Genomic DNA, 115343 nt, shown 5'->3' on the forward strand with positions numbered 1-115343 from the left:
ATGACCCAATCACCAATTTTAAAGAAATCTCTTAATATAGGCCAACCAGGCATGAACCAACCATTTCCCATACTATTTATTTTGCTAACGGCTGATTGGTAATTGACATATGTTGCTACTCGTATACAATATATGTTGTTGATCTTAGATGCCCAATATCCGCCCCCAATAGGCAACTTATTAAAAAGTGTGATGACCAAATTGTTAAAATAGCTAGATTCATTTGACTCGAATGTATAAGTACCTATCGTTGCATCACCATATTTGCCACCAGTCTTATTTACACTTGTAGTAGATATGTAAAGTTCGAATTCATCCCATGGCTCACTAGCACTCCAGGCATGTTCATTCGTTAGTCTGAAGCCGTCAATGGCAGAAGATGGTGTTTTCAATCCTCCTGGAGAAGTAATAGAAAAACGTACTTTATCCTTTCCATATAATCCAGCCACATCATTTATATAAAAATTAGCAGTTGCATCATTTATCGAAGTGCTTATACTATTATTGGGGGTACAACTATATAGTGTAGGCCGCGAAGAGGCATATTCTATAGTATGAGTTACTTTCTTGCTTGTATCTTTGAGATTACGAATATCAAAAGTGAGTGATCCGGCAGAATTATAATTTCCTCCTTGGATTCCTACGCGGTAAATTTTCGTAGTATTGTCTGTAGTACTCACTAAACTATAGGTAAAATCTCCATTATTACTGTGGATTTCACTTCCTCCAAGCGAATACACTTGTATCTTATAAGTAGAAGTTGTTCCACTCTTTACCCGTTTGGCTTTCATCGTAGTTCCACTGTAAGTATTCGTTGTGGGCAGCGGTTCACCTATAAGAGTCACCGTCGGTGCTTGGAATTCTCTCGCAATATTCACTGTCATTCCTATGCCTCCTGTTGCATTAGTGAACACGATTTGTGTATCATCAAAACTTGTTGCGTCTTCCTTTAGTTTGAAAGTGAAACTTACTGTTTTATTTTCCGGTGTGTTACGCGTAGACACCGGTGTGATGTTCTCCAGCCATGACGGACACCTGCTTATGGTAGGTTTACTGTAATTATCCATCGTAAGGGTGAATTGGTTGTCCTTGATGATAGGCATAGTAAGCGTGGCTGTGGTAGCTGTTATAGATGAAAGACTGATGCCTGCGCTTGGATTTGTTATTTGTAAGCTACTGATTCGATTGGGGAGTAATTTCACTTTGATATTTTCGGCTTTTGTCTCGTTCGAACGATTTTTCAAGGCTACGATGATTTCTTTTTCAGTAAGATTGACATCATCCGTGCTTGCCCACCGGAAAGTATATTCTTGTGTAGTATTTACACTTGAAGTAGGATTAACGGTAATGCCCGAATTGGCTGGAAGTTCCACTTTGCTGCCGCCAATAGAAGTGATATTTATCGTGCCTGTGGATGTATTAGCGCCGATAACCTGTACCAGATAGAGTGTATTGTCCGCCGCATCCCATTTATTTACTCCGTCAGGATTCATTGTTCCGCCTGTGGCTTCTACGACAGGAGTACCAAAGGTCGTATCTATTAGTATCACTTCTTCACTGCCTCCCGCTTTATCCGTTAGGCGCAGGATGCCGCGAGGATAACTGTCGCCGGCGTAACTTTCATTGAAAGAGATTTTGTATTTTACTTGTTGCGTGGCTTCTGCCCGTGTTGTGGTGACAGGGATTTCTTCCAGTTTCAACCAGCCGTCAGCAGGGCTGTTGCCGTTATAAGTCAGTTGTACATTTACTCCGGCATTGGAACCTGTGGAGATAGCAAAACTACTTCCTGCTTTGAGCGCCAGTGTCACAATATTGGTGCTGATGTCGTAAGTGGTTTCACCCACAGGCAACAAATCAGCTACCGCAATTGTCTCCAATCCGTTGTCGGGCTCGTAATCATCTATATAGTCTCCTGTTTCCCAATCCACCAGACGGATATTGGCTGTCAGTTCAAAAGGGTCAGCTTCTGTGATCTGTACTGTATAGCGGTGGTTGTGGTTTATCTCGATTAGGCTTCCGTCACCATCGGTCACACGTTCGAAAGGGATGCGATAAGATACCTCTTTCTTTTCATCCGTCAGGTTCATGGCATACAGTCCTTTCAAAATCAAAAATCCTGCATCTATGGCTTTACATGGGTAGCAATAGAAAGCTTTGGTGGTAGTTCCTGCATTGGCGTTCAGTCCGTCGAAAAGGCGGTAAGGGTATGTAATCAGTTGACCGTTTGTGGCGGGAACATCTCCTGTCGGACGAATGGGGAACAGTGTTACACCTTGTCTTCCGTTTCCCATGCTGATATCTGTGATAGTAAAATGAGACTTCGTAGCATCGTTTACTATGTCGAAGCGTGCCACGGCGCGAGTGAGTGAAACATTCAGTCGCACGTAAGTTCCCATACTGTATTCGCGCAAGTCGGTGGGCTGACTGTTGGCACCGGACATGGGCAGCGGGGCAAGCAGGATATCAGCATTAAAGCCGGTGGAATTTAATAGCGGGGTATTCAGTTTAACGAAATCACTTTCAGTAGGTGTTCCGGGGCTCGTTACCATGTCTCCGGGTACGCTGGACTGTGGTTGTGAACTTTGCTGTAACGGGGTATAATTCGTGTATGTATTTCCTGCGGCATCATCCATTTCGGTTTGATTGGCTACGCAATAAAACTTGGTGAATAAACCTTTGCGAGGGTAGAACACCACATTTATTTTCCCGGCGGTCTCGTCCGCTTTCAGTTCGAGAGGGGAAGTACCCGCGGGCAGGGTTCCGGCATCCGAACGGTAGGAGAAACGTTCCTGAAAGGTGTAAGGCCCTTCCTCCTTGTCACTGCCGAAAGCATAAATATCGAAACTTTCAATGCGGTTTTCGTCCTCCTCAGCTATACCGTCGCGGGTGATAGTCCGGCTTTCGGGTGTACCGTTCACAAGGATCAGCTTGTTTTGTAGAGAGATTACCACCGAACGGCGGTTAGGGTCATTGGCCTGCGGGTTCTCCGGTGTTTCGGGAGTGCCGCCTATTGTTTCCACTTCGGAGGTGCAACTAGCCATCAGGCAGGACAGTATCACCAATGAAAAGTGCAGAAAGAATTTAGCGAATGTTTTCATGCTTGTTACTTTTATGCGGTTATTACTTATTTCCATTCCTCGTTCTTTTTATTCTCTATTATGTTTTCTGTTTTTCGTTCTTTATTTTTCATTCTTCATTTTCTTCAGGTTCTTCCTCGCCTTTTCCGGTTCTACTCCCAGTGCCTTGCGAAACCATTCTTCCGCTTTCTTCCGGTCACCTTCCAGATAGGCCAGCACACCGAAATCATTCCATGCACGCGGGTCATCGGCCACCTTGCTCAGATATTGCCGTGCGCTAACCGGATCACCTGCCATGATTACCGCCGAAGCCGCATTAATATTGGCCAGCACGTCGTCCGGAAAGTGGTAGGCGGCTATCTCATAAATTTCACGATATTGCTCCGTGCCGGGGCGATAAAATGCGGCTACCCGGTACATCTCCTGCAATGATAGCAGGCGGGGATGGGTATATATCAGACTTGCCGCCTCTTCGATATTGAAAGCGCGGGCCTCATAGCCCACCGTGATACGGATACGTCTCAACTGCGGGAAATAGCTTTTCAGAAGTTCCCGATATACGGTTCCTCCATGCATATCCATCAATTGCTTTTCGCGTCCTTCAAAAATGCCGGTTCGGGCAATGAGGGACAATACTTCGTCACCGTGATTCATGGGGCGACGTTGCAGAAGTTCCACCAATCCGTCCCAGTCTTCGGGTACGGAAGAAACTTTATAAAGATCGTGCCCCGGTGCATACGTGGCACGCATATACTCCTTGAAACAGTGTGCGCGGTTGGAAGCCAGTATTTCATTGTCCTTGTAGATCCCGTCGGGCGAGGCGTAACCGCAGATGGAGATACTCGAAATATTTGCCAGATTTCCTTCGGTGAGCGGACGCATCAGGCTGTCCAGTTTCTCCAGTTCGGGACGGTTGTTGTGGAATTCGCGGCGGACGTCATAAACTCCGGTAGGGTAGTCTATATATAAGGTGGCGCTTTCCGAACGGTGTTTCTGAGTTTCCATATCGGGGATGAGGTAAGTCACCATGGCTGTACACTCGGCACAGGGCATACAGTCCGGTCTGCTTGGAGTTTCCTGTCGGTTGGTGGCATTTTCATGTCTTTCTGTAACTGCCTGCGGGATTGCCGTCTGCTCCGGCAGATTTACAGCCTGTCCTTGTGAAACGGCCATTTGCCCCTGCGAAATTGATACCTGTCCCTGCGGAACATGGAAAGGGCTTGTCAGGGTAAGATCGGTTATCACCGGCTCTACTCCGAGCATCTTCATCCGGCAGCAATCCCGCCGTTCGCGCATCAACACCAATGAAGCGTGTTCCATCCATGGGCTATAGGCAACGGATACCTTATAAATAATACTGTCTTTCCGGTTTCGGGCATAAAGCGTACGGTAAGGAGGCAAATAGCCGGGAGACGGTTGAAGCGCCTGCCGCCTGTGGTCGGCACGGGCACGGCGACGTCCGCTCACAACCACAGCGGGCAGCTCTTGCAGACGCCCTGCGCCACGAAGCACGGGAGTGAACAGATAAGCCTCCGCATTCCCCGCTTTTGCATCACTCAGATTGAGCAGCAGTTCTATGTGAAGACTGTCTCCCTGCGTAAAGACGTGCGAACCGAGTGTTAAAGTTCCGCCCGCCCATGCTTCCGCAGTCAGCAGTACCCCAACCAGACATCCTATTATTTTCTTCATCCTTTTCATCCAGCCTCTTTAATTTTTAATTATTAATTTTTAATTGCCTTTTTATCCCAGTCCTCCGCCTTCCGCCCAGTCCGACGAATTGAGCTGTGTCACTACAATCTTCTGCCCGATGGTTACCAGCAGGTCAAACTCCTGTTCCGTGTTTTCATCCAGACTGACGGGCAGTTTGCGAAAGAACAGTTGCAAGTCAATCTCCTTCATAATCCGCTCATTACCCCGGTAGATGCTCAGCAACGGATGTGATCCTGATGTCAGGCGATACGTTACTAATTCTCCCGTCAGTTCATCGTTATAGTTCATTGCTGCCTTGGCTTGATGCCATATTACCGGGCTGCCTATGGAGGGAAATGTAAAAGCTCCGTCACCACTGGCCAGCGGTATGTCGTAACCTGCCGGAAAGCCGTATTCGCAAGGTACGCCCCGCAGGCGGAATGTATAGCCTCCTGTTCCTTCCGCCGGAAAGTATCCGTCTTCCCAATGTACGGTAATCCGGAGGACGGCGTGGCAGTGGGTCAGGTAGATGGTCCGGTTCACTGAATTTCCCGTAGCGGGAATTTCAAACGTGCTATATCCATAGTATAGTCTTTCGGTGTTCGGTCGATATTCGCTTGTGGATGTTCCTGTAGCTGTTCCCGTGGCCGAAGTCATTGCCAGTTCACGGATTTGCGTCACGCCGGGTTGGGGTGTGGGTACTACATCGCTTTCATATCCCCAGTTTCCCCATGCCACGAGGGTATATCGTCCGGGAGCTAACTCTCCCTGCCAATACTCCAGGCTGTCGCCTTTCAGTAGCCGGATGTCCTTCAACACTCCGTCCGCATCGAAAAGGAACTGGTGGATGTTGTCCACATACATGGAGAGTTGTCCGGCGTCGGGCCTGCCGGCATAGCGGTAATTCAGCCGTACATTGTAGGGACACACTCCCGGTTCGTCAAAATCGAACGTGCAGGAGGTGCAGAACCATAGTATGCAACAGAGGATTACCATAACTTTCATCGGATGAAATAAATGAGTGACACACCGGCCCGTGTAGGCCCGAAATAATTCCTTTTATAATGTCCCATGCGCTCGCCGCAGCCCGCGCACCGGTATTTATCATATTCCATGCGGGCATATCCGCCGCCAATTACGGCTTCTATCGAGAAGCGGTCGCCCAGCACCCAGTGATAACCGTAAGTGATACCTCCGCCATACAGGTTGCCCCGGTAAATAATGTCTTCCATACCCGAAAAGAAAGGGATCTGGCCTACGTTGTAGTAAGCGTAATGTCCGTGCACTCCCAGGAAGTGTCCCTCGAACTTGCGGCAAGGCCAGTAGCGTAATTCCGGTTGTATCAGGCAGAGATTCAGCTTCATATCATTGCCGAACTTCCAGGCGTTATAAGCCCCGTTCAGTGCCATTGTGAAATGACGGCTGATGCTGGTTTCCACTCCTGCATTGGGTGTGGTAGTTCCCCACAATAGCAGGTCGGTGCGCAATGCCACGCGTTGGGCAAAGGCAGCGGTACTCATCAGACTGAGCAGCAGGAACAGCAAATAAAGTCGTTTCATGGCAATTCGGATTTATTGCACAGTTTAGATATGGGGTATGGAGTTCTCCATAAGGCATTCGCTCACGGGAAGTTCGGCTATGGAAATTTCCATCAGATAAAGGCGTGTCATCTGATTGACAATGCCCAGTTTGCGGGCTGTCGTCCCATAGCAGGAATAGAATTTTTCGTCACTGGGGCGGTTGAAGTAAACGCCTTCTCCCAATGCTTCAAGAATGGAAAGGAGGTTGATTTGATGATATGCACAGGCAAGGTGGTAGGATTCGGGGCGGTTATCAGACAGATTATCCGGTCGATTTTCTATCAGTGCTATCAGGCGTCCTTTTGATAGCTTTTGCAGCAGGTACGTAACTTCGGAAGGTGAAGGATTAAGGGAAGTACTCAACTGGTAATCCTTATACTGTATGTCGTGCAGTACTGCCAGAGCGAGTTTTGTTCTGAGTGTTAACATAGCGCTTGCTTTTTATGTAGATTATTGTCTGTTTTGTTTGGAATGTTCCGATTCCCGGTAGGAAACGGAACGGGCGCTATTGCAACCATAAATTAGGTGGATAATAATCGTCCCTCCTAACTAAAAAGGAAGACAATTACCAATTTTATCTTCCTGTATTCCTCAATTTTATAATGAGATGCTCCGTATTAAAGTATGGGTAAGGGGAACTTTGTATTCAAACAAAAAAAGTGAAAGCTTTTTAATCAATACAAAGAGCTTTTCCACTGATATACCATATTATTACAGGAATATAATATTTATTGACATGACTTTTTGAGACAAAATCTAACTTTCAGGATAAGAGAGATGTTTTTGTCGTGTCTGGTGTTGTAATTTAACTGATTTTTTACAGAAAACTGGGAAACTTCGATAAGTATTTCCTGCTTTTCTTGTTTATTTCAATTGGAAATCGTTCCTTTACCGCCGGAATCGTTCCGTTTCCTACCGGGAATCGGAACAGAAATATGAAGCTCATTCTGAGAGCTTTTACTCTCTTTATCATTCCTATTTCCCTTTCCCTTTTCTTTCTTCTTCCATTCCTTTTCTGCCATTGGATTAACCAACGCTGCCATCTGCAAGTTTACCACTGCCAGTTGTTCATCAGAGAACGATCTCAAATAAGTATGCGTAATTTCCTCTGAAGCATGGCTCAACCCTGCACTAATCTTAGATACGGGTATATCCTCATTATATGCCAATGTCGCCCACGTATGGCGTGCTACGTATGAAGTCAGTCTCACTCCCAATCCTAATCGTTCAGATAATCGATACAAATGTTTATTGTAAAGTCGCAAGGCACTCTCATACTGTTTCCTCTCCTCAGGTATACTTCCCGATTGGCGTATAATCCTTAATAAATAGGGTGAACCCGAATCATCACATAAATACCTCTCGATAATTTCCCACATCCACGGTTCAAGCGTAATCGTTAACATCCTCCCCGTCTTGCTACGGCGATAGCAAAGCACATTATCCTGAATATCCATCTTCCGTAGATAAGCCAAATCAATAAAAGGAATCCCTCGTAGATAATAAGAAAGAATAAACAGATCCCGTGCCACCCCCAAACTTGGCACATCCTCCAAATCAGCATCCACCACCATACGAAGCTGTTCAAGACTTAACGCCCTTTTCCTCGTCTCCTCGTATCCCGTAAATACCTCACTAAAGAGCCGCTTAGCGTCTTTCAGCTCTTTCTCCTTTTCTGCTTCTCGACAAATAGCCCGCAACGCTCGGAAATAGCACGCTGAAGTATTACGTGAACATCCCGAAGCCCACAAATAGTGTTCAAAGCCCAAGAAAAATCCTGCCGTCAATTCTTTAAAAGTAACTAACTCCATATTAGCAAACTCTTCCAAGCTATGCAGCATACTCCTGCAAGTATGCTCCGCCGAGAACTTAAACAACTCGCCCAAACTATCCGCATGAGTTATAATACCCTCCTTTAATGTCTTCATTTTCATCACACTGTTCTTTTAATTAGTATCTCCTCTCAACTCTACCTTCTATCATTTGTTTTGTATGGAAAAGGAGGAAAACATCAAAAGTAAGAACAGGAAAGATGGCTATTTGTCATGAAACATGTATAAATGTCTGTACCTAATGTATATAAACAAAAAAAGTAGCCATCTACATCAGATAACGACTTAATTTCTTATATTTCGCCTGGGATTCTCCTTGTAGAGTTACCACGCTGATATTTAAAACTTTATATTTTTTGCTTCAAGCATATCCCATGAATTATCCCACTAATTTGTTACGCGCTTTTGCGGTAGTTTGCTCATGGAAAATACTGTGTGTAAAGATTAATGATCCTTTTTGAATTTACAAAAAGAAAAGCGATTTTATACAGTTTTCCCCAGTACACTACCTTAAGGGTTGTATAGCGTTATTTTTTTAATAAGACCTTCACTGCTTTGCAGTGTTTCACATCATTTTGTGCGTTGGTCGCAATTTTCGGGAACAAAAATGGGAGATAATCATAATTTTTCAATTGACTTTATCTCTTTTATTTCTTTTCTAGCATATGTACCATATACTTTTACTGAAGTTTCTTTAATTTTTGCAATAATTTAACGGTGACCTTAGCATTAAATTATTGTCATTTTCAGACTCTAAGTGAACAATAGATCATCTGCAATAAATTCATCTATATCAAAATCTCTTGTAGTTTCCATGTCAAGTTGTTGTCGTATCCTTTTTATATAATTGCGATATAATTTATCGTTCTTGTAGAGCTTTTGATAATTGTAATTTTCAAATTTCGTCAATTCGTAATAAGTAAATAATTCTGTTTTCTTTGAGATTGAATTGCGAAAAAGTCTATCCATATACTCGTTACAACCATCATATAACACTTTCTCTGAAAGCATATTATAACTCATAACCAACTCATATAGATCGAACTCCTTTATATTTCCGAAATTATCCACTGCATGCAAGTTATTTCCTTTGGCATTTAACTGCATTTGTGTAATTCTAAAAGAGTTGTGGTTAAAATTGAGTGGCATATAGTCAGACTTGTCTTCAAAATTAGAAGTATGAGCCCCCATAATATTTCTCAATTCAAAAATCCTATGGTTTCTGAATTTACTTACAATATCTTTTTTGTTGGGAATTTTGCATATTTCATAAATCTCTATTATTGCATTTAATTGCAGATAAATAGCATTTAAGATACCATATAACTTTATGTACATTTCGCCAAAGTTTTTGCCAATTCTTTTGTTGAATTTTTCCAATCCAAAAGTAGAAAAATGGGTTATGGCACTTTCTGTATCCTCAATTAAATCAATACAGCTGCGAAATCTTAGTATATCACATTCATGCTGGAATTTCAGCTTCTTCTTTATTTTTATATTGATTTCTTCATTTGTGCCATGTATATTGCTACATCCCCAATTCATAGACGATAAGAGTAGCATTGCACATTTCTCCTTAGTTGTTGATTTGTGAAATATTTTTTTCATTTCTTTTTCTAGTCTTTTCAGTTAGTGTTAGCCATTAAAATGGTAAATTCTCGAAATCACCTGATTCATCTTCATTTTCTTCAAATTGTTCAGAAGGAAAATCCTTTTCAAGTTTCTTCTTGATTGCGAGAACAGCAGTTTTTCCATTCTCTAAAATATCTTTGATTATCCTTTCAATATATAAAGATTGATTTTGATTTGTGCCTATCCATCCACCCTCTATGATGGTTTTAAACCCTGTATTATCTAAATATCTTCCTACATTATCGTAGCTAATCGCTTTCCCTCCTCGTTCACCTTCAATACATGTCTCATTCTCTAGCACTTTAATGTAATCAAGAGGTATGTACATTCCGGTGCTTAAGCCAACATTATCTGGATCAAACTCAAGTCGCGGACATAGCTTGACAAAAAATGGATTCTCATTAAACCGATAATCATTTATAAATCCGTTGCCACTCGTTGATCTCAGGGATTGGATTATTGAATCCATTCGAGATATCTCTTCAGCAAATTGCAAATTAGGAAGCCTAAATACAAATTTGTCCCCTTCCTTTTCCATGGCTTTGTATTGAACCATGATAAAGCATTTAAAATCTTCATTGAAATAAATCAAATCAGTTCCTAGAAGTTCTTCTAACGGTAATCTATTTGCCAGTAAGACTGTGAGACGCGTCTTGCTATTTTCAAATACTGAGGATGAATATTTTGTTGATTTAATCAAATCAAAGCCGGGAATGTTCGATAAATCATTTATTATCATAGAATCTTCCCGAAGTCTAACTTGAGCAATACCATCAAGAAACGATATGGGCTTTTCAGCTTCATCATAATCCCATCCTTGCGCATTATCTTTGTCTATCCCGGCAATGTTCATTGCTGTTAGTACAGCTTCCTTTTGTTCCGCTAATGATTTTTTTGCATTCTTGGAAAGCCTTGAAATCCTTAATTGCCTACTTTTGGAATATTTGTCTAAGAGAGGAATCGTATCTGGGGCTTTCCTTAAGAAGACACTAAGAAATTCCTCAAAGCATCTAGGGGAAAATAATCCTCCAGAGTTTATCTTATTAATCAAATGTGCTCTCACTCTGGAACCTGTGGTATTAGCTATCTCAATAGCAGAAACAGGCTTTTTAAGCTCGAATATATCTTCTATATTAAGTCTTCGTAAGTCCGTTCCTGCACGAACTCCTCGCTTTCCATGCCCAATATGGGTTATCGCCCCTGATTTATTAGTAATAAAACATACTAATGGCACATGCCTCGGATGAGCAAATTCCGGGACAGGTTCAGCAAATTTATAGTGCATATTTCCTTGAAAGGAGAAATACCTGCGATCATTTAAAATTAAAAAGTAACCAGCAACTCTTGACATCATATTTCTGATTTAGTATTCCACTTTTCAAGGATTCGGAGAATTATATACAAATTATCTACACACGCATATATCATCTGATAGCCTTGAGTAACATAAGGCAAACTTCTGTCAATTTGTATTAAGCGAAATGAGTTTTCTATATCGCTACTTGGCAAATGAGCATCGCCATGTCTTAATTCATAGACCCCAACAATAGGACTTAGAATCTTTCTTGCGTTTTCCGAAGAGATCTTTAATGCCAATAGATTTTCAATTGTCTTCAAAGAACCCCATTTTGTATTTTTAGGGGGAACTGCTATTTTTTGAACAGATTCTATATCAATGTCATCTACTATTATTCTTGCAATATCTTTTGCTAGAGAAAATAATCCATTCTCATTAATAGCCCTGAATCTATTTATCGATTTAATTATTTCACTAATAGAGTGGTGTCCTCTAAAAAAACGAATATCTAATTGTTTTTTAGCTTCTTCATTTATTTCTGTTATCACTCTTTCTATAAAAGCCTCTGGTGCAAGGGTTGGTGCTGGCTCTGCTTTAACCTGAGATGCATGTAATTCTTTAGATATTCCACCTTCTGGAGCAATGTTGAATCCTGCCCAGATTTGCTGTTGCCATTCGGGCAAATTCCCAACATCCTTCGCATAAACAGTAATTAATCCTAATTCATTGACTCCAAAATGAATTCCTCCATTTGGAACACATGCAACACGTCCAGTGTCTCTTGTATACCAATTTAAGGAGCTGCCTCTTATTGATAATAAATTCGAAACGAGTTCAGGTTTAAACCAAAGCCACTTTCCTCCTTTATTTAGACTATTTCCACTTTCTTTATTCCCTTCTGCGTCAGTGATGTAATATATATCAATGGGGTGTTCATCTCCTAAGATGATAGAACTTGTCTTTGCGGGATTTATCCATTCATATTTCCATAATTCAGACATTATTCTATATAATTTCTTCCCTTGAAAACTTTTCTCAAAAAAATCCGATTTGACATTTTCATCTGTTGGGAATGAAGTCATATCAGGAATATCCTCATTTTCATCAATGTCAATTCTTCCAACATGAGAAACTGCCATTTTTTGGCCATAAGGAAATCCTCCTTCATGTATTTCTAATGTTCTACACTCCCAAAGATTCCGTCCTTCTTTTACTTCTTTAGATGATTCTGTCCATGAGAGAACGGAGGTGTTTTCACAAATTTTATCCCTGCTATAATAAGAGGTCATATATAACCCACATTTTCTAGCACATAGGTAATCTTTTAAAAAATGATTCTTGATTTGCAACAACACTGGGCTTCCTTCTTGATTTCTTTCAAGTTTAGCAACCTCTGCATACCCTTCACTTGGGCAGATCCAAATGTCTCCTTCCCTTTTAAGGCCTAAACTTATAACTAAATCCTGATGTAGATGCCATTCATTACAATCCAGATTATTGTCAAAACTTTGATTTAGAACTAAATTTATTCCTTCAAAGTCATTATTGCAATAAACATCAGCTGGCATATACTTATCCCCATGAAAGGAGCAATTGTGAGTATGGCTAATTCCAATATCAGTCCAATCTAATTTTTCTGAAAAAGATTGTTGATCTATTGGCACCATTATAGAGCTATGCCCAATGAACTCTTCTGAATAATCAATAAAACCGAATCGAACTGAATTTCGAATTTCTTTTTCAGCTCTAAGTGGAACCCAAACAGAATTATCTAATTTGCGTTTTCTTAAATCGTGCATTTCAAACCAAGATTGATCCATAAGCTATCTTCTTTGTATTTATCCGAAAAGTTTATTAGTCCAAACATAGGCATCCTCAACGGGAACTGCTATCCATAATAATTTCTTTGGGCGTGTACAAGCAACATATACAATTCTCATCTGTTCTTGTCCTTCTGGCGTTAAGGTATTGTATTCTTGAGGTAAAAGAGTTGCATAATTAAATACATCTTTTTTCGTAAGAAAAACCAGCAGCCCTTCTACTGTCATACCCTTGACAGAATGAATTGTTCTCAAATATTTTGGAGTATCGGTAGTAGCAATATTTTCTTCATGAAAGATATTTGATATATTACTATTTCCTCTATTTCTATTTATACAGAGATTTAGTCCATTATTTCTCGCTTGAGTAATCCAATGGTTTAATGTACAATTTGTATCAGGCAATTGACGTATAAATTGGAATATTGTATTTCGATAATACCTAAAGCCTAAATCTTTAATTTTATTTCTAATGAATTCAACAGAAATATAGGTTTCTCTTTCTTGCATTTTATGATAGCCTCGTTCAATTAAAGCGAATCCTTTTCTGTATGCACCTTTATTTATGAGATATTTTCCTTGAACCAAATCTCTGACATAATAATAACCGTGAACCCACGGTTTTTCATTTTGCTCAGTTCTATATTCAGTCATTAATCCAAAATGTGTTTCGCCAAATTTTCGTCCCCGATATACGATTGTATAATGATCTTCGCGAATACCTAGTCTCTGGCATTCATTTATAAAATCATTTTTAATTTGATTTATAGACTCAGATTGGCTTGAATGGCCAATTATTGAAGGTATGGCTGGATAATCAGCATCTTCTTCGGATACAGATACCATATTGTTATTGAAGAACCGATTATTTACATGGCAAATATTACTTGAGCTTCGCCTGTTTTCTGTAAGTTCCAAAGATGTCCAAGTGGGGTTATTATATTTTGCCATGAATAGTGCTGGTTCTGCGGTATTCCATTCGAATATGGCCTGATCGGGATCTCCCACCAAAAGTATTGAATTGATGTTGACTCTGTCTAATATATCAATGATTGCCATTTGAATGGCAGTCGTATCTTGAGCTTCATCGATAATAAGTATCGGAAATCTTTGTGCTAGGTTTCTCGCTATTGCGGGATATTTTATTAGAATTTTATATGCTATATAGTTTGCATCTGCCTGATTAGCTTTACCCGATCTAAAATGAGTTTCTTTCATTTTAATAAGATCTGATATTGCTTTTTTTAGATTCCCATCTTTTTTATATGGGTTATCCCAATCTGTTTTCCCAAAATTGAATACTTGATAAGGCTCTAGTCGAAGAAGAGTATCATTTAATCCGAAAGAAACTTTGTCAAAAAAATAATTAGGGTCGATTATTTTAGTTCTATCATAATTTCTTATTGTTGCATCATAACTGAACCACGGATAATATTCTGTACCAACAATCTCCGGCCTTTTATTACACCTCATAAATAAATGACCATATGGAAGAAAAATATAGTTATTGATAAAACTATCTATAGTTCCGATAAAATGAGGATAGGCGAAACTTGAAACTCCGAATTTTTGTATTCCGCCCCTTATTTCATCGCATGCCGTATGGGTGAAAGAGATTGCTGCAACACCTTGATGTTTATTTAATTCATTATTGCTTAATAATCTTGCAAGTCGTGCCGTTACCGAAAATGTTTTACCACTTCCAGGGCAGGCTTTAACTACGATCCTCCTATCGGGACAATCTACTATTGTTCTTTGAGCTATGGATAAACGTTCAAACATATTTTTATTCTGCTGGTGCAACTTCTTGTATTGGAACCACAAATTCCAAGGCCGTTTTTATATATTGAGGCACATCAAAATCTTCTTCCCTCATCAACCTGTCATTCAGTTGTAGGGCAAATTCAGCTTTATCTTTATTTTGCTTCAACTTTTCCATCAACGTATCCACTGTAAAATTCCCAATTAAATCTTGAGTTTGAGGGTGCATGTTTCTATATACTTCACGCATTATAGTTTTGTTTGCCTCAGATGTTTCAAATAGGTCGTGTTCAAAAGTATTCGTTGCTAATGTAACTTCTAAATGATTCCTCCTTAGTCCTTGAGCTATAGTAGCTCTATCTGATATTGCTTGGTCTACCGTCGGATCACTGTCAGTAATGATAGCACATTTCGAAAAGAGTCGCTTCTTTTCATCATCATGATTATACAGTTTTGCAAAATGTTCAAATGCAACGCCGCCAATATTTACAATTTCAATTCCGTTTTTTTCTAAATCAATTTTACGAGGATTTATAAATTTGCGTGATAATGTGGGTAATAAAATTGCTTCGGCAATACCTTCAACTAATATCGCTCCACTAGCAAAGAACATTTGAGACTTGGTGGTATCCAAAAATTTTCTCAAATACTTCCTATTACTATTTGCATAATCTACTTCGGTTAGAATGTTAAAACAGAACGCCTTGACAGAATGACCTTGTCTCTGTAAAACTTTCACATTGTTGATGTCAGATTTTGCTGTAATTGTAGGTGAATGCGATGTGATGAATATTTGCAATCCTCTATTTATAAGAGTACTTAAATACTCAAAAAACGTATTTTGATATTGAGGATGAAGGTGAGCTTCTGGTTCTTCCAGAAGTAGGGCATTGTAAATTTCTAATTCAGGATCTTCACATCTATTCATGAGATCACCAAGCACAACAGAGGAAAAAATTAGATTGTTTTCACCTAATCCATTTTGAAATATTTCAAAATATTTTTGGAGACGAGGTTCTACTGGTTCTGTATATATTGGTCTTCTGATTTCTATTCCTCTTACAACGTCAGAAAATTTCCTACCAACATAATTCATCTCTATCTGTGGAAACTTCTCTAGAATACCTGTTCCCTCAAGATGGTCGTTTACTTTACTTTTCCCTTCACACAATATATGTCTCCAGTCATGTTCATCACTTTCGAAGACGCTGTAAAGCCTTTCTGCTAAACTCTTCTTTATTTCTTCACTTAATTTTATGGTATCTTCACCTCTTCTATATTTTGTCAATTTATTAAATAACTGTGCTGTTTTGTTATCGTACGAATATGGCTTCAATCCACTTATTGCATCACGAAGAGGCCCTAAATAAGTATAAAATATCTCTTGTAATGCTTCATAAGGAATTTGCTGTCCTTCATTGTCACCACCCCATACGCTTCTTTTGAAAAATCTTTTTCTCCCATTCTGTTCTAATGCGTATTTAAGGTGAAATTGGATAGTTTGCAGTTCGGGGTGTTCTTGATCTTGTGAAATGAAGTCATTAAAGCAATGTTTCTCAATTTCTGACTCTATCTCAAAAATAAGGTCAAATTGTATTTCTGTATTGTATTCGTTAGGATCAGACGGGTTGAGATGCAGATCGGATTCTTGGATATAGATGTTTGTATCAGGCTTTCCATAACCAAGACATATCCTCAAGGCATCGATGATAGTTGTTTTGCCGGAATTATTTTCTCCAATTATGATGTTAACACCTTTATTTAGGAATAAAGATATTCGATCAAATACTCTGAAATTTTTTATGTCAAATTGCTTTATATACATGCTGTTTAATATCAAATTTGAAAATGAGATCTTATTAGAAAATATCTGTCAGGATAATCTTCAAAAATTTTTCATAAGGAATCTGCCCATATCAACCAGTAACTTCTTATCAGGATGAAATTTCTCGGCTCTTCTATTCTTGATTTAACCTGTTTCAAATAAGGCTTATACATGCTAAATGAAATTACTAAATATAAAAAGTAAATTTACTAAATATTTTTAGATTACCAAAATAAACTGACTTTTTATCAGATTCTTTTCTACTGGCTCTCCCACTTTAAGAGTATATAACTGGCTACTACAACCATTGTAATTTTACTGATAGCATGAAACTGCCGTTTGATTAATGTCATACAAGGCCTATTTTCGGGTGACGAGACATTGCCTACCGTTAAATATACAAGCTATTTACAAGGCTTAAAAACACCCTATCAGGTAACGGACAATATCATTTCTTAGTTTTCAGATTAAATCATCATCTTATTCCTTTCTTCTTTATCTTTTTGAGTTTCTTTGCTTGTAATTTTTCCGCCTGTGTTGCATCATAATTATTAGTATCTCTTAATGAGAAAATTGATAATAAAGAATCTGCGGTTTTGCTATTTACCTGATTAAAAAATTGTTCACTGTTTTGTTTGCTATCAATATTGCATGAAATATTATTTTTTATTTCACTGGACTGGAATATTTCATTTTTCTTTTCGTCAATAAATTGTTGCTCATGGATAGTAAGCTGTTCATATATAGAACCGTTCTTCATCGTACTGTGATAGTCAAATGATTCTGTTGGTTGGCGATTGTAATTAAACAGTTTATCAAAGCCTTGTTCTACTTGTTGGAATAGGTTTACTCGCTCAAAGCTACCTTTGATTACTCCGTTCGTGGTATTTTTGTGGTTAGTTAGCGGTGAAAGTTTCTTTTTATTGGCTTGGTCTTTCCGGCTCACTATCAAATGACAGTGCATATTCAGTTTGTTATCTGAATGACTACGGTCAAAATGAATCTTCCCGTAAAACTTTATATCCGAAGAAGATAGCTTTTTATTAAAGTTTTTGGCATATTCGGGAATAAACACTTCACGAATATAGCGTTTCATTGCTTCGGCTTGTTCCTGTTCTGTATTACCCATCGCTTGAAGTTCCTTTTCCGATGGGCTGACATGGATAGCATAAAATTTAGCATCCGTTTTCAGAAGTTGCCCTATATTGGTATCTATGTCTTTTATAACCTTTGATTTATAGATATTATCCTCTGCAAGATTGAAAAAGCCTTCGGTATAGATACCCTTTTCCATCCGTTCTAAGTCTTCGTGCTCCATGTAATTAGCTAGCTGTCGGCAGCTTCCAGAATTATTATATGTTCCGTTAGATGGTGGAGCAAAGTCTATGTGCATTATCCTATGTGTTTATAAGATTACTGATTTCGGTTTTCAGATTCTCTTTCCTTTTACTATCCATCACACCGCAAGCAGATAGTTCTGAGTAAAGTTGTATCAGGTGAAGTAACTTTTTATAATCACGTTGGTGTATGTGATAGAGTGTATTAATCTGTTTGGATTGATTATTTATCACATCGGCATGATTGCCAAACTGTTCACTTAACTTTTTAAGTACGGCTGTTTGTCTCTCCTGACTGGCTTCCAATTGTGAGAGAATAAGTGTTTCCAAAGTTTTGCCGATAGAGTCGAAACGCAAAGCAATAGAATTTGTTGCCCGTATCATGGGATTCAGCTGTTCTTCCTCATAATGACGGATGAAACGGATAATATCATCCTGCCTCTTATTTACTTTCGCCAGTTCCGATTTTACGGATTCAGGTGCTTCGGATGGGTTGATATGTGCCTTATCGATATACCTGAACGCCAACTTTACAACTTCGCTCTTTTTCAGTGAATAGCGTTTGCATATCTTCTCGACCAAAGCTGCCGTTTCCTTGTCTATGGAAATGGTAGTGAATATCGTTTTTCGACTGCTATTTGGCATGGTAATTACTTTTTTATAGAAATATGAATAGATAAATATCTGATAATAAGCATTACAAAGAAAATGCTTATTACAGGTGTCATTACAGCGTGTTCTTGGAACACACTAAAGCCGAAGGCTTTGCCCCGCAGGGCAAGAGGGAAGAGCAGGACTTGTCCAGTTCCCTCTTGCTCGATTTAGTGAAACGGGCTGAACCGATAGGTGAAGCGGTTTCTGCTAAATCGGGGTGTTAACACAAAGTGATAGCTTAAACACAAGCTTCTCTTCTCTGCTGCATTTTGCTGTCAGGGTTTGTTTTCTAATTGATTGGCTTTTTCAAACTGTTTATAAGTTTGATAATCGGCTCGCTCACGAACAAAAGCTCTAATATCGCTAGCCCGATAGTAAGTTTTATGCCCAATAGTAAAGTAGGGGAGCTTACCTTTTAGTCGATAGCGTTGTAAAGTTTTGAAAGACACTTTTAATAGAAACGCTAAATCCTGATTATCAAGTAATCTTTTATTTTCATCTAATACCTGACTTGTATTGATAAGGGATTTTAAGTCTTGCCCTATTTCGTTGAGCTTCTTGGATAGTTTTTCCATCCATTTATCGAAGTTTTCGTTGTCTATATACTTTTCATCAAAGGGCTTTCTCCATTACTAAGAGTTTTGTACTTGTAATACATTACTTTAATAGTTTCACTCATACGAATTTCGGTTTAACTTGAGACTAAAACCGTAGTGTTCTAAACGAAAAGAGGTTGTGCCAGCATTTTGACAACCTCCTGAAAAACTATACATTATCCTCAATAAATTGCGGATCGTGAATAATGCCATTTTTATAAATAATATCCTTTAACCATTCTAAACAAGGAACTTTAGTATTTACATCTTTGATCGTTTGAGCAAAATTATAAGCGGTTAATGGTTTGCCATCATCTGATTTTACTGTTATTCCGTGTGCCTCTTCAAAATTATGAATATGTACATACCGTTTCGATAAATTATTGCTTGCTTGTACATTTTCCCATATCTTGGTATTAATTGTCCACGCAGCTTTTTTTTCTTTATCATCAGAATCGTGTATAATATAATGTTCTATATGAAAAGCTGTGAGAATTTCCTGAAAAAAAGGTATGTTCATTTTTGAACCAGTATTAAGAACGAATATTTCCTCGTCAGGAAAAAAACGAGTCAATAGATCTCGGTATACTATCGTTTCAGTATCTCCTTCAACTAATAAAACTTTGTCTGCATAAAATGCTTCGCAGATGTGAGGATTAAATCTGTTTACCATTTGCACCCATTTCTTTGCTTCTTCATTTCTTCCAAATAGCGTTTCCCCAACTTGATATGTTTGTGTTTCTTCATCTGTGTTTTTGATCACCCTAATAAGCGACGAATGTGGTTGTGAAATGTCTATCATTAGTGGAGAATGAGTAGCACAAAGAATTTGATATGGGCTATTTTTTGATAACTCATATAGACTTTTTCGTAATTTAAATGCAATTTTAGGGTGTAAAAAAAGTTCTGGTTCTTCAAATAAGATAATGTATTGTTTCTTATTTCCTTCGTTTTCTCTTTTTAAAAATGTGAGAAAATTGAATAGAGCTTGTCGTATGACCCCATGTCCATTTTGAAGAAAGGTTTCTTTTCTTTCTGTTCCAGCTCTTTCTACTGAAATAGAATGGTTTTTCTTGAACGCATCTTCGAGTTTTATATTTTCTTCTTTTGAAGGTTGAATTTTTAGAGTAAGTTCCGCAAAAACTTCTTGAAAATGTCTATTGAGTTCTAAATTTAATTTTTCGACTGCTTCAGAACCAGTAATACGCTCCTGCAATTTTCTTACTCCATCTATTAAATTTTTAAACTCTTCTGGATATTCTGACCTTACTTTTTTGATAAAATCATCTTGAATGAGTTTATTAACTTTTTCTTCCAACGATGCTTGATCTTCCATTGCGTTGATAGCAATTGGAGTTGGGGTATATTTAGTCAATTTTGTGTGTAGTCCACCAAATCCATTTTCAATCCAACTTGCATCATGTGGAGAATATGTTTCTTTTGCAAATGTACTATCAGGTTTACTCCATGTTTTTCTAATCTTTACAAAGCCATTTTCGTCAACCCATTTCTCAATCCAATTAGGTTCTTTCTTCTCTTTGAGGTCAGGATCATCAGAATCTTCTTCATCCAATTCAAATATACCTTCAATAACTATTGGGGTTGAATAATCATAGTTATTAAAATCATCAGTCTTTGCTATTTGTTTCGGGTCAATAAAGAATTCATATGCTCTTAGAAAAGATGATTTTCCAATATTGTTTTGTCCAATTAAGAATATAATATTAGAATTCGTGAAGTCTATAACATTACTTCCTTTCAAACCTCTAAAGTTTGATATGATTAGTTTTATTAGTTTCATGTTTTATTTATACAATTTTGTTAAGTTCTTCTTCAACTTCCTCAATTGTTGGCAATTTACTTCTCAGATTATCAGGAAGTAGCTCCTTTACGTTAAACTCGCTAACCCCAATTGGAGAGGATATATTTTGCAATGCATATTCTACTTCAATCCTATCCTTATCTCGACAGAGTAGCATTCCTATGGTCGGATTATCATATTCTCCTCTTAGTGTGTTGTTGATAAGGTTTTGATAGAAGTTTAGCTGTCCCAAGTGTTCAGGTTTAAAGTTCCCATTTTTAAGCTCTATAACTACGTAAGCTCTCAAAGGAATATGATAGAATAAGAGGTCGCAGAAATACTCCTTGTTATTCAAGTTCAAACAATATTGCTCCCCTACAAATGCAAACCCTTTACCTAATTCGAGAAGAAACTGGGTGATGTGAGTTACAAGTTGTTTTTCTATATCCCGTTCTCGTGCTTTTTGAGATACAGACACAAAATCAAACCAATATGGGTCTTTTACTACTTCCTGTGCCATATCCGCTGTTAGGGCTGGTAAGGTCTGCGAGAAGTTTGTTTGTCCTTGTCCGTAATGTTCGTAGAGTTGTTGCTTGAACTGATTTTCTAAAATGCTTCTGCTCCAACTGTTAGATAGAGTTTGATGTGCATAAAACAATGCTTCTTCTATATTTTGAGCTTTGCTAATTATCACCTTTTGATGTCCCCAAGGAATATCAAAGATAATCTTATAATTATCAGCTATTTGTAATTGTCCCTCAACTTGGGGGACAATTGAGTTATTGGGTGAAATATGCATCTGTCCTGCATAAAACTCATAGAAATTCTTACTGTAGTATAGGTTCTGACGGGAAAAACCCTGCATATCAGGAAACTCATTGCGCAAGTCTACTGAAAGCTTGTTTATTACCTTATCACCCCAATTTTGTTCTTTCAGTTTTAGAGAGATCATTTGTCCTAACCGCCAATAAAAGTGTATCAACTCTGTATTAGCTGTTTTTATCATTCGTATTTTAGTAGAACGAATTTGCTGCTTGATGGCTTTTAGCCACTCTATATATTCACTATCTATTGCACTAATAGGATTATCTTTCATGTACCTTTGTTTTTTGCAAAGGTAAACAATTTAATATAATGATAGTATGTTTTTGAAATACATTCTTTTAGCTTAGTACTGGTGAAAGTTCATAGAATACTCCTAAAGTATTTCTTTGAATCGAATAGTGTTATGCTAATACTTGGTTCCGAAAATCTGTACCTGCTAATATTGGACAAATTGTATCTATTTCCATTTGTCTTTTAACTCTTGGTTTAACTTGAGACTAAAACCGTAGTATTCTAAAACGAAAAAAAGCAGCTATCTGAATTAGATAACTGCTTGATTTTTCTAGTGATCCGCTTGGGGCTCGAACCCAAGACCCCAACATTAAAAGTGTTGTGCTCTACCTGCTGAGCTAGCGAATCAAACCTTTATTGCTGTTAAGCGGGTGCAAAGATAGGTACTTTTATTTAATTTGCAAGGAATATGAGGAAAAAAGTTTGCATTATTTTTCTTCTATACCCTCTATTGGTTGATCTTCAGTGGTTTCTGTCTTATAAATATTTTCTTGATTAATGATGTATCGCTGATAATAGGAGAGCATCAGAGTGGTAAGCGGCAAAGCTATAATCATACCCAGCATTCCCATTAACGATCCCCAAATGGATAGGGAGAGCAAAATAATAGCCGGATTCAGACCGGTAATCTTTCCCATGATACGGGGAACGAGATAGCCATCTTGTATGATTTGTACTATTATAAATACAGCAGCAGCCGAAGCTATGATGATCCAGAAATTATCACCGGTATCCGCAGCTTTCAGAATGGCAAGCATGATGGTGGGGACAAAGCCGATGATTTGTAGGTAAGGTACCATATTCAGTGCACCAATGAATAATCCCAAACCAATGGCCAGCGGGAAATCAATAATCAGAAAACCGATACTGAATAGAATGCCTACGCACAAAGCTACTAATGCCTGTCCGCGGAAATATCTGTTCATGCCGTCTTTTACATCATTCAATATGCCGGTTACTGTTTTCCGGTATTTCTTTGGCATCAGGTGTGCCCAGCCTTCGGAAATACTTTCGTAATCAAGCAGAATAAACACTATATATAATAGGATAAGGAAGACGGTGAAGAACCCGAATAAGAGGTTGATAGACTCCGATATAAGCGACCATAGTTTAGGAACGGTTACTTTAAGGGCATCCAATATATTCTCCTGGCTGAACATTTGCTCTAAGATGTGAAGGTCGATGTTCTGCCGGATAAATTCGGAGAGGGTAGTGGGGACATTGCTTGCTGTATGAGTGGTGCTGAAGTATTCTATCAATAAATCCTTTACCCGCAGGAATTCCTGAATCATGGGCGGCACAAGCAGATAGAACGCAACGCTTCCTATAACGCTAAGGGTAAGCAAGGCACAAAAGATAGATATTATTCTGTTTTTTAGCCGTAGCTTATGCTGGAAGAAGCTTACCAACGGATATATCAGATAAGCAATAAGCCAGGCAAGGAAGAACGGAAGCAATACGCCGCTCAATCGCTTCAGGAGCATTAATACCCCAATGATGATAGCACCGAGAATGACAGCACGGATAAAACTGTCGAATGTAATTTTCTTACGCTCCATAAGGCTTTTGCTTTTTATTTATAGTTTATCCACCGGTGGCAGTCCGGTCCCCCTTTATTGCCCGCAGATAACATTCCCGGCAGAGGGGTTCGTATTCAGCTGTTTCTCCCAGAAGGACTTGTTTGTCGTTCTTGACAGTGCGGTGTGAGAAGGAGGCTAATTGTCCGCACTTCACACAAATAGCGTGGACCTTGGATACTTCATCGGCAATGGCGCAAAGTCCCGGCATAGGACCGAAGGGAAGACCGCGGAAGTCCATATCCAGACCTGCTACAATAACACGTATGCCATTATTGGCAAGCTCATTACACACATCAATCAGACCATTATCAAAGAATTGCGCTTCGTCGATACCTACTACATCGATTTCTGAAGTGAACAGCAGGATACTTGCCGATGAATCAATCGGCGTAGAAGCAATGGAATGGCTGTCGTGAGATACGACCTCTTCTTCCGAATAGCGTGTATCGATGGCAGGCTTGAATATTTCTACGCGTTGTTTGGCGAATTTAGCGCGTTTCAGACGGCGGATCAGTTCTTCTGTCTTACCGGAGAACATTGAGCCGCATATAACTTCGATTCTTCCTCTACGATTGGTTTCCTGTATATGGTCTTCCGAGAATAATACCATTGTTCTAAAATGTTTATTTTAGCCGCAAAAATAACACTTTTAATGGCTTTCCGATATTTTTTCATTATTTATTTCTACATTTGCGGCATTAACATTTGTGATGCGAAAGGAAATGCAGACATTATTGGACGACATAGAACTGGATATTCAGGAACTGAAATATTTAATGCAAGTTCTTGCAACAGACGCCAACCCTACATTGAAGGTAGTAGCTAAACGGAATATACAGCAGATGCGTGCACGACTGGATGTTTTGCAGAAACTGCTGGACGAACCTCCCGTAGAGGAAGTTGCCATTCCTGAAGCTCCTGTCGTTCCAGTGGTTATTCCCGAACCGGCCGCTGCTCCTGAACCGGTTAAACCGACTCCTGTAGAACCGGTCGTTATTGAAATCACCAAGCCGGTAGAGGTCGTATCTCCCAAGCCTGAGTCCACGCCCAAACCCGAGTCTGAACCGTCCGCAATAATATCTTCTGCATCGCCTATTTTAGCAGAACGGATAAAACCGGCCACTGATCTGCGGCATGCTATCAGTCTGAATGACTCATTCCGTTTTGCCCGTGAGATTTTTGGCGGTGATACTGCCCGCATGAATGAAGTGATACGACAGTTGGGCGCTGCTCCTTCATTGGAAAAGGCATTGGAACTCTTTTCTTCTACCGTTAATCCTGATGAAGAGAATGAAACGGTGGTTGATTTTATAGAACTTCTTAAGAAATACTTCAGCTAAAGCAATTACGGATATGGGAAAACTTTATGTAGTGCCTACTCCGGTAGGAAATTTGGAAGATATGACATTCCGGGCTATTCGTATTCTGAAAGAGGCGGATTTGATTCTTGCCGAAGATACGCGCACTTCCGGAATCTTACTGAAGCATTTTGAAATAAAGAACGCAATGCAATCCCATCATAAGTTTAATGAACATAAAATGGTGGAAAGTGTTGTTAATAGAATAAAGGCAGGTGAAACTGTTGCATTAATATCGGACGCAGGCACACCGGGAATCTCTGATCCGGGCTTTCTGGTAGTGCGTGAGTGTGTTCGCAACGGTATTGAAGTACAATGTTTGCCGGGGGCTACAGCTCTTGTGCCGGCTTTGGTTGCTTCGGGCTTGCCAAATGAAAAATTCTGTTTCGAAGGTTTTCTTCCGCAGAAGAAAGGACGTATGACACGTCTGAAGATATTGGCAGAGGAACGCCGTACCATGGTGTTTTATGAGTCTCCCCACCGTCTGGTGAAAGCGCTGACTCAGTTTGCAGAGTATTTCGGTGCGGAACGTCAGGCATCTGTATCCCGGGAGATCTCGAAGATACACGAAGAAACGGTGCGTGGCACTCTGACTGAATTGATTGAGCATTTCACAGCCAATGACCCGCGTGGAGAAATAGTAATAGTAGTAGCAGGAATAGACGATTAAATAACTTCATTAACCAACGTAAAACAAAAGCGTATGAAAAAGTTAGCAGTTTTAATTGTATGTGCGGCCGTTATGGCATCGTGCGACGGCTTGTCAGGTGGAAGTAAAGACCAACTGAAAGCTGAAAATGATTCTCTTTTGATGGAACTTACTCAGCGTAATGCTGAACTGGATGAAATGATGGGTACTTTCAATGATATCTCTGAAGGCTTCCGCCAAATCAATGCCGCCGAAAGCCGCGTAGACTTGCAGCGTGGTGCGGTTTCAGAAGGTTCTTTATCAGCTAAACAGCAGATTGCCACTGATATTGAATTTATCCAGAAACAAATGCAGGAAAACAAAGAGCAGATCGCTAAACTGGAAGCTATGCTGAAAAGTAGCAAGAATAACTCTACCCAGTTGAAGAAAGCTGTAGAATCTCTGACCCAGGAATTGGTAGCTAAAACCCAGCGTATCGAGGAATTGCAGGCTGAACTTGCCTCCAAGAATATTCGTATTCAGGAATTGGATGCAGCTGTGACTGGCCTGTCAACTGACAAAGAAGTGCTTACTGCCGAAAATGAAGCAAAAGCTAAAACCGTAGCTGAGCAGGATAAGGCATTGAACACTGCTTGGTTTGTTTTCGGAACAAAGAAAGAACTGAAGGATCAGAATATTCTGACAAATACCGGTCTCTTCCAGAAAAAGCAAGTGCTTAAGGATAGTGATATCAATAAGGATTACTTTACTCAGGTTGATATTCGTACAACGAAAGAAATTAAGTTGTACTCCAAGAGTGCAGATGTCTTGACCACTCATCCGGCAGGTTCTTATGCTTTGGAGAAAGATGATAAAGATCAGCTCGTTCTGAAGATTACGAATCCGAAAGATTTCTGGAGCGTATCCAGATACCTGGTTATCCAAGTAAAATAACTTAATTGAATTATAAGAATGGCAGGGAAGGGTTATCCCTGCCATTTTCTTTTTATATGCAGTACAAGAATATTTTTTTCGACCTGGACGATACTCTCTGGGCCTTTTCTTTTAATGCCCGTGATACATTTGAGGAAATGTATCGCAAATATGAATATGATCGCTATTTTCGGTCTTTTGAACATTTCTATGAACTCTATGAGAAGCGTAATATCGAATTGTGGGCAGAATATGCAGATGGAAAAGTGACAAAGGAAGAATTGAATCGTCAACGTTTTCTCTATCCGCTGGAGGCAGTAGGAGAGGGGGATGCGGCTTTAGCGAAAGCTTTTTCTGATGACTTCTTTGCGGTTATTCCTACAAAAAGCAGATTGATGCCCCATGCGCAGGAAGTGCTGGAATATCTGGCACCTAAATATAATCTTTATATCCTCTCCAATGGATTTCAGGAACTGCAATGTCACAAAATGCGTTCTGCCGGGATTGACCATTACTTCAAGAAAGTAGTTTTATCAGATGATATTGGTGTCTTAAAGCCATGGCCCGAAATTTTCCATTTTGCCATGTCGGCTACCCAGTCTGAACTGCGTGAATCGTTGATGGTGGGTGACAGCTGGGAAAATGATATAACGGGTGCTCAGGGAGTAGGTATGCATCAAGTGTTCTATAATGTAACGGGACGTACCGAGTTTCCATTTAAGCCTACTTATCAGATTACAGATTTGAAAGAGTTGCTCCATTTGTTGTGACATTGAGGGATTAGTTGTAATTTTGTCAGCGTAAACACATAATTTGCAGCTATGGATACTATTTTACCTTTCGCTTTGCTTTGTTTCACTTCTTTCTTTACGTTGACAAATCCTCTCGGGACTATGCCCGTCTTTCTAACCATGACCCATGGAATGACGGATAAGGAGCGACAGTCTGTAGTGTCTCGTGCTACATTAGTGGCTTTCATCACGATTATGGTCTTTACCTTTGCAGGTCAGTTCCTGTTCAAGTTCTTTGGGATCTCTACAAACGGTTTTCGTATAGCAGGTGGTGTCATCATCTTTAAAATCGGTTTTGATATGTTGCAGGCACGTTATACACAAATGAAATTGAAAGATGAAGAGATTAAAACTTATGCCGATGACATCTCCGTCACCCCTTTAGGGATTCCGATGCTTTGCGGTCCCGGTGCCATAGCAAACGCCATTGTGTTGATGCAGGATGCCCATACTATCCAAATGAAAGGTGTACTGATTGGTATGATCGCCTTTATCTACTTGATTACATTTTTCATCTTGCGTGCCTCTACGCGACTGGTAAAAGTTTTAGGGGAAACGGGAAATAATGTGATGATGCGCCTGATGGGACTTATTCTGATGGTAATTGCTGTGGAGTGTTTTGTGAGTGGGGCAAAGCCGATATTGGTGGATATTTTGAAAGAAGGAAGTTTAACTATATAATAATATAATAGAAAGGATGAATTCTTGGTTGATCAAGTGAATTCATCCTTTCTATTTGTACGGATATTTAATGTTTTGGGTTGTACAATACTTTTAGACTATGCTTACCTTGTCTTATAATATATAGTCCACTTTGTGACAATGGAACGGTTATTTGTGTCCCTTTTACGCTCGTTATCTTAACTCCCTGACTGGAGAATATATCAATAAATTCGTTGGAATTTTCACTTGTGATCTCCAAACCGGTATTTGTAGGAATGACCTTTAACACTTCAGAAGATTCAGTTTGCCCAATACCTGTTTCTACATCTTTAATTGTGAAAACCAGTCTTAATTCACTGTTAGTAAACTGTTTCCAGGTGTCATCTTTACGGTAACTTCCTATAGCATAGTATTCTCCAGCTGGTAATTCGGGGTTTCCTGTGATAGTGATAGTGCTGGAAGTATTACTTGGTATTACAGTATAATCGCTGATACGCGTGTAAGGGAGCAATGCTCCGTTCTTACGTATATATATAGCAAAATCATCTTCATATTTTAAACCTTTATTTTCGATTTGTATTTTGAAAGATATATCTTTTCCTTCTACAGCTTCACCAATAAGTTCTGCAGGAGCAAGTTGATACAAATCGGAATTGTTTTCTATGCTGCTTAATCGGATACTGTTAGCAGTAATCTCTACACTATAACAGATGCTTTTACCTTCAAGACCACGTAGCATGCTTGGTACTTTTTCACCTTCTTTTTGTGAGGCAAAATGAAGTTGATAGTTGCCGTTAGGTACAGTAGATGGAATTGTGCCGCTGAATGTAATACTATTCCAACCACTTCCTACGTCAATGTTGGAAATTGAAGTGGGTGTTGTAAGAAATGTGATGAACTCATCTCCTTGATATAGAGCTAATCCGATAATCCCACTCATAGGAGTAGAAGTGTTCCATATTTTGGTAAACTTTGCACTGATACTTTCATTTCTTTCATATTGCTTTTTTGTAATATCTATGCTTCCCTCTAATGTAAAGCCACTAATGACTTCTCCTGTTGTCTTCGGTTGTACAAGGAGCATAATATATTGCATATCATTATAGGCGCCACTTCCACTTCCTGTGCCGCCTGATCCTGGATTCAGAGAGCTTAAGGAATAATATCCATTTGCATATCCGCTCCATCCCCAGTTAAAATGATACATGTCATTCTCATCACAACCATCCAATACAAATGCATGACCTCCTGCGGTGCTTTGTCCACTGTATAGAACAGGGCGCCCGGCAATCAATTCTTTTTGAATCATATTTTTCCAGCGTCCTTCAGTATTATAATCACGTCCTTCAAAATATATATTAGGATTATACCCGAAGAATTTCGTCAGGGCATTATATTGTTTGAATATACCTGCCCCACTACCACCGGCTGCACTTAGGTTATAATCCATATCCATAGCTACGCCGCAGTGGAGCATCAATTCGGCTACAGCTTTCTTTTGTTCTTCAGTTGCCGCATTTGTGTATTGAGGCAGCATCAGATCCCATTTATAGTTGACCTCTTCAAAGTTTACGGAAAGTGATTTTTTTAAAGTTGCAGTAGTGTAACTGTAACTACCAATTCCCTTTTGAGGATATTCATAATATTTCATAACCATGGCCAATGCCGTAGCAGCACAGCCGGTAACGGTGAGTTCTCCTTTTTCTTCCGGACAATCCAGATTATAAGGATTACCTTGATCCCATTCAATTTTGCCTAAAAGTGGAGCTATTACTGGTGGGACAACCCTTGTCTTCAGATCTTGACTTTCAGACTGGTTCTCGCCAGAAATACTCTTCTGATTTATCTGTTGCATTTCTGTTGCGTAAAACTCCAGCCAATATTTAACATTAGGAGGTAATTGCTTTATGTCTATACTGCCTCTGTCAGAGTATGCTAAGATTTCACGTGCACAGTCGTTGCCTGAAACGATGATAAATCCATTGTCTTTTTCTATGTTAATGATATAATAAGCTGGATAGATTTCAGGACCACGAGTGATTGTTATCTCACTGTTCATTAGTTGAAGTTGGGGTGCATCGTCAGATTTTATTAGACCATGAGAGGCTACGAAAGCTTGCGCGATTTCTAATGCTTGCTTCGGCGTACGCGGTGTGGCATAAAGCCAGCAAGAGTACAAAAGCATAATGATGAGTGAGAGTTTTGTTTTCATAAAATGAGGTTTTAATAAGATTATATGAGCAAGAAAGGCTATCCCATAAAAGATGAATGGAATAGCCTTTTTCTATTATGTACCTTTTAATTAACGTACCATTTTGCAATCATAGTATTGGAACCAGACATATTTAGAGTAATTACCTGCATCATCCATTATGGCACCTGCAACTCCACTGTCGAAGGTGATGGTTTCAAAGTCATCACTCCACATTCCAGAAACGTTAGCCCAGCTAAGTCCTGCTGAACTCAATGAAGCGAAGCGCACACTTGCTGTGAAACCTAATCCGAAGTCCATATTGTCAGCGATAGTTTCATTACATATAATTTGCAGACCATTTGAAGAATATGACATCCTCCATGTAACATAATCTTTTCCATTAAATTTCGTACAATTATATCCATCTCCCTTTTCGTTCATCTCTACTACTACAGGGAATGAAGCGGCTACTCCTTTACTATCCACGGCTTGGAAAGTCCAGTCTCCGATCAACTTATCGTACGGGTCGACTACTTCCTGAATGTTTACCTTGCAGGCACCTGTTCCGATAGTAGCTCCTTGAGCGTTTGTTATTTCTAATGTAAATGAACGGTCAAAGTTATCTTCTTTAGTCGAAACATTTAGGTAGATTTCAGCATTTACTGTTTCCACATCTGCTGGTACTCTTATTTTTTCAGAAGTAAGAAGAACGGTCTTATCATTTTCCACAGAAATGCCACTGGCATTTTTAACTGTTACAGTCACTTCTATAAGTCCACTATGCTCTCCTGCTACTGTAATAGGAACTTGAATACTGCTGACATTCTCTTTCACATCTATTTCACTTTGAGAGAATCCCACAGTAGCATTGCCCGAATTCATATTTTCGTCATCATCGCTACAAGCCGCAAATGTTAGTGGCAAGAGCATCATTGCTAATAATTTAATATATTTCATAAATACCTTTCTTTAATGATTAATAACCTGGATTCTGCTGCCCAGCTAATTGTGGATTCGTTTCCATTTCTGCTGATGGGATAGGCCATACCAAACGGTAGTCTCCTGCCGGATATGAAAGATTTCTTCCATTAGGAACGATAATGTTATTGATAGCTGGATTTTCCGGGTGATCAGGATTACGTTGGAAGCCAATGCCCCAACGGCGTAAATCGCTCATACGGAAACCTTCTCCGATCAACTCCTTCAAACGCTCGTTACGTATTTCTTGAATCAATGCCTGACCACTATAATTAATCTCTTCATAGCCAGTAATACGCTTACTGCGTAATTCATTGAGATATTTATTAGCCAATGTCGGGTTAGTAGTAGCAGCAGCTTCTGCAGCAATCAAGTACATTTCTCCCATACGGAATACCTTAGGCATATTTATATAATTGGGAGTCGCAGAAGTTTTTAAACTTTCATTACCCGGAAATTTTTTGAATACATAAGCTTGCACATTGTTACCATCTACTGCCAACTTCCATACAGTAAAGAAAGCATCGAAACGAACATCACCTTCATCTTCATACATACTCAGCATATCGAAAGTAGGAATGTAATCAGCTCCATCCAGTTTAGTACTTAAATAAGCACCACCGGTAGAAGAACCTAATTCTGTAGTACTCATGAATGGGCGGAAGATAGCTTCAGTACCTTCATCTTTTGTCCACATAGCTTCATAAACTTTAATTTCTGCCAATTTATAGATCTGAGATTTGATGATTGTTTCAGCTTTTGACAGCGCTGTTGTATTGTCACCTTTCAACAAAGCAATACGTGCTTGCAGTGCCAATACTGCATAAGAAGAAAAGTAGGCAGCATTTGGAGCTATAAATTCATTGTCGGTTTTCTCGTACTCAAGTAATGCGTTATAGGCATCGGTTAAGTCGTCATTAATTAATTTATATGTTTCATCCTGAGTGCTACGTCCCGGGTATTTACTGCTATCGCCGGTTGGATTATAAACCGTCACCAAAGGCAAACCTTTACCTATTGTTTGTGCAATACTTGCTGAGTAAGTTTCGCAATAATGATCAATCAACCAGTAATAGCAATAAGCTCTTACAAATTTAGCTTCACCATCATAACGAGTCAATTCTGTACGTTCTTCTGCAGTATATTCATTATTTGCCAGCATCTCATCCATCTTATTAATGATAAAGTTAGCTGAGTTGATAATTGAATATAAATTTCCCCATATAGTGGCGATATCTCTTGTTGCCGAGTTTATATTTCCGTTAGAGAACTCACCGATACGGTTTCCGTTATTACTAACTCCATGGAACATATCCATCTGGATTTCCGGATAGTTAACATATCCGCCGGTGGTGAGACTTCTCATACTTGAGTAGAGGCCGTTGCGGAAACGGCGACAGTCATTCAGATTCTGGATGGCAGTATCATTATCAAGACTTCCATAAGGTTTCTTGTCCATATCGCAGGAAGTCACCAATGCGCCCACCATTAATAGTGCTAAAAATATTTTTTTCATAATCATCTTTTTCTTAATTAAAATGTTAATTCAACACCAAATACGAATTGTCTTGTATTAGGATATCCGAACTTAATCAAGTTGATATCAGGTTCAGGGTCATAACCGGTGAAGTTAGTAAGTGTCCATAAGTTACGGCCAGTGAAGAAAATGTTGAAGCGTTCGATTACACCGCTGTGTTTCAATATAGACTTCGGCAGTTCATACTGAACGGTTACATTCTTTAAACGAAGGAACGAAGCGTTCTCTACCAGGTGATCATCCATCTGAATAGCTTCTGTTGATGCCGGAATATCTGTAATTTGTCCTGGCTTGGTCCAGATATTCAACATGTTGGTAGATTGGTTTATAGAAAGTCCCTGTGCTGCGTTTTCAATGAAGAATCTATCGTTACTAATCAGGTACTTTTTGCCGGCCCAAGTAAAGTCAGCACTGACAGAAATTCCTTTCCAGCTAAATTCTGTACCAAAACCTCCATTCAACGGAGCATATCTGTCTTTGCCAATTAGAACCGCATCTCTTTCCTTATTATATACTTTGGTCAAATTGCCGTCTTTATCATACCATATTTGTTTACCATCACGTGGGTCAACACCAGCTCTGCGCACAAAGTATAATTCACCAACTGAATGACCTACTTTGTATTGCAAACCATAGTCGGGTAAACTATATTCATCACGTCCGTTGAATAACTCGGTGATTTCATTCTTATTATAGTTGAAGTTAGCTCTGAATCCCCAGTAGAAATTACTATTCTGAATGATATCTACTTTGAAATCCAAATCAACTCCTTTATTAACCATAGCACCAATATTTCCGGCACCAGAGCTAAAACCAGTAGTATAAGAATAAGGTATATCCATTAATAAGTCAGTTGTCTTTTTACGATAGAAATCTACATTAGCAGTTAAGCGATCGAATATGCGGAAAGACAAACCAGCATTGACACCTGCAACTTTTTCCCAAGTAAGGTCTGTGTTACTAGCTTGCGAGATTCCCAAACTACCTTCACTATTGTAAGGACTACCGGAGCCAATTAAACCATAGTAAGCATAATCACTAATACCGGAGTTACCAGTAGTACCATAACTAACCTTCACTGAAAGTTCATTCAGCCAATCTATGTTGTCCATGAAACTTTCTTTCTTCATATCCCACATAGCGCCAACTGACCAGAAATTAGCCCAACGACCATCTTTAGGGAACTTAGAACTTCCGTCACGACGGAATGTCAGATCCAGATAATATTTGGAAGCGTAATTATAGCTGCCAGTAAAGAACATAGAATTGAATACAGTTTCTACTTGTGTATGTGTCAAGTCATCTTTAGGTGAAACAGGAGTCGGAGCTTGTGTTAATTTCATCTGACGGGCATCTGTATGGCCTTCAGTAAATACTCCAAAACTTCTGGATTTAGCGATGATAGATTCCTGTCCGGCCAGAACGCTTACATTGTGGTCGTCGATATTGAATTTATATTCAGCCGTATTCGTATATGTAAATGCATAATATCTGCTAAAGCTTTCCTGGCGGTAACCGTCTCGTGCGGGAACGCTAGTTCCCATTGGTGTTTTGAAAGCTTCATACGGAAGTCCGATGTTTGATAGAGTCATATCATATGCATCGATAGATTGCTGTGCTCTTACTGTTAATCCTTTAATCGGAGTAAGTTCCTGATAAAGATTGATGTTGGCAGTGACAATTCTTCTTTGTACATCACGGTTGTCATTAACAAAATTAGGCGTAGTCAATCCACTATAAAGAAGATGGGTAGCTCTATCTCCCCACTGGATGTTGCCGTTATCGTCGAATGTATAAAAACGAGGTGAATCATAAGGCAATGCAAATCTGGCAAAAACAGATGGACTACTTGAATAAATACTTGAAGATTCTGTTTCATTATTCGTTTCATACTGGCTGTAGCCTAAATTCGATTGTAGACCTACTTTTAACCATTCTTTTACACGTGTATCAAAATTAAAACGCAGTGCTTCGCGACGAAGGCCCGACTGTGCAATGATACCCTCTTGCTCATGATGATTCAAAGATAAATAGTAAGACATGTTAGAACCGCCACCATTGATAGCTGCATCTAATGTATAAGTTGGTGCATGGCTATCAAATACTTCATCACGCCAGTTAGTATCTATACCATATTTTTCTACTCTATCCTTAATGGTTTGTGGAACAGGACTACCTACTAATTCTCGGAATTGGATGTACTGAGAAGAGTTCATCATCTCAACGTTGTCCTGAACCATACTTGAAAAACCATATTGAGCACGTAAAGTAACATTGGCCTTTTGATCAAACTTACCCTTTTTACTGGTAATTACAATAACACCGTTTGCTGCACGTGAACCGTAAATAGCTGTTGAAGAAGCATCTTTCAATACTGTGATGTTCTCTATATCACCAGGATTCAATGAATTGAAAACAGATGATGAAATCGGAGCACCGTCCAAAATGAATAGCGGAGTATTACCTGCATTAATGGAGTTTACACCACGTAAACGGATTGTAGCAGATTTAGATGGGTCACCCGAACTGGACAATACTGAAAGACCAGAAACCTGACCAGCTAAGGCATCGGTAAAGTTGACTGTGGGATTCTTCTCCAATTTCTTTCCACCAACCGAAGCAACAGATCCTACCACAGAACCTAGTTTCTTACCAGTTCCGTATCCTACAATAACAACCTCGTCAAGTAATTCTGTATCAGGCTTCAATGTGATCTTTACATGAGAAGCAATTGCCACTTCTTGTGCTTGCATTCCAATGTACGAAATCTGCAAAGTCTTCGCAGAACTTGGTACGTTCGGTAAAGTAAAATCACCATCTACACCGGTAATAGTACCAATTTGAGTACCTTTTACCAATACAGAGGCTCCAATAACTGGCTGCCCATCTTCTTCAGAAATCACAACACCCGTGATGGTCTGAGTTTGGGCAGTTACTAGGCCTATTCCAACAAAAAGACAGGCCAATAACAGCATTAATTTTCTTTTCATAAATTCTCTCTTAAAGTTTAACTTTACATTAATTGTTTCTTTACTCTAACAAAATGCAAATATATTAATAAAACTGAAACGAACAATTATTTTGTTGAAAAAACCTTGTAAATCTATCAATTTGTTAACTGAATGATTGTTTTTATGCTTAACAGCAGCTTTTTTGCACTAAAAAAACCTAAATGACTATTTAAATGCTATCACTATGAAGCCCCTTCTTGACTGTTATTCCTTAATACATCCCTTCTCTTTTAAACAAAAAGTGTTAATAATGCATGTTGGAGGAATAAAATTGAAAGCCATTTTACGTAGATTTACCTTTTTTATAAAGGAAATACAAAATAGAAAAACTCTTTTGGGGCATAGTTTTGCAGATATTAAGCCTTATTTAGTTCTTCTATAGCACATTATCCCGTCTTATTTGTTCATAGTATTAACTAAAACAACTAATGATGAACAAGATTATTTACAGTTTGGTGTACAACAGGAAAAAGAGCCTTAACAAGAAAGGTATGGCTCTGGTACAGGTAGAGGCCTATCTGAACAGGAAAAAGAAGTATTTTTCGACAAAAGTCTACTTAAGACCCGACCAATGGGATGCAAAGAAACTACTAGTTAAAAACCATCCTAATGCAGACGCTTTAAATCGATTAATTTATGAATTTGTCGCAACGATAGAAAAGCGTGAACTTGAACTCTGGCAACAGGGTAAAGCTATTAATTTGGATGTTCTAAAAGATGTACTTTCTGAAAAGCAAGAACAGGAAGATAAATCATCGTTTATTCCCTTTTTTAAGCAAGAGGTAATGACTTCCGGCTTAAAAGAGAGTACTAAACGCAATCATTTGTCTACGCTTGCTCTCTTACAAGAGTTTAAGAAGAATGTAACATTTTCTGATCTAACTTTTGAATTTGTATCCTCTTTCGAATACTTCCTGCAATCAAAAGGATATCACACCAATACGATAGCCAAACACATGAAACACTTGAAACGCCATATTAATGTAGCCATTAATAAAGAATATATGGATATACAAAAATATGCCTTCAGAAAATATAAAATTAAAACTGTAGAAAACGGCCATACACATTTGTCTCCGGAAGAATTGGAAAAGTTAGAAACCTTGCAATTGACAGGACGCTATACAAAATACCAGAAAACTTTAGACGCATTTTTGTTCTGCTGCTATGCTGGTATGCGTTATTCTGATTTTGTAAATATGAAGCCTGATAACATTGTAGAGATGCATCAGGAGACATGGCTGATATATAAATCTATTAAAACCGGTACTGAAGTTCGATTACCACTATATTTACTTTTTAGTGGAAAAGGAATTCTGATTTTGAATAAATATCAGGCAAACCTACAAGACTTTTTCCATTTAAGGGATAACTCAAATGTGAATAAAGAACTAATAATAATTGCCCGGTTAGCAGGATTGACTAAAAAGGTGTCATTTCATACTGCTCGACATACCAATGCTACATTATTAATTTATAATGGTGTCAATATTACAACTGTGCAGAAGCTTTTGGGACATAAGAGCGTGAAGACCACACAAATATACACGAATGTAATGGATGCGACAATAATAAGTGATTTGGAGAAAAATCACTCTTTGGTTCATCGTAAGAAAGGGAAATAAAGCCCAATAGAGTAAGGTGTAACTACTTATCATGAAGCCTTGAACTTAATAAATAAATAGATTACACCTTATTTTTGGGAAATTATATACTAAAATAGCCTTAATATTTTGTTCTATTTTTCTTGTTTTTCACTTCTTAATTTTATTATTTTTCCATTTATAGAATTGAAAATTACGGACCGCCCAGAATCTTTAGATAAAAAGAATGCTTTAAATAGAAGGGCTCCAATATCCTGTTTACAAGAAGTTAAGAGTTTGTCTGCAGGAAGTTAACTTCTTGTCGACAAACTCTTAACTTCTTGTAAACAGGATATTAGTTTGTTATAACATTTTAATAATCAATATTGGTTTTACTTTGCTGAAATAAATATTTCCTATTTTATAAATATTTCTATTACTTAATTATATCTATTCATTCACTATCATTCAAGAATACAAAAGTAGTTAACAAATCTCCCCCTTATTTTTTATAAAGATGAGATTTTAAATCTACTTTTGCAGATATGTGGAAAATCTATAAAACATATATATAAACGTTCTCTATTCTACACATTATTTATGAGCTAAAACTAATAGTACATATTTTATATTTCATTTTTACCGCCATAAAACATATAATTAATTGATAATGTATATATTATCGTTTAAAAACAGTATTTATATAGTATATAAATATTAGCTGATCTAAATAATATGCAATTGATTATAAGCAGATTAACCATTTATGCTTTTTATATACAAAGTTCTTGATTGATTTTGTATACACTGATTTTCAGCAATATACATAATGCATAGTTCTGCGAAAACATTGCAAATATCGTACATTGGTATGAAAACAGAAGAAGTTGGTATCAAGTCCCACTTGAAAATTACAATGAAGACTGATAGTGAAATACTTCAAGAAGTAGTTGTTACTGGTATGCAGCGTATGGATAAACGTTTATTTACTGGAGCAGCAACAAAATTGTCTGCAGATAATGTAAAAATGGACGGTATGGCAGAAATAAGCCGTGCTTTGGAAGGACGAGCTGCTGGTGTATCTGTACAGAATGTGTCCGGAACTTTCGGTACAGCACCTAAAATTCGCGTGCGTGGTGCTACTTCTATCTATGGTAGTTCGAAGCCATTATGGGTGGTAGATGGTGTCATCATGGAAGACGTAACGGAAGTAGGTGCTGACGATTTGTCTTCAGGAGATGCTGTTACATTGATCAGTTCCGCTATAGCTGGATTAAATGCAGATGATATTGAAAGTTTCCAAATCTTGAAAGATGGTTCTGCTACTTCTATTTATGGAGCACGCGCTATGGCGGGTGTGATTGTTGTAACAACTAAGAAAGGAAAAGCAGGCAGTAACAAAATCAGTTATACAGGAGAATTCACAATGCGTATGAAGCCTAGCTATAGAAACTTCAATATCATGGATTCTCAGGAACAAATGGACGTGTACAAAACAATGGCTAGTAATGGCTATCTAAACTTTTCTGACGTGTATCGTGCTTCTGATAGTGGTGTATACGGTAAGATGTATCACCTTATCAATGATTACTCTAACGGTAAATTTGGTTTGGCTAATACACCAGAGGCAATAAATGGTTACCTACAGCAGGCTGAATACAGAAATACTGATTGGTTTGATATCCTATTTAATAATAGCATCTCGCAGAATCATGCTATCAGCATGTCCAGTGGTACTGAGAAAGCTTCGTATTACACCTCTCTTAGTGCGATGAGCGATCCGGGATGGACCAAGCAAAGCTCTGTTCAGCGCTATACTGCCAATATCAATGCTTTATATAATATTTCGCAACAAGTTTCTTTGAACTTAATTGGAAGCACTTCTTATCGTAAACAAAAGGCTCCCGGAACATTAAGTTCCAGCATAGACGTAGTAAGTGGTGAGGTTAGACGTGACTTTGATATCAATCCGTATTCTTATGCATTGAACACTTCACGCGCTCTTGATCCAAATGAATACTATGTTCGTAACTATGCTCCATTCAACATTCTTCATGAATTGGATAATAATAACATGGACTTGAATGTAGTAGATTTAAAATTTCAAGGTGAATTGAAATGGAAGCCATTCAAAAAAGTGGAATTGTCAGCTCTGGGTGCTTATAAACATTCTTCTACAACGCAATCTCACAGTATTACCGATTATTCAAATCAGGCATGGGCTTATCGCGCCATGGATGATGCTACCATGAGAGATGCTAACCCATGGTTGTATACAGACCCAGATGTTGCCAATTCATTACCGCTGTCTGTATTGCCAGTTGGTGGTTTCTATCGTGAAACCAAGTATGGAATGAACAGTTATGACTTCCGTGGTACTATCAGCTATAATGATGTTTTTGCAGAAGATCATGTAATCAACCTCTTTGGTGGTATGCAGTTGACTGCAACTGATAGAAGCAAGACTTGGTTCAACGGTGTAGGTATGCAATATGATATGGGTATGTTGCCTTCTTATGAATATTTGTTCTTCAAACAAGGAAAAGAAGAAAACTCTCAGTACTATACAGTTGAAGAGACCCGTTCTCGTGAAGTAGCCTTCTTTGCAACTGGTACTTACTCATACAAAGGTCGATATACTGTAAACGGTACAGTGCGTTATGAAGGTTCTAATAAATTAGGTAAGAGCCGTTCTTCACGCTGGTTACCTACATGGAACGTTTCGGGTGCATGGAACATGCATGAGGAAGCTTTCTTTGAAGATCTTACCCCTACCTTATCCAACTTGACACTAAGAGCGTCCTACTCTTTGACAGCTGACCGTGGTCCGGCTAATGTTACCAATTCACGTGTGGTAATCCAGTCATATAATCCTTATCGACCATTTGCCAGTGTATCTGAGTCAGGTCTGGAAATATACGATTTGGAAAACAGTGAGCTCACCTACGAAAAGAAACACGAAATAAACCTTGGTGCAGATATCGGTTTTATTAATAATCGCATTAACTTGGTGTTTGACTGGTATAGACGCAATAACTATGATCTGATCGGTATTATCAACACAATGGGTGTAGGAGGGCAGATTGCCAAATATGCAAATGTCGCAAGTATGCGTTCGCATGGTGTCGAATTCACCCTTTCTACCCGCAACATTGCGACTAAGGATTTCAAGTGGAATACCGATTTTATAATCTCTCATGCAAAGAACACAGTTACGGAGTTATACTCAAACTCACGTGTGATTGACATGATTTCAGGATCAGGATTTGCACAGCAAGGTTATCCGGTACGTTCACTGTTCTCTATGGACTTCAAGGGATTGAATGAAGATGGTGTACCGACTTTCATCAATGAGAAAGGTGTATTGACTACAAGTGATATCAACTTCCAAGAACGTAATAATAAAGACCATCTAGTTTATGAAGGTCCTACAGATCCTACTATTACAGGAAGTTTTGGTAATGTGTTTAGTTATAAAGGCTTCAAGTTGAATGCCTTTATTACTTACTCTTTTGGCAATGTAGTGCGCTTAGATCCTATTTTCAGCAATAAATATTCTGATTTGGACGCTATGCCTAAAGAATTTAAAAATCGCTGGACTGTTACAGGCGATGAAAACAGAACCAATGTCCCTGTCATTGCAGATAGACGCATGAATCAGCAAGATCAATATTTGAGTCGTGCGTATAATGCATACAACTATTCTACTGCCCGTATAGCTAAGGGAGACTTCATTAGAATGAAAGAAATATCATTGTCTTATGATTTCCCGAAATCATGGATCAGTCATTTGAAGTTGAGTGACCTGTCTTTAAAATTGCAGGCAACCAATCTTTTCCTGATTTATTCTGATGACAAACTGAACGGACAAGATCCGGAATTCTTCAATACAGGTGGTGTTGCAGCTCCGGTACCCAAGCAGTTTACATTAACATTAAGAATGGGAATTTAAATATTAAAATCTTAGAAACATGAAAAAGATAAATATACTATATTCAGCTATAACGGCTGCCTTTATGCTCTCATCATGTAGTGACTTTCTGGACACTATGCCGGATAACAGAGCAGAAATAGATACCGAAGCTAAAATCACTTCTTTGCTGGTTTCAGCCTATCCTACTGCTTACCCGATCATGATGGCTGAAATGGCATCAGATAATGCTATGGATAACGGTTCTTTATATTCTGTCGAAAGCCAGTCACAAGAAGATGCATATTTGTGGCAAGACATTGTTACCGATACGGATGGAGATGCTCCTCAAGGAATCTGGGATGCATGCTACATGGCAATCGCTTCGGCTAATCATGCCTTACAGGCTATTGAACAAATGGGGAATCCAAGCAGTTTGTCTGCCCAAAGAGGCGAAGCTTTGATCTGCCGTGCTTATGGCCACTTTGTGTTGGCTACTACTTTTTGCGAAGCATACAATTATGAAACAGCAGGCAATAAATTGGGTATTCCTTATTCAATTACACCTGAAGCAGAAGTTGCTCCTCATTATGTAAGAGGTACATTGGCAGAAACTTATTCTAAAATAGCAGCAGATATCGAAGAGGGACTTCCACTAGTCAATGACAATCTGTATTCAGTACCCAAATATCACTTCAACAGAAAGGCTGCACATGCATTCGCAGCCCGCTTCTATCTGTATTATTTACAAGCAGATAAATCAAACTACGAAAAGGTTATAGAATATGCAAGTGTGGTATTGGGAACTGTACCTTCTAAAGTGCTACGTACTTATGATGCCGACTTTGGCACATTATCTAATCCTACGAATGTAGGAGACGCATTTATCGCGGCAAAGTCTCCCGCCAACTTGCTAATTACTCCAATAAATAGTTCATGGCCTTACATTTATGGGCCTTATAGTATGTCACAACGTTATGGGCAAGCCAAGGAAATTTGTGATAATGAAAATCTTCGTGCTGATGGCATTTGGGGCACTGCTGCAAACCTAGTGGCTGCGAATACAATTTGGAACCCGCAGGAGAAAATGCCTTTCCCTAAATTAGCTATGTATTTCGAATATACAGACAAGGTAAATGGAATCGGTTATCGTCATGCGGTCATAGTACCCTTTACAACCAATGAGACTTTGCTTTGTCGTGCCGAAGCATACATCATGAAAGCACAACCTGAGTATGGGAAGGCAGTGTCGGATATCAATGATTGGCTGACTTCAGTTTGTTATGTAGGTAAAGCCCCTGTCGTTACAGAGGATGATATCAATACTTTTTATAAAAATATAGAATACACACCGATTCCTATAGAAAGCGCTGCACAGCGTACTGTAAAAAAAGAGCTGAATCCGATTATTCAATTTGTTGATGAGAAACAAGAGAACCTGATCCATTGTATTCTTCATCTCCGTAGAATAGAAACGATTCATGAAGGTCTGCGTTGGTATGACATCAAACGTTACGGTATTGAGATTTCACATAATAGAGAAGGATTGAGTCCTGATATACTGACCAAAAATGACCTCAGAAGGGCATTCCAATTACCTCAGGACGTAATTAATGCAGGTTTGGATGCTAATCCCAGAAACTAATAAAAAATAAGAGTATGAAAAAGATAAAAGTATTTATATTATTAGCACTAGCACTGGCTGCAGTGTCTTGCAGTGAAGAAGACTTGGACTCCAAAAGTATTTTTGATACTTCTTCTCCGGAACGTAATGCTTTTGAAACATGGATTTTGAATAACTATACCGAACCATACAATATTGACCTGAAGTACAGGTTTGAAGACATAGAATCAGACATGAAGTATAATGTGACACCGGCTGCTTATGATAAATCGGTGGCATTAGCCAAATTGGTGAAATATTTGTGGATTGAAGCCTATGAAGAGCTGGTAGGTCAGGAATTCGTAGCGACTTATTGTCCTAAAGTATTGCATTTTGTCGGTTCACCGGAATATGAGAAGTCGGGTGGATCCATGGTTTTGGGAACAGCAGAAGGTGGTCTGAAGATCACACTCTTCAATGTTAATGGTCTGAATCCGGAAAATCCAGATGCAGAAACGTTAAATGAATGGTATTTCAAAACTATGCACCATGAATTTGCACATATCTTGCACCAAACCAAAAATTATTCAACAGATTTCAATACAATATCCGCAGGTAAGTATACCGGACCGGGATGGATGAACATTACAGACCAAGAGGCTAGACAAATGGGCTTTGTTTCCAATTATGCCAGTACGGAAACTCAGGAAGATTTTGTGGAGACAATAGCTATTTATGTGACTTACACCAATGCACAATGGCAAAGTATCTTGAATGAAGCCGGTGAGGCAGGTGCTGCTATCATCCTTCAGAAATTTGAAATGGTAAAAGAATATCTGGCGGAATCTTGGGGAATTGATATAGATATGCTGCATAACATTGTCCAAGAGCGTGAAGAAAACATTGGTGATCTGGATTTAGGAACCCTTTAATATTGAAATAGAATATGAAAAAATATATTTATCTCTTTTTCTTGACTTTTTCTTTTCTTTTTGTGGCATGTTCACCGGAAGCGGAAGATATTTTTGGTGAAAACGCAGCAACCAGAATAGAAGAGAGGTTGGCAGCGGACAAGGCTGTATTGGTTGGAGCTCAGAACGGCTGGTTGATGGAATATTATCCGGCCAGTGGACAAATCTATGGAGGTTATAATGTATTGGCTCTTTTCGGTGAAGATGGCAAGGTGACGGTATCTGCAGATATTACAGGTGATGCTACTGCTAAAGCTACAAGTACTTACAGAATGAAAGAGCAAGCAGGCCCTACATTGAGTTTTGATACTTATAATGAAATTTTCCACATATTCTCTGACCCTAAAAACGACCTGGGGATAGGTACGGCTGGAAAAGGAATGGAAGGTGATTATGAATTCACTATTATGGAGGCAACTGCCGAAAAAGTGGTGCTGAAGGGGAAAAAAACAGGAAATAAAATTATCATGACTCCATTCAATGAAAGCTGGGAGGACTACCTGAACAGCATTATTGAAATGGATGGAAAGATATCAAGACTCGCCCAGTTCACCTATACTGATGGAGGTTTTACTGCCTCAGTGAAACAATCTTATCGAACTTTCACTGTTACATATCAGGAAAATGGGGAAGATAAGAATGTAGCAGTTCCATATATAATGACTCCTACAGGATTGAGATTTATGACGGCACTGGAATTGAATGGAAAAAAAATAGAGACCTTGGAATTTCAAGATGTAGGAGATGATGGACAACTTGTATCAGGAGATGTGATTTTAACACCTAAATTCCCCTTGGCTTATTTCTTTACCAATGGCGAATGGTTCTTCTCATATAAAAATCTGGGTAAATTAGGGCAAACATATTGGTCATCTGTTAAGAAGCAAGTTCTGGATCCTTATGGTATAGATTTGAACATGGCATTCCTCACTCCCTATTCAAACTCAGAAATGGTGTTTTATTGGATGTGTGAAGGATTTGATGATGGCATGTTATTATTCAATGTAACTACATTAGGTGATAATCAAGTTAAGATAGTCTTTGCTTTGAGTGGTAATCAAGTCGGAATAGATTTCTATCAACAATTGGGTTGGAATCTTATGATTTATCCGTTCTCTAAAGGCACAACAGGAGTTACATTCAATTTATCAGCAGATGATGAAAAGAATCCTTCTGTCATTACAATGACTGATACATCTAATTCTTCAAATGTTATAAAAGTCTTTAAAGAGGTGATTTCTGATCCATTTAATAATTGAAATAGTCATCTTTGAGCCTTTGGCCCATTGAATTTTAAATAAAGTGTTATTGAGAGGGTATATCGTGAGATATGCCCTCTCAACTTATATAACAATTAATGATATATTACTCCAGTTCTTAATACTTCTTTTTGAAGTCATAATATAAAGGGTATAAAAATAAAAATTGAGCATGTACAAGTTGATTATAAATGAAGATAAATATTCTATTACTCATTTTTTTGTGATATGAATACTTATTTTTATAATAACAGGAATGATTCATATCTTTAAATGATATGTATTGTAAAAATAACAACATAAGCAAAACTTACTTATCACATATAATCCATAAATAGAATTTTTATAGAAAAATGTTATTTATTTGGACATTTATGTTTTGTGAGAAACTCGTAGTAGTCGTTTAATACTACTTTTTCAACCATTATCTATGCTTTAATTTTCTGATAATCAAATATTAACTCAGGAAATACGGTATTATATAGGTAGATATTAATCTATGCCATATTATTTATACACCATATTATCAGGTATTTATCCTGTGGTTATAATCCTTCATATAGTCCCATTAAGAATCTATCATCCTTATAATCAATAATATAAAACAGGATAAGTTCTGCGAAAACATTGCAAATATCTTACATTGGCATGCAAACGCAGGAGGTGGCTATAAAGTCGACTGTGAAAGTTTTTATGAAGTCAGACGCTGAAATGCTTGATGAAGTAATGGTAGTTGCCTATGGTACAGCAAAGAAATCTGCATTTACAGGTTCAGCATCTGTGATAAAGTCTGAAACTCTGGAGAAACGCCAGGTTTCAAATATATCAAATGCTCTTTCCGGAACAGTATCAGGCGTACAGACACAAAGTACAAATGGACAGCCGGGAGAAAAAGCCACAGTACGTATTCGTGGTATTGGTTCCATGTATGCCAGCAATAATCCGTTGTATGTAGTAGATGGTATTCCGTACGAGGGCGACATTTCTGCTGTCAACTCACAAGATATTGAGTCAATGACAGTACTGAAAGATGCAGCGGCAGCAGCTTTGTATGGTGCCCGTGGTGCTAATGGCGTTATCTTGGTTACAACTAAAAAAGGAAAAACCGGAGAGACACTGGTATCATTGGATGCACGTTGGGGAGCTAACTCGCGCTTAGTGAAGAACTATGATGTACTGCAAAACGCAGCTACTTACATGGAAACTGCATACTCTGCCATATATAATGGCTATGTCTATAATAGTAAATATACGGCTGAGAGAGCCTATCAACAGGCTAATGCTGATTTGATTCCAGGTTTAGGATATCAGATTTACAATGTACCCAATGGTCAGAACCTGATAGGTCGGGATGGCAAACTGAATCCATATGCAACGCTGGGCTATAGTGACGGTGATTACTATTATACACCAGATAACTGGTCGGATGAAATGTTTGAAAGCAATATGCGTCAGGAATACAATCTGAGCGTATCTGGTGGTACCGATAAATTGAGTTATTATTTTTCTGCTGCTTATCTTGCTGATGACGGTATTATTGAGAACTCTGGTTTCGAACGTATTTCTAGTCGTATAAACGTGGATTATCAAGCTAAGAAATGGCTGAAGTTCGGTGTAAATTTAAGCTATGCAAATGTAAAAAGCCGCTATCCTGGAGATCAGGACACAGATGCGGCCACTTCATCGGGTAATGCCTTTTTTGTAGGTAACTTCATTGCCCCCATTTATCCAATGTATGTTCGTAATGCTGAAGGCCAGATTATGCATGACGCTAATACCGGTTATCGGATATATGATTATGGAGATGGTGAAAGTACAAACTTCACTCGTAACTTTATGAGTATGTCTAACCCGATGAGTAGCTTTCTCTATGACACGGAAGAATATTTAATGGATATCCTGAATGGGAAATGGTATGCCAAAGTAGACATTCTGGATGGTCTGTCTTTGACTGCTTCTTTAGGTTTGCATGTGGATAATACGCGTTTGCATATTGTAGGCAACAAGTATTATGGCCAGTCTGCATCCCAAAACGGCTCTGTGCAACAGTACTCATCACGTACGTATTCTCTGGACCAGCAATACTTGCTGACTTATAAAAAAGCATTTGATCTGCATCACATTGATGTTTTGGCCGGATATGAGAGTATGGATTATAATACTGAATCTCATTATATTCTGGGTTACAACATGTATAGTGATAAGAACTGGACTGCCTCAAATGTAATCGACCGTAAAAATGGTTCCGGAAGCTACAATGAATATGCTACTATCGGTATCATCACACGCGCCAGCTATGATTTCGATGAAAAGTACTATGCAAGTGTTTCTTATCGTCGTGATGCTTCTTCGCGTTTCCATCCGGATAATCGCTGGGGTAACTTTTGGAGTGTGAGTGCTGCATGGGATATGGCTAAGGAGAACTTTATTTCTCATATTGACTGGATTAATATGCTGAAATTGAAAGCTTCTTTCGGACAACAAGGTAACGATAATCTTCTTTATAAAGGATACACAAACTATTATCCTTACCAAGATCAATTTACTGTAAGCGGCTCGGAGGGAGTATTCTCTGACGGTGTACTTTTCTATAAAGGAAATAAAGATATCACTTGGGAAACATCCAATTCATTCAATGTTGGTGTGGACTTTGCTCTTCTGAAAGGACGCGTTGATGGTACCATCGAATATTTCAATCGCCAGACGAAAGATATGTTGTATTACAAGCCGGTAGCTATGTCCAATGGTTATACACAGTTCCCGATGAATATCGGTTCAGTGCGTAACTCAGGTATTGAAATTGAATTGAACTACACTCCAATCCAGACTAACAATTTCAAATGGATCATCAATTGGAACGGAACTATGATGAAAAATAAGATTCTTGAATTACACCCTGACTTGAAAGGGGAAATGATTAATGGATCTTATATCTATCGTGAAGGTGAATCTTTATACCAGTTCTATTTGACGAAATATGCAGGTGTAGACCATGAAAGTGGTGAAGCGCAGTATTGGGCTAAAGATACTGACGGAGCAGAGTATAAAACCAGTGACTGGTCGGCTGCTTATAACACAAACCGCCAGGCCAGCGGTGATCTTCTCCCCACTATTTATGGAGGTATCGGTACTGCATTGGATTTTTACGGTTTCGATTTTTCTATCCAGTGTGCTTATCAGTTAGGTGGCAAGATATATGATAGTGGTTATCAGGTGTTGATGCATGGCGGTGGCTCACATGACCTTGGTTATAACTGGCACAAAGATATACTGAATGCCTGGACATCCGAAAATGCAAATTCTAATATACCGCGTATAGATGCAATCGATAAATATACCAATTCTAGTTCAGATCGTTGGTTAACAAGTTCTGACTATTTCGCTATCAATAACATTACATTAGGTTATACACTACCTAAAAGATGGTTGAGAAATTTGGGTATCGGTAGCCTGCGTGTTTATGGTGCAGCTGATAATGTGGCTCTTTTCTCTGCCCGCAGAGGACTTGATCCACGTATGAGCTATACGACTGCCTCAACAGACCGCTACACTCCTATACGTACCATTTCTGGTGGCCTGAAAGTAACATTCTGATAAATGGTTGAATTTTATAAAAAAGAAAGAATATGAAAAGAATATATAAAATAACGCAAGTTGCTCTATTCGGTGCATTAGTAGTCGGATGTACTGACTTGGATACTGCCCCACTAAGTTCGACTATTACAGCCGACCAAAAAGAGGATGTGGTCGCTGCTGACCCTTCTAAAATTGAAGCTAGCGTAACTGCTATTACAGCTAACTTTACACAATATGCTAAAATTTATACCGAAGATGACAACGTACATAGTGATATAGGTTATCCTACTATTATGTTAGCTACCGATTCAAGGACTACGGATTTTGTAGCTGATATAACAGGCTACAATTGGTATTCTGAATCAGCCGATTATAGCGATTGTTTAAGTACGAGTACGGCTACTATCGAATTTTGGGGTACGCTTTACAACCAAATTTATACAGCCAACGCTGTTATTGGTACTGTAGATAATGAAACGTCAGACCCTACTCTGCAATTTTATCTGGCACAGGCATTGTCCATCCGTGCGTTCGATTATTTCACGTTGGTGCAGTTGTATCAGTTCAATTACAAGGGACATGAAGATGCTCCAGGAGTGCCCATTATCACTCCCGAGAATGCAGAAGAGGTAGCAGCAAATGGCTGTGCCCGCTCTACAGTAAAGGAAACCTATGAATTCATTTTGGGTGATTTGAATAAGGCTATTGAGCTATTGGCTAACACAAAGAAAACCCGTTCCGACAAGCGTTATGTCAGTCTTGATGTTGCTTATGGTATACGTGCCCGTGTTCACCTGACTATGCACAATTATGCAGATGCATTGAAAGATGCAGAAGCTGCACTTGCCAGCACATCTTCTATTCCATATAGTAGCACAGCGGTGAGCAAGCCAACCTTCATTGATATTGAAGATGCTTCATGGATGTGGGGCATCTTAATTACGGATAAAGACCGTGTAAGTACTACTGGTATTTGTAATTTCCCATCTCACATGGGGTCACTGAATTACGGCTACGCCTCTGTGGGGGGATGGCGCAGAATCAGTCCAAAACTCTACAACCAGATTCCTGAAAGTGATGTACGTAAAGGATGGTTCTTGGATGACACAGGTGTATCTGTTAATCTACCGGCAGCAGCGCAGGCTTATATTACTAAAAAAGGTGCTCCGGTTTATACGCAAGTGAAATATGGGCCAATGAACAACGAATGGGGATCAAATAACAATGCAACTGATGTGATTTTGATGCGTGTAGAGGAAATGTATTTAATTAAAGCAGAAGCACAAGCCATGAACAATGATGTAAGCGGCGGTGTGAATACACTCAATTCATTTGTAAATACCTATCGTGATCCATCTTATAAATGTACAGCTACAACGAGCGAAGCTGTGCAAGAGGCTGTTTGGCATCAACGTCGTATCGAATTCTGGGGTGAAGGTTTAGCCTATTTTGATATTATGCGTCTGAATAAAGGTGTTAATCGCTTGGGATGCGGATTTCCCAAAACTGCGGTATTTAACATTGCGGCAGGTGATCCGGTCCAGATTTACAGTATCCCCAATAAAGAGGTACAATACAATCCATTGCTGGAAAACAATCCGTTGGTATCTGCTCCAACTCCAATACCTGATGAAGAATAAGTTAACTATAAAAAGGATAGAATATGAAATATATCAATAAAATATTTAGCCTGTTTGCTATCGCATTGATGGCTGTGGCTTGTGATCCGGATGCGGAAAGTTATACTCCGGGAGGATTAGAGGAGGGCAACCAAGGTATTTGTTTTGCAGGTAATTATACCCAAACAGTAGAAGTTGAACCTGGAGTTACTTCTTTTATCCTCACACTAAAACGTTCTGTAACTGATGTAGCTGGTTCTGTGGATATAAAGGTCTTGAATAACGAAGAGAATATATTTACATGCCCTTCTACAGTATTATTTGCTGCCGGAGAGGCAACTACGACATTGACTGTGGAGACTCCATCAGCGACAGCAGGGATTCTTTATAATCTAAAGCTGGCTGTGAGTGGCGATAATGTAAGTAAATACATTAGCGGATACAATGAGATTTCTGTAAATTTCAGTATCATTAAATGGGAACCAATCGGCACTGGTTATTATTTAGACGGTACTATATCTACTTTCTTTGGCGTTGATCCTTCCATGCCGATGGCTGTAAAATTGGAACGGGCAGAAACGGCTACCAGCGTTCGTTTCCGCTTTGACAGTCCGTTTGCACGTGTAGCGACAGCAATGGATGAGTATGGTGGCTACGATGGTTATCCTTTTAATGAGGAAAGTGATGTGGTGCCGGGTAAATATCTCTTTACTATTGATGTAACCAGCCAGGGAGCGGCATTGTCACCAGTTGACTTAGGTATGGCCTGGTCATATGGAATGTTCTCTATCGGCTCTGTATATGGAAATCTGTCAACAAATATTGCAACATATCCATTGGGGATTTATAATGAAAAAGCCAACTGCATTACTTTCCCTGCCAACTCCTTGTATATTAAGATGGCAGATTATAAAGAAGGCGCTGCCTCACCTTGTGCTAATCCTTCATATCTGTACTTAAGTGGGGATGCTTATTTGGAGTCTTTAGAGGCTACTAAATAACGAATTAGTAAATAGTAGACTATAAAGTTCCATTCTTCCATTTGTTCAATGGTAAATGGAAGAACGGAACTTTTATAATTTTCTTGGAACTCAAGAGCTACGATATTTTATATTAATTATTGTATACTCATATTTGACCGAGTGTTTTCTCGATAAAGTGTTTTTAAAGACTGCTCATTAGGAAATGTGCGGTCTTTTTCTTTCATTCTCTCTTCTTTAGCCATTGCAGGTCAATTATATATTTCATATAGATCAATAATGACTCAAAAGGAATATTTTATTTCGATCCAATCTCTTATTATTTATCGAAATAATACAATTTGCATTATACTTAACTATGCATACTACTTTTATGAAAAAAACGGACTTCACAAAGACTTCAGATTGTGTATATGAACTATAAATTAAGCCTCATTAATAATTTAATTATTTCATACATTTATAAATAGAACAAAACCCATAGTACTAATTTTGGAACTTTATTCTGTTTTCACTTTCGAATTAATGATCTTATAATTAAATGATTACGTATTAAATAAAGGGCAATCAGGGTAGATACAAACACATACTACCGTTTTTTATATATCTCATAATCAATATGTTGATAAATAATCGTTGTACATAACATGGTTCTGATCTAAATTTATTTCGCTGATTATTAGAGTCTTATACACTACTTAGTTCTGCGAAAACGTTACAAATCTCTTACATTGGAATGCAAATTCAAGAAGTTGCTATTGCACCACGCGTGAAGGTTACAATGAAAGCAGATACAGAGATGTTGGATGAAGTATTGGTTGTAGCCTTCGGTACAGCTAAGAAATCAGCATTTACAGGTTCAGCTTCGGTAGTTAACACTGAAGAACTATCCAAACGCATCACAACGAATGTAACTGATGCTTTGATTGGTTCCGTAGCTGGATTACAAATGCGTGGTGGTTCAGGTGCCCCAGGTGATACGAGTGGCAAAATCAATATTCGCGGAATTGCTTCTATGTATGCTGCAACAGATCCGTTGGTGATTGTCGACGGTGCTCCTTATCCTGCTAGTCTCTCTAACATTCCACAAGGTGACATTGAGTCTGTTTCTGTATTGAAGGATGCTGCTTCGGCTGCCCTTTACGGCGCACGTGGTGCTGCAGGCGTTATAATTGTTACTACTAAAAAGGGTAAGACACAAAATGCAGTTATCAATGTAGATATGAAGTGGGGCGTAAACTCTCGTTCGGTTCAAGATTACGATGTAATTACAGATCCGGGAAAGTATTACGAAGCCTACTACTCTCAAATTTACAATAATTATTTCTATGGCCAGGGTATGAGTGCGACAAATGCCAATCAGTCTGCTAATAACAAGATGTTAAGCGAACTGGGATATAATGTATATACAGTTCCCGATGGTGAACAATTGATTGGCGCAGATGGTAAGTTGAATCCGAAGGCCACACTGGGGCGCAAACATACATATAATGGAACAGACTACTACATGCAACCTGATAACTGGAGCGATTTGGCTTACAAGAACGCATTACGTCAAGAATACAATGTAAGTATCAACGGTGGTTCTGACCGTTCTTCTTTCTATGCTAGTTTGGGATATCTAAACGAAGATGGTGTTATCGATAATTCTGGTTACGACCGCGTAACCGCTCGTGTTAAGGCTGATTATCAGGCTAAGAAATGGCTGAAAATTGGTGCCAATGTGGGCTATATACATTCTAATCGCAATTCTAATCCCAATATGGATACTTCTTTAGGAGCCAGCAATTTGATGTACTATACTTCTATGATGGCCCCTATCTATCCAGCGTATGTTCGTGTGTTGGACGAATCAGGTAAACCGGTTATCAAGACAGATGAATACGGTCATAAAGCCTACGACTATGGTGTTGCACTCACTAACTATGGAGTAGGCCGTCCGTTCGGGCAAACAGGTAACCCACTGGGATCGAATGCCTATAATAAGGTAACTTATATTGGTGACCAGTTGAATGGAACTTTTACTGCTGATGTCAATATCTCCAATTTCTTAAAAGCAAATGCAACTAGCACAGTGACTTGGGGACAAACAAATAAATCTGATTATGAAAATCCCTATTATGGTTCTAAACAAGGTGTAAATGGAGAAATCTTCAAAAGCGCCACTACTGCATTGAGAACTAACCATGTACAGTCATTGACCTATTTTCAGGATTTCAATAAGCACAGTGTAAGTGTCATGGTTGGTCATGAGTATTATAAGACAAAAACGACATATCTGGATGCTACAGCAAATGGTGGTTTTTCACCAGCTATACCTGAAATCAATGCGTTTGCTACCAAGAAGGATTCTCACTCTTACACTACTGAGTATAATGTAGAAGGTTATTTCGGCAGTGCTCAGTATAATTATGCTGAAAAGTATTATGCTTCTGCTTCTTTCCGTCGTGATGCCTCTTCTTATTTCGCAAAAGAAAACCGATGGGGCAATTTCTGGTCAGTGGGTGCAGCTTGGATTATATCTAAGGAAAACTTCATGATCAATTATGCATCATGGCTCGATATGTTAAAACTAAAATTTTCTGTAGGGCAGCAAGGCAATGATAATATTGGTAGCTATGCTTATACTGATTTGTACTCTTTATCGAAAGCTGATGAGACTACAATGTCGCCTGTATTTTATCGTATGGGTAATCCTGATATAACTTGGGAAACAACTACTAATATCAACGTTGGTATTGAGTTCAGTCTCTGGAAAGGTCGTTTGGCGGGTAATTTAGATGTTTATACCAAGAAAACAAGTGATTTGTTGTTCTGGCTGTCTGTTCCAGAATCTGCTGGTTCACGTGGTTACTACGGCAATGTGGGTGATATTCGTAATATGGGCGTTGAATTAGCTTTGACTGGTGCAATAATCCGCACCAAAGACATTGATTGGAGTGTGTCAGCTAATATATCTCATAATAAAACGAAGATTCTTAAACTGCCTGAGTCAAAGATTGCAGAAACTGGTGGTTTCATCGAATCAAATACTCCAAGAACCTATCAGAACTGGTTTGAAGAAGGTGGTTCTCTCTACAATGCTTTCCTGCCTAAATATGCAGGGGTTAATGAGAAAGGTGAGGCTATTTACTGGATTGATGATGCCCTGAAAGGTGCAACTAACCGCCCAGGTAAAGAGCTTTCACGTACTACAACCAGTATCAACGAAGCTTCGAAGTATGCATTAGGTTCTACACTTCCTAAAGCTTTTGGCGGCTTTAGTACTACCTTACGTATCTGTGATTTCGATGCTTCCGCTTCTTTCGATTATCAGATTGGAGGTAAAGTAATGGATCTCCAATACAAGCGGTTGATGACTCCTAGCACCACTGCATCAGATGCCGGTTACAATATTCACAAAGATTATGCTAAATCATGGACTCCGAATAATACTACCAGTAATATTCCTCGTTGGCAGTATGGCGACCAATATACTACTGGTATGTCCGATCGCTTTCTAACCAGTGCCAGTTATCTGAATTTTCAATCATTTACCGTAGGCTATACATTGCCTGAGAATTTGATTAAGAATGTTGCAAAAATCCGTGTTTATGTAGCAGGTGAAAATCTTTGTTTTTGGTCAGCCCGTAAAGGGTTAGATCCTCGTTATTCTTATGATGGAAATGAATCCGTCAGTGTTTACTCTCCTGTACGTAATATCTCAGGTGGAGTGCAATTCACATTCTAACTTTAAAAGAGAAATAAGATGAGAAAAATATTACTATCATTGATGATGGTTGCCCTCTTGTTAATTACGGCAACTAGTTGTATCGAAGAGTTCGAACCCCAGAGCTCCACAGTGACTGGTGACCAGGCAGCCAATGCACCAGGGGCGTACAATAACTTTGTAAATGCAATCACGTCTTCCTTAGTAGGTACATTTGCTTATGGCAATGATTCTGGTACCCAATACGATTATGGCTATCCTGCTTTTTATTTGTTTCGTGACTTAATGGGACAAGATATGGTTACTGTCTATTCAAATTGGTATAGTAATTGGTATGAGTGCGGTGTAGGTCTGGGACCTCAGTATGCTGCATGCCAGCTTCCATGGACTTATTATTATAGTTGGATCAAAAATTGTAATACAGTTCTTTCACTGGCTGGCTCAACACCCGATGCTGATAAAGTGACCGGTGCAGGCATCGCCCATGCTATGCGTGCAATGTTCTATATGGATTTAGCACGTATGTATGCCCCCAAGACGTATGGTATTGATAAAGAAGCAGAAACTGTACCTATTGTAACCGAAGCGACTACTCTTAGTGAGTTGGCCTACAATCCTCGCGCTACGAATGAGAAAATGTGGGAGTTTATTATTTCTGACCTTGATAAAGCAGAAGAATACTTAGCTAACTATAAACGCGAGAATGTTTATACTCCTGACCAGTCTGTAGTTTATGGATTGAAAGCTCGTGCCTATCTGGTAATGGAAAACTGGGCAAATGCAGAAAAATATGCAAAATTGGCTCAGAATGGTTATACAATGATGACTGAAAGCCAATATACTGATCGTGAAACTGGATTCAATACTCCTAATTCATCTTGGATGATGGGACTCACTTATAAGAAAGATGATCCGAACATTTTGGAAAATGATGGGGACTCGTCTTGGGGATCTACCATGTGCCTCGAGATTAATCCAACCACTTCTGGTTGTGGCTATGCTGCAAACTATGGCCAACAGATTGTGATGGACCGCCATTTGTATGAAACGATGCCGCAAACTGATTTTCGTAGGAAATGTTTCGTTGACTTTGCTCTGGATGAAGTGAGTAAGGCAGAAACACTGGAAGGATTAAAGGCTTATACAGACCATCCAGATTGGATATATAATGCCGGACAAGTGAATTATAAAGCAGTGGGTGGACTTCCATTGAAGTTCCGTACAATCGGAGGTGAAGAGGGGCGTAATAACCAGTATATAGGTTTTGTTGTAGCTGTCCCCATGATGCGTGTTGAGGAGATGTATTTGATTGAAGCTGAGGCCGCAGGTATGCAGAATGAATCTAATGGCATTGCCTTATTGACCACATTTGCCAAATCACGTGATGTATCTTATGAATATGGCAAGCACAGTGAAGCGTATGGAAATTCAACCACTTCTACCTTCCAAAACGAAATTTGGTGGCAGCGCCGTGTTGAGTTTTGGGGAGAAGGACTGGCTACTTTTGATATTAAACGTCTCAATAAAGGTATTATCCGTAGCTATGAAAAGACCAATCATTTAGAATCCAGGCGCTGGAATACCAGCACTCCTCCTGATTGGATGAACTGGTGTATCATTCAGACTGAAACTAACAATAATTATTCTTGTACAAACAATCCTACACCCATTCAGCCTTCTTCAGACTCTGAAGAGTATAAATGGTAATGGGATTAACATATTAAAGATGAAGAATATGAAAATATATATATATAATTTATTCATGGCGCTTCTCGCTGTTACTATTGTGACTTCATGTACAGACGAAGAAGGTACAGAACCGGGAAATGATTCTACCCCAATAGTAACTGTTTATCAGTATAAAGCAAGTCGGCCTAATAACCCCGACAACGATATTATACTCAGATTTGCTGCAAACAGCAAGACAACTGAAGCGTACTATCTGGTTGAGCAGACAGTAGACAAAGATGCCCATATAGCCTCTATGGGTAAAAATGCCTATATTGACTATGTTGTTTCAAATGGCATTAAAGTCAATGACATTTCCGGCGCATCAAACGTTGATGTTGTATTGACTGATTTATATGGCGAATATACCATTACTGCTGTAGCTGTAGGTAAAGATAGTAAAACATCTACAGATATCACTTTTTCAGGTCTTGCTTGGACTGATGTGGTTACTGGCACATACTATTTCTTTAACGCTGAAAAGCTTGGTATATCAGCTTCTAATCCTACTGTTTTACAAGTTTGTACTACTGATGCTAATCTATATCGTTTCAAGGATGTGTTTGGCACTGGTTATCACTTAAAGATTAACCTAATAGACTATAAAGGTAGTGATACAGGAGGAGAATATCAGTTCTTCAGGGTTCCTGCGACTGACACACCATATATTTTTGGTAACTATGGCACTGTAAATGTCCGTGACATAGGCTATTTTCAGAATAACGATGCTTTTGTGACCGAAGGTGGCTATGAAAGTGGTATGTATTCAAATTACAATTGCTTCATTTACGTGCAGTATTATGTATCAGCAGGCAATCTTGGTTATGATTATGATGAATTTATTGCAGATTAATCAGAACATATGATAACAATAGAATCCCAGCTATTAATTTAGCTGAGTGTTTTTAATAAAGTGTTTTAGAGGACCGTTCACTGAGAAGTGAGCGGTCTTTCTATGTTTGCCTGGCATAAACGAACTGTTTTAGAGTGTAAATTCCAAATAAGTCTTAATAGTGGGAATTGCTAGTCAATGACAAAGGTGCCCTGCACAGAGAAGAATTTGAAGGAAGTTTTCGACAAATTCTCAGCTCTACATACAAAGACTGAATATTAGGTTGCGAGAGAATAAGCTTGCATAACAAATAAAGTCCTATAGCTATCCGAATCTGCATGTAGTATATCCAGAGAGCGTTGAGATGAAAGCAGTTACTCTTAACAGGGAAGATCTCATAGGCATGTATTCGTTATAGGTGTGGTTGAAACAAGACTTGTCGTAAGAAGTATTGGCGTATATCAGTTCATCCTACAACTCAGGAAGCTTTGTCTTATGAATACGGACTACCTTACTTTTGCGATGCACTACCATTCTGTGCTTAAGAATTGTTGAACAGCATGTACGATGATGTGAGAGCTCAAAACAAGAATTAAGCTCGTTTCTCTTATTCAATATGTCCTCAATTAGTAATAGAAACTACTTAAAAAAGACTTGACCATAATAATCAATTATAAGTTTGCAATATGATATATAACTTTGTTCTATTTCTCTTTTTCTATTTAGTCTTCTCGGAATCACACTATGTAATTATAAAATAGGATAAATATTTATTTCAACTATTTACTATTTTTTATTCATGTGATCGCTATCATGTGTTATAGATCAACTTCTGGAATGTTTTTAATTATTCCATACATTTATATTTATGCTTGAACCAATAGTACTAGTTTAAGAACCTGTTTTTATAGATGATTACATAATAATATTCTTATTATTAAGTGTTTAGTATAGAAATATAGGATAATTCCGGTAGATATAAATATATATTGTCGTTTTTTACATCTCTTATTATCAGCTATTTATAAATTATTATCACCTTGTATAAAGTTCCTTGATTATGATTACAACGCTGATATTCAGCAATATAATAATGGATTAGTTCTGCGAAGACGTTGCAAATCTCGTATATTGGTATGCAAACACAAGAAGTTGCGATTAAATCTCACGTAAAAGTAACAATGAAATCTGATAGTGAGATACTTGAAGAAGTAATGGTGGTTGCTTATGGTACTGCAAAGAAGTCAGCATTTACAGGTTCGGCAAGTGTTGTCTCATCTGATCAGATTGGTAAGATTCAGACTTCCAATGTAGCTAATGCATTGACTGGTAAAGTTTCTGGTGTACAGCTAAACACTACTTCTGGACAACCGGGAGCTACAACACCAACGATTCGTGTACGTGGTATTAGTTCAATCAATGCAGGAAAAGACCCCTTGATTGTATTGGATGGTATACCGTATGATGGTGACCTCAATAATATAAGCTCTCAGGATATTGAGTCAATGACTGTATTGAAAGATGCCGCTTCAAGTGCTCTGTATGGTGCACGTGGTGCTAATGGTGTGATTATCATTACTACTAAAAAAGGTAATGCCGGACAAGCCAAAATTACAGTCGATGCAAAATGGGGATCTAACTCTCGTGCTACTCAGGATTATAATTATGTTACTAGCCCTGCTAAATATTATGAAATGTATTATGGCGCTCTGAAGAACTACTTTACGAATACCCAAGGAATGGATTCAAATGCGGCTCATATTATGGCTAATCAAAATCTGACTGCAAATAATGCCTACGGTTTGGGATATAATGTTTATAACGTACCTACAGGGCAGTATATGATTGGCGAAAATGGTAAATTGAATCCGAATGCAACATTAGGTAACCTTGTTAGTTATCAAGGACAAAACTATCTGTTGTTGCCAGATGATTGGACAGATGCTGCTTATAAGAATGGTTTGCGTCAGGAATACACAGTGACAGCAACAGCTGGTAGCGATAAGTCTTCTTTCTATGCTTCTTTCAACTATTTGGATAATGAAGGTATCGCCAATAATTCTGACTATGAACGTCTGACTGGTCGTATGAAAGCTGATTATCAAATTAAAGATTGGTTGAAAGTGGGAGCAAACATGGCTTATACGCATTATGAATCTAATCAGTTGGGTGATGATGGTAGTTCCAATTCCTCTGGTAATGTATTTGCTTTAACTCAGATGGCTCCGATTTATCCGCTATACCTGCGTGATGGAAATGGCGTAATAATGAAAGATGCTAATGGAATCACACGTTATGACTATGGTGATGGCTCTAACGCTGGTAATAGCCGTCCTTACTTGGGACAAAGTAATGCCTTATCCAGCAGCATTTTGGATAAGATGAATGCTGAGGGTAATGCAATTAGCGCTGTAGGCTTTTTCGAGGTACGTTTCTTGAAAGATTTCAAATTTAGTTCTACCAACAGTGTATATGTAGATGAAATGCGTCAGACTAATGTTACGAATCCCTACTATGGTCAATACGCTTCCTCTAATGGTATTGCATATAAATACCATACTCGTCAGCTATCATATAACTATCAGCAATTATTAAACTATAAAAAGAGCTTTGGTTCCCATAATATAGAAGCGATGTTGGGACATGAGTCTTATCGTTATAAATACTATTATTTATATGCTTCAAAATCTAACATGTTCGATCCGAATAACCCGGAATTGATTGGTGCTATCTTGGATGGTTCTGCTAACTCTTATACAAAAGACTATAACACAGAAGGTTATTTTGGCCGTATACAATATGATTTTAATGAAAAATACTTTGTATCTGGTTCTTATCGTCGTGATGCTTCTTCTCGTTTCCATCCGGACAATCGTTGGGGTAACTTCTGGTCATTAGGAGGTGCTTGGTTAATTTCTAAAGAGGATTTCTTTAATGTAGAATGGATTGATGAGTTAAAATTAAAAGCATCTTATGGTTCGCAAGGTAATGATAATATCGGTGACTACCGTTATATAACTACTTATGAGATTGTAAATGCAAACGGTAACCCGGCGGCTGTTCCTTATGCTATGGGTAACAAGGATATTACCTGGGAAACAAATGGTAACTTCAATGTTGGTATTGACTTTGCAGTTCTCAAAAATCGCTTAAGTGGTACTGTAGAATATTTCAATCGCAAGACTTCTGATATGTTGTTTTCATTCCCTCTTCCTCCTACAATGGGCTTTACTTCTTATTATTCCAATGTGGGTGATATGCGTAATACGGGTGTTGAATTAGAATTAGAGGGTACGCCAATCAAGACCAATGATATGAAATGGACGATTAGCTTAAACTTTACTCATTACAAGAATAAGATTACGTATTTGTCAGAAAAGTCTAAAACGTTGAAAGTAGATGGAGTATCCGGTTATTCCAGCGGTAGCTTCTTCTACGGTGAAGGTGAACCTTTATATACTTATTATCTGTATAAATATGCCGGTGTTAATGAAAAAGGAGAATCTCTGTTCTATAAAGATATAAAAGATAAAGATGGTAATGTAACCGGAGTTGAAACAACAACGAAGCCCAGTGAAGCAACACAGCATCTTTGCGGAACTGCATTGCCGGATATGTACGGCGGTTTTGGAACAAGTTTTGAATATAAAGGTATTGATTTCTCTATTGATTTTGCATATCAACTTGGTGGACAAGTTTATGATAGTGACTATGCTGCCTCAATGGGAATTAACAAGGGACATGCTTTCCATGTTGATTTGTTGAATGCCTGGACTCCGGAAAATACAAGTTCTAACATTCCTCGTTTCCAATATAATGACTCATATATGAATCAGAGTTCAGATCGTTTCTTGACTGATGCTTCTTATTTGAGCTTGCAGAATATTAATCTGGGTTATACTTTGCCATCACGAATCTGCCGTACTATGGGTATGGAAAAACTGCGCATCTATATGTCTTGTGATAATGTTTGGGTATGGTCTAAACGCCAAGGACTTGATCCACGCCAGAGTATTACAGGTAGTGTAACATCTGCTTATTATGCTCCAATGCGTACTATTTCGGGAGGTATCACACTTACATTCTAAACCAATTAGCAATTATTGAATATGAAAAATATATCTAAATTAATATTAGGGGTCTGTCTTTCTTCATCCGTTCTGATGACCGGATGTATTGAAGAAACGCTTCCTACCCAGGTGGCAACTGAAGACCAGTTAGGCTCGTCATCAAAAGCTACAGAAGCATTATTGTGGGCAATGCCTGCCTATTTTAATACATTCAGAGTATTACCCCAACGCCAGGACTATGACTGGGGATATGGTTCTATTATGCATATCCGTGATGTGATGACTGAAGATATGCCTATAGTATATAGTGGTAGTGGTTATGACTGGTATACCGGTTGGGAAATGAATAAAGCTCAAGGTGACAGTTACATGTATGCACAATTTCATTGGTGGTATTACTACAAGTTTGTACAGACGGCTAATAATATGATTGGTGCAGTAAATACAGAAACTGCTAATACCTTGCAATTAGGTTATTTAGGTGCTGGTCATGCATTCCGTGCATTGGCTTATCTGGATATGGCACAAATGTATGAATTTATGCCGGTTGAAGGTTTTTCTTCAGTGAACTCCAGCGGAAATGATGTATTGAACCTGACTGTGCCTATTGTGAAAGAAGGTATGACTGAAGCAGAAGCAAGAAATAACCCTCGCGTTACACGCCAAGTAATGGCTGAGTTTATTCTAGGGGATTTAAATAAAGCAGAAGAATATATTGTCAACTTAAAAATCACGACTAAGACACTGCCTCATCTGGATGTGGTATATGGTTTAAAGGCTCGTTACTATATGTGGCTGGGCGATTATGCCAATGCTAAGACTTATGCACGTAAAGCTATTGATGCAACGAGTGTTACTCCAATGACAGAAAATCAATGTCTAAGTACAACTAAAGGATTCAATGATCTTTCTTGTTGGATGTGGGGCTCACAACTAAAGGCTGAAGATGATCAGGTAAAGAGTGGTATTGCAACCTGGACTTCTTGGATGTCTAATGAAGCATCATATGGATATACTGGTGGAGAACCATTTTTAATGATTAATCGTACTATGTATGAAAGGATGAGCGATACGGATTTCCGCAAGAAAATCTGGAAAGCTCCTGCCGGTACTGCTCTGGAAGGAAAAACTCCATTTATAAATCAGGAAACAGGTGAAAAATTACCAGATTATGCATCTGTGAAGTTCCGTCCAAATGAAGGAAATACAAGTGTTAGTAATGTTGGTAATGCTGTTGCTTTCCCTATAATGCGTGTTGAAGAGATGTACTTTATCGAGGCTGAAGCTGCTGCCCATCTAAATGCTGTTGAAGGTAAACAGTTACTGGAAACATTCATGAAAAACTATCGTGATCCGAAATATGTATGTTCAAATAGTGATGTGGTTGAAGAAGTTGTATTTCAAAAACGTGTAGAACTATGGGGTGAAGGTTTGACATTCTATGATGTGAAGCGTCTGAATATGAGTGTTACTCGTGGTTACCCGGATACAAACTTCTATGACACTGCTCGTTTGAATACTAAGGGACGTCCGGCATGGATGAATATGAGTATCGTAAGACAAGAAAGCGATAATAACGAAGCACTGGTTGGTTTTGGTAATCCAGATCCTACAGACTTTTATAAACCTTGGATTAGCGAGTAAAACAGCTTTGAGTTTTAAATAAACTTGATTATAAATAAATTTACTAAAAATAGTTAGTATGAAAAAACTAAATACATATCTGCTGGTGCTGATGGGTGTATTTGCACTTACTTGGAGTGCATGTACCGACTCATACGATTATGACCCGGCAGAAGAAATTGCTGGTGCACAGGTCTATTTCTCGACCGCTATGCCGTCACAGGTTAATTTGGCTAAAAACGCAACTTCGTTCGATGTTACAGTAAGCCGTATAAATACTACTGAGGCTCTAACGGTAAATCTAACCGCAACAGATAAATCAGGCCTTTTTACAATTCCTACTACTGCAAATTTTGCAGCTGGCGCTGAAACTATAAAACTGTCAATCGGTTACGATCCTGATAAACTTGAATACGACGATTTTAAAGCAATCACTATTGCAATTGCAGATGCTAACCTTACAACACCTTATGGAACTTCCACTTATTCATTTAAAGCGGGTATTCCAGCACCGTGGACTTCGTTAGGTAATGCAATTTTCTCTGATGCTTTCTTATTTGAGAAAACTTATCAGGTAGAGCTACAACAAAACGATCTTGATCCTACGATGTATCGTTTGGTTGATCCGTATTCACAAGGCTTAGAAGCTGAGGGACTTTCAACTCATGGTGATCAATCACCTTATCTGACATTCCAGATTCTAAAGGCGGGCGATATGATCAATAAAGTCAAAATAACAACTGATGGTTTAGTACATTTTGATGCTTATTGTACAGGTTTCTATAATACTTCAAACGATTACAATAAGAATGTGGATGCGCATCATCCGTCAGATTTCACTAACTTTCAAGCTGAATCATTCTGGATGTATAGTACCGTTAAGGCTTATACGAAAGAGGGGAAACCTGCTATTGTTCAACTTGCTCCATACTACTATATGGATGGTCTTGGTGGTTGGGATCATTCTCAGGAGGACGGAGTTGTCAGAATTGCGTTCCCAGGAATTGTTCTTACTGATTATACTGCAGAGGTTGCTTATCTGGGACGTTATACAGATGTGTCCAATAAGAATTATGCCATTGCTAAAGTTACGCTTGGAGAAGATGTTGAATCTGCAAAGATAGCTTTGGTATCCGGTGAAGATATTGAAGCAGCTGCTAAAGGTATCATTGATGGTAGCATTAAGTCTGAGGAACTTACAGAGAGCGGTACTGTTACTCTTCCTTGTGATGAAGGTGGTGTTTACTCTTTTGTTGTTGTTACTTATGGTGGTGGTGAAGCTCAGGAAAATGCTTCTGCTACTTTCAATTTCTCTACAGGTGGAAGTCCGTTTGATGATTTGCTTCAAGGTACTTCAATTGATGATTATGTAGGCAATTGGCTTGTTCCGGCTGCGACATCTTCTGCATCTGGCAATTTAGCAGCTTCAGTTAAAAAAGCAGATAATCAAACCTTGGTTGTTAAAGGACTTTTGGGTGAGGAAGGCTATGACGATACTTTCTATTTGGATTATGATAAAGAAACTGGTTGGATTATTTTAGCTCCTCAGGATGTTGAACCGTATGATGGTTATGATGCAGTACTTGCATTGATCAATTCTTCTGCTGGAAAATTGACCACAAAAGAATATTTTATTGGTGGTTTGACGAAAGACGGAAAATTGACATTCTTGAATGCTGAGTCTAATACAGTTGAATGGGATTCATTTGGCTACTGTGCAATTACAGATAAAGGTGCAAGTTTATACTCACCATATTGTAAGTTGATATGGAGTCCTGTGAAGAAGCAATCAGCAGAAGTGAACACTAAATTGATGAAAGGATTTTCAATGCAGCCTTTACAGATGAATAAAAAATCGTTCTCCGCTGCAAAGAATATAAAGGTCGCTCAAACAATGGATGGCGTAATGGTTAAATGATAATGTTGAATAAACTTTTCTGGAGTATTGAGGCTCCTATGGAATAGTTCTATAAATGGGGGAATAAAAAGTGTTTCTATTAGAAGGCTTATTGTTCCCCCTCTTTTATTTATAGCGATTTAAAATATAAATTATTTTTAGAATATTGATACTAATATTTATGCCTATGAGAAAATTATTACTTTTATCTTGGCTACTCTTATGTAGTTTGATGGTCCGGGCGGCCCAGCGTTCTCCTGAAGAAGGACTCTCTATTGCACGCTCTTTCTTTATGCAATTCAACAATGCAACGACACGTAATGCTGCTGAAGTCCAGTTGGTTGCAGTTTCTAATGATTTGCTAAAATCTGCGTCTACCCGTAGTGTGGAAGGAACTGCTTTTTACATATACAATAATGGCCACTCAGCTTATGTCATTGTTTCTGGTGATGACCGTATGAAGCCTATCCTCGCCTATTCTGATAAGACTTGCTTCATGACAGAAAATTTGCCTACTAACCTTCTTGGTTGGCTAGAATATTATAACGCTGCTTATGAAAATATAGACAATGAAAAAAAAGCATCTATAGAACCTAAACTACTTACAAGAAAAAGTTTTCCTGCATCTGTATCTCCTTTATTAGGAGAAATAAACTGGAATCAGGATGCTCCATATAACGATGCTTGTCCAATTATTCAAGGACAACGTAGTGTTACTGGATGTGTGGCTACAGCAATGGCAATGATTTTAAAATATTACGAATATCCTGCAAAAGGGAAAGGTAACTATTCTTATACTTCCAATGGTGTCCGATATTCTTTTGATTATGAAAATACAACTTTCGACTGGAATGATATGTTGCCACAGTACATCAGTGGTAAATACTCTACAGAGCAAGCTAATGCTGTTGCACTATTAATGTACGCATGTGGTGTTTCTGTTGAAATGGAGTACTCTCCTTCCAGTTCCGGTGCTTATTCTTTTAAAGTAGGACAGGCTTTGATTGATTATTTCGGATATGATGAGAATCTTGGATATATATATCGTGAGTATTTTACTTCTGAGGAGTGGATGAACCTGATTAAGAAGGAAATTAGTGAAGGGCGACCGGTACTTTATAATGGGGCATCCAAAGATGTTGGACACGAATTTGTTTTTGATGGCTATGATACCCAAGATATGGTTCATGTCAATTGGGGTTGGGGTGGAGTTAATAATGGTTATTTCGAAGTAGCTTCTCTTGATCCGTCATCTCCGGGAATCGGCGGAGGAACGAATATAGGCGGTGGATTTATCTATCAACAGGGAATGATTACTGGATTTCAACCTCCTGTAGCAACATCAAGTTATACATCTCATTTCTACCTTTCGAAGTTGGAAGTTAGTAAAAATGAAGTTACCAAGGGGGAGAACTTTGATCTTACAATTACTGAGATGTATAACATGAGCACAACATTCAAGAATGGACAGTTGGGATTAATTGCTGAGAAAGATGGTAAACAGTCCGCTTTATGGAATATATCTTTGGGGAATGTTAAACCTAATTTTGGAACCAAAGGCCAAACCTTTTCAAACATAACTGTCCCCAGTACTTTAACTGACGGTACTTATGCATTGTATCTAGCAACCAAAGATTCACGTGAGACAGCTTGGAGTCGTGTACGTGGTAGTTATGGTTCTGAAACGCAATTTACACTCACTATATCTGGTAACAAATGTATTTTAGCTTTATTTGCTGGAAATTTGAACTTGAAAGAAGATTTAGATGGGAGTGTAGAGTCACTACATAATCTATATAGCGGTCGTAGAGGAGACTTCAAGATGTTGCTTTCCAATAAGAGTACAACGAGTGATTTTTATGGTTTAGCAGGTGTTCTGTTTATTACTGCCGATGAAGAGGCACAACTAATAAGCTTAGCCGGATATACCCAGTTAGAATTAAAACCAAGTGCCGAAAATAAAGAAATTAACATTTCTGGGAATTTAATATCTAACCTAACAGAAGCATCTAAAGGCATCCCAGCCGGGGATTATTTAATTTGTCCGGGAGTACAATGGGGAGAATATGTATATGGTATTGGAAAAGAATTGACTCCTGTCACTGTCAACAAAACCTCTGGAACATCTACCTTAATAGTGGAAAATGCACATTTAGAAGCAGATAAACTTCAAGTAGGAGAAAAACTTAAGTTATTGGCAGATTTGTCATTAAGTGGTACGGGTAATGTATATGATAAGACTTTGATGGCAGCAATCTTTGCTGTTGGCCAAGGTTCAACGTCTAACTTACACTATACAAATGTATTTGTAGAGAAAGGACAGACTGTTAATCTTGAAATGGAAATTGATCCGCAAATAGAGGAAGGAAACTATTATATCAATTTGTATAAACCTGAACTGCTGGGAGGATATGGAGGCGATCCACTGTGCAGACTTTATTTCTCTGTAGGACCTATAACCGGCATCGAAGATGAAATAACCTATAAAGATGGGATAATCATTTATCAACAACCGGTAGAAGATGTTCTTTATATTCGTACAAGCAATACTGCTCAAATGCTTTCTGTTTATAATCTATCTGGACAGGAGGTTATTAGGCAGAAAGAATCTGGAGATAAGAGAGAATACTCCGTTCCTGTTAGTGGATTGTCAGCCGGTTATTATATTGTAACTTTGCAGTCTGTCAATGGTAATACCTATAGAAGCAAGTTTATTAAGAAATAGGATATGCAATAAAAGAAATATGAAACTATTAAAAAGGCAAGATTTTTAATTTTAAGATTGTATTATTAGTAAATAATCTACACGTAAAATGCGAAGAATACTTTTATAAGATATTCTTCGCATTTTTGCATCAGAGTATTATGATTATAAGTAAATTATCTTACATAAAACAAGATTATAGCAACTTGAGGTTAATCCTAAATAATTCAGAAGTATAATAAACTTGTACCTATATTGCTGTTAATTAGATTTTTACTTTTCATAATAGTGTAATATTTGGTAGATCATATCAAGAATAAATGTAATGCAATAATATATATATATCTAATTATCAGTGTAATATATAGATACATCCTTCCTGACACACAGTTCTAGTTAAATGGTTATACAGCTGATATACAATGTTTTATTTTGGTTGTAGTCCTGCGAAGACTTTGCAGGTTTCGTATATTGGTATGCAGACACAAGAAGTGGCAATTAAACACAATCTAAAGATCGTGCTTAAGGCAGATGCTGCTATGCTTGATGAAGTAGTAGTAGTGGCTTATGGTGCTGCAAAAAAGAGCTCATTGACCGGTTCTGTTGAAATAGTAAAAGCTGATCAGTTATCCAAAGTACCGGTAAATAGTGTAGACCAGGCATTGCAAGGTAAAGCAGCAGGTGTGCAAGTAACTGCTGCAACTGGACGTCCAGGTGCCAGTGCTAATATTAAGATTCGTGGTACAAGTTCTATCTCAGCCGGTAGTGATCCACTATTCGTAATCGATGGTGTACCTGTTTCTTCTGCAGATTTTGCAGCACTAAACTCGAATGATATTGAATATATGTCTGTATTGAAGGACGCATCTGCAACCGCGATATACGGTTCCAGGGGTTCTAATGGTGTTATTCTTATCACAACCAAGAAAGGTCAAAGTGGTAAAACTACAATTGACTTAAAAGCTATCTTTGGAATTTCTACCAGAACCTTATCTGATAGTGATTTTACAATGATGAACGCACAGGAAAAACTGACTTATGAGCGTCAATTAGGCATTGGTCGCGGTTCATCAGGTGGAGCTAATGGTGGAGCAATGACTGATGCTGAAATTGCTGCTGCTCAGAACACAAACTGGGCTGATGAAATTTTCCGTACTGGTACTACACAATCTTATGAATTGAATGTGGCAGGAGGTACTGATGCAACTCGTTTCTATTTGTCAGGTCAATATTTTGATCAGGATGCTATAGTACCCGGTTCTTATCTTAGAAGAAGTACACTACGTGCCAATCTTGAGCATAAGATTAAAGATGTGGTGAAAATTGGTTTTAATTCTTCTGCTGGTATTTCCAAGGAAGGTTTATTGAGAACAGACCGTAATGCTTTAAATCCGTTCAACTACATATTTAATGCTAATCCTTATGATGCTCCTTATAACGAAGATGGTAGCTACAATACTGATATGAAGGTTGCTGGTAATCAAATTAATATCTTCGAGAATGTTGCTAATAATCCTTCAAGTTTAAGTAAACTTAAAATTATTGCAGCTTTCAATTTTGAATGGAAAATTTGGGATCAACTCAAGTATACAACGGTAGCGGGTATAGACTTTACCCAATATCAAAACTACCAATTTAATAAGCCCGAATCTCAGTTATCACAAATTTTAGGTTCGCCTTATGGATATCGCAACGATCGTATCCAGCAACGTTCTACTTGGGTATGGACAAACATGTTGAGTTATGACAAAACCTTTAATGAAGTTCATGCAATAAAAGCCGCTGCTGCAATGGAGGCTCAATCCAGCCATTACCGTACATTAACTGCCTCTGTTAGTGGCTTTGCTACTGGCAAATTGGATGCAATTTCCGTTGGAGCTACAGATAAAGATGTAGCAGGAAATACCACTGACTGGAGAATGCTTTCGTATCTGGCAACAGCTGGTTATACTTATGACAGTAAATACATTATTGATGCAGCTATTCGTTGGGACGGTTCTTCACGCTTTGGAGCAGATAACCAATATGGTATGTTCTGGGCTGTAGGTTTAGGTTGGAACATGGAACGTGAATCATTCTTGCAAGATGTAAGCTGGCTTACTCGTTTGAAAGTACGTGGCAGTGTAGGTACCAGTGGTAATAATAATATTGGTGATTATGCGGCACAAGGAGTATATGGTTATGGTAGCTATAATGGTGCATCAACTGCTTATCCTGCGCGCTTACCGAATCCTAATCTGTCTTGGGAAAAGAGTATGCAAGCATCTGTGGGTTTGGATGCATCTTTGTTCGACTCACGCTTAAACGTTACATTTGATGTTTATCAACGTAAAACAACCGATTTATTACTTTCAACTCGTTTGTCTATGACTTCAGGTTTTTCAAGTCGTATTGATAATGTTGGTGAATTAATGAATAAGGGATATGAATTTTCTATCAATGGTGACCTCATTAGAACAAATGATTGGAAACTAACTTTAAACGGAATGATTTCTCAAAATAAGAATGAAATCAAGAAGCTATACAAAGGAAATGATATTTCTATTGGTTGGAATAACTTGATTAAAGAAGGTTATCCTATCAATATCTACAAAATGGTACGTTGGGCTGGAGTAAATCCTGCTAATGGTGATGCGTTGTATTATACTGCAGATGGTAAAATTACCAATACATACAATTCAAATGACGCTGTCGTTTTGGATGGTAAGACTCCTGATCCGAAATATTTTGGTTCATTCGGTGCAAATCTTTCATATAAAGGATGGGAATTAGCCGCTGATTTTTATTTCTCTGGTGGAAACTATATTTATAATCATATCCGTTTCTTTACGGAAAGTGATGGAGCACAGTATGGTAATAATCAAGATAAAAGCATGCTGTATGATCAATGGAAAAATCCGGGAGATATAACCAATGTACCTAAACAAAGTATAAACAATAGCTCTTATCAATCTACCAGATATTTGGAAGATGCATCTTATTTGCGTTTGAGAAATTTGACCTTGGCATACACTTTCCCAAAACAATGGCTTAAGGTAGCCCATGTAGAGAAGTTACGACTTTTTGCACAAGGTTTGAATCTGTTTACTGTAACAGGATTTAAAGGACTTGACCCTGAGGTAGGTGATTCACCAGCAGGTACAGGTACAGGTGCCACAGGTGGTGTGCTTGACTTTAGCTACCCGGCTTCCAGAACAATCATGTTCGGTATTGAAATAGGTTTCTAATTATTTATGAATTTCAAAAAAAGACACTCGTATGAAATTAATTAAAAAAACAATAATACCAGCAGTTGCTCTTTTTAGTTTGTCATTGACCGGATGTTCTGGTTTCTTGGATACCACTCCTCATGATTCTCTAAATAGCGACAATGCACTAGAGTCTATACAAGACTTTGATAATACGACCAATAGTGTATATGAATCAATTCGGTCGGCATCTTATACTACAGAATTTATGTTGATGGTGCCGGATGTTATGTCTGATAATCTAACGTTGAATCGTGATGGACGCTTGATTTACAATGAGTTTGCCGATTTTAAATTTTATGCCGACACATATGGAGTGACAGGAATGTGGTCTGCTGCTTATAATGGTATTTTAGGTGCTAATGAAGTTATTACCCGTCTGGATGGCATGGAAACAGCTGAAGCAGACAAAAAATTAGCTGCCAACCTACTGGCCGAATGTCTTGCTTTACGTGGCATGATACATTTTGACTTGGTACGTTTATATGGTAGAAACTATCAGCAAGCTTCTGATAGCGATTTAGGAGTTACCTATAAAAAAGATACGGAAACCACTTTTCCGGCACGTAATACTGTGAAAGAAGTATATACATGGCTGGTGGAAGATTTGGAAAGAGCAAAAGGGTTGATGACTGATGATTATAATACTAAAATCAATTATCGATTGAATAAGAAATCTGTTTGTGCTATCCTGGCGCGCGTGTATCTGACGATGGGTGAGAATCAATTGGCTGTAACAAATGCAACAGCGGCTATTGCAGGTGATGGTTCTGATATGGCAGATACTCAAGGTTTCAGTAAAGTATATACTACCAGTATGGCAGTTCCTGAAGTCTTATTCCGCATAGCACTTAAATCAGATGATGGAATTTTGCCTGGTAACAGCTGGGGACAGGGTGCTACAACCAGTTATGTAGGTAATTATTCTGTTTCTTGCGGATTAAGAGAACTGTATTCAACAACTGACTGTCGTAATTCTGTTATCAAAATGGTTACCAGCGAAAGTGGTGATTGTAATATGGTATGGAAGTGGGCTAATGGTGGTGCTTCTGCCGGTCTGGTTGATATTCCTCTTATACGTACTGCAGAAATGTACTTGGCCCGTGCAGAAGCTAATTACAATTTGAAGCAATATGCTCCTGCTTTGGCAGACTTGAATATTGTACGCTCAAAACGTTATTCAGATTATGAAGAAGGTAATGAAAGTGGTGAGAGCCTGGAAAAAGCAATCCAATTACAAAGACGTTTAGAATTGGCATTTGAGGGGCACCGCTTCTTTGACCTGAAACGTAGACATGAAGATGTAGAACGTGACGGTTTAGGTTTCCTAGCAGATGGTACTGGTGCTCCCGCTGGTGCTCAGGAAGTATCAGCTGATAGTCCTTACTATCTCTTACCTATTCCACAAAGTGAAATAGATGCTAATGAGAATATGGTTCAAAACAAGTATTAATTTCTAAAAACGGAAACAAATGAAAAAATTGACATATTTAATATTGGCTGCCGGATTGTTGTTTGCTTTTGCCGCATGCGATGATAACGAACCGCAATCGTTCAGAGCGGCAGACTCTAATGCAAGCTTTCCGACTACGACAGCTTCTGTAGACGAGAATGCTACCGAACCGCTCGAAATTCCCCTTGCTTTAGCAGGGATTAAAGGCAGTGGAAAGGTAATAGTAACCCTTACGGCTTCTTCTGAAGGAGAAAGTAATCCAGCTATTGAAGGGACTGACTTTGTTATTGAAAACAAAGAAATAGTTTTCGAAGATGGTTGTGGAATACAAAATGTAATTGTACGACCGATAGATAATGATATTTTTACCGGAAAGAAAACTTTCAGAATTATAATCTCAGCAACATCTCCTAAATTATTGGAATCTGCACAGAATAGTGTTCTTGTTACGATTGTCGATGATGAACATCCATGGGCAGCTATAATCGGAACCCATAATATGACCGGTATTTCTGCTTTCGATGAAGTTACTCCGGTTAGTGTTCCGGCTTTAATTACTGCTTCTGATGAAGATACTAACGTATTGAATGTGGACTTTGGTTATGGAACTCTTGCAAAGATGAGTGTGGAAGAAGTTGATGGTGAAATTGTAGTTACAATGAAAGATAACCAATACATAGGTCCGATGCCTAAACCTACAGGTGCATGGAATCGGTACTTCAGAGCTACCCACGTAGAAGGCGAAGACTTGTATACCATGGGGGCTTTAGTCGGAATCTTTGATAATGGAGTGATCACATTTGAATATGGATTTGGATTCCAGGCAATTCATCCGACCACAGGTGCATCTGGTGGCTTCTTTACCTTACTAATGGATGGCGTTATATCTACGAAAGTAAATTAAATCCTTCCCTATAGTCATTTAAAATAAGGTCACCTATTGTTAGGGTGACCTTATTTTGTTTAAAATCAATGATATGATAAAGAAAAGATTACTCTTGATTTGTTTCTGGTGCAACATCTTCTGCTGGATGTATGCTGCTCCTTTTAGCTTTCTTGAAACAACAGTTACTCAACCTGATGGAAGTCAATTAACGCTATACGCTTCAGGGGATGAGTTTTACCATTGGGTGCATGACAAAGATGGTTATACTGTATTGCAAGGAGAAGATGGTTACTGCTATTATGCCGAAAAAAATGATATGGGAGAATTGATTCCTTCACCGTTTTTAGTAGGAAAAACATCGATAACTGATACGAAGCTCAAACCTTGGTTGAAAATTTCCAAAGAAAAATATGATGTTCGTCGTGAACGTTTGCAACCTTTATCACGGACAAGGGGAATGTTTCAACCTCAATACGCTTCTCATAAAAAACCTCTGAATAATATTGTAATATTTATATCTTTTCAGGATGCTACTACTTTCTCAAAAAAGAGAAGTGTATACGACAGTCGTTTTAACAGTACTACCTCTTCTACAGGTTCTCTTAAAGATTATTACTTAGAAGTTTCTTATGATAATTTGACTATCCAGTCTCATTTCTTTCCACATGCTGATTTAGAAGCTAATAATGTAGGATATGTAGATTTTCATAACAGAGGTTTCTACCGGGCTTATAATGCAACGACTAATCCGGATGGATATAAAACTAGTGAAGAGTCTACAATGAGAGAACATAATCTTGTTCAGAATGCAGTTGATGCAATGAGAAGTATTATTGAACAAGAGTTTACTCCAGATGAAATAGATAATGATAATGACGGATATGTTGATAATATCTGTTTTGTTATTCAGGGAAATAGTGACGGATGGAGTGATCTATTATGGGCACATCGTTGGTCACTTTATACAAAAGAATGCTATATACATGGCAAGCGTGTAATGGATTATGTTTTTCAACCGGAAAACCAAGTAACCGTTAATACCCTCTGCCATGAAATGTTTCATGCCTTAGGGGCTCCGGACTTATATCATTATAGTGAAGAAAGTAAAAGTCTAGACCCTGTTGGTGCTTGGGATTTAATGAATAGTGGCTGGTGCCATATGGGAGCCTACATGAAGTGGATGTATGCAGGTAAAAGTTGGATTACTGAAATTCCGGAAATTACGACTACCGGTAGATATTCATTAGTTCCCCTTTCTCAAGGTCCGGATAACTCTTGTTACAAAATAAATTCATCCAATGCGAATGAATACTATGTTTTGGAATATAGAAAGAAAGAAGGAAAATACGAAAAGAACATTCCAAGATCCGGTTTATTAATTTATAGAATCAATACAACTGTATCTAATGGTAACCGGAATGGTCCTCCTGATGAGGTCTATATCTATCGCCCTTATGGTTCCTTAGTTGAAAATGGTTTTCTAGATGAAGCTGCTTATCAAACAAACGCTGGAGCAGTTATGACGGATAAAACTTATCCGAAACCTTTCTTATCTGATGATAGTGATGGAGGATTACGTATCACAAACTTAGTTGTTGAGAATGATAAACTTAGTTTTGATATTAATATCACTACTACAGGTGTTGAATCAGAACAAGAAACAAGTTCTTTCAAAATATATCTGGAAAGCAAAACGTTAATAATTCATTCCAATGAGTTAATTAAGGATATCGTTATTACAGACCTCTCTGGAAGAGGTGTTATGAAATGGGATAATATAACTCAACCAATATCATTGCAACAGCTTTCTTCTGGAGTCTATATTGTTTCTGTTACTTTAGCTAATGATACGACGTATCAACAAAAAATCATTTTAAAATAATAATAGTATGGCGTCTATTTCTAATAAGATAATTGTATTGTGCTGCTGCTTTGTAAGCACTACTTTTGTTTGGGGGCAAAATGGTAAACATTTTGTTTTTCCCGAATATCAAGAAGGGCAGATTGTTTATAAAAACAAGAAAGTTAACAAAGTAGAGTTGAATTATAACAAGGCAACTGAAGAAATGGTCTATACTGGTTCTGACGGTAAGAAAATGGCTCTTCATCCTATTGACCAAATTGATACTATCTATTTTGAAAAGAGGAGTTTTATTCCTTCAGGAAATAGTTTTGAAGAAGTTTTATTGTCAGGAAAGTATCCTTTGTATGCATCCTATCACTGTCGTTTGAGTATTGGTGCTCAAAATATTGGTTATGGTAGTTCTTCTACAACGGCTATTGATAATATTTCCTCTCTTAATACGGGTGGAGAAATGTATCAGTTGAAATTACCAGAAAATTATAAAGTGGAACCATATACTATATACACCATAGAAATAAATGGAAAACGTGAGCGTTTTAGGAGAATAAAAGAAGTTATAAAAATATTCCCTGAACGAAAGAAAGAAATCATGAATTTTCAGAAAAAGAATAAGTTGAAGAATGATAACGAGGGGATTATCCAGTTAATTCAATATATTTCTTCTCTGTGATTTAGTTGGTTCTGATAGAAATAGTGGACTTTACAATAAATAAATTATACATAAAGCGGGAGGCATATTCTAAATGATATGCTTCCCGTTTTTGTTTTGGATTACAGCTATATAGATAATTATTTTCCAACAATATGCTATATAAAAGACTTTTAGTTGTAATTTAATAATGCAAATCACAATTAAATATCTATTTATATGTCTAATAATTAGTAAGTTAGATTTATTATTAGGATATATGTGGTAGATCATTATGATAATTATATTAATATATATGTCTTATAATCAATACAATAGTATATGCAAATATTCGATTTATGGGTTCTTCTCGTTTTGGTAAATCGCTTATAATTAGATTAATAGCTATATTGTAGTCCTGCGAAGACTTTGCAGATTTCGTACATTGGAATGCAAGCACAAGAAGTGGGTATTAAACCTACTGTGAAGGTTATTATGAAGTCTGATGCTGAGATGCTTGACGAAGTAATGGTGGTTGCTTATGGTACCGCAAAAAAATCTCAGTTTACGGGATCTGCTTCTACTATTAAAGCGGATAAAATAGCAGAGCGTCAGGTTTCCAATATATCGAATGCACTTTCGGGACAGGTAGCCGGTGTACAGACTACAAGTGGCAATGGACAGCCGGGTACAGGCTCTACTGTACGTATTCGTGGTGTTGGTTCTTTGTCTGCAAGTAACAATCCGTTGTATGTAGTGGATGGCGTTCCTTATGATGGTGATATTTCAGCTATCAACTCACAGGATATTGAGAGCTTGACGGTATTAAAGGATGCTGCTTCTAATGCATTGTATGGTGCACGTGGTGCCAATGGTGTAATCTTGGTGACTACCAAAAAAGGAGCTACAGGAAAAGCAACTGTAAATCTGGATGCTAAGTGGGGTACTAACCGTCGCGGTGTGTCTAACTATGATGTTATGACTTCTTCTCAGGAATATGTGGAGAACTACTACACTGCAATGTTGAATGGCTATGCTGGTGGAGATCCCAATAGAGTATTGTCTAATGGAATGACTGGTAATCAGTATATTAATTCATTACTGTTTTCTAAGGATGGTTTGGGATACCCTGTTTACACAGTACCTAATGGTGAGGGATATATAGGTGTAGACGGTAAGCTTAATCCGAATGCCACACTGGGTCGGGTGTATGGAGATTACTATATTACTCCTGATAACTGGGAAAAAGAATTGCTTGATAATGGCAACTTGCGTCAGGAATATAACGTAAATATTAGCGGTTCTACTGAAAAAATGAACTATTATATGTCAGCCGGTTATTTGGATGACAGCGGTCTTATTCCAGGTTCATCATTCTCACGCCTTTCATTCCGCCTGAAAGCTGATTATCAAGTGAAAGAATGGTTAAAAGTAGGTGCGAATGTTGCTTACTCTAATATTGTGAGTCGTTATCCTGATGAACAAACTACTTCCGGAAGTTCTACTAACTTATTTTATATAACTAATAACATTGCTCCTATCTACCCTTTGTATATCCGCAATGCGGATGGAAGCATCAAGAAAGACTCTCGCGGCTTTACGATGTATGATTATGGTAATGGTATGTATACAGATGGTACTACTGCATTGAATCGTCCGTTCCTTTCTCAATCTAATCCGGCATCTGCTTTGCAGTTGGATAAGAATGAGTATAATATGGATATCTTGAGTGGACGTGCTTTTGTAGAAGTATCTATTATTGAAGGATTGAAAGCAACTGCTAATTGGGGTATGGATCTGGATAATACGCGTTACAATGAATTGATCAATCCTTACTATGGACAGTATGCTGGTAATACCGGTGGTGTAGTAGGCGTTTCTCACAGTCGTGTATTCAGTATTAACCAACAGTATTTATTGACTTATAAGAAGAACTTCGGTGATCATAACATTGATTTACTGGCCGGTTTTGAATCTTATGATTATAAAAATCAATCATTGTCCGGTAGCAAACAAAAAGTCTACAACCCGACTATTGTAGAATTGAATAATGCTATTAATACTCCGAGTACAAACTCCAGTACTGCTAATTATGCTACAGCAGGTTTCTTGTTCCGTGCTCAATATGACTATCTGGAAAAATACTTTGCAAGTGCTTCTTTCCGTCGCGATGCTTCTTCACGTTTCCATCCGGATAACCGCTGGGGTAACTTCTGGTCTGTCGGTTTAGGTTGGCTAATGAACAAAGAATCATTCCTGCAGAATGTATCTTGGATTGATATGTTGAAGTTCAAAATCAGTTATGGTGCACAGGGTAATGACAATATTGGTAATTACTATGCTTATCTGGATCAATATACGGTTTCTAACAGTAATAATGATTTTGCCTTGGCTCTTTCTTATAAAGGTAATAAAGATATCACTTGGGAAACTTCTCACAGTTTCAATACAGGCTTTGACTTCGAGTTTTTTAAAGGACGTTTGAGCGGTACTGTTGAATACTTCAGTCGTAAAACTACCGATATGTTGTACAATAAGCCAATGAACGCTTCTGCCGGTTATGCCAGTATTCCAATGAATGTGGGTTCTATGACTAATAAAGGTGTTGAGTTAGATTTGAACGGATTATTGATTGATACAAATGATTTGACCTGGCGCTTGAATTTTAACTTGACTCATTTCAAAAACACCATTAATGAATTGGATCCTTCATTGAATGGTGAGATGATCAGTGGTAGCTATATTTATCGTGAGGGTGAATCCAGATATCAATTCTATCTGCGTAAGTATGCAGGTGTAGATGAAAATGGAGTTGCGCAATACTACAAGGATATTACGGATGCGGAAGGCAATGTAACCGGACAAGAAAAAACTACGGATGCTCCGAATGCTACCCGTTATGCAACCGGCGATATTTTGCCGAAAGTATATGGTGGTTTCGGAACGAGCTTGAATGCGTATGGATTTGATTTCTCTATCTCTTTTGCTTATCAGCTGGGTGGACGCATGTACGACAATGGCTATGCATCTTTGATGAATTCAGGTACCGATCCTGGTCAAAACTGGCATAAGGATATCTTGAAAGCTTGGACTGCTGATAATAAAGGCTCTAATATTCCTCGTTTGAGTGCAACGGACCAGTATGCCAACTATTTGTCTGATCGTTTCCTTACTAAGTCTGACTATTTGAGTATCAATAGCATAACTGTGGGATATACTTTGCCAAAAAGCTGGGTGCGTTCATTGAACATTAGTTCATTGCGTGTTTATATGTCAGCTGACAATGTTGCTCTGTTCAGTAAGCGTAAAGGTTTCGACCCTCGTCAGAGCTATACAACTGCCAGTGCAGACGTATATTCTCCTATCCGTGCTATTTCGGGTGGTTTATCACTTTCATTTTAATCTAAAACAAATATAGAATTATGAAGATTAATAAATATATATTACTGCTTTCTGCAACCATGGTGGTGGCTTCTTGTGATCTCGATAAGTTCCCTGAAGGAAGTACCGTGACACAAGACCAGAAAAATGAGGTGGTTGAGTTGTTGCCAGACCGTATTTCTTCTGAACTGAACGGTTTGAAAACTGGTCTTTATTCTCATACAAACTTGTTGACCGATTATAATAACCACATGGACTATGGTTTTCCGGCAGCTTGTATGATTTATGAAACAGCCGGACAGGATTTGTTGACTTTGAATGACCAGACCGGTTATAATAAGTTTATCAGTTCTCAACGCTTATTAGACAGAAACATTACATCTACATTTAATGCTTTTCTGTGGAAGCTATATTATAAGCACATGAAAACTGCTAATGATATTCTTAAAGCTATTCCAGCAGATGCGACAGATGCTGCTTTAAAGAAGTATCGTGGTCAGTCATTGGCCTCACGTGCTTTCGATTATTTGCAGCTTATTCAGACTTATCAGTTGACTTACATCGGTCACGAAACTGCTAATGGTGTACCTTTGGTATTGGAAACAACCTCTGATACTGAGTTAATGAATAATCCGCGTGCAAGTGTACAACAGGTATATAGCCGCATTATGGAAGATCTGGATGAGGCCATTACTTTGTTGACCGGTGCCTCTGCACGTGCCGATAAAGCTGAAATATCAGTAGAAGTAGCCTATGGTTTGCGTGCCCGTGCCAACTTGTTGATGGGTAAGTGGTCAGCAGCAGCTTCTGATGCAGCTAAAGCTTATGGTACTTCTGCCCCTTATTCTGTTGCAGATGTAAGCCAACCGACTTTCTACAATGCTACAGATAATTCATGGATCTGGGGTATCGTAGTGACTACGGAAGATTATCTGGCAAAAACCGGTATTGTGAACTGGCCTTCTAATCTTTGTTCACTGACGGGCATGGGATATACAACGGCTGCCAGTGCTACCGACGTAGCTTACCGTCTCATCAACAAGAATTTGTGGGCTAAGATACCGGAAACGGATGTACGTAAGGGCTGGTGGGTAGATGAAGATCTGCACTCGCCTGTTCTGGATAATGGACTTGGTGAAGACTATGCTTACTATTGGGCAAACGGTATGTTTAATGGTGGAACTTTCCCCAGTAAATTTTCTCCTTATACAAATGTGAAGTTTGGTCCTGACAATGGAACTTTTGCAGATACGGACAATGCACAAGACTGGCCTTTGATGCGTGTTGAAGAAATGAAATTGATTGAAGCAGAAGCTCTTGGACGGGATAACTTAGCTGTAGGTAAACAGAAATTGGAAGAGTTCGTAAGACAATATCGTGATCCGTCTTATACTTGCACAGCAGGTTCTTTGGATGCATTTATCGATGAAGTTTGGTTCCAACGTCGTGTTGAACTTTGGGGTGAAGGTTTTGCATTATTTGATATCTTGCGTTTAAAGAAACCTATTATCCGTCAAGGAGCTAACTATCCTATCAACAGTACATTTGCTGAAATTGCTGCTGAAGCTCCTATCATGATTTACCGTATTCCTGAAGCTGAAACATCAGTGAACAGTGCTATTACAGAGGCTGACAATAATCCTGCTGCAATGGCTCCAACTCCGGTGAACTAATAAGTAAATAGAAAAAGGGAAGGGTGTATTCGAATCTGCGGATACACCCTTGTTTTTTATTGATATACAAAATAGTAGATGAAAATATTTGCAAAGTAGCGAATTTCAGTAACTTTGCAATTTCCTTTTAATTATTCTAATAAATGATGCCTATGAAGAAATTACTACTCCTGTCTTTAGTTCTTCTGTGTAGCTTAACAGCATGGACGGCCCAGCGCTCTCCGGAAGAAGCTCTTTCTATTGCCCGTTCCTTCTTTATGCAGTCATCCGGGGCTGTAACCCGTAATGCTGGTGATATTCATTTGGTGGCAGTTTCCAATGATTTGCTGAAATCTGTATCTACCCGTAGTGTGGAAGGAACAGCTTTTTATATTTATAACTATGAGCAGTCTGCCTATGTCATAGTATCCGGTGATGACCGTATGAAGCCTGTGTTGGGTTATTCGGATAATGGGAGTTTCATAACTGAAAACTTACCGGTAAATATACTTGGGTGGTTGGAATTATATAATGCCGCCTATGCTGAACTGGGTAATGGCGAAAAAGCGGTTACTGAACCTAAATTACTTACTAAAACAAGTTTTCCGGCATCTGTATCTCCTTTACTGGGAAGTATATGTTGGGATCAAAGTGCACCGTACAATAATAACTGTCCCCTTTATCAGGGAGAACGCTGTGTGACGGGATGTGTAGCTACGGCAATGGCTATGATTTTAAAATATCATGAATACCCAGTAAAAGGAAAAGGTACTCATTCTTATAAAGCTCCTAATGGAATTGAATGTTCTTTTGATTACGGAAATACTACCTTTGACTGGAATAATATGCTTCCACAATATTCTGGAACTTATGCTGCCGAACAGGCTGACGCTGTTGCTCAATTAATGTTGGCCTGCGGTGTAGCGGTTGATATGCAATATTCACCTTACAGTTCCGGAGCTTATTCATATCAGGTAGGCCAAACATTAATTGACTACTTTGGGTATGATGGTAATTTGGGGTTGGTATATCGTCAATATTTTACTTCTGCCGAATGGATGAATCTGATTAAATCAGAAATAAACGAGAAACGTCCTATCTACTATTTTGGCTCATCGGATGATGGAGGACATGCGTTTGTCTTTGATGGTTATGATACTCAGGATATGGTTCATGTCAATTGGGGATGGAGTGGAATGAATAATGGCTACTTCGAAGTTGCTTCCTTAAATCCAGATTCTCCCGGTATTGGTGGTGGGAGTAATCTAGGAGGAGGATTTACGAGAGGCCAAGGGATGTATCTGGGGATACAACCACCTACTTCTTCTTCAAACTTTACTTCTCATTTTTATATGACGGAGTTGGAAGCAAACAAAACAGAAGTAGTTAAAGGCGAAGCTTTTAAACTGGAAATTACAGGGTTTACCAATATGAGTATGGTCTGGAAAAATGGTGATTTGGCGGTGATAGCCGAAAGGGATGGTCAACAATCAGTATTAGGCCAGGATGCTTTGAAAATGGAAATAAATACGTTTGATGCCTATAATTTCTCTTTTTCTGGTTTGACAATACCTAATAACTTTGCTGATGGAACTTATTCCGTATATGTAGCTACCAAAGATGAACGCGAAGCAACATGGAGTCGTGTGCGTGGCTACGTAGGTTCTGAAACGCAACTCATTCTTGTAGTAAGTGGTAATAAATGTACTTTGACTCCGTTCAGTGGTAATCTTGATCTTGAAAAGGATATTGAGGTAGGCGTGGAATTAGTACATAGTTTATATAGCGGTCTCAAGGGAGATTTCAAAATGTTGGTTTCTAATAAAAGTACATCAGATGAATATTATGGTTTAGTGGGGATTGCGCTTTTTACTGCAGATGAAACTCCGCGCTTTGTTGCGATAGTTGGTGATGCACAAGTAGAAGTGAAACCGGGTACGATTAATAGAGAACTGGTCATATCCGGAGACTTAGTCGTTAGTGATAACTCTGTTCTTTCAAAAATCCCTGCTGGAGAGTATTATGTTCGTCCCTGTATAGATTGGGGAGTAAGTACGTATGTTATCGGAGAATTAACTCCGGTCACCATAAAGGAGGTGCGTGGAACCGCAGATTTGAAAGTCAGTCAGCCACATTTGGAGAAGGAACAACTTCAAGTAGGTGAGACCCTGAAATTTCTGGCTGATCTGTCACTGTCTGGTGATGGAAACGTATATACTGGAACATTGACAGCAGCAATTTTCGAGAATGCTATAGGTTACGCATACAGTGTACACTATCAGAATGTATTTGTGGAGGCGGACCAGACGAAAAATCTTGTAATGGAAATTCCTCTGAGTCTAGGTGAAGGAAGACATGCTGTTTGTTTGTATAAATCAGGTACTAATGGAGACTTAGTGACAATTAGCACTCTCTACTTTTCTGTAGGACCAGCTACCGGTATTGAGGATGAAGTAGCCGATGAGGATGGATTAGTTATCTATCAGCAACCAGTAGACGAGATTCTTAATATCCGTACTTCTAATGCTGTCCAAATGATCTCTGTCTATAATCTGTCCGGACAACAGATGATACAGCAAAAAGAGCCCGGAGATAAAAAAGAGTATTCTATACCAGTAAAAGGGTTGACCGCAGGTTACTATATTGTAGTATTACAGTCGGCTGATGGTAAGGTATACAAGAGCAAGTTTATGAAACGTTAGACTATATATTTATAGTATGGAGGGCGAGGCTATTCTATTAACTTAGGATGGCCTTGTTTTTTATATTCTAATGAACGATTTTCACTCTAAAACGTTCATTTGCGATAGGATCATCAAAAAAAGTATTCAAAATCATCTGACGAACCATATATTTCAGTAATTTTGTCTTTCTAATGAACAACAAGATAGTGATTTGTGTCATTCGTTGAGGTGCTACTAAAATAACTAACCCCTAACTATATGAGGTGTACACTACTCTTTCTATTTATTCTTCTTACAAGTCGGCTTCTTGCTGATAATGTAACAGCAGAGCAGGCTCATGCTTTAGCTGCCGATTTCCTTAAAACGAATGTTCAAACCCGTAACACTTCTGCATCACCACAGCTGCAATTAGTTTGGGATGGAGAAGATTTGAGTACTCGTAGCACAGGGAGTCTTCCGGCTTTCTATGTTTTTAATAATACCGATCGGAAAGGCTTTGTTATTATTGCCGGAGATGATGTGGCTATGCCCGTATTGGGGTATTCTTTTACGGATAACTTTGTGGTAGATGGGATGCCTTCTAATCTGAAAAGTTGGATGAATGGGTTGAGAGAGCAGATCAATAGAGCCAGAGAGACAGGACTGAATGCTTCCGATGTTGTATCCAAAGCATGGAGAGGGGTGTCGGACATGACTACGGGAGACGTGGTGAAGCAATATGAAACGGCAAAGTGGGATCAAATCAGTCCCTATAACTTCCTTTGTCCTGAAATTAATCGCATTCGAACTGTAACAGGTTGTGTTGCAACGGCTGTAGCTATACTTATGAGATATTATCAATGGCCGGATGTGGGTACGGGAACTCTTCCGACTTACAATTATACAGCACATATAAATGGAAGAGAAATTTCCCAGACAGTGCCAGAAAGGACATTAGGCAATACTTATGCGTGGAATAATATGCCACTTGAATATGATTGGAATTCTTCAGAAGTCACCGAAAATGAAGTTGCAACTTTGATGTACGATTGTGGTGTTATGGCTCAGGCTGAGTTCAATATAGCTTCTGCCGGTGGTACCGGTGCTGCTACATTAACAGCAGTTCGTGGATTGGCTGAGTATATGAAGTACGATAAAAGTATGTTGTGTCTTCGTCGCGAATGGTACTCGGATACAGAGTGGATACAAATGTTGGAAAATGAAATAATGACAGTAGGTCCTGTGCTTTATGGTGGAGCTACTCTTAGTAATGAAGGGCATCAGTTTATACTGGATGCATACACAACAGAGAATTATTTCAGAGTAAATTGGGGATGGAGTGGGCATAGCAATGGTTTCTTTCTGATTTCCGCTTTAAATCCGAATGATCAGGGGGCAGGCGGTAGCACTGGCGGTGGTTTCATTGTGAATCAAGATGCTTTGTTTGGGCTAAAGCCGGCAAAAGGAAATTCAAACTATCAGACTTTGTTGGGGATGCTTGCTGGAAAAACTGGCAGTGGAGAATCTTACTCCGGTTTGATAACTTCTGAAACTCAGTTTAATGTAAATACTAATTTTACTGTGAAATGCGGCTTTTTCTGGAATCTCGGATTAATTCCGTTTTCTGGAAAAGTAGCTTTAGCTATAGTTGATAAGAATCAGAATATTAGAGAACTTATATCAGGTACTTCATCTATTTCAAGCATGAAGACATATGGTGGTATGGCCTTTACGTTCCCTTGTAAAATCTCATTGTCTTCACAACCCGGAGATCGTATTGTTGCAGTCTACAAAGGAACAAATGATACTGATTGGAAAATTGTTCGTGGTGGTCCTGACACTACGAATGAGATTATCGTTAAGGCCGATCCTACTCCAATAATCGAGACCGAACAAGAAACTCAGTTTACTGTTTATTGTGATAAGCAACAAGGAACTGTGATTGCTCATTTGCCGGAGAATTCCCATACGTTGAATATATATGATGTAAATGGACGTTTATTGAGACAAATATTGTCTGAAGGAAAAGAAACTATAACTTTCTCTTGTCGGGAATATCCTACGGGAGTGTATATATTGCAGGTTATAACAGATAAGGGAAGTCAACAATGTAAGTTTTTAAAATGAAAAAAGAAATTAATATTGTAATAGCGGCTTTACTTGTACTATTGGCAGGTTGTCGCTCTGCGAAAAAAGAAACAACGGTTACATCGGATATGCAAAAGATAGAAATGAATTCTATGGCGATTACTCCACAACTGACAGGTGGTAGTCCAGCCTCTACTTCACCAATAGTCTATGTCTATAAGACAAAGGCTGATTATTTACATCGGGTACCGGTTCTAATGGATGAGGCTCGTACACGTATCTTGTCCTATCCCGCACCCGGGGATTTGAAAATGGGTAATGGATTACGTCTGCCTACTGTTTTGGATAAAGGCTACTTGCTGGATAATAAAGGAATAGGTCCTAATGTGGCTTTTCTTACCTATACATATGAAGAGTATAGCCAGTTGCCCACAGCACCTTCCATGGACGATTTGATGTCACATATTCTTGATAAATATCCTTTATTGGAAATACATGCATGTGGTCGTCGTGCTGATTATAAAGACATTGTTCCAGAATTAAATGAGAAAATAGCAGAAGGAATTCTGCAAAAATAATTATATTTGTCGCCCAATATTTAATAAATAGGTATAGTAAATGAAAGAATTTGTAATCTCCGAAGTACAGGCAGAAACGGCGGTATTAGTTGGTCTCATCACGAAAATGCAGGATGAGCGTAAGACGAATGAATACCTCGATGAACTGGAATTCTTGGCTGAGACAGCCGGGGCGGAAGTAGTGAAACGATTTACTCAGAAGCTGGATCAGGCACATTCTGTGACCTACGTCGGAAAGGGTAAACTGGAAGAAATAAAAGAATATATCCGGAGCGAAGAGGAAGCCGAACGGGAAATCGGTATGGTGATTTTCGATGATGAACTCTCCGCGAAACAAATACGTAATATTGAAGCGGAGTTGAAGATCAAGATATTAGATCGTACTTCGCTTATTCTCGACATATTTGCCATGCGTGCACAGACAGCTAATGCAAAGACGCAGGTGGAACTGGCACAGTATAAATACATGCTTCCCCGCTTGCAACGTTTGTGGACCCACTTGGAACGTCAGGGTGGTGGTTCCGGCGCCGGTGGTGGTAAAGGTTCCGTGGGACTTCGTGGTCCGGGCGAAACGCAGTTGGAAATGGACCGTCGTATCATCTTGAACCGTATGTCATTGCTGAAAGAGCGCTTGGCGGAGATTGATAAGCAAAAGTCGACTCAGCGGAAGAACCGCGGGCGCATGATTCGTGCGGCATTAGTGGGATATACCAATGTGGGTAAATCTACATTGATGAATCTGCTGGCTAAGAGTGAAGTCTTTGCAGAAAACAAGCTGTTTGCGACATTGGATACTACGGTGCGCAAGGTGATTATTGATAATCTGCCGTTCTTGCTTTCAGATACGGTTGGTTTCATCCGTAAGTTGCCGACAGACTTGGTCGATTCTTTTAAATCAACTCTGGACGAAGTGCGCGAGGCGGATTTGCTGTTGCACATTGTGGATATTTCACATCCTGATTTTGAAGAACAAATAGAAGTAGTCAATAAAACTCTGGCAGATATCGGTGCATCCGGTAAGCCTATAATACTTGTTTTTAATAAAATAGACGCTTACACCTATGTGGAGAAAGCGGCTGACGACCTTACCCCCAGAACAAAGGAAAACTTGACACTCGAGGAACTGATGAAGACTTGGATGGCAAAGATGGAGGATAATTGCCTCTTTATCTCTGCCCGTGAGAAGATCAATTTAGAGGAACTGAAGAGCGTAGTTTATGCGCGTGTAAAAGAATTGCATGTACAGAAGTACCCTTATAACGATTTTCTTTATCAGACCTACGAAGAAGAGTTATGAATTGAGAATTATGAATTATGAATTATGAATTACTGTGCAGCATCATAGCACAGCTCATTCATGATTCATAATTCATAATTCATAATTATCTTATGCTTATGGATTACAGACATTTAACCGAAGACGAGATACTTCGGTTGAAAAGCCAGTCGTGTCTGGCAGATGATTGGGGGAAAGTAACGGTAGCGGAAGACTTTGTTACCGAATTTGTGCATCATACCCGGTTTTCGGGAAATGTACGTTTAGGTGTGTTTCAATCAGAATTCACATTACCGGGAGGAATCAAGAAACACTCCGGCCTGCGCCATGTGACGCTACACAATGTCTCTGTAGGAGATAACTGTTGCATAGAGAATATCCAGAATTACATTGCTAATTATGAAATCGGGCATGATACATTTATTGAGAATGTGGATATTATCCTGGTAGATGGTTTGAGTAAATTTGGCAATGGGGTAGAGGTGTCCGTGCTGAATGAAACAGGTGGGCGAGAGGTACTTATCAATGATAAACTTTCTGCGCACCAAGCCTATATCCTGGCGCTTTACCGTCACCGTCCGGAACTGATTTGCCGGATGAAGGCTATTACTGATTTTTATTCCAATAAGCATGCTTCTGCAATAGGTAGCATTGGCAACCATGTCATGATACTCAATACAGGGTCTATCAAGAACGTGCGTATTGGAGATTACTGTCACATTTGTGGGACGTGTCGTCTTTTTAATGGAAGCATCAATAGTAATGAAGAAGCACCGGTACATCTTGGTCATGGGGTTATCTGTGATGATTTTATCATCTCATCCGGTTCGCATATAGATGATGGGGCGATGTTAAGCCGCTGTTTCATAGGACAGGCTTGTCGTTTGGGACATAATTATTCGGCATCGGAATCTCTCTTTTTCAGCAATTGTCAAGGAGAAAACGGTGAAGCATGTGCCATTTTTGCCGGACCTTTCACGGTGACGCATCATAAATCCACTTTATTGATTGCCGGTATGTTTTCATTTATGAATGCCGGTTCCGGATCTAACCAAAGTAACCATATGTATAAGTTAGGTCCTATTCACCAGGGAACTTTGGAGCGTGGTGCTAAGACTACTTCCGACTCTTATATCCTATGGCCTGCCCGTGTGGGAGCTTTTTCATTGGTGATGGGACGCCACGTCAATCATTCCGATACATCCAATCTGCCTTTTTCCTATCTGATAGAACAGAATAATACCACTTATCTTGTGCCGGGCGTTAACTTGAGGAGTGTCGGAACCATCCGTGATGCGCAGAAATGGCCGAAGCGTGACGGACGTACTGATACTAATAAGTTGGATTTCATCAATTACAACTTGCTCAGCCCTTATACCGTACAAAAGATGTTCAAAGGGCGAGAGACTTTGCAGAATCTGCGCCATGCTTCCGGAGAACTTTCTGATATTTATTCTTTCCATAGTGCTAAAATCCGTAATTCAGCGTTAGTGAAGGGGATAAAGTTCTATGAGATAGCTATTCATAAATTCCTTGGTAACTCTGTAATCAAGCGTCTGGAAGGTATTGATTTTAAGAGTAACGAAGAAATACGTGCCCGTCTGAAACCTGATACGGTAATAGGTAGTGGTGAGTGGGTAGATATTTCCGGATTGATAGCTCCGAAGAGCGAGATAGATGCTTTAATCAATGATATAGAGTGTGGTAAAGTGGACCGTCTGAAGTCGATTAATGAGGAATTCGAGAAGATGCATCAGAACTACTATACTTACGAATGGACTTGGGCTTATGAGAAGTTAGAAGAGTTCTATGGTATCAAGCCTGAGAATATTACGACAGCAGATATTATCCGTATTGTAGAAAAGTGGAAAGAAGCTGTAGTTGGGCTGGACCGTATGGTGTACGATGATGCTAAGAAAGAATTCTCACTGGCCTCCATGACGGGCTTTGGTGCCGACGGTTCGCGTGCAGAGAAAGAAATGGACTTTGAACAGGTGCGTGGAGATTTCGAAAGTAATCCGTTTGTCACTGCTGTGCTGAAGCATATAGAAGATAAGACGGCATTGGGTGACGAATTGATAGATCGTATGCAGCAAGTAGCATCATTTTACTCTAATTAAAGAAATATTTCAATAATAGTTCTTACCTTTGTGCTACGATTCATTAATTTAATTTACGAGTAATTATGGCAACAACACCTCCGTTCCACTATCAACCTATGTTCGAGCATGGGGAAGATAAGACTGAGTATTATCTGCTTACAAAAGACTATGTATCCGTAAGCGAGTTTGAAGGAAATCCCATTCTGAAGATTGAAAAGGAAGGTCTTACAGCAATGGCTAATACGGCTTTCCGCGATGTGTCATTCATGTTGCGCCGTTCGCACAATGAGCAAGTTGCTAAGATTCTGCGCGACCCAGAAGCAAGTGATAATGACAAATATGTAGCACTAACTTTCCTGCGTAATGCAGAAGTAGCCTCCAAAGGTGTGCTTCCTTTCTGCCAGGATACCGGTACGGCTATTGTTCATGGTGAAAAGGGACAACAGGTATGGACCGGATATTGCGATGAAGAAGCACTTTCATTGGGCGTCTACAAAACATATACTGAAGAAAACCTGCGCTACTCTCAGAATGCTCCGTTGAATATGTACGACGAGGTGAATACAAAATGTAACCTGCCCGCACAGATTGATATCGAAGCTACCGAAGGCATGGAATATAAATTCCTCTGTGTGACTAAAGGGGGTGGTTCGGCAAATAAGACTTATCTCTATCAGGAAACAAAGGCAATCCTGAATCCCGGTACATTGGTTCCTTTCCTTGTTGAGAAGATGAAAACCCTGGGTACAGCTGCTTGTCCTCCTTATCATATTGCTTTCGTCATTGGTGGTACTTCTGCTGAGAAGAACCTGTTGACCGTGAAGTTGGCATCTACTCACTACTACGATGAATTACCAACTACCGGTAATGAATACGGTCGTGCTTTCCGCGATGTAGAACTTGAAAAAGAAGTACTGAAGGAAGCTCACAAGATTGGTCTTGGTGCACAGTTTGGCGGTAAATATCTGGCTCACGATGTACGTATCATTCGTTTGCCTCGTCATGGTGCTTCTTGTCCGGTAGGTTTGGGCGTTTCTTGCTCTGCCGACCGCAACATCAAGTGTAAGATCAATAAGGATGGTATCTGGATTGAAAAGCTTGACAGCAATCCGGGTGAACTTATTCCGGAAGAAATGCGTCATGCAGGCGAAGGTGCCGTCGTTAAGATAAACCTGAACCAACCGATGGCAGATATTCTGAAAGAACTGACTAAATATCCGGTAGCCACCCGCTTGTCACTGAACGGTACGATTATCGTGGGACGTGATATTGCTCATGCTAAGCTGAAAGAACGTCTGGATCGTGGCGAAGACTTGCCACAATATATCAAGGATCATCCTATTTATTATGCCGGTCCTGCTAAAACTCCCGCCGGAATGTCTTGTGGCTCTATGGGCCCCACTACTGCGGGACGTATGGACTCGTATGTAGAGTTGTTCCAGAGTCATGGTGGCAGTATGGTTATGCTTGCTAAGGGTAACCGTAGCCAGCAGGTGACGGATGCTTGTAAGAAATACGGTGGTTTCTATCTCGGTTCTATCGGTGGTCCTGCTGCTATCCTGGCACAGAACAATATCAAGAGTATCGAATGCGTGGAATATCCCGAACTCGGCATGGAAGCTATCTGGAAGATTGAAGTAGAAGACTTCCCGGCATTTATCCTGGTAGATGATAAAGGCAACGATTTCTTTAAGCAACTGAAACCATGGAATTGCAGTAAGTAAAAGATATTTTTTCTATCAATTAAGTGAAAGCTGTCCCGAAGAAGTTTATCAACTCCTTGGGACAGCTTTCTCTGTTTATTCTCACCTTGGTGAGTATCTATTCTCTATTAAGTGAGTATTTATTCTCAATACGCTGAGTATCGCTTCTCTATTTGATGAGCATTTTTTCTCACTATGGTGAGAAAAATGAGGATACTAATACCTATCTTTACGCCTTCAAAGTCAGATTAATCTTATTGATAATATGGAAACTACTACCTGCATTTCTCCGAAGGCGGATTCTCGTGTTGTTTGGCTGGATGTCGTACGACTAATAGCGATGTTTACCGTGGTTTGTTGTCATTGCACAGACCCTTTTAATTTCTATCCGGGAACGGCTCCCAATATTGAAGACATCAAGTTCTGGGGAGCTATTTATGGGGCAGTATTACGGCCATGCGTACCCCTATTCGTGATGATAACAGGGGCTTTGCTGCTTCCGGTGCGTGGTGATGCATCCGTATTCTATAAGAAACGCATTCCGCGTGTGTTCTTTCCTTTCCTTATCTGGTCGGTGATTTACAATCTTTTCCCTTGGATTACCGGATTGCTGGGAGTAGAGCCGCGGGTGATTCTCGACTTCTTCCCGTATTCGGGTGAAGAAGTGATGCGACAGTCTCTGGCTGTCAGTATGGGATATATTGCAGAGTTCCCCTTTAATTTTTCCATTCTTGACGTGCACATGTGGTACATTTATTTGTTGATTGGACTTTATCTGTATTTACCGATATTCTCCGCCTGGGTAGAGAAAGCTTCAGAGAGGGCTAAACTCTGGTTCTTGGCTGCATGGGGAGTGACACTGCTTATACCTTATTATAATGAGTTTGTAGCGCAATATCTGTGGGGAACTTGTTCATGGAATTCATTCGGTATGCTTTATTATTTTGCAGGTTTCAATGGATACCTGCTTCTGGGACATTACTTGCGGAATCATGACTGGACGGGACAGCAGTCTGTGTTAATCGGTATTCCTATGTTTGTGGTGGGTTATGCGGTTACTTTCTTTGGGTTCCGTCACATGACGGCGTTACCTGAGTTTACAGATGAAATGTTGGAATTGTTCTTTACCTATTGTTCACTGAATGTAGTGATGATGACCATTCCTGTATTTATGTGGGCAAAGAAGGTGAATATCCGTTCGGAGAGGATAGTAAAAGCATTATCCAATCTGACGCTTTGTGGTTTTGGAGTTTATATGATACACTACTTCTTCACCGGTCCGTCAGTGGTATTGATGCGGGCGGCAGGTGTTCCGTTGTGTTTGCAGATACCTGTCGCCGCAGTGGTTGCATTTGGTGTCTCTTGGTTCCTGGTGGCAATGGCATACCGTTGCTTCGGGAAGAAGACAAAATGGGTAATGGGATAGTCTTGGAAGACTATCCTATTCAAGGTTCTTCTTCATAGTCAGGCGGTTTTCACCGTCCAAACGCTGGTACGATACTTCATTCATGATGCTTCGTATGAGGAATATACCCAGTCCGCCTATGGCACGCTCTTCAATGGGGATAGTAATGTCCGCATCAGGAGCGTTGGTAGGGTCGAAGGAGAGACCTTTGTCTGTCAATAAGAAAATTAGCTGTCCATCTGTCATGCTGGCTTTCAACCGGATTTCCTGATGCTCTTCCAATGGATAGGCATACATGATAACGTTACTGACAGCTTCTTCCAGAGCCAGGTTGATATGCATGGTTGTTTCCGGTGATAGAGACAATTCAGAACAGAGTTCTTCTACAAAGGTTGCCAATGCTGTAATTTCATCCAGTTCGTTGGTTATTCGAATCTCTTTTTCCATGATATTATACTTTTGTTATGTTAGGTTCGTAATGAATTAATAGGATGGTCATGTCGTCACTTGCTTCCGCCTCTTGTACATGAGATGCGATGGAGCGAATCACAGTATCTACTACAATGCGTATATCGCAAGAGGCGAGTGGAGCCAAAGTAGATAACAGGCGGTCTTCCCCATACAGTTCTTTGGAAGTATTCTCGGCTTCAGTTACTCCATCTGTGTAGAGGAAGAGCCGGGAACCTTTCTCAAGAATAATTTCTTCGTCGGTGTATTCCATATCTTCGAGTATTCCGACGAAGAGCTGTATCTTTGATTGCAGCAAAGTCGATTTTCCATCAACTCCAATTATGACAGGCGGATTATGCCCGGCATTGCAGAATCGCAGGCTTCCGGTTTTCAAATCCAATATACCGATAATGAGTGTGATGAACATGTTTGCTTCATTGTTTTCGGCAATGGAGTGATTCATCTTAGTCATAATTTCGGCAGGTGAAGTTACCTGTTGGGCGAGAGTACGGAATAAGCTGCGGGCAATGGCCATGAACAATGAAGCGGGAACGCCTTTACCCGATACGTCACCAATGACGAAATAGAGCCGGTCGCCATCGATGAAGAAATCATAGAGGTCGCCACCCACTTCTTTGGCGGGATGCAGTATGGCGTGCAAGTCTACATCGTCCCGTTCGGGGTATGGCGGGAATATTTTGGGGATCATTCCCATTTGTATTTCACGCGCTATGGATAGTTCGCTTTCGATGCGCTCCTTGGATGCTGTGGTGGTGCGTAGTTCCGAAACATATCCCGATAGCGAGTGTTGCATGTAGACTAATGAGTCGTGCAAATCCTTTATCTCGTCTTTTGAATGTACTTCGGGTATCTCTACATCGAAACGTCCCGTTGCAATGGAGCGAGCTGATTCGGAGAACTTTTTAAGAGGGCGCACCAGTCTGTATATGATCTGATATATCAGTGGAAGCAGTACCAACATTCCTATCAGGAATACATAGATAATGCGGTGTGAGGTCCGATCCAGACTATGAAGAATCACTTCGCCGGGACAGACAGTACATATAGACCAGCCGCAATTGGGTATGGCTGTATACAAAGCGTATGAACTTTGTTTCGCACTGTCGAACTGTACTGTGCCGGTAAGTCCGTCCAGCATGTTGTGCCCAATTTCTTCTTCCTTGTTGTCATTATTACTAAGCGCTACGGAAAAGATTGTTTCGTTCATTATCTTTTCCCGGTCAGGATGGGTGAGGAAACTACCGTTCCGGCTAAGCAAGAAGGTATAACTGGATTGGTAAGGCTTCAACTCATTTACCATATCGGTGAAACGGGACAGGGAAATGTTGGCGGTGAATATGGCGTACACTTCTCCTTGCTGGTTGCAAAGGGGAAGTGAGTATGTACTCATAATCGTGTTTCCGCCTCCCGTATCATAGTAAGGTTCACTCCAATAACTCTTTTTCAATAGTTTGGGTATCAGATACCAGTCCATACAAGGATAATCATAGTCTGCCCCGCCCAGTTTCAGAAAGTTTATGACCTCTTCCTCTCCTTCATTGATGCTGAAGGCATAGGGCATGAAGTATTTCCCTTTCTCTTTATAATATTCGGGAATGAAGGCGATACCGCTTCCCACGATCAGACTGTTATTTTTCACAATAGCTGTGAGAATGTCACGTAACGAATCGGGAGTGCTCAAGTTCTTTTCCACAATCCAAACGGATTGTTTGAGGGTTGCTTCTACAATCTGTAGCTCTCCGCTGATTTGCGTAGCCGTGTTCTGGAGTAATCCGTGTGCATGGTCAATGGCATCTTCCGTTATCTGCTTCCGGCTGTAATTGTAGAATAGCATCATGATGCAGATGAAAACTACCAGCGTAAACGACAACACGTAGATACTTAGCTTGGTAGCAAATGAAGGAGAAGAAATATGTTTCATGTGAATGATTGTATAATTAAGGTATATGAGAGGATGTTCACTTTACAAAATCTTCATAACGGATACTGGTTTTGTTTAAGTTTCTTGGTGCCAGTATCTGTACAGCACGTTCAAAGCCCTCCCGGCTGAGGCGATAAGTACGTTGTCCGCTTTTTCTGTCTATTTGCAGGCGGAGTACTTCTTCCAGCATTTTGCGTTGATGGTAACGGTTGGTACCTACATTGCCTCGTTTCACTTCTTCCATAACCATGTCGAGGGCTTCTTCCTGATGTTCATTGGCCCATGCCCAACCGCGTATGCTGGCTTTGGCCAGTTTATGGACGATTTCCGGATATTGATTATAAAAATCCTCTGTCACATATAACCCGTCTTCGGGTAGGTTGTATCCGTAGTCCGCAAAACGTGCGGAGTATATTGAATCGACATTCATGCCATACTCCGTTAATTCGAGGTATTCATTATAGCTTCCTACCAGACAAGGATCAGCGGCTCCGGAAAGGAATATGTTGACTCCGCTGTTGAATCGTATCCATCCGGTTTGTTGTAAACCGTAATGTTCTGCCAGTCTGTCCAGTAACTTCTGACTTAAGTGATTCCATACGGCAATCTTCCGGTTGTGTAACGATTCCGGGCCTTTTATGGGAGAATGGCTGATGAGCATCAGGCTGTTCTCTTGGGAAGTTTGCATAATATTCACTATACGTGCGCCATTCAGCCACTCCATAAAGGCATATGAAAGGTTCATGATTACCACCGGGGCACGCCCTTTTTCCATAAACGAAAAAGAACTTTCCGAGATGGCAGGGTGTTGTACGCGTACGTCAATTCCTTCTTCTTTATAAAAACCCAGTTTGTCTGCTACGTAGTAACCGGCAAATTGTGCTTGGGCAGTCCATTTCGGAGTGAGTGTAATGCCTTGTGCCTGTACCTTGCATGGAGTAAGTGACAAGGTTAATAAAATAGTGCTGAAAATAAATATTTTCATCATGATTATTATCGGATATTAAAGAGAGAAGTGCAGCCAGTCATTTCAAAAATATTCTTGATTTCCGGCTTCATGGCTTCAATAATAAGGCTTCCACGGTTTTTCTGTACACTCTTTTGTAGAATCAGGAAACAACGTAAGCCGGAACTGCTGATGTAAGACATCTGCTCACAATTGATGATAATATTGGGATTTACTTCTTGTAACAAGGGTTGTATAGCCATGCTGAAATCACGGGCATTGGCAGTATCCAGCCGGCCTTTTATATCCAGCACGATGATGCCGTCCACTCTACAAATATTTGTATCAAGCAGGGCATCCGGTTTAAAGTCTATATCCAGCCGCTTAACTAAAGTCAGTAGGTTTTGAGTGCCAATAGTCCGGTAATTCACTTCGTCCATTGTGCGGTGAATAAGGAAATGGCCTAAACCTTTGGTTAGCTGTTCTTCAAGCGATGGCTTTACGTCCGGGTTGCTTTTCTGGAATGGGTCGACTGCGACTCCTTCATCTGTAATCTGAAAAGTCAGTTTTCCGGGAGTGATGTTTGCTTGCAGTAGAATTTCACCTAATTTGTCGTCCGGATAGGCATTTTGGATGATATTAGCTATGATCTCTTCAATGGCGAGGTTTATGCTCATCGCAATTTCCGATGGGATGTTTAGCGATACTCCTAACTCTTCCATAAATTGGGAAATGCGACTGATTTCATTCAACTTGTTGTTGATAATAATTTCCTTTTCCATATTCTTTTGTTGATGTATTATGATAATGTGTATAGTAGTTTGGTAAAACCATGCAAATATCATTTTTTCCATCTACAATGAATCACTTTATACGTTTAAAAGCGTCCCACTTTGGCAGGAATAGCCAGAATGGTACTTGATACTATCTGAAAGTGGTACTAAAAAGATTGTATATCTTGCTCATTAGTTGAGAAGTTTTATATCTTTGCGCCGGATTAAAATACAATGCAAACAAATTCTTGTAAATAAAAAGCAAAATAAAAAATGACCAGTGTAATAATGTTATTTATTGAGCTATTGCTCGATATTGTCGGTCTTCTTACAGGAGGAAGTATCTGGAAGCGTTCATCGGAAAGAGGTATTCAGCGGGCTTGGGGAATGTTGGCTACTACCTTGTCGCTTCTTCTACTTTGTGATAATATAGAATGGATGTGGCTTTTCAGTCGGGGAGTAGAAGATATACCCCGTTTCGTAGAGGTACCTATGGATCACCTCTCTATCTGGCATATTGTTCGTGTGATATTCTTTTTCCAGCTCTTTTCTCTTTTTCCCATTGCTTCATTGCAACCGGGATGGATGTCGTTGACGAGGATTGTCAATTACTGTATTCCCATATTGCTGATTGTTTGCATTGCTTGCTGTTATCAGCTTTTCAACGGGCATTATACCTTGCTGAAATCCTTTGCAGATATCTGGAGAAATTTAGGTGAACAGGATGTTATAGTCAGATTGATTCTGTTTGTTATCAGTGTGCTGACACCTTCCCTGAATTTTCTTCTTCCTTATTTGAAGCGATGGATACCTGTACGGCGTAAACAGAGTAGGGGGATGTATATTTATATGGGATGTTTTGGACTTATCATGTCCGGCTATATTTGGCTGATGTTGAGAACCAGCGGCTTATGCTTCAATCTTTTCGGCTATTTTGTTATATTGCCGACTATTTGTTTGAATGTACTTTATTTGCGCAATGACAATCCGCTCTCTTTGCCTCCGCTGCCGGCAGATGATTTAAGTCCTAAAGAGATAGATGCTATAAAAGAAATTGAGGTATCGGCTGTAGTACTTGAGCTCAGTGAGAAATTACAGGTGCTTATGAAAGAGCGTACTCCTTTCACCAATCCTCAATACTCGTTGCAGGATATATTAACAGATGTGGGAACTAACGAGCATCGGTTTAATAAGGCTTTACGCTACAATGGTTTTTCTGGTTTCCGGGATTACATCAATTTTAATCGTCTGCAATACTTTAAGGAACAGGCTACTTTACGGAAAGAGCTGACAGTGAAGGAGCTTATGTTTATGAGTGGATTTACTTCCCGTTCCAGTTTCTATCGTTATTTTGCCAGTATAGAGAAGATCTCTCCAAGTGAGTATATAGACAGGCTTCAGCAAGAAGGAAAAACCCTTCCCCATAGGGAAGGGTAGTGCAGGGGCTCTATTGTATCTTATTCTTTTTCTTCCATTGCTCGTATTTCTTGAATACTTTCAGTCCATCACTGTTATACCAGCTATAACCGTTCCGGCGTTCGTATCCTATTTCAGAGATATTGAACTTCTTTACTCCGTCACGGTCACTGAAGAAGGGTTGATTGTTTTCTAATGTATAGAAGCGTGCCCATAAAGGAGGACAGTCGGTACATGCAACCATGCGATAGTCTTTCTTGCCTTCATCATTCGTGAAGAATTCTTTCTTTAGTCCTTCTATTTTGGAAGCTTTGAACCATTCAATCGCATTTTCTATGCATGTGATGACTTCTTGTGAAGGGTTGGGCAGGGACATTAATAAAATGACGATTTCGTCAGACTCTTGCCCACTCAGGGAAGGTAACTCATAAGCGCGTGCTTTGGCGGGAGCGAGGGTATGTTCATCATGCTGCGCACACCATACAGTCGGTTTGCCATTCAGTACTACCTGAGTTTTTAAAATACATTCTACACCTTTGTCGAAAGCGGCACGGGCACGGTCACAGATACTGTCGGGAACATAGGTGTAGGGCTCTTTCTTTTCATATACTTCACGCAGCAACTCCATGACATTTACCATCGCGTTGTCATTGTAGGTGATATGTGTATAGTAACCTTTAGGGCGGGGCCAGAATTGAGGCCAACCACCATTGGGATATTGTGCTTTGAGAATGTAGCGAATACCATCCAGTGCCCCATCTTTGTATTTCTCAATATGGGTGGCCAGGTACAAGCGTGAGAGATATTGTATCTCTGTGCTGGTAGCATCATTATCTATTGTACTTTCGTTTACTTCGTCTTTAGAGGCAAGTACATCTTCTAACTCCTGTTGAGTAAGTTCGGCAGGCATATAAATGTTTTTGGGCCAACCTCCGGTAGTTTGCTGGTAAAGTAAAACGTTGTCGCCAATGCGGATGGCTTCGTCGGTTTTAAAGAATTCGTCGTTGAGTTTGGGGGCCATCTTTACCCAAGTCTTGTACGGCATTTTTTCTTTGTAGTTTACGGTTTCTTGTGCAAATAGGTTTGTCAGGCAGATCAGAGCCAGGCAACACAGGCAAATCTTTTTCATGATCATTGTTTTTTATAGTTCTATGATGGCAAAAGTAGAGGAAAAAAACTTGCCTGATGGGGAATAATTGTTCTATTCCAGGTATTTTGTTACCTTCCCACTGATTTGCAACAAGGAAATCTCACAAACTTTCGTATTGTATTCCGCAGAAAGGATTCTTTCCTCCGCATCCAGAAGACTCTTTTGTGCTTCACGCATCTCGATACCGGAAAGGTTTCCCAACATATAGCGTTCCATGGCAATCTCGTGATTTTCCTTAGCGGCTACAAGGTTCTGACGTTCCAGGTTTAGCATTTGCAGGTTATTCTGGTAGGCTTGCCACAAATTACTCAGGTCGGCACGCAATGCCTGTTCCAGTTGCTCCCGTTCCAGTCGGGCATTCTGAATGGCAATACGCGCATTGTTACGTTCCCGGCGGCGATTCCCGTCGAACAGGTTGAAGCCAATAGTCAGACCAAAGTTTGCTCCGAGATTACCACGCTGGATATTGGTAGCAACATCATATTTATTGAAAGTATAGCCATACCCCCCGTTCAGCTTCAGATAAGGGTAGTCGCGGGAGCAAACCTTCTTGTAATCCAGTTGTGCAAGTGTATTGTTTTGATGGGCTCTCAGCAGGGAGGCATTCGTTTGCAGGGTAGCATTCCAAAGCTCTTCAAAGTTCAGACTGCCGTCTACATTGATAAGGCTATCCTGGACAACAATCGGTTGGTCCACATCTTCATTTGCCATCAGTTCGTTCAGTTGGATACGGGAGGTATGCAATAACTCTTGCTGCTTCATGTACTGGGCACTGTCGGCATTGAAGTCCACTTTTGCCTGTTGGTAATCCAGACGGGAGAAGTTACCGATGTGATAACGCTCCTCTACGATACGTAAGCGTTCTTTGGATAGAGATACGGCGTAGCGGAAATTATTCAGGCGGATTTTATGTTGCAGGTAGTTGTAATATTCCGCTGCAATATTGGCTATCAAATCTTCTACGGCAATACGGGTGTTTGTTTCACCTTGTCGTTCCAGTTCCTTCAACCGTTGGTAGTTGGCAGTGATGTTGAAACCGTCAAAGATAGTCCAATTCAGATTGAGACCTACATTCATGGCCTGGTCGAATACACCATTCTCTTTGAGGTGTTCTCCGGTGGCACGCACTTTACTGTCAGTGTTATCAACAGTTCCTTTATAACTTGCTGACAGGTCAAGTGTCGGCAGATAGCCGGCGTTGCCCAATGTTGCATTGTTCTTGGAGACTTGTTCCTCATTGCGGGTAATGCGCAACGAGTAATTGTTTTGAAGTCCGTTTTCCAGACAGGATTTCAGTGTATAAGATTGAGGCATCTGCGCCTGCAAAGCAAGCGAGGTGCAACAAATCGTTATGAGGGATAAAATCGTACGTTTCATGATTTCTTTAACTTACTGCGGTTAGTGGATATATAGCTATATATGGCAGGTACGATGTACATGGTCAGGAATGTGGATACCAACATACCTCCCACTACGGCCGTACCCATGGCAATACGCTGATTACAACCTTCACCCGAAGCGAATGCCAGCGGTATCAGTCCCAGAATGGTAGAGGCACTGGTCATCAGAATAGGGCGCAGACGTTGTAGTGATGCATCTTTGATGGCTTCCATCTTGTCTTCTCCGGCTTCTTGCTTCTGATTGGCAAATTCTACAATGAGGATACCGTTTTTCGCTACCAGACCAATCAGCATAATGATACCGATCTGGCTGAAGATATTCATTGTAATGTCGCCGAAATACATGAATATCAAGGCACCTGCAATGGCCAAAGGCACGGTAAGCATGATAATCAGCGGGTCCTTGAAACTCTCGAACTGAGCTGCCAGAATCAGGTAAATCAGCAAGATGGCCAGTACGAAAGCAAACATCAAACTGGAAGAGCTCTCCCGATATTCTTTAGAGTCTCCGGTCAATGCAGTACGGAATGTATCGTCCAGTGTTTCCTTGGCTATTTTATCCATTTCATCCAATCCCTGTCCGATAGTCTTTCCATCGGCAAGTCCGGCGGAAATGGTGGCGGAAACGAAACGATTGTAACGGTATAACTGCGGTGGAGCAATACCACCGGTCAGTTCAATCAGGTTGTCCAACTGCACCATCTCTCCTTTGTCACTACGGATATAGATACCTTTCAGGTCGGCAGGTTTATTACGCTGTTGACGGTTGATCTCTCCTAATATCTCATATTGCTTTCCGTTCATATAGAAGTAACCCATACGCTGACCGCTCAATCCGTACTGTAAGGTTTGTGCAATGTTGCGTGTACTTACTCCCATGATACTTGCTTTATCACGGTTGATGTTGATACGTGCTTCTGGCTTACTGAATTTCAGGTTTACATCAGCCATCTGGAATACCGGATTTTCATAAACTTTGGCCATGAATTCCGGTAGCACCTCTTGTAATTTCTCAATATTGGTAGCCTGTAGTACGTATTGCACCGGCATACCTCCACGACGTCCACCGAAAGAGGAAGACTGTTGTACGAAAGAGCGTGCCATCGTCTTCTTTTGTACCGCCCGGGAGATTTGCTCTGCTACTTCCATCTGTGTGTAATCACGATCCTTCATGTCTTTCAATGTGATACGCACATTACCGCTACCGCTTGATACACGCGCAGTAACAGACTCTGCATCCGGAAGTATGGAATCTACCAGCTGGTTGATGTCTTCTGTGTAATCCCGTATATATTCATACGTCACACCCTCAGCTCCACGCGTGTTGATGCTGATTTGCGAACGGTCTTCAAGGGGGGCCATTTCTGCGGGGATAGCATTCCAAAGGAATACAATGATAAATAAAGTACCTAATACAAGAGGCATGGCCAACCAGCGTTTGTGCAAGAAGATCTCCAACGACCGGCTATATATGCGGTTCATTCCTTCAAAGAACGGTTCGGTTTTTATATAGAACCAGTTTTTCTTTTCTTGTTTCACCAGCAATTTGGTGGCAAGCATAGGTGTGAAAGTCAACGCAGCAAACGAAGAGATGATTACCGAACCGGATACCACAATACTGAATTCACGGAAAAGCCGTCCTGTCATACCATCCATAAATACAATGGGGAAGAATACGGCCACCAATGTGATAGTGGTAGAGATTACGGCGAAGAAAATCTCTTTAGCACCTTCGATACCAGCTTCTTTGGGGGGCATTCCACGCTCAATGCGGACATAGATATTCTCCGTCATAACGATAGCATCATCCACTACAAGCCCCACTGCTAATACTACCGCCAACATGGAAAGCACATTGATGGAGAATCCTGCCAGGTACATCACGAAAAATGCACCGATAAGCGAAACCGGAATTACGATACAAGGTACCAGTGTAACGCGCCAGTCACGCAGGAAGAGGAAAATAATAATGATAACGAGGATAAATGCGACATATACGGTTTCCTTTACTTCGTCAATGGAAGCACGGATAAACTTGGTGTTATCAAAACCGTAAGAATATTGCACGTCTTCAGGAAGGTCTTTCTTCATCTGTTTCATGCGTTCGTAGACAGCATCGGCAATTTTAATATGATTGGCACCCGGCTGCGGAATCACAACGATACCCACCATAGGCACCCCATTCATCTTCATGTAGCTTTTTATATCCGCCGGACCTAATTCTGCCCGTCCGATATCACTGAAGCGAACAATACGGTTATTATCTTCCCGCAGGATCAGGTTGTTAAACTCTTCTGCCGTATGCATCAGTCCTAACGTACGGATGGTAAGCTCCACCGTATTACCCTCAATACTTCCGGACGGGAGTTCTACATTTTCTTTATCTACTGCATTTTTAACGTCGATAGGAGTAATGCCATAACCTGACATCTTGATCGGATCTAACCACAGACGCATGGAATAACGCTTTTCTCCCCAAATACTAACGCTACTAACGTCTGAAATAGTCTGCAATTGTTCTTTTACAGTGAGGTCGGCAATTTCACTCAATTCCAACAGAGAACGTTTATCACTTTGCAATGCAACCATCAGGATAGGCATAGCATCTGCATCTGCTTTTGATACCGTAGGCGGGTCACAGTCACGGGGCAGGTAGCGTTGAGCCCGTGAAACTTTATCACGCACGTCGTTTGCAGCAGTTTCCAGATCGACGGAAAGTTCGAATTCTACCGTAATACGGGATGAACCTTGCTGGCTGACGCTGGACAAGGAACGGATACCCGGAATACCATTGATATTTTGTTCCAGTGGTTCGGTAATCTGGTTTTCAATAACATCGGCATTTGCACCCGGGTAGGAGCAAGATACCGAAATGATAGGATTGTCCACGGACGGATATTCGCGAACGCCGAGGTAGCTGTACCCGATAATTCCGAAAAGCAGGATGATAAGGGTAAGCACCGTGGAAAGTACCGGGCGCCGTATACTGAGTTCAGATATATTCATAAGGCATCCGGTTTAATAAATGTTATCCAAAGTTACAGGGAGTCCTGTACGGAGTTGTAATGTTCCTGAAACTATAATCGTGTCCCCTTCCTGCAAACCTTGTAATACTTGGGTTTCGGCTTCCGTACGTATACCGGCTTGTATTTCTACAGGCTGGGCCTTTCCCGATTTATAAAGGAATATCTTATCCTTACCCATCTCCGGAACAATCGCTTCGGATGGAACGGCAAGGGCATCCTGAATTTCGTTTTTACTTAAACGGATGTCCGCATAACGTCCCGGCATCACATGACCGTTGGCATTGGGATAAAGGGCACGTAAAGTCAACGTATGGGTGTTTTGATCCATTCTGGATTCCCGGGCATAAACTTTAGCGTGGAAAGTCTCGAGCTTACCTTCAAGTCCGAAGTTTACTCCTGCACCGATTTTTACATCATTAGCGTAGCGTTCGGGAACGGAGAATTCTACCTTCAGCGGAGATACTTTAGTAAGTTTAGCTACAATGGTTGTAGGAGAGGCATAAGTTCCTACACTGACCTGGCGTAAACCAATCACACCGTCGAATGGTGCACGAAGCTCGGTTTGTGCAATGTTTGCCTCTATCAGATCTATGTCTGCATTCAGGGTTGCCAGTTCAGTTTTCACCTGTTCATAGGCTTCTTTACTGACTGCATCTCTTTCCAACAGAGCGTTTTGGCGGAATACGCGGTCTTCTGCTAATTTCAGTTGGGCAACAAGACGTTGCAACTGTGCTTGTAAAGGCCGGTCGTTTACTTTAGCCAGCAATTGTCCTTTTTTTACTTGGCTGCCCTCCTCGAAATTAATTTCTATAATTTTACCGGAAGTTTCGAAAGAAAGATCTACCTCTTCATCAGGCAACAAGCTACCACTGATTTTTATTTCATCTTTCAGCAGTTGAGGTTTTATGATCTTTGCGTTTACATTCAGTATTCTCTTATTATTGCGGTTAGTGCTCATAACTTTGTCTGCAGCCGCCAATTCTTTGTTCTCCTTAGGGAGTTGAGAATAAATACCCCCACCTATCAATCCGGCACCGATAAAAATGATGATGCCCCATTTAACTTTCTTATTCATGTATCAGTATTAGTATTACGTCAGATTATGTCAGCATGAATTTGGACATTTAGAGAACAGGAAGGTTTAATATGAGAAGCGTTAAAAAAGGTGATAAAGTGATAACATAACAATATTATCGTATGTGATTGTGATAGGAGGATAAGATGATTGACTGATAAAACGTTATCACATTGCCACTTTATCGCCCTATTACTTATTTTAATATGCTGCCCGGTATTTTCCTTCCTCCTTGTCTTCCAACATATTGAGGTAAGAGCTATAGCGTGACTCGCTGATATAATGTTCTTTTACAGCTTCCCGTACGGCGCAACCCGGTTCCTGGCGGTGAGTGCAGTTGCCATAACGACAGTCTGCAGAGAATTTGAATATCTCCGGGAAATAGTGCCCTATCTCTTCTTCTTCCATATCGAATGTGCCGAAACCTTTGATACCCGGTGTGTCGATAATATATCCGTCTCCCGGAACGGGAAACATTTCAGAGAAGGTAGTGGTGTGCATACCTTTATTATGATAGGTGGAAATCTCACCGGTTTTTACGTCTTGTTCAGGCAATATCGCATTGATGAGGGTTGACTTTCCCACACCGGAATGTCCGGAGAAAAGTGTTACCCGGCCTTTTAATTCTTCCTGAATTTGTTCTATGCCCTCACCCGTTTTGGCCGAAACTTTAAAACAGGGATAACCGATGGTAGTATAGAGATTGATAAGTCCGTCCAGATAGTGAAGCTCATCTTCATCATAAGCATCTATTTTATTAAAGATTAGCTTAACGGGTACGCGGTATGCTTCAGCAGAAGCCAGAAAACGGTCGATAAAAGTTGTGGAGGTTTCCGGATAATTGACCGTAACAATAAGCATGCTTTGGTCAAGGTTGGCAGCAAGAATATGCGATTGTTTAGAAAGATTGGAAGCTCTTCGGATAATGTAGTTTTTCCGGTCTTCTATTTCGCTGATGAAAGCAGTTCCTTCCGGATTCAAGATAATTTGCACATAATCTCCCACAGCTACCGGATTGGTACTGCGTATACCTTTGAGACGGAAGTTACCTTTGATTTTACACTCCACACATTTCCCCTCGTCGGTCTTTACCAAATACCAACTACCTGTATTTTTTATTACCAGTCCCTTCAATTTAGTTGAGAGTTGAGAGTTGAGAGTTGAGAGTTGAATATGTGAGTAACTCTCAACTTTCAACTCTCAACTCTCAACTGAATAATTATACGGTCATAATTTCTTTATCTTTTGCAGCCAGCATATCATCGATCTGTTTGATATACTTATCGTGAATCTTTTGCAATTTTTCTTCACCACCCTTTTGTGCATCTTCTGCCAGACCGTCTTTAACGGATTTCTTCAAAGCATCGATAGCATCACGGCGAGCATTACGCACACTCACTTTAGCAGTTTCACCTTCACCTTTACATTGTTTGGCGAGTTGTCTACGACGTTCTTCTGTCAGCGGCGGAATACCGATACGGATAATCTCGCCGTTATTTTCGGGCATAATGCCGAGACTGGAGTCAATGATTGCTTTTTCAATTACCCGGAACATGCTTTTATCCCACGGTTTGATAGCGATACTACGGGCATCCGGAGTATTTACGGCAGCTACATTGTTGATAGGAACCATGCTTCCGTAAGAATCCACACGGATACCGTCCAGCAAACGAACGTCTGCCTTTCCGGCGCGGATGTGAGCCAATGCTTCTTCCAGATACATAACGGCCATATCCATTTTCTCTTGCGCTTCATCTAAGATGTCTTTTACGTCTCTCATATTCTTCGGTTTTTGGAATTGTACTTTAATTGAAACTTTGCAAATATAATTATTTTCACCACAGAGCACACTGATATACAGAGTTTTTTCAGAGAAAATTAGTTGTGTACCAGTGTTCCGATCTCTTCTCCTTGCATTACTTTTTTCAGATTGCCTACTGTGTCCATGTCAAATACTATGATTGGCAGATTGTTTTCTTTACACATGCAGGTGGCAGTGAGGTCCATAACTTTCAGGCCACGTTTCAGAACTTCATCGTAAGTGATCTCGTCAAATTTAGTGGCAGTAGGGTCCTTCTCCGGATCAGCAGTATAGATGCCATCTACGCGTGTGCCTTTCAACATAACGTCGGCTTCAATTTCAATGCCACGCAGAGAAGAGCCTGTGTCGGTAGTAAAGAACGGATTGCCTGTTCCGGCAGACATGATAACTACTTCGCCTGCTTCCATAGATTCGATAGCTTTCCATTTATTGTAAAACTCACCGATAGGTTCCATGCGTACGGCTGTCAGTACACGCGTCTTTACACCGGCGGCTACCAGGGCAGAGCTTAATGCCAGGCTGTTGATTACCGTAGCGAGCATTCCCATTTGATCTCCTTTCACGCGGTCGAAACCTTTGTTTGCGCCACTCAATCCGCGGAAGATATTACCACCACCAATGACGATACCTATCTGAACGCCCAACTCATGGATTTCCTTGATTTGTGCTGCATATTCGGCAAGGCGCTTTTCGTCAATGCCATATTGTTTTTCGCCCATCAGGCTCTCACCACTGAGCTTTAACAGAACTCTTTTATACTTTGCCATTATGATATTACATTTAGTTTTTGCAAATATACGCTTTCTGTCTGTAATGATTAACTTTGGTACAAAATTTTTCTACTTAAAACTGCCTGCATGATGCCGCGCAGAGATAAGTAGACGATGAAAGCCAGCCAAAGGGCATGATTTCCCATCCACTCGTGTAAGGAGTAATAAACGAGGAAGAAACTGGCTGAGGCGGCCAGCATTGCATAAAACATTTGCCGGGTGGCAGTGGCTCCGATAAATATTCCGTCCCATAGGAAAGCGGCGAAGCCTGCAAGTGGGATAGCCAATACCCAATAAAAGTAATTTCCGGCTTCCCGGATGACAGAAACTTCATTGGTGAGCAGACCCAGGAATGCCTTGCCACCAAAGAAATAAAGTAATGTAAAACCCATAGAAAGTCCGATTCCCCAGATAAAGAGCTGGCGAACGGTACGGTGCAATGCCGGACGGTTGTCCGCACCGATATATTTACCAACCAACGCTTCACCTGAATAAGCAAAGCCATCCATTATATAAGAAAAGAGAGTAAATAGCTGCATTAGCAAAGTGTTGACTGCCAATACAACTTCTCCTTGTGCTGCTCCGGCGGAGGTAAAAAACAGCGTGACAATAACCAGGCAGAGAGTCCGTAGGAAAATGTCCCGGTTCACCTGAAAGAAACGTAGCATAGCTTCTTTTTTCAATATTTCCTGCCAGGCAATGCGTTCTTTCAATTTGCCATAATATCGCCTCCATAATAATAATGCCATAAAGAATCCCGCATATTGGGCTGTAAGTGTCCCCAAGGCTACCCCGGCAACTTTCATATGGAACAAATAGACAAAGCAAAGGCTTGCAGCGATGTTCACAATGTTTTGTGTAATGGCAATGTACATTGGGAAACGCGAATTCTGCATACCAATGAACCAACCGGCAAAACCGTAAAGTCCCAGCATGGCAGGAGCTCCCCAAATGCAGATTTGGAAATAGAGTGTAGCCAATTGTTCTACTTCCTCTGTAGTTTGTATAAAAGTAAATGCCAGTTTACGGATGGGATATTGTAAAGCCACCAGAATAATGGCAATGAGCAATCCTACTCCAACGGATCGTAACAAAAGTCGGGTAACTTCGTCCATATCGTGTTTGCCGTATGCTTGTGACGTCATTCCGCTGGTTCCCATCCTTAAGAATCCAAAGATCCAGTAGATGATGTTGAATAGCATTCCGCCCACGGCAATAGCTCCGATATACGCTGCAGATCCCAGATGGCCTACGATTGTCACATCAATCAGTCCCAGTAGTGGAACTGTGATATTCGAAATGATCGAAGGCACAGCTATCTGAAGTATTCTTTTATTGATAATATTCGGAGTTTGAGCAATCATTTTAAAGCACTGATTTGTTCTATTTACCGACAAAGGTACTCTTTTTGCCGTAAATGGTAAAAAGGCATTCGATAATAACAATTTTTATAATACATAATGTTTTAAAAATGAGTATATTTGCGGAAACAAAAACTAGGTAATATTAATAAGCGATGAGAACCTTAACCTTACTATTTTCATTCATGGTTGCTTTCCCTTTTGTGCTCTCAGCACAATCAGCCGGGGAGTTGCTTCAAAAGGTGTCTGCTGCCTTATCTGAGGGGCAGGATGACTATGCGGTGAGTCTATTTCGCCAGTCGGTAAAGGCTGGGGCAGATCAGACTGAGATGTTTTATTGGACTCAGGTGGAAAAAAACAGCGCTGTAGCTCCGCGTTTGGTAAATGAGTTGGCCACCTATTATAAACGTAAGCGGAATTATGATAAAGCTTATTTATTTTATAGAGAATTTCTGCAGTATCATTCAGACGATGTTCCTGCTCTTGTATCGTGTGCCGAAATGGAGATGATGCGGGGTAAAGAAAAAGATGCTGTAAAAACTTATGAGAAGGTATTGATACTTGATGCCAATAATTTGCAAGCTAATATTTTTCTGGGAAATTATTTCTATTTACAGGCAGAACGTGAAAAGAAGAAGTTGGAAGATGATTATAAGAAGATAACTTCTCCTACACGAATGCAATATGCCCGTTATCGTAATGGGCTTTCTGATGTCTATTCTAACGGCTATTCCAAGGCAAAAGATTATTTGCAGCGGGTGTTGCAGCTGTTCCCTTCGACGGAGGCAGGAAATACACTTGAAAAGATAAAGAAATTGGAAATGGAGATTAAATAATAGAAATAACTTTATTTTGAGACGATTCTTTCTAGTAATGTTTTATTTGACAATATGACAGATGCATATCCCTTCATTCCTTTTTGTATGAAGGGATTTTCTTTTAGTATGATGATAAATGAGAAATAGTTTTTCTTGTTATCTGTTACAACTTCCGATGAAACATATGATATGGTTCCATGTTGATAGCCACATTCTCTGGTATTAAAACCTTCTAATTCTATTTCAACGCTCATGTCTTTTTTAACTTGTGTAACGAAGGTATAGGGTAGCAAACCTTTGGCATATATATACTTATTGTCACTTTCTTCCATTATGACTTCTCCTTCAAGTATTTCTGGATATGGAATAAATGCAGCGGCAACCAATAGTAATGCCACAATTGTCCCCATAATGCCAATTCCACTGCGTATTAATATCGGAGGTATTTGCCCAATGATTTTTCGTACTTGTTCACTTCTGAGTTCTACGTTTTCCATAATTCTATTTTTTTATTTACTTACCTAACTCTAATTGATTTTTTACAAGGTTGTAATAAGCTTTTTTATTAGCAACCAGTTCTTGATGTACTCCGGTTTCTATGATCTTTCCTTTATCTATTACTACTATTTGGTCTGCATTTTTTACGGTACTTAGACGGTGGGCTACAACGACGACAGTTTTTCCTTTATAAAAGTCCAGTAGATTTTCGACGATTACTCGTTCATTATTTGCATCTAGTGCATTGGTGGCCTCATCTAGAAAGATGTATTGTGGATTTTTATATACAGCACGTGCTATCAGTATTCGTTGCTTTTGTCCTTGACTTAATCCTACGCCATCTTGTCCAATGAGGGTGTTGTATTTTAACGGTAGGTGTCTGACGTACTCATCTATGTTGGCGATTCGTGCTGCTTCGGCTAATCGCTTCTTATCTATTTCTTCGTCGTTCACTGCGATGTTTCGGGCTATGGATTCGGAGAAAATTACTCCATCCTGCATTACGACCCCACATTGCTTGCGCCACCATTTCATATTGAATCGTTCGATATTGGTTGTTCCGATATTGATTTCTCCGTCCAGCACATGATAGTATCCTAACAACAACTTTATAATAGTTGTCTTTCCGCTTCCACTAGTACCGACGATGGCGGTCACTTTTCCTTCAAGAACGATGAAATCCACTCCATCCAGGATTTTGTAGGGTGCATGTGAATCATATTTGAAGTCTACATTTTTTAATCTTAGGCTTTTGTCTTTGCTTTGAAATTCAATGAATGCATCTGGATTACTTTCCTCATTCTCCATTTCGTGAATCTCATTGATACGTTCCAAGCTGATTTTTACATCTTGCAGCGAGTAGATAAAACTCATCAGTTGCTCAATGGGTGCATTCAGTTGCCCGATGATATATTGTACAGCAAGCATCATACCTAACGTCATTTGTCCACTTATCACGGCTGTTGCCGCTACTACGGTAATTATAATGTTCTTTATCTCGTTGATGAGGATACTGCCTGCTTCTTGTGTCTGCTGCAGTTTCAGAGTCCTCATATTGGCATCGAAAAGTTCGGCTTGTACGTCTTCCCATTCCCAACGACGGCGTTGTTCACAGTCTTGTAGCTTAATCTCTTGCATAGCTGTGATGAGTTGATAAGTCTTATTGCTGTTTTTGGCTTGTTTTTCGAAGTAGAAGTAGTCTATCTGTTTTCTACGTTTTAGGAAGAGGGTGATCCAGATGGAGTAGGAGATACTACCCGCAAGAAAGATGCAGAATATTAGTAAATTATAGCATAGTAATACAAATCCGAAAACAATAAAACTGAGTAATGAAAACATGACACTGAGTGTTTGTGTGGTGAGGAATTTTTCCACTCGATTATGATCACTCATTCGTTGCAACAAGTCGCCCATCAATTTGGTGTCAAAAAAAGACATTGGAAGTTTCAATAGTTTGATGAAGAAATCACTCACTAATGATATGTTTATTCTCATGCTAATGTGCAGCAATATCCATCGGCGAATGAAATCGACGGCTGTGCGGCTGACAGTTAACATGAGTTGTCCTATCAATATCAGATAGATAAAGTTGAGATTTTGATGTTTGATGCCAACATCTACAATGGCTTGTGTAAGGAAAGGGAAGATAAGTTGTAAAATGCAGCCAATCAATAAACCAAGGATGATTTGGCCGAAGTAGTGGCGGTATTGACGGAAGTAATTGAAGAGGAAAGAGAAGGAACTTTTTTCACTCTTATGCTCTTCTTGTTTTTCATAGAAAGAAGAGGTTGGTTGAACGCAGAGCGTTACGCCTTTCTCTTCTCCATTGGATAGGGTACTAATCCAATATTTTTTTAATTCCTGTTCAGTATAAGTGACCAATCCTTTTCCAGGGTCAGCAATATAATATTTATTTTTCTTTAATCGATATAGTACGACAAAATGATTCTGTTTCCAGTGTAAAATACATGGTAAAGATATTGTGGCAAGTTCTTCTATTGGCATTTTTCCTGCGTCGGCATTTAGACCTAATATATTCAGGGTTTTACTAATCCCCAATAAAGATACACCTTCTGATGTAGCTGGGCAATATTTAGATAAAATATCCAAATTGTAATCTTTACCATAATATTTGCAAATCATCTGAATGCAGGTTATACCACATTGCATGCTGTCATGCTGTTTAAAGCACTGGAAAGTTTTCATATTATTTCTTCAAATATACACTAACGAAAAATTCTCTTCCTCGAATCATGCGGGTATAGCCTACACTGCTCAGATCATTGTATATGGTATATGCATAGTTTTTCTTGTTGAAAAGATTGGAAACCGTTGCTGAAAGTTCCATGTGGCTGTTCAGATTATAGGATAATTTGCCGTCTGCTAGTATCATACTCTTGAATTGTTTCCTAGCTATTTCATTCCGATAATATTCACCTGTCCCTTGTATGTTCCATCTTTTACAGAAAGATGCTGTTAGTGATAAGGCATGTTCCCACTGGTTGAGCCGTTGCTGAAACTGATTGTCTATTTTTAAGTGGTTTTGACTGTAACTCAAGCGGTATTGCCAATTTAGAACCTGTCCGATGCGTCCATTCAAACGTCCAGCTACACTATAGTTTTCTTGTGTATAGCTAGTAGGTATTCCTTCGGATAACATCGTGCGGTTATTATTGCGAAAGATAACATTTAGTCCGGCTGTTCCTTTCAAAAAATCAACATTGTAGCTTATTGTTCCGAACGCTGTCCATGTGTCACTCCGGGAGGGCGTTTTACGATAACTGCGAAGGACATAATCGCCAATGAATTCTTGTTCCGACAAATATTCCTGACTGTTCCACGATTTCATTACCATGATGTTGGCAAACAATCCAAGCATGGGCTGTTTGAAGTTTAGGGAGGTTGAAAGTGATTTACTTTCAGAGGTGGAGTAAAAGTCCATGCCTTTTGTCAGGGTACGGTAGTCAGTCAATATCAGCCCATTGTATAGTGAGTGTAAATCACATTCTTTAGGAGTGATTCGTCCGCGCAATAGGGCATAGAGATATGGGGAAATATACCATTTGATACGTAAGGAAGGTGATGCCATCCAATCATTCTCATTTTTTATCTGGTGAGAGAACAAGTAACGGTAGTATCGGATAGGGCTCTCTAATGTAAATTCTACCCGGTGGTATTGGTATTCCAGTTTGGGCGTAACATAAAGTTGGATGTTATTGGTGCCCCATCTCTGAATGTTTGTACCCAATGAGTCGGGCACTCCTGACAGCTGACTGTCAAGAGTACGGAACTGCGCTTTTGCACCTCCTTCCAAAGAAAGTGTCATACCTTGGAAATGAAAACCATAGGTTACTTGTTCGTGCGAAAAGAAAGAGTACTCGTCCGTTTTCTGCTTACTTGTCCCGTTGCGGATTACGGTCAGTTTTTGAGGTAAGGTGTTCCACACGTTGATACTATTGAAAGTGATGAGATGATTGCCCCATCGCTTTATCAATTTGAAGTCATTGCTTATTTTCCGGTTTGGCAGAGAAGCGTGCTGTAGGTTGGTAAGACTTCCGGCGGTAGCCAACTCCACATCATTCCATTCAATATCCGTTTTCAGGCTGTTTTGCAGGTAGAATGTCTCTTTGTTTCCTTCAATACTCACTTGGGCAGTTAATTTATGGCTATGTTCCACCGATTGCTGTTCTTCCGTTATCAGACGATTTCCTTCCGGCAGGTAGTAGGTGGTAAGGGCAGAAGTCTGTCCCGTATTGCGTTGGTTGAGGTAATTCATTTGTGCGCGGCATTCCCAGTCTTGCTTTATCGCCCATAAGTTGCTGGAAGAGAATAGGTGCGAACGACTGAATAATGTCCGTTTCTCTTCCAAATTAGGTGTCCGGAGGCCGCTTATCTGGATATAATCGGCAATATCGTTTTCTTTAGCTGTGTAATTATTTACTTCCTTCTCTAAACTCTTTCCGATATTATTACTTTTATAGAGGGTAATGTTTTGGGTTCTTTGTTTCATCCTCATCATGAATAGTTCTGCCATCCATAAACCGCTTTGTGGCTGTTCCGATATACCTCCTGCTGCTAAGGCGTTAATTATCCATTTAGCTCTAGCCTTCTCTTTCAAGCGAAGGTTTACTGCTGCTTGCGATGAGAAACTGACTCCTTGTAATACGCGAATGGGTTGGTGGTCTTCTATGATTTCCACAGAACCTACATCATCGGGAGAAATACCATTAGTGGCGATGCCATATTTCCCTTCCAACAAATCTTTCCCTTCTATATAGAACTTGTTGATAGCTGTTCCGTTATAGGTAATTTCGCCGCTTTTTGCAACGTCTATGCCAGGCATTTTCTGTAATACATCACCTATCGTTTTGTCTTGTATATCCTTGAAACTGGCCACATTGTAAATTAGTGTATCTCCTTGTTCTCTTATTTTTTGTGCTTTTACTGTTACCTCTTTCAGGTGCGTGACAGCTACCTCCATCTCTACCCTGAATTTGTTAACATTCCTCTTTAGTTCCATTGTCTGCGGCTTATATCCCAATAAGGATAGATGCAGTAAGCAATTTTCGTAATCAGTTTCCTTTATAGGCATTGAAAACTCACCCTCAATGCTTGTTTGTGTGTATCGGATGATGTTTGAAGTGGTTTTGCTTTTCATGACAATCAACACATTGGACAATGGAGTTTGATCCGCTTTGTCCGATACATGTCCGATTATGGTATTTTGAGAAAAAGCATAATCAAGGCAGAAAATGAGGAGCATGAATAGTAATAATATGAGGCGTTTCATGTATTAGAGGTATTTAGGACATTTATAATATCATGATCATATATCATATAGTATAAATCGTTTAAGGTATATTCTTGTGGAAGCCGTATGTTGTTTATAAAAATAGTTGGGTACTCTTTTATTCCTATTTCTTTGGCATAGGATATGTGCTTTTCTAATATCAGTTCGGCATTTTTGTTAATTCTGTATTTTGATAGTTTCTTGAATATTGGGGTCTGGTCATGATTATACCATTGTTTTATAGCATTTAGGAATTGTGTCTTATTTGAAATGAATAAAGCTATAAAATACAACTCTACTATATAGCGCCTATTGTTTTCTGTGTTTTGATCAGTTCCGGCAAAATAGATTTTCCATTGTACTTTCTTATTATGAATGAATAGGAACATGTTCTTGACAATTTCTGTGCAATGGGGACAATGAGGA

At 39.5% G+C, this 115343-nt stretch carries 73 protein-coding genes, 1 tRNA gene and 2 pseudogenes (2 of these 76 running past the window's edge); 37 read left to right on the plus strand and 39 right to left on the minus strand.

Annotated features, from left to right (window positions below; genetic code table 11):
- From DWW10_RS05645 to DWW10_RS05705, 13 genes are all read right to left on the minus strand, one after another.
- Window positions 1-3134, minus strand: partial view of a hypothetical protein gene (locus tag DWW10_RS05645; RefSeq protein WP_118421509.1) — the 5' portion only. 211 nt of this gene lie to the left of the window's left edge; the window shows 3134 of its 3345 coding nt (coding positions 1-3134); its start codon is at window positions 3132-3134; the stop codon falls past the left edge of the window.
- Window positions 3135-3179: 45 nt separating this feature from the next.
- On the minus strand, window positions 3180-4766 hold the full coding sequence (locus tag DWW10_RS05650; protein ID WP_259320422.1) for a DUF3868 domain-containing protein: 1587 nt from the start codon (window positions 4764-4766) through the stop codon (window positions 3180-3182).
- Window positions 4767-4817: 51 nt separating this feature from the next.
- Window positions 4818-5771: a FimB/Mfa2 family fimbrial subunit gene (locus DWW10_RS05655; RefSeq protein WP_118421511.1), complete on the minus strand. Its 954-nt coding sequence runs from the start codon at window positions 5769-5771 to the stop codon at window positions 4818-4820.
- A complete protein-coding gene (locus tag DWW10_RS05660; RefSeq protein ID WP_118421512.1) occupies window positions 5768-6325 on the minus strand; it encodes a DUF3575 domain-containing protein in 558 nt (185 codons plus the stop codon). Before DWW10_RS05660 ends, DWW10_RS05655 begins: the two co-directional genes overlap by 4 nt.
- A 24-nt stretch (window positions 6326-6349) precedes the next feature.
- Window positions 6350-6775 (minus strand): hypothetical protein, encoded by a 426-nt coding sequence (locus DWW10_RS05665; protein ID WP_118421513.1) that lies wholly within the window; start codon window positions 6773-6775, stop codon window positions 6350-6352.
- Window positions 6776-7215: 440 nt separating this feature from the next.
- The gene (locus DWW10_RS05670) at window positions 7216-8280 is read right to left on the minus strand and encodes a tyrosine-type recombinase/integrase (protein WP_118421514.1); all 1065 of its coding nucleotides are present in this window, start codon (window positions 8278-8280) and stop codon (window positions 7216-7218) included.
- Window positions 8281-8931: 651 nt separating this feature from the next.
- Window positions 8932-9786: a hypothetical protein gene (locus DWW10_RS05675; protein WP_118421515.1), complete on the minus strand. Its 855-nt coding sequence runs from the start codon at window positions 9784-9786 to the stop codon at window positions 8932-8934.
- A gap of 34 nt (window positions 9787-9820) precedes the next feature.
- Entirely contained in the window at window positions 9821-11164 is a 1344-nt protein-coding gene (locus DWW10_RS05680) for a hypothetical protein (RefSeq protein WP_259320423.1), read from the minus strand.
- Window positions 11161-12927, minus strand: a complete 1767-nt coding sequence (locus tag DWW10_RS05685; protein WP_118421516.1) for a hypothetical protein — start codon at window positions 12925-12927, stop codon at window positions 11161-11163. The genes DWW10_RS05680 and DWW10_RS05685 overlap by 4 nt, the downstream gene beginning before the upstream one ends.
- 18 nt (window positions 12928-12945) lie before the next feature.
- Entirely contained in the window at window positions 12946-14709 is a 1764-nt protein-coding gene (locus DWW10_RS05690) for a UvrD-helicase domain-containing protein (RefSeq protein ID WP_118421560.1), read from the minus strand.
- A gap of 4 nt (window positions 14710-14713) precedes the next feature.
- A complete protein-coding gene (locus DWW10_RS05695; RefSeq protein ID WP_118421517.1) occupies window positions 14714-16513 on the minus strand; it encodes an ATP-dependent nuclease in 1800 nt (599 codons plus the stop codon).
- 475 nt (window positions 16514-16988) lie between these two features.
- A complete protein-coding gene (locus DWW10_RS05700; RefSeq protein WP_118421518.1) occupies window positions 16989-17906 on the minus strand; it encodes a DUF5712 family protein in 918 nt (305 codons plus the stop codon).
- Window positions 17907-17910: 4 nt separating this feature from the next.
- A complete protein-coding gene (locus DWW10_RS05705) occupies window positions 17911-18495 on the minus strand; it encodes a BfmA/BtgA family mobilization protein (RefSeq protein ID WP_118421519.1) in 585 nt (194 codons plus the stop codon).
- Window positions 18496-18590: 95 nt separating this feature from the next.
- Between DWW10_RS05705 and DWW10_RS25985 the strand changes: the two genes are divergently transcribed.
- Window positions 18591-18728, plus strand: coding sequence for a hypothetical protein (locus tag DWW10_RS25985; protein WP_182021357.1), 138 nt, complete (start codon window positions 18591-18593; stop codon window positions 18726-18728).
- A gap of 51 nt (window positions 18729-18779) precedes the next feature.
- Here DWW10_RS25985 and DWW10_RS05715 read toward each other — a convergent pair whose 3' ends face one another.
- From DWW10_RS05715 to DWW10_RS05740, 6 genes are all read right to left on the minus strand, one after another.
- Window positions 18780-19079, minus strand: coding sequence for a helix-turn-helix domain-containing protein (locus tag DWW10_RS05715; RefSeq protein ID WP_118421520.1), 300 nt, complete (start codon window positions 19077-19079; stop codon window positions 18780-18782).
- Between the two features lie 190 nt (window positions 19080-19269).
- Window positions 19270-20901, minus strand: coding sequence for an ATP-dependent nuclease (locus DWW10_RS05720; protein ID WP_118421521.1), 1632 nt, complete (start codon window positions 20899-20901; stop codon window positions 19270-19272).
- A 7-nt stretch (window positions 20902-20908) separates the two neighbouring features.
- A complete protein-coding gene (locus DWW10_RS05725; protein WP_118421522.1) occupies window positions 20909-21997 on the minus strand; it encodes a PDDEXK nuclease domain-containing protein in 1089 nt (362 codons plus the stop codon).
- Window positions 21998-22292: 295 nt separating this feature from the next.
- Window positions 22293-22365 (minus strand) — tRNA-Lys (locus tag DWW10_RS05730).
- 80 nt (window positions 22366-22445) lie between these two features.
- The gene (locus DWW10_RS05735) at window positions 22446-23576 is read right to left on the minus strand and encodes an AI-2E family transporter (protein WP_022391910.1); all 1131 of its coding nucleotides are present in this window, start codon (window positions 23574-23576) and stop codon (window positions 22446-22448) included.
- 25 nt (window positions 23577-23601) lie between these two features.
- A complete protein-coding gene (locus tag DWW10_RS05740) occupies window positions 23602-24207 on the minus strand; it encodes a thymidine kinase (protein ID WP_022391911.1) in 606 nt (201 codons plus the stop codon).
- Between the two features lie 100 nt (window positions 24208-24307).
- Here DWW10_RS05740 and DWW10_RS05745 point away from each other — a divergent pair, with 100 nt between their 5' ends.
- The 5 genes from DWW10_RS05745 to DWW10_RS05765 are packed head-to-tail and all read left to right on the plus strand — an operon-like array spanning window position 24308 to window position 27988.
- Complete coding sequence (locus DWW10_RS05745; protein WP_022391912.1) at window positions 24308-24937, plus strand: hypothetical protein; 630 nt, start codon at window positions 24308-24310, stop codon at window positions 24935-24937.
- Between the two features lie 13 nt (window positions 24938-24950).
- A complete protein-coding gene (gene rsmI / locus DWW10_RS05750) occupies window positions 24951-25625 on the plus strand; it encodes a 16S rRNA (cytidine(1402)-2'-O)-methyltransferase (RefSeq protein WP_022391913.1) in 675 nt (224 codons plus the stop codon).
- A 33-nt stretch (window positions 25626-25658) separates the two neighbouring features.
- Window positions 25659-26537, plus strand: coding sequence for a Cbp1 family collagen-binding glycoprotein adhesin (locus DWW10_RS05755; protein ID WP_007219746.1), 879 nt, complete (start codon window positions 25659-25661; stop codon window positions 26535-26537).
- Window positions 26538-26593: 56 nt separating this feature from the next.
- Window positions 26594-27286 carry a YjjG family noncanonical pyrimidine nucleotidase gene (locus DWW10_RS05760; protein ID WP_118421561.1) on the plus strand — a complete coding sequence of 231 codons (693 nt, stop codon included), beginning with the start codon at window positions 26594-26596 and terminating at the stop codon, window positions 27284-27286.
- 51 nt (window positions 27287-27337) lie between these two features.
- Entirely contained in the window at window positions 27338-27988 is a 651-nt protein-coding gene (locus DWW10_RS05765; protein WP_022391915.1) for a MarC family protein, read from the plus strand.
- Between the two features lie 67 nt (window positions 27989-28055).
- On the opposite strand, the gene DWW10_RS05770 is transcribed toward DWW10_RS05765, so the two are convergent.
- From DWW10_RS05770 to DWW10_RS05785, 4 genes are all read right to left on the minus strand, one after another.
- A complete protein-coding gene (locus tag DWW10_RS05770) occupies window positions 28056-30182 on the minus strand; it encodes a C10 family peptidase (protein ID WP_118421523.1) in 2127 nt (708 codons plus the stop codon).
- A 90-nt stretch (window positions 30183-30272) separates the two neighbouring features.
- Window positions 30273-31121, minus strand: coding sequence for a hypothetical protein (locus DWW10_RS05775; protein ID WP_118421524.1), 849 nt, complete (start codon window positions 31119-31121; stop codon window positions 30273-30275).
- Between the two features lie 19 nt (window positions 31122-31140).
- The gene (locus DWW10_RS05780; RefSeq protein ID WP_259320424.1) at window positions 31141-32658 is read right to left on the minus strand and encodes a RagB/SusD family nutrient uptake outer membrane protein; all 1518 of its coding nucleotides are present in this window, start codon (window positions 32656-32658) and stop codon (window positions 31141-31143) included.
- A 17-nt stretch (window positions 32659-32675) separates the two neighbouring features.
- The gene (locus DWW10_RS05785) at window positions 32676-35669 is read right to left on the minus strand and encodes a SusC/RagA family TonB-linked outer membrane protein (protein WP_118421526.1); all 2994 of its coding nucleotides are present in this window, start codon (window positions 35667-35669) and stop codon (window positions 32676-32678) included.
- 452 nt (window positions 35670-36121) lie between these two features.
- Here DWW10_RS05785 and DWW10_RS05790 point away from each other — a divergent pair, with 452 nt between their 5' ends.
- The 29 genes and pseudogenes from DWW10_RS05790 (at window position 36122) to DWW10_RS05930 (ending at window position 92702) form a co-directional block, all read left to right on the plus strand.
- Window positions 36122-37315 carry a site-specific integrase gene (locus tag DWW10_RS05790; RefSeq protein WP_118421527.1) on the plus strand — a complete coding sequence of 398 codons (1194 nt, stop codon included), beginning with the start codon at window positions 36122-36124 and terminating at the stop codon, window positions 37313-37315.
- A 787-nt stretch (window positions 37316-38102) separates the two neighbouring features.
- A complete protein-coding gene (locus DWW10_RS05795; protein ID WP_118421528.1) occupies window positions 38103-41225 on the plus strand; it encodes a SusC/RagA family TonB-linked outer membrane protein in 3123 nt (1040 codons plus the stop codon).
- 19 nt (window positions 41226-41244) lie between these two features.
- On the plus strand, window positions 41245-42828 hold the full coding sequence (locus DWW10_RS05800) for a RagB/SusD family nutrient uptake outer membrane protein (protein WP_118421529.1): 1584 nt from the start codon (window positions 41245-41247) through the stop codon (window positions 42826-42828).
- Window positions 42829-42842: 14 nt separating this feature from the next.
- Entirely contained in the window at window positions 42843-43718 is an 876-nt protein-coding gene (locus tag DWW10_RS05805; protein ID WP_118421530.1) for a zinc-binding metallopeptidase, read from the plus strand.
- Window positions 43719-43732: 14 nt separating this feature from the next.
- A complete protein-coding gene (locus DWW10_RS05810; RefSeq protein WP_118421531.1) occupies window positions 43733-45016 on the plus strand; it encodes a DUF4302 domain-containing protein in 1284 nt (427 codons plus the stop codon).
- 609 nt (window positions 45017-45625) lie between these two features.
- On the plus strand, window positions 45626-48610 hold the full coding sequence (locus tag DWW10_RS05815; RefSeq protein WP_259320436.1) for a SusC/RagA family TonB-linked outer membrane protein: 2985 nt from the start codon (window positions 45626-45628) through the stop codon (window positions 48608-48610).
- A 32-nt stretch (window positions 48611-48642) separates the two neighbouring features.
- Complete coding sequence (locus DWW10_RS05820; RefSeq protein ID WP_118421533.1) at window positions 48643-50232, plus strand: RagB/SusD family nutrient uptake outer membrane protein; 1590 nt, start codon at window positions 48643-48645, stop codon at window positions 50230-50232.
- 23 nt (window positions 50233-50255) lie between these two features.
- Window positions 50256-51212: a hypothetical protein gene (locus tag DWW10_RS05825; RefSeq protein WP_118421534.1), complete on the plus strand. Its 957-nt coding sequence runs from the start codon at window positions 50256-50258 to the stop codon at window positions 51210-51212.
- Window positions 51213-51903: 691 nt separating this feature from the next.
- Window positions 51904-54921 (plus strand): annotated as a pseudogene (locus tag DWW10_RS05830) (SusC/RagA family TonB-linked outer membrane protein); the annotation flags it as partial.
- Between the two features lie 18 nt (window positions 54922-54939).
- Window positions 54940-56607, plus strand: a complete 1668-nt coding sequence (locus DWW10_RS05835; RefSeq protein ID WP_118421536.1) for a RagB/SusD family nutrient uptake outer membrane protein — start codon at window positions 54940-54942, stop codon at window positions 56605-56607.
- A gap of 28 nt (window positions 56608-56635) precedes the next feature.
- A complete protein-coding gene (locus DWW10_RS05840; protein WP_182021358.1) occupies window positions 56636-57481 on the plus strand; it encodes a hypothetical protein in 846 nt (281 codons plus the stop codon).
- A gap of 1094 nt (window positions 57482-58575) precedes the next feature.
- Window positions 58576-61548, plus strand: coding sequence for a SusC/RagA family TonB-linked outer membrane protein (locus DWW10_RS05845; protein WP_259320425.1), 2973 nt, complete (start codon window positions 58576-58578; stop codon window positions 61546-61548).
- A gap of 21 nt (window positions 61549-61569) precedes the next feature.
- A complete protein-coding gene (locus tag DWW10_RS05850; protein ID WP_118421539.1) occupies window positions 61570-63174 on the plus strand; it encodes a RagB/SusD family nutrient uptake outer membrane protein in 1605 nt (534 codons plus the stop codon).
- Window positions 63175-63232: 58 nt separating this feature from the next.
- Complete coding sequence (locus DWW10_RS05855) at window positions 63233-65071, plus strand: hypothetical protein (RefSeq protein WP_118421540.1); 1839 nt, start codon at window positions 63233-63235, stop codon at window positions 65069-65071.
- Between the two features lie 166 nt (window positions 65072-65237).
- Window positions 65238-67775 carry a C10 family peptidase gene (locus DWW10_RS05860; protein WP_118421562.1) on the plus strand — a complete coding sequence of 846 codons (2538 nt, stop codon included), beginning with the start codon at window positions 65238-65240 and terminating at the stop codon, window positions 67773-67775.
- A gap of 401 nt (window positions 67776-68176) precedes the next feature.
- Window positions 68177-70981 carry a SusC/RagA family TonB-linked outer membrane protein gene (locus tag DWW10_RS05865; protein ID WP_118421541.1) on the plus strand — a complete coding sequence of 935 codons (2805 nt, stop codon included), beginning with the start codon at window positions 68177-68179 and terminating at the stop codon, window positions 70979-70981.
- A 31-nt stretch (window positions 70982-71012) separates the two neighbouring features.
- The gene (locus DWW10_RS05870) at window positions 71013-72455 is read left to right on the plus strand and encodes a RagB/SusD family nutrient uptake outer membrane protein (protein WP_022391683.1); all 1443 of its coding nucleotides are present in this window, start codon (window positions 71013-71015) and stop codon (window positions 72453-72455) included.
- Window positions 72456-72474: 19 nt separating this feature from the next.
- Window positions 72475-73359, plus strand: coding sequence for a Calx-beta domain-containing protein (locus DWW10_RS05875; RefSeq protein ID WP_022391682.1), 885 nt, complete (start codon window positions 72475-72477; stop codon window positions 73357-73359).
- Window positions 73360-73432: 73 nt separating this feature from the next.
- Entirely contained in the window at window positions 73433-75223 is a 1791-nt protein-coding gene (locus tag DWW10_RS05880) for a M6 family metalloprotease domain-containing protein (RefSeq protein WP_259320426.1), read from the plus strand.
- 7 nt (window positions 75224-75230) lie between these two features.
- Window positions 75231-75875 (plus strand): hypothetical protein, encoded by a 645-nt coding sequence (locus tag DWW10_RS05885; protein WP_022391680.1) that lies wholly within the window; start codon window positions 75231-75233, stop codon window positions 75873-75875.
- Between the two features lie 372 nt (window positions 75876-76247).
- Window positions 76248-79235: pseudogene (locus DWW10_RS05890) on the plus strand (SusC/RagA family TonB-linked outer membrane protein); the annotation flags it as partial.
- Window positions 79236-79255: 20 nt separating this feature from the next.
- On the plus strand, window positions 79256-80887 hold the full coding sequence (locus DWW10_RS05895) for a RagB/SusD family nutrient uptake outer membrane protein (RefSeq protein WP_022391678.1): 1632 nt from the start codon (window positions 79256-79258) through the stop codon (window positions 80885-80887).
- Window positions 80888-81039: 152 nt separating this feature from the next.
- Window positions 81040-83568 carry a C10 family peptidase gene (locus DWW10_RS05900; RefSeq protein WP_259320427.1) on the plus strand — a complete coding sequence of 843 codons (2529 nt, stop codon included), beginning with the start codon at window positions 81040-81042 and terminating at the stop codon, window positions 83566-83568.
- Window positions 83569-83808: 240 nt separating this feature from the next.
- Window positions 83809-85656, plus strand: coding sequence for a thiol protease/hemagglutinin PrtT (locus tag DWW10_RS05905; RefSeq protein ID WP_022391676.1), 1848 nt, complete (start codon window positions 83809-83811; stop codon window positions 85654-85656).
- Window positions 85653-86195, plus strand: a complete 543-nt coding sequence (locus tag DWW10_RS05910) for a hypothetical protein (protein ID WP_022391675.1) — start codon at window positions 85653-85655, stop codon at window positions 86193-86195. Before DWW10_RS05905 ends, DWW10_RS05910 begins: the two co-directional genes overlap by 4 nt.
- Before the next feature lie 40 nt (window positions 86196-86235).
- Window positions 86236-87492, plus strand: coding sequence for a GTPase HflX (hflX, locus tag DWW10_RS05915; protein WP_022391674.1), 1257 nt, complete (start codon window positions 86236-86238; stop codon window positions 87490-87492).
- Between the two features lie 98 nt (window positions 87493-87590).
- Entirely contained in the window at window positions 87591-89591 is a 2001-nt protein-coding gene (locus DWW10_RS05920) for a DUF4954 family protein (RefSeq protein ID WP_022391673.1), read from the plus strand.
- 65 nt (window positions 89592-89656) lie between these two features.
- Window positions 89657-91297, plus strand: a complete 1641-nt coding sequence (locus tag DWW10_RS05925; RefSeq protein ID WP_022391672.1) for a fumarate hydratase — start codon at window positions 89657-89659, stop codon at window positions 91295-91297.
- Window positions 91298-91541: 244 nt separating this feature from the next.
- The gene (locus tag DWW10_RS05930) at window positions 91542-92702 is read left to right on the plus strand and encodes an acyltransferase (protein ID WP_022391671.1); all 1161 of its coding nucleotides are present in this window, start codon (window positions 91542-91544) and stop codon (window positions 92700-92702) included.
- Window positions 92703-92717: 15 nt separating this feature from the next.
- Here DWW10_RS05930 and DWW10_RS05935 read toward each other — a convergent pair whose 3' ends face one another.
- The 4 genes from DWW10_RS05935 to DWW10_RS05950 are packed head-to-tail and all read right to left on the minus strand — an operon-like array spanning window position 92718 to window position 96801.
- Entirely contained in the window at window positions 92718-93128 is a 411-nt protein-coding gene (locus DWW10_RS05935) for an ATP-binding protein (RefSeq protein WP_022391670.1), read from the minus strand.
- A gap of 4 nt (window positions 93129-93132) precedes the next feature.
- Window positions 93133-95073 carry a SpoIIE family protein phosphatase gene (locus DWW10_RS05940; protein WP_022391669.1) on the minus strand — a complete coding sequence of 647 codons (1941 nt, stop codon included), beginning with the start codon at window positions 95071-95073 and terminating at the stop codon, window positions 93133-93135.
- 37 nt (window positions 95074-95110) lie between these two features.
- Window positions 95111-96061 carry an ABC transporter substrate-binding protein gene (locus DWW10_RS05945; protein ID WP_118421545.1) on the minus strand — a complete coding sequence of 317 codons (951 nt, stop codon included), beginning with the start codon at window positions 96059-96061 and terminating at the stop codon, window positions 95111-95113.
- 5 nt (window positions 96062-96066) lie between these two features.
- Window positions 96067-96801 carry an anti-sigma factor antagonist gene (locus DWW10_RS05950; protein WP_118421563.1) on the minus strand — a complete coding sequence of 245 codons (735 nt, stop codon included), beginning with the start codon at window positions 96799-96801 and terminating at the stop codon, window positions 96067-96069.
- Between the two features lie 264 nt (window positions 96802-97065).
- On the opposite strand from DWW10_RS05950, the gene DWW10_RS05955 reads away from it, so the two are divergent.
- Complete coding sequence (locus tag DWW10_RS05955; RefSeq protein ID WP_022391666.1) at window positions 97066-98229, plus strand: helix-turn-helix domain-containing protein; 1164 nt, start codon at window positions 97066-97068, stop codon at window positions 98227-98229.
- Window positions 98230-98239: 10 nt separating this feature from the next.
- On the opposite strand, the gene pelA is transcribed toward DWW10_RS05955, so the two are convergent.
- The 8 genes from pelA to DWW10_RS05995 form a co-directional block, all read right to left on the minus strand.
- Complete coding sequence (pelA, locus tag DWW10_RS05960) at window positions 98240-99337, minus strand: pectate lyase (protein WP_022391665.1); 1098 nt, start codon at window positions 99335-99337, stop codon at window positions 98240-98242.
- A 72-nt stretch (window positions 99338-99409) separates the two neighbouring features.
- On the minus strand, window positions 99410-100735 hold the full coding sequence (locus DWW10_RS05965; protein WP_022391664.1) for a TolC family protein: 1326 nt from the start codon (window positions 100733-100735) through the stop codon (window positions 99410-99412).
- Window positions 100732-103764, minus strand: coding sequence for an efflux RND transporter permease subunit (locus DWW10_RS05970; RefSeq protein ID WP_022391663.1), 3033 nt, complete (start codon window positions 103762-103764; stop codon window positions 100732-100734). Before DWW10_RS05970 ends, DWW10_RS05965 begins: the two co-directional genes overlap by 4 nt.
- A 12-nt stretch (window positions 103765-103776) precedes the next feature.
- Window positions 103777-104859 carry an efflux RND transporter periplasmic adaptor subunit gene (locus DWW10_RS05975; RefSeq protein ID WP_022391662.1) on the minus strand — a complete coding sequence of 361 codons (1083 nt, stop codon included), beginning with the start codon at window positions 104857-104859 and terminating at the stop codon, window positions 103777-103779.
- A 201-nt stretch (window positions 104860-105060) separates the two neighbouring features.
- A complete protein-coding gene (gene rsgA / locus DWW10_RS05980; protein ID WP_118421546.1) occupies window positions 105061-105993 on the minus strand; it encodes a ribosome small subunit-dependent GTPase A in 933 nt (310 codons plus the stop codon).
- Window positions 105994-106078: 85 nt separating this feature from the next.
- Window positions 106079-106639, minus strand: coding sequence for a ribosome recycling factor (gene frr, locus DWW10_RS05985; protein ID WP_022391660.1), 561 nt, complete (start codon window positions 106637-106639; stop codon window positions 106079-106081).
- Between the two features lie 98 nt (window positions 106640-106737).
- Window positions 106738-107448, minus strand: a complete 711-nt coding sequence (gene pyrH, locus DWW10_RS05990; protein ID WP_007667302.1) for a UMP kinase — start codon at window positions 107446-107448, stop codon at window positions 106738-106740.
- A 50-nt stretch (window positions 107449-107498) separates the two neighbouring features.
- Complete coding sequence (locus DWW10_RS05995; protein ID WP_022391659.1) at window positions 107499-108815, minus strand: MATE family efflux transporter; 1317 nt, start codon at window positions 108813-108815, stop codon at window positions 107499-107501.
- A 152-nt stretch (window positions 108816-108967) separates the two neighbouring features.
- On the opposite strand from DWW10_RS05995, the gene DWW10_RS06000 reads away from it, so the two are divergent.
- Window positions 108968-109648, plus strand: coding sequence for a tetratricopeptide repeat protein (locus tag DWW10_RS06000; protein ID WP_022391658.1), 681 nt, complete (start codon window positions 108968-108970; stop codon window positions 109646-109648).
- A gap of 11 nt (window positions 109649-109659) precedes the next feature.
- Here DWW10_RS06000 and DWW10_RS06005 read toward each other — a convergent pair whose 3' ends face one another.
- The 4 genes in view from DWW10_RS06005 to DWW10_RS06020 are tightly spaced (at most 16 nt apart) and all read right to left on the minus strand, a layout consistent with a single transcriptional unit that may run on beyond the window.
- A complete protein-coding gene (locus DWW10_RS06005) occupies window positions 109660-110127 on the minus strand; it encodes a beta-barrel domain-containing protein (RefSeq protein WP_022391657.1) in 468 nt (155 codons plus the stop codon).
- A gap of 16 nt (window positions 110128-110143) precedes the next feature.
- Window positions 110144-112333 (minus strand): peptidase domain-containing ABC transporter, encoded by a 2190-nt coding sequence (locus DWW10_RS06010; RefSeq protein ID WP_118421547.1) that lies wholly within the window; start codon window positions 112331-112333, stop codon window positions 110144-110146.
- Between the two features lies 1 nt (window position 112334).
- The gene (locus tag DWW10_RS06015) at window positions 112335-114917 is read right to left on the minus strand and encodes a TonB-dependent receptor (protein WP_022391655.1); all 2583 of its coding nucleotides are present in this window, start codon (window positions 114915-114917) and stop codon (window positions 112335-112337) included.
- On the minus strand, window positions 114914-115343 hold the 3' portion of the coding sequence (locus DWW10_RS06020; protein ID WP_022391654.1) for a vitamin K epoxide reductase family protein. 1130 nt of this gene lie beyond the right edge of the window; 430 of the gene's 1560 nt are visible here — the last part of the coding sequence; the start codon falls outside the window, past its right edge; the stop codon is at window positions 114914-114916. Before DWW10_RS06020 ends, DWW10_RS06015 begins: the two co-directional genes overlap by 4 nt.

This window comes from Bacteroides intestinalis, assembly GCF_003464595.1.
Taxonomy (GTDB): Bacteria; Bacteroidota; Bacteroidia; order Bacteroidales; family Bacteroidaceae; genus Bacteroides; species Bacteroides intestinalis_A.

Bases quoted from the DNA above. Each gene is read 5' to 3' on its own strand.
- DWW10_RS05875 (WP_022391682.1), top strand. From the start codon at position 72,475: ATGAAAAAATTGACATATTTAATATTGGCTGCCGGATTGTTGTTTGCT.
- DWW10_RS05670 (WP_118421514.1), bottom strand. From the start codon at position 8,280: ATGAAAATGAAGACATTAAAGGAGGGTATTATAACTCATGCGGATAGT.
- frr (WP_022391660.1), bottom strand. From the start codon at position 106,639: ATGAGAGACGTAAAAGACATCTTAGATGAAGCGCAAGAGAAAATGGAT.
- hflX (WP_022391674.1), top strand. From the start codon at position 86,236: ATGAAAGAATTTGTAATCTCCGAAGTACAGGCAGAAACGGCGGTATTA.
- DWW10_RS05825 (WP_118421534.1), top strand. From the start codon at position 50,256: ATGAAATATATCAATAAAATATTTAGCCTGTTTGCTATCGCATTGATG.
- DWW10_RS05795 (WP_118421528.1), top strand. From the start codon at position 38,103: ATGCATAGTTCTGCGAAAACATTGCAAATATCGTACATTGGTATGAAA.
- DWW10_RS05965 (WP_022391664.1), bottom strand. From the start codon at position 100,735: ATGAAACGTACGATTTTATCCCTCATAACGATTTGTTGCACCTCGCTT.
- DWW10_RS05805 (WP_118421530.1), top strand. From the start codon at position 42,843: ATGAAAAAGATAAAAGTATTTATATTATTAGCACTAGCACTGGCTGCA.
- DWW10_RS05905 (WP_022391676.1), top strand. From the start codon at position 83,809: ATGAGGTGTACACTACTCTTTCTATTTATTCTTCTTACAAGTCGGCTT.
- DWW10_RS05895 (WP_022391678.1), top strand. From the start codon at position 79,256: ATGAAGATTAATAAATATATATTACTGCTTTCTGCAACCATGGTGGTG.
- DWW10_RS05755 (WP_007219746.1), top strand. From the start codon at position 25,659: ATGAAAAAGTTAGCAGTTTTAATTGTATGTGCGGCCGTTATGGCATCG.
- DWW10_RS05775 (WP_118421524.1), bottom strand. From the start codon at position 31,121: ATGAAATATATTAAATTATTAGCAATGATGCTCTTGCCACTAACATTT.
- DWW10_RS05855 (WP_118421540.1), top strand. From the start codon at position 63,233: ATGAAAAAACTAAATACATATCTGCTGGTGCTGATGGGTGTATTTGCA.
- DWW10_RS05910 (WP_022391675.1), top strand. From the start codon at position 85,653: ATGAAAAAAGAAATTAATATTGTAATAGCGGCTTTACTTGTACTATTG.
- DWW10_RS05685 (WP_118421516.1), bottom strand. From the start codon at position 12,927: ATGGATCAATCTTGGTTTGAAATGCACGATTTAAGAAAACGCAAATTA.
- DWW10_RS05740 (WP_022391911.1), bottom strand. From the start codon at position 24,207: ATGGTATTATTCTCGGAAGACCATATACAGGAAACCAATCGTAGAGGA.
- DWW10_RS05725 (WP_118421522.1), bottom strand. From the start codon at position 21,997: ATGAAAGATAATCCTATTAGTGCAATAGATAGTGAATATATAGAGTGG.
- DWW10_RS05700 (WP_118421518.1), bottom strand. From the start codon at position 17,906: ATGCACATAGACTTTGCTCCACCATCTAACGGAACATATAATAATTCT.
- DWW10_RS05790 (WP_118421527.1), top strand. From the start codon at position 36,122: ATGAACAAGATTATTTACAGTTTGGTGTACAACAGGAAAAAGAGCCTT.
- DWW10_RS05955 (WP_022391666.1), top strand. From the start codon at position 97,066: ATGACCAGTGTAATAATGTTATTTATTGAGCTATTGCTCGATATTGTC.
- DWW10_RS05770 (WP_118421523.1), bottom strand. From the start codon at position 30,182: ATGAAAACAAAACTCTCACTCATCATTATGCTTTTGTACTCTTGCTGG.
- DWW10_RS05655 (WP_118421511.1), bottom strand. From the start codon at position 5,771: ATGAAAGTTATGGTAATCCTCTGTTGCATACTATGGTTCTGCACCTCC.
- DWW10_RS05810 (WP_118421531.1), top strand. From the start codon at position 43,733: ATGAAAAAATATATTTATCTCTTTTTCTTGACTTTTTCTTTTCTTTTT.
- DWW10_RS05665 (WP_118421513.1), bottom strand. From the start codon at position 6,775: ATGTTAACACTCAGAACAAAACTCGCTCTGGCAGTACTGCACGACATA.
- DWW10_RS05675 (WP_118421515.1), bottom strand. From the start codon at position 9,786: ATGAAAAAAATATTTCACAAATCAACAACTAAGGAGAAATGTGCAATG.
- DWW10_RS05870 (WP_022391683.1), top strand. From the start codon at position 71,013: ATGAAATTAATTAAAAAAACAATAATACCAGCAGTTGCTCTTTTTAGT.
- DWW10_RS05945 (WP_118421545.1), bottom strand. From the start codon at position 96,061: ATGATGAAAATATTTATTTTCAGCACTATTTTATTAACCTTGTCACTT.
- DWW10_RS05680 (WP_259320423.1), bottom strand. From the start codon at position 11,164: ATGATGTCAAGAGTTGCTGGTTACTTTTTAATTTTAAATGATCGCAGG.
- DWW10_RS05840 (WP_182021358.1), top strand. From the start codon at position 56,636: ATGAAAATATATATATATAATTTATTCATGGCGCTTCTCGCTGTTACT.
- DWW10_RS05760 (WP_118421561.1), top strand. From the start codon at position 26,594: ATGCAGTACAAGAATATTTTTTTCGACCTGGACGATACTCTCTGGGCC.
- DWW10_RS05975 (WP_022391662.1), bottom strand. From the start codon at position 104,859: ATGAATAAGAAAGTTAAATGGGGCATCATCATTTTTATCGGTGCCGGA.
- DWW10_RS05880 (WP_259320426.1), top strand. From the start codon at position 73,433: ATGATAAAGAAAAGATTACTCTTGATTTGTTTCTGGTGCAACATCTTC.
- DWW10_RS05835 (WP_118421536.1), top strand. From the start codon at position 54,940: ATGAGAAAAATATTACTATCATTGATGATGGTTGCCCTCTTGTTAATT.
- DWW10_RS05970 (WP_022391663.1), bottom strand. From the start codon at position 103,764: ATGAATATATCTGAACTCAGTATACGGCGCCCGGTACTTTCCACGGTG.
- DWW10_RS05745 (WP_022391912.1), top strand. From the start codon at position 24,308: ATGCGAAAGGAAATGCAGACATTATTGGACGACATAGAACTGGATATT.
- DWW10_RS06010 (WP_118421547.1), bottom strand. From the start codon at position 112,333: ATGAAAACTTTCCAGTGCTTTAAACAGCATGACAGCATGCAATGTGGT.
- DWW10_RS05940 (WP_022391669.1), bottom strand. From the start codon at position 95,073: ATGAAACATATTTCTTCTCCTTCATTTGCTACCAAGCTAAGTATCTAC.
- DWW10_RS05735 (WP_022391910.1), bottom strand. From the start codon at position 23,576: ATGGAGCGTAAGAAAATTACATTCGACAGTTTTATCCGTGCTGTCATT.
- DWW10_RS05705 (WP_118421519.1), bottom strand. From the start codon at position 18,495: ATGCCAAATAGCAGTCGAAAAACGATATTCACTACCATTTCCATAGAC.
- DWW10_RS05695 (WP_118421517.1), bottom strand. From the start codon at position 16,513: ATGTATATAAAGCAATTTGACATAAAAAATTTCAGAGTATTTGATCGA.
- DWW10_RS05865 (WP_118421541.1), top strand. From the start codon at position 68,177: ATGTTTTATTTTGGTTGTAGTCCTGCGAAGACTTTGCAGGTTTCGTAT.
- DWW10_RS05800 (WP_118421529.1), top strand. From the start codon at position 41,245: ATGAAAAAGATAAATATACTATATTCAGCTATAACGGCTGCCTTTATG.
- DWW10_RS05935 (WP_022391670.1), bottom strand. From the start codon at position 93,128: ATGGAAAAAGAGATTCGAATAACCAACGAACTGGATGAAATTACAGCA.
- DWW10_RS05690 (WP_118421560.1), bottom strand. From the start codon at position 14,709: ATGTTTGAACGTTTATCCATAGCTCAAAGAACAATAGTAGATTGTCCC.
- DWW10_RS05765 (WP_022391915.1), top strand. From the start codon at position 27,338: ATGGATACTATTTTACCTTTCGCTTTGCTTTGTTTCACTTCTTTCTTT.
- DWW10_RS05715 (WP_118421520.1), bottom strand. From the start codon at position 19,079: ATGGAAAAACTATCCAAGAAGCTCAACGAAATAGGGCAAGACTTAAAA.
- DWW10_RS05950 (WP_118421563.1), bottom strand. From the start codon at position 96,801: ATGGAAAAGGAAATTATTATCAACAACAAGTTGAATGAAATCAGTCGC.
- DWW10_RS06005 (WP_022391657.1), bottom strand. From the start codon at position 110,127: ATGGAAAACGTAGAACTCAGAAGTGAACAAGTACGAAAAATCATTGGG.
- DWW10_RS05820 (WP_118421533.1), top strand. From the start codon at position 48,643: ATGAAAAGAATATATAAAATAACGCAAGTTGCTCTATTCGGTGCATTA.
- DWW10_RS05885 (WP_022391680.1), top strand. From the start codon at position 75,231: ATGGCGTCTATTTCTAATAAGATAATTGTATTGTGCTGCTGCTTTGTA.
- DWW10_RS05860 (WP_118421562.1), top strand. From the start codon at position 65,238: ATGAGAAAATTATTACTTTTATCTTGGCTACTCTTATGTAGTTTGATG.
- DWW10_RS05925 (WP_022391672.1), top strand. From the start codon at position 89,657: ATGGCAACAACACCTCCGTTCCACTATCAACCTATGTTCGAGCATGGG.
- DWW10_RS06000 (WP_022391658.1), top strand. From the start codon at position 108,968: ATGAGAACCTTAACCTTACTATTTTCATTCATGGTTGCTTTCCCTTTT.
- DWW10_RS05900 (WP_259320427.1), top strand. From the start codon at position 81,040: ATGAAGAAATTACTACTCCTGTCTTTAGTTCTTCTGTGTAGCTTAACA.
- DWW10_RS05660 (WP_118421512.1), bottom strand. From the start codon at position 6,325: ATGAAACGACTTTATTTGCTGTTCCTGCTGCTCAGTCTGATGAGTACC.
- DWW10_RS05920 (WP_022391673.1), top strand. From the start codon at position 87,591: ATGGATTACAGACATTTAACCGAAGACGAGATACTTCGGTTGAAAAGC.
- rsmI (WP_022391913.1), top strand. From the start codon at position 24,951: ATGGGAAAACTTTATGTAGTGCCTACTCCGGTAGGAAATTTGGAAGAT.
- DWW10_RS05650 (WP_259320422.1), bottom strand. From the start codon at position 4,766: ATGAAGAAAATAATAGGATGTCTGGTTGGGGTACTGCTGACTGCGGAA.
- DWW10_RS05850 (WP_118421539.1), top strand. From the start codon at position 61,570: ATGAAAAATATATCTAAATTAATATTAGGGGTCTGTCTTTCTTCATCC.
- pyrH (WP_007667302.1), bottom strand. From the start codon at position 107,448: ATGGCAAAGTATAAAAGAGTTCTGTTAAAGCTCAGTGGTGAGAGCCTG.
- DWW10_RS05720 (WP_118421521.1), bottom strand. From the start codon at position 20,901: ATGAAACTAATAAAACTAATCATATCAAACTTTAGAGGTTTGAAAGGA.
- DWW10_RS05780 (WP_259320424.1), bottom strand. From the start codon at position 32,658: ATGAAAAAAATATTTTTAGCACTATTAATGGTGGGCGCATTGGTGACT.
- DWW10_RS06015 (WP_022391655.1), bottom strand. From the start codon at position 114,917: ATGAAACGCCTCATATTATTACTATTCATGCTCCTCATTTTCTGCCTT.
- DWW10_RS05995 (WP_022391659.1), bottom strand. From the start codon at position 108,815: ATGATTGCTCAAACTCCGAATATTATCAATAAAAGAATACTTCAGATA.
- pelA (WP_022391665.1), bottom strand. From the start codon at position 99,337: ATGAAAAAGATTTGCCTGTGTTGCCTGGCTCTGATCTGCCTGACAAAC.
- DWW10_RS05785 (WP_118421526.1), bottom strand. From the start codon at position 35,669: ATGAAAAGAAAATTAATGCTGTTATTGGCCTGTCTTTTTGTTGGAATA.
- DWW10_RS05930 (WP_022391671.1), top strand. From the start codon at position 91,542: ATGGAAACTACTACCTGCATTTCTCCGAAGGCGGATTCTCGTGTTGTT.